This window comes from Pseudomonas wayambapalatensis, from assembly GCF_049942315.1.
GTDB lineage: Bacteria > Pseudomonadota > Gammaproteobacteria > Pseudomonadales > Pseudomonadaceae > Aquipseudomonas > Aquipseudomonas wayambapalatensis.
In genome coordinates, this window is record NZ_JBNFMU010000228.1 from 1 (window position 1) to 113,161 (window position 113,161).

At 64.1% G+C, this 113,161-nt stretch carries 97 protein-coding genes and 7 pseudogenes (1 of these 104 cut by a window edge); 50 read left to right on the plus strand and 54 right to left on the minus strand.

Annotation, left to right across the window (positions count from 1 at the left end; genetic code table 11):
- The first annotated feature begins 261 nt into the window (after positions 1–261).
- Positions 262–1,755, plus strand: coding sequence for an aldehyde dehydrogenase family protein (locus ACPZMI_RS21690; protein ID WP_426353040.1), 1,494 nt, complete (start codon positions 262–264; stop codon positions 1,753–1,755).
- Positions 1,756–1,838: 83 nt separating this feature from the next.
- Positions 1,839–3,152, plus strand: coding sequence for an alginate export family protein (locus tag ACPZMI_RS21695; protein ID WP_426353041.1), 1,314 nt, complete (start codon positions 1,839–1,841; stop codon positions 3,150–3,152).
- A 56-nt stretch (positions 3,153–3,208) separates the two neighbouring features.
- Here ACPZMI_RS21695 and qhpG read toward each other — a convergent pair whose 3' ends face one another.
- From qhpG to ACPZMI_RS21715, 4 genes are read right to left on the minus strand one after another with little or no spacing between them, the layout of a single operon-like run.
- Positions 3,209–4,549, minus strand: coding sequence for a flavin-dependent monooxygenase QhpG (qhpG, locus tag ACPZMI_RS21700; RefSeq protein ID WP_426353042.1), 1,341 nt, complete (start codon positions 4,547–4,549; stop codon positions 3,209–3,211).
- Positions 4,503–5,180: a subtilisin-like serine protease QhpE gene (gene qhpE / locus ACPZMI_RS21705; protein WP_426353043.1), complete on the minus strand. Its 678-nt coding sequence runs from the start codon at positions 5,178–5,180 to the stop codon at positions 4,503–4,505. The genes qhpG and qhpE overlap by 47 nt, the downstream gene beginning before the upstream one ends.
- Positions 5,170–6,903, minus strand: coding sequence for an ABC transporter ATP-binding protein (locus ACPZMI_RS21710; RefSeq protein ID WP_426353044.1), 1,734 nt, complete (start codon positions 6,901–6,903; stop codon positions 5,170–5,172). The genes qhpE and ACPZMI_RS21710 overlap by 11 nt, the downstream gene beginning before the upstream one ends.
- A gap of 3 nt (positions 6,904–6,906) precedes the next feature.
- On the minus strand, positions 6,907–8,817 hold the full coding sequence (locus ACPZMI_RS21715) for a sigma-54-dependent Fis family transcriptional regulator (protein ID WP_426353045.1): 1,911 nt from the start codon (positions 8,815–8,817) through the stop codon (positions 6,907–6,909).
- A gap of 297 nt (positions 8,818–9,114) precedes the next feature.
- Between ACPZMI_RS21715 and ACPZMI_RS21720 the strand changes: the two genes are divergently transcribed.
- The 5 genes from ACPZMI_RS21720 to alkB all read left to right on the plus strand — a co-directional run bounded on the left by ACPZMI_RS21720 (position 9,115) and on the right by alkB (position 15,469).
- Positions 9,115–10,461 (plus strand): hypothetical protein, encoded by a 1,347-nt coding sequence (locus tag ACPZMI_RS21720; RefSeq protein WP_426353046.1) that lies wholly within the window; start codon positions 9,115–9,117, stop codon positions 10,459–10,461.
- Positions 10,462–10,493: 32 nt separating this feature from the next.
- A complete protein-coding gene (locus tag ACPZMI_RS21725) occupies positions 10,494–12,728 on the plus strand; it encodes an Ig-like domain-containing protein (RefSeq protein WP_426353047.1) in 2,235 nt (744 codons plus the stop codon).
- A gap of 16 nt (positions 12,729–12,744) precedes the next feature.
- Positions 12,745–13,215, plus strand: coding sequence for a curlin (locus tag ACPZMI_RS21730; protein WP_186719453.1), 471 nt, complete (start codon positions 12,745–12,747; stop codon positions 13,213–13,215).
- Positions 13,216–13,231: 16 nt separating this feature from the next.
- Complete coding sequence (locus ACPZMI_RS21735; RefSeq protein WP_426353048.1) at positions 13,232–14,677, plus strand: curlin; 1,446 nt, start codon at positions 13,232–13,234, stop codon at positions 14,675–14,677.
- A gap of 147 nt (positions 14,678–14,824) precedes the next feature.
- Positions 14,825–15,469, plus strand: a complete 645-nt coding sequence (gene alkB, locus ACPZMI_RS21740) for a DNA oxidative demethylase AlkB (RefSeq protein WP_186664532.1) — start codon at positions 14,825–14,827, stop codon at positions 15,467–15,469.
- Positions 15,470–15,513: 44 nt separating this feature from the next.
- Here the strand turns inward: alkB and ACPZMI_RS21745 are convergent, their stop codons facing one another.
- From ACPZMI_RS21745 to ACPZMI_RS21755, 3 genes are read right to left on the minus strand one after another with little or no spacing between them, the layout of a single operon-like run.
- A complete protein-coding gene (locus ACPZMI_RS21745; protein WP_186719455.1) occupies positions 15,514–16,449 on the minus strand; it encodes a peptidylprolyl isomerase in 936 nt (311 codons plus the stop codon).
- The gene (locus ACPZMI_RS21750; RefSeq protein WP_186664528.1) at positions 16,446–16,916 is read right to left on the minus strand and encodes a YbjN domain-containing protein; all 471 of its coding nucleotides are present in this window, start codon (positions 16,914–16,916) and stop codon (positions 16,446–16,448) included. Before ACPZMI_RS21750 ends, ACPZMI_RS21745 begins: the two co-directional genes overlap by 4 nt.
- Entirely contained in the window at positions 16,913–17,212 is a 300-nt protein-coding gene (locus tag ACPZMI_RS21755) for a hypothetical protein (protein WP_426353049.1), read from the minus strand. Before ACPZMI_RS21755 ends, ACPZMI_RS21750 begins: the two co-directional genes overlap by 4 nt.
- Here ACPZMI_RS21755 and ACPZMI_RS21760 point away from each other — a divergent pair.
- On the plus strand, positions 17,211–18,218 hold the full coding sequence (locus tag ACPZMI_RS21760) for an aldo/keto reductase (protein WP_186664524.1): 1,008 nt from the start codon (positions 17,211–17,213) through the stop codon (positions 18,216–18,218). The two genes, ACPZMI_RS21755 and ACPZMI_RS21760, sit on opposite strands and share 2 nt — an antisense overlap.
- 58 nt (positions 18,219–18,276) lie before the next feature.
- Here ACPZMI_RS21760 and ACPZMI_RS21765 read toward each other — a convergent pair whose 3' ends face one another.
- A complete protein-coding gene (locus ACPZMI_RS21765; protein ID WP_426353050.1) occupies positions 18,277–19,434 on the minus strand; it encodes a hypothetical protein in 1,158 nt (385 codons plus the stop codon).
- Positions 19,435–19,694: 260 nt separating this feature from the next.
- Between ACPZMI_RS21765 and nemA the strand changes: the two genes are divergently transcribed.
- Positions 19,695–20,801, plus strand: a complete 1,107-nt coding sequence (gene nemA, locus ACPZMI_RS21770; RefSeq protein ID WP_186710500.1) for an alkene reductase — start codon at positions 19,695–19,697, stop codon at positions 20,799–20,801.
- 64 nt (positions 20,802–20,865) lie between these two features.
- Here nemA and ACPZMI_RS21775 read toward each other — a convergent pair whose 3' ends face one another.
- The 3 genes and pseudogenes from ACPZMI_RS21775 to ACPZMI_RS21785 form a co-directional block, all read right to left on the minus strand.
- A complete protein-coding gene (locus ACPZMI_RS21775; protein ID WP_186664519.1) occupies positions 20,866–21,141 on the minus strand; it encodes a DUF6555 family protein in 276 nt (91 codons plus the stop codon).
- A gap of 128 nt (positions 21,142–21,269) precedes the next feature.
- Positions 21,270–21,425, minus strand: a pseudogene (locus tag ACPZMI_RS21780) (con-10 family general stress protein); the annotation flags it as partial.
- 232 nt (positions 21,426–21,657) lie between these two features.
- Positions 21,658–22,209 carry an ATP-dependent Clp protease proteolytic subunit gene (locus tag ACPZMI_RS21785; RefSeq protein ID WP_186664515.1) on the minus strand — a complete coding sequence of 184 codons (552 nt, stop codon included), beginning with the start codon at positions 22,207–22,209 and terminating at the stop codon, positions 21,658–21,660.
- 214 nt (positions 22,210–22,423) lie between these two features.
- Between ACPZMI_RS21785 and ACPZMI_RS21790 the strand changes: the two genes are divergently transcribed.
- On the plus strand, positions 22,424–23,335 hold the full coding sequence (locus ACPZMI_RS21790; RefSeq protein WP_426353051.1) for a LysR family transcriptional regulator: 912 nt from the start codon (positions 22,424–22,426) through the stop codon (positions 23,333–23,335).
- A gap of 22 nt (positions 23,336–23,357) precedes the next feature.
- Here the strand turns inward: ACPZMI_RS21790 and madM are convergent, their stop codons facing one another.
- The 9 genes from madM to mdcA are packed head-to-tail and all read right to left on the minus strand — an operon-like array spanning position 23,358 to position 30,576.
- On the minus strand, positions 23,358–24,122 hold the full coding sequence (madM, locus tag ACPZMI_RS21795) for a malonate transporter subunit MadM (RefSeq protein WP_426353052.1): 765 nt from the start codon (positions 24,120–24,122) through the stop codon (positions 23,358–23,360).
- A gap of 1 nt (position 24,123) precedes the next feature.
- The gene (madL, locus tag ACPZMI_RS21800; protein ID WP_288377350.1) at positions 24,124–24,546 is read right to left on the minus strand and encodes a malonate transporter subunit MadL; all 423 of its coding nucleotides are present in this window, start codon (positions 24,544–24,546) and stop codon (positions 24,124–24,126) included.
- A 60-nt stretch (positions 24,547–24,606) separates the two neighbouring features.
- Positions 24,607–25,527 (minus strand): malonate decarboxylase subunit epsilon, encoded by a 921-nt coding sequence (gene mdcH / locus ACPZMI_RS21805; RefSeq protein ID WP_288377349.1) that lies wholly within the window; start codon positions 25,525–25,527, stop codon positions 24,607–24,609.
- Entirely contained in the window at positions 25,524–26,138 is a 615-nt protein-coding gene (locus ACPZMI_RS21810; RefSeq protein ID WP_426353053.1) for a malonate decarboxylase holo-ACP synthase, read from the minus strand. The genes mdcH and ACPZMI_RS21810 overlap by 4 nt, the downstream gene beginning before the upstream one ends.
- A gap of 1 nt (position 26,139) precedes the next feature.
- Complete coding sequence (gene mdcE / locus ACPZMI_RS21815) at positions 26,140–26,931, minus strand: biotin-independent malonate decarboxylase subunit gamma (RefSeq protein ID WP_426353054.1); 792 nt, start codon at positions 26,929–26,931, stop codon at positions 26,140–26,142.
- A complete protein-coding gene (locus ACPZMI_RS21820) occupies positions 26,931–27,776 on the minus strand; it encodes a biotin-independent malonate decarboxylase subunit beta (RefSeq protein WP_288377344.1) in 846 nt (281 codons plus the stop codon). Before ACPZMI_RS21820 ends, mdcE begins: the two co-directional genes overlap by 1 nt.
- Positions 27,769–28,068 (minus strand): malonate decarboxylase subunit delta, encoded by a 300-nt coding sequence (locus ACPZMI_RS21825; RefSeq protein ID WP_186664499.1) that lies wholly within the window; start codon positions 28,066–28,068, stop codon positions 27,769–27,771. Before ACPZMI_RS21825 ends, ACPZMI_RS21820 begins: the two co-directional genes overlap by 8 nt.
- A 1-nt stretch (position 28,069) precedes the next feature.
- Positions 28,070–28,915, minus strand: coding sequence for a triphosphoribosyl-dephospho-CoA synthase (locus ACPZMI_RS21830; protein WP_426353055.1), 846 nt, complete (start codon positions 28,913–28,915; stop codon positions 28,070–28,072).
- Positions 28,915–30,576: a malonate decarboxylase subunit alpha gene (gene mdcA, locus ACPZMI_RS21835; protein ID WP_186719465.1), complete on the minus strand. Its 1,662-nt coding sequence runs from the start codon at positions 30,574–30,576 to the stop codon at positions 28,915–28,917. Before mdcA ends, ACPZMI_RS21830 begins: the two co-directional genes overlap by 1 nt.
- Positions 30,577–30,892: 316 nt before the next feature.
- On the opposite strand from mdcA, the gene ACPZMI_RS21840 reads away from it, so the two are divergent.
- Positions 30,893–31,648, plus strand: coding sequence for a PIG-L deacetylase family protein (locus tag ACPZMI_RS21840; RefSeq protein WP_411382555.1), 756 nt, complete (start codon positions 30,893–30,895; stop codon positions 31,646–31,648).
- Between the two features lie 25 nt (positions 31,649–31,673).
- On the opposite strand, the gene ACPZMI_RS21845 is transcribed toward ACPZMI_RS21840, so the two are convergent.
- Complete coding sequence (locus ACPZMI_RS21845; protein ID WP_186664492.1) at positions 31,674–32,573, minus strand: helix-turn-helix domain-containing protein; 900 nt, start codon at positions 32,571–32,573, stop codon at positions 31,674–31,676.
- Between the two features lie 188 nt (positions 32,574–32,761).
- Here ACPZMI_RS21845 and ACPZMI_RS21850 point away from each other — a divergent pair, with 188 nt between their 5' ends.
- From ACPZMI_RS21850 to ACPZMI_RS21860, 3 genes are all read left to right on the plus strand, one after another.
- Positions 32,762–34,120 (plus strand): glutamine synthetase family protein, encoded by a 1,359-nt coding sequence (locus tag ACPZMI_RS21850; RefSeq protein ID WP_054891312.1) that lies wholly within the window; start codon positions 32,762–32,764, stop codon positions 34,118–34,120.
- Between the two features lie 101 nt (positions 34,121–34,221).
- Positions 34,222–35,310 carry a polyamine ABC transporter substrate-binding protein gene (locus ACPZMI_RS21855; RefSeq protein ID WP_186719466.1) on the plus strand — a complete coding sequence of 363 codons (1,089 nt, stop codon included), beginning with the start codon at positions 34,222–34,224 and terminating at the stop codon, positions 35,308–35,310.
- A gap of 14 nt (positions 35,311–35,324) precedes the next feature.
- Positions 35,325–36,620 carry an NAD(P)/FAD-dependent oxidoreductase gene (locus ACPZMI_RS21860; protein ID WP_426353056.1) on the plus strand — a complete coding sequence of 432 codons (1,296 nt, stop codon included), beginning with the start codon at positions 35,325–35,327 and terminating at the stop codon, positions 36,618–36,620.
- Here the strand turns inward: ACPZMI_RS21860 and ACPZMI_RS21865 are convergent, their stop codons facing one another.
- Positions 36,621–36,926, minus strand: coding sequence for a helix-turn-helix domain-containing protein (locus tag ACPZMI_RS21865; protein ID WP_186664486.1), 306 nt, complete (start codon positions 36,924–36,926; stop codon positions 36,621–36,623).
- A 200-nt stretch (positions 36,927–37,126) separates the two neighbouring features.
- On the opposite strand from ACPZMI_RS21865, the gene ACPZMI_RS21870 reads away from it, so the two are divergent.
- Positions 37,127–37,804 carry a DUF3313 domain-containing protein gene (locus tag ACPZMI_RS21870; protein WP_426353057.1) on the plus strand — a complete coding sequence of 226 codons (678 nt, stop codon included), beginning with the start codon at positions 37,127–37,129 and terminating at the stop codon, positions 37,802–37,804.
- A gap of 90 nt (positions 37,805–37,894) precedes the next feature.
- Here the strand turns inward: ACPZMI_RS21870 and ACPZMI_RS21875 are convergent, their stop codons facing one another.
- From ACPZMI_RS21875 to ACPZMI_RS21885, 3 genes are all read right to left on the minus strand, one after another.
- A complete protein-coding gene (locus ACPZMI_RS21875; RefSeq protein ID WP_426353058.1) occupies positions 37,895–38,776 on the minus strand; it encodes an alpha/beta fold hydrolase in 882 nt (293 codons plus the stop codon).
- A 128-nt stretch (positions 38,777–38,904) separates the two neighbouring features.
- Positions 38,905–40,212 (minus strand): serine/threonine transporter, encoded by a 1,308-nt coding sequence (locus tag ACPZMI_RS21880; protein ID WP_186719471.1) that lies wholly within the window; start codon positions 40,210–40,212, stop codon positions 38,905–38,907.
- A gap of 221 nt (positions 40,213–40,433) precedes the next feature.
- Positions 40,434–41,810, minus strand: a complete 1,377-nt coding sequence (locus tag ACPZMI_RS21885; protein WP_186664476.1) for an L-serine ammonia-lyase — start codon at positions 41,808–41,810, stop codon at positions 40,434–40,436.
- 146 nt (positions 41,811–41,956) lie between these two features.
- Here ACPZMI_RS21885 and ACPZMI_RS21890 point away from each other — a divergent pair, with 146 nt between their 5' ends.
- Positions 41,957–42,892, plus strand: a complete 936-nt coding sequence (locus ACPZMI_RS21890; RefSeq protein WP_186664474.1) for a LysR substrate-binding domain-containing protein — start codon at positions 41,957–41,959, stop codon at positions 42,890–42,892.
- A gap of 46 nt (positions 42,893–42,938) precedes the next feature.
- Here ACPZMI_RS21890 and mnxG read toward each other — a convergent pair whose 3' ends face one another.
- The 6 genes from mnxG to ACPZMI_RS21920 form a co-directional block, all read right to left on the minus strand.
- Positions 42,939–48,788 carry a manganese-oxidizing multicopper oxidase MnxG gene (mnxG, locus tag ACPZMI_RS21895; protein ID WP_426353059.1) on the minus strand — a complete coding sequence of 1,950 codons (5,850 nt, stop codon included), beginning with the start codon at positions 48,786–48,788 and terminating at the stop codon, positions 42,939–42,941.
- A gap of 146 nt (positions 48,789–48,934) precedes the next feature.
- Positions 48,935–50,269, minus strand: coding sequence for an LLM class flavin-dependent oxidoreductase (locus ACPZMI_RS21900; protein WP_186664470.1), 1,335 nt, complete (start codon positions 50,267–50,269; stop codon positions 48,935–48,937).
- 16 nt (positions 50,270–50,285) lie between these two features.
- Positions 50,286–52,394, minus strand: a complete 2,109-nt coding sequence (locus ACPZMI_RS21905; protein ID WP_426353060.1) for a TonB-dependent receptor family protein — start codon at positions 52,392–52,394, stop codon at positions 50,286–50,288.
- A gap of 397 nt (positions 52,395–52,791) precedes the next feature.
- On the minus strand, positions 52,792–54,207 hold the full coding sequence (locus ACPZMI_RS21910) for an aspartate ammonia-lyase (RefSeq protein ID WP_426353061.1): 1,416 nt from the start codon (positions 54,205–54,207) through the stop codon (positions 52,792–52,794).
- A complete protein-coding gene (locus ACPZMI_RS21915; protein WP_426353062.1) occupies positions 54,194–55,183 on the minus strand; it encodes a LysR family transcriptional regulator in 990 nt (329 codons plus the stop codon). Before ACPZMI_RS21915 ends, ACPZMI_RS21910 begins: the two co-directional genes overlap by 14 nt.
- Positions 55,184–55,205: 22 nt before the next feature.
- Positions 55,206–56,558, minus strand: coding sequence for an MFS transporter (locus tag ACPZMI_RS21920; protein ID WP_426353063.1), 1,353 nt, complete (start codon positions 56,556–56,558; stop codon positions 55,206–55,208).
- Between the two features lie 268 nt (positions 56,559–56,826).
- Here ACPZMI_RS21920 and ACPZMI_RS21925 point away from each other — a divergent pair, with 268 nt between their 5' ends.
- Positions 56,827–57,144 carry a DUF2388 domain-containing protein gene (locus ACPZMI_RS21925; RefSeq protein WP_186664460.1) on the plus strand — a complete coding sequence of 106 codons (318 nt, stop codon included), beginning with the start codon at positions 56,827–56,829 and terminating at the stop codon, positions 57,142–57,144.
- Positions 57,145–57,228: 84 nt separating this feature from the next.
- On the opposite strand, the gene ACPZMI_RS21930 is transcribed toward ACPZMI_RS21925, so the two are convergent.
- Complete coding sequence (locus ACPZMI_RS21930; protein ID WP_186719483.1) at positions 57,229–58,041, minus strand: AraC family transcriptional regulator; 813 nt, start codon at positions 58,039–58,041, stop codon at positions 57,229–57,231.
- A gap of 125 nt (positions 58,042–58,166) precedes the next feature.
- Between ACPZMI_RS21930 and ACPZMI_RS21935 the strand changes: the two genes are divergently transcribed.
- The 5 genes from ACPZMI_RS21935 to ACPZMI_RS21955 all read left to right on the plus strand — a co-directional run bounded on the left by ACPZMI_RS21935 (position 58,167) and on the right by ACPZMI_RS21955 (position 65,900).
- Entirely contained in the window at positions 58,167–58,685 is a 519-nt protein-coding gene (locus tag ACPZMI_RS21935) for a carboxymuconolactone decarboxylase family protein (protein WP_186664457.1), read from the plus strand.
- A 166-nt stretch (positions 58,686–58,851) separates the two neighbouring features.
- On the plus strand, positions 58,852–59,865 hold the full coding sequence (locus ACPZMI_RS21940; RefSeq protein WP_186664455.1) for a zinc-binding alcohol dehydrogenase family protein: 1,014 nt from the start codon (positions 58,852–58,854) through the stop codon (positions 59,863–59,865).
- A 189-nt stretch (positions 59,866–60,054) separates the two neighbouring features.
- Positions 60,055–61,296, plus strand: a complete 1,242-nt coding sequence (mexE, locus tag ACPZMI_RS21945; RefSeq protein ID WP_426353064.1) for a multidrug efflux RND transporter periplasmic adaptor subunit MexE — start codon at positions 60,055–60,057, stop codon at positions 61,294–61,296.
- Positions 61,297–61,308: 12 nt separating this feature from the next.
- Positions 61,309–64,488 (plus strand): efflux RND transporter permease subunit, encoded by a 3,180-nt coding sequence (locus tag ACPZMI_RS21950; protein ID WP_426353065.1) that lies wholly within the window; start codon positions 61,309–61,311, stop codon positions 64,486–64,488.
- Entirely contained in the window at positions 64,485–65,900 is a 1,416-nt protein-coding gene (locus ACPZMI_RS21955) for an efflux transporter outer membrane subunit (RefSeq protein ID WP_426353066.1), read from the plus strand. The genes ACPZMI_RS21950 and ACPZMI_RS21955 overlap by 4 nt, the downstream gene beginning before the upstream one ends.
- Before the next feature lie 117 nt (positions 65,901–66,017).
- Here the strand turns inward: ACPZMI_RS21955 and ACPZMI_RS21960 are convergent, their stop codons facing one another.
- On the minus strand, positions 66,018–66,566 hold the full coding sequence (locus tag ACPZMI_RS21960) for a TetR/AcrR family transcriptional regulator (protein ID WP_186664448.1): 549 nt from the start codon (positions 66,564–66,566) through the stop codon (positions 66,018–66,020).
- A gap of 185 nt (positions 66,567–66,751) precedes the next feature.
- On the opposite strand from ACPZMI_RS21960, the gene leuC reads away from it, so the two are divergent.
- The 3 genes from leuC to ACPZMI_RS21975 all read left to right on the plus strand — a co-directional run bounded on the left by leuC (position 66,752) and on the right by ACPZMI_RS21975 (position 69,406).
- Positions 66,752–68,176, plus strand: a complete 1,425-nt coding sequence (leuC, locus tag ACPZMI_RS21965) for a 3-isopropylmalate dehydratase large subunit (RefSeq protein WP_426353067.1) — start codon at positions 66,752–66,754, stop codon at positions 68,174–68,176.
- A gap of 3 nt (positions 68,177–68,179) precedes the next feature.
- Complete coding sequence (gene leuD, locus ACPZMI_RS21970) at positions 68,180–68,788, plus strand: 3-isopropylmalate dehydratase small subunit (protein WP_426353068.1); 609 nt, start codon at positions 68,180–68,182, stop codon at positions 68,786–68,788.
- A gap of 189 nt (positions 68,789–68,977) precedes the next feature.
- Positions 68,978–69,406 carry a hypothetical protein gene (locus ACPZMI_RS21975; RefSeq protein ID WP_426353069.1) on the plus strand — a complete coding sequence of 143 codons (429 nt, stop codon included), beginning with the start codon at positions 68,978–68,980 and terminating at the stop codon, positions 69,404–69,406.
- A 105-nt stretch (positions 69,407–69,511) separates the two neighbouring features.
- Here the strand turns inward: ACPZMI_RS21975 and ACPZMI_RS21980 are convergent, their stop codons facing one another.
- Positions 69,512–70,426: a LysR substrate-binding domain-containing protein gene (locus ACPZMI_RS21980; RefSeq protein ID WP_426353070.1), complete on the minus strand. Its 915-nt coding sequence runs from the start codon at positions 70,424–70,426 to the stop codon at positions 69,512–69,514.
- An 82-nt stretch (positions 70,427–70,508) separates the two neighbouring features.
- Positions 70,509–71,828 carry a Na+/H+ antiporter family protein gene (locus tag ACPZMI_RS21985; protein WP_186708320.1) on the minus strand — a complete coding sequence of 440 codons (1,320 nt, stop codon included), beginning with the start codon at positions 71,826–71,828 and terminating at the stop codon, positions 70,509–70,511.
- A 573-nt stretch (positions 71,829–72,401) separates the two neighbouring features.
- Between ACPZMI_RS21985 and ACPZMI_RS21990 the strand changes: the two are divergent.
- Both ACPZMI_RS21990 and ACPZMI_RS21995 read left to right on the plus strand, forming a co-directional pair.
- Positions 72,402–73,367: pseudogene (locus ACPZMI_RS21990) on the plus strand (methyl-accepting chemotaxis protein); the annotation flags it as partial.
- A 345-nt stretch (positions 73,368–73,712) separates the two neighbouring features.
- A pseudogene (locus tag ACPZMI_RS21995) lies at positions 73,713–74,225 on the plus strand (methyl-accepting chemotaxis protein); the annotation flags it as partial.
- Between the two features lie 38 nt (positions 74,226–74,263).
- Here ACPZMI_RS21995 and ACPZMI_RS22000 read toward each other — a convergent pair.
- Positions 74,264–76,159, minus strand: coding sequence for a S8 family serine peptidase (locus ACPZMI_RS22000; protein ID WP_186664434.1), 1,896 nt, complete (start codon positions 76,157–76,159; stop codon positions 74,264–74,266).
- 177 nt (positions 76,160–76,336) lie between these two features.
- Between ACPZMI_RS22000 and ACPZMI_RS22005 the strand changes: the two genes are divergently transcribed.
- Together ACPZMI_RS22005 and ACPZMI_RS22010 are read left to right on the plus strand one after the other, a co-directional pair.
- On the plus strand, positions 76,337–77,362 hold the full coding sequence (locus ACPZMI_RS22005; RefSeq protein WP_186665417.1) for an ABC transporter substrate-binding protein: 1,026 nt from the start codon (positions 76,337–76,339) through the stop codon (positions 77,360–77,362).
- Positions 77,363–77,511: 149 nt separating this feature from the next.
- Complete coding sequence (locus tag ACPZMI_RS22010; protein WP_186664432.1) at positions 77,512–78,597, plus strand: TerC family protein; 1,086 nt, start codon at positions 77,512–77,514, stop codon at positions 78,595–78,597.
- A gap of 23 nt (positions 78,598–78,620) precedes the next feature.
- Here ACPZMI_RS22010 and ACPZMI_RS22015 read toward each other — a convergent pair whose 3' ends face one another.
- On the minus strand, positions 78,621–79,850 hold the full coding sequence (locus ACPZMI_RS22015; protein WP_186664430.1) for an acyl-CoA dehydrogenase: 1,230 nt from the start codon (positions 79,848–79,850) through the stop codon (positions 78,621–78,623).
- Between the two features lie 141 nt (positions 79,851–79,991).
- Here ACPZMI_RS22015 and ACPZMI_RS22020 point away from each other — a divergent pair, with 141 nt between their 5' ends.
- The 4 genes from ACPZMI_RS22020 (at position 79,992) to ACPZMI_RS22035 (ending at position 84,116) form a co-directional block, all read left to right on the plus strand.
- Entirely contained in the window at positions 79,992–80,930 is a 939-nt protein-coding gene (locus tag ACPZMI_RS22020) for a LysR family transcriptional regulator (RefSeq protein WP_186708326.1), read from the plus strand.
- Positions 80,931–81,024: 94 nt separating this feature from the next.
- Positions 81,025–82,068 (plus strand): hypothetical protein, encoded by a 1,044-nt coding sequence (locus ACPZMI_RS22025; RefSeq protein ID WP_186664426.1) that lies wholly within the window; start codon positions 81,025–81,027, stop codon positions 82,066–82,068.
- Between the two features lie 155 nt (positions 82,069–82,223).
- Complete coding sequence (locus ACPZMI_RS22030; protein WP_426353071.1) at positions 82,224–83,378, plus strand: cysteine desulfurase family protein; 1,155 nt, start codon at positions 82,224–82,226, stop codon at positions 83,376–83,378.
- Between the two features lie 105 nt (positions 83,379–83,483).
- Positions 83,484–84,116 carry a LysE family translocator gene (locus ACPZMI_RS22035; protein WP_186664422.1) on the plus strand — a complete coding sequence of 211 codons (633 nt, stop codon included), beginning with the start codon at positions 83,484–83,486 and terminating at the stop codon, positions 84,114–84,116.
- A 6-nt stretch (positions 84,117–84,122) separates the two neighbouring features.
- Here the strand turns inward: ACPZMI_RS22035 and ACPZMI_RS22040 are convergent, their stop codons facing one another.
- From ACPZMI_RS22040 to ACPZMI_RS22065, 6 genes and pseudogenes are all read right to left on the minus strand, one after another.
- Complete coding sequence (locus ACPZMI_RS22040) at positions 84,123–84,500, minus strand: response regulator (RefSeq protein ID WP_186708328.1); 378 nt, start codon at positions 84,498–84,500, stop codon at positions 84,123–84,125.
- Positions 84,501–84,544: 44 nt separating this feature from the next.
- Positions 84,545–85,771: a hybrid sensor histidine kinase/response regulator gene (locus tag ACPZMI_RS22045; protein ID WP_186664418.1), complete on the minus strand. Its 1,227-nt coding sequence runs from the start codon at positions 85,769–85,771 to the stop codon at positions 84,545–84,547.
- A complete protein-coding gene (locus ACPZMI_RS22050; RefSeq protein ID WP_186664416.1) occupies positions 85,765–86,340 on the minus strand; it encodes a chemotaxis protein CheB in 576 nt (191 codons plus the stop codon). The genes ACPZMI_RS22045 and ACPZMI_RS22050 overlap by 7 nt, the downstream gene beginning before the upstream one ends.
- The gene (locus tag ACPZMI_RS22055; protein WP_426353072.1) at positions 86,337–87,158 is read right to left on the minus strand and encodes a CheR family methyltransferase; all 822 of its coding nucleotides are present in this window, start codon (positions 87,156–87,158) and stop codon (positions 86,337–86,339) included. Before ACPZMI_RS22055 ends, ACPZMI_RS22050 begins: the two co-directional genes overlap by 4 nt.
- Positions 87,155–88,381: pseudogene (locus ACPZMI_RS22060) on the minus strand (response regulator); the annotation flags it as partial. The gene ACPZMI_RS22055 and the pseudogene ACPZMI_RS22060, both read right to left, overlap by 4 nt.
- 102 nt (positions 88,382–88,483) lie before the next feature.
- Positions 88,484–90,622, minus strand: a pseudogene (locus ACPZMI_RS22065) (CHASE3 domain-containing protein); the annotation flags it as partial.
- Between the two features lie 260 nt (positions 90,623–90,882).
- Here ACPZMI_RS22065 and ACPZMI_RS22070 point away from each other — a divergent pair.
- Entirely contained in the window at positions 90,883–91,233 is a 351-nt protein-coding gene (locus ACPZMI_RS22070; RefSeq protein ID WP_186664412.1) for a response regulator, read from the plus strand.
- Between the two features lie 8 nt (positions 91,234–91,241).
- Here the strand turns inward: ACPZMI_RS22070 and cobF are convergent, their stop codons facing one another.
- The gene (gene cobF, locus ACPZMI_RS22075; RefSeq protein ID WP_186664410.1) at positions 91,242–91,991 is read right to left on the minus strand and encodes a precorrin-6A synthase (deacetylating); all 750 of its coding nucleotides are present in this window, start codon (positions 91,989–91,991) and stop codon (positions 91,242–91,244) included.
- 65 nt (positions 91,992–92,056) lie between these two features.
- The gene (locus ACPZMI_RS22080; protein ID WP_426353073.1) at positions 92,057–93,346 is read right to left on the minus strand and encodes an OprD family porin; all 1,290 of its coding nucleotides are present in this window, start codon (positions 93,344–93,346) and stop codon (positions 92,057–92,059) included.
- A 355-nt stretch (positions 93,347–93,701) separates the two neighbouring features.
- Here ACPZMI_RS22080 and ACPZMI_RS22085 point away from each other — a divergent pair, with 355 nt between their 5' ends.
- The 3 genes from ACPZMI_RS22085 to ACPZMI_RS22095 all read left to right on the plus strand — a co-directional run bounded on the left by ACPZMI_RS22085 (position 93,702) and on the right by ACPZMI_RS22095 (position 95,165).
- Entirely contained in the window at positions 93,702–94,070 is a 369-nt protein-coding gene (locus ACPZMI_RS22085) for a histone-like nucleoid-structuring protein, MvaT/MvaU family (RefSeq protein ID WP_426353074.1), read from the plus strand.
- A gap of 226 nt (positions 94,071–94,296) precedes the next feature.
- Positions 94,297–94,824 (plus strand): lactoylglutathione lyase, encoded by a 528-nt coding sequence (gene gloA, locus ACPZMI_RS22090; RefSeq protein ID WP_186719521.1) that lies wholly within the window; start codon positions 94,297–94,299, stop codon positions 94,822–94,824.
- Positions 94,825–94,922: 98 nt separating this feature from the next.
- Positions 94,923–95,165, plus strand: coding sequence for a hypothetical protein (locus tag ACPZMI_RS22095; protein WP_186719523.1), 243 nt, complete (start codon positions 94,923–94,925; stop codon positions 95,163–95,165).
- 41 nt (positions 95,166–95,206) lie between these two features.
- Here the strand turns inward: ACPZMI_RS22095 and ACPZMI_RS22100 are convergent, their stop codons facing one another.
- Entirely contained in the window at positions 95,207–96,028 is an 822-nt protein-coding gene (locus tag ACPZMI_RS22100) for a shikimate 5-dehydrogenase (protein ID WP_426353075.1), read from the minus strand.
- 161 nt (positions 96,029–96,189) lie between these two features.
- Between ACPZMI_RS22100 and ACPZMI_RS22105 the strand changes: the two genes are divergently transcribed.
- From ACPZMI_RS22105 to pbpG, 3 genes are all read left to right on the plus strand, one after another.
- On the plus strand, positions 96,190–96,528 hold the full coding sequence (locus ACPZMI_RS22105; RefSeq protein WP_054891267.1) for a hypothetical protein: 339 nt from the start codon (positions 96,190–96,192) through the stop codon (positions 96,526–96,528).
- A gap of 105 nt (positions 96,529–96,633) precedes the next feature.
- On the plus strand, positions 96,634–96,816 hold the full coding sequence (locus tag ACPZMI_RS22110; protein ID WP_426353076.1) for a hypothetical protein: 183 nt from the start codon (positions 96,634–96,636) through the stop codon (positions 96,814–96,816).
- 272 nt (positions 96,817–97,088) lie between these two features.
- Positions 97,089–98,015: a D-alanyl-D-alanine endopeptidase gene (gene pbpG / locus ACPZMI_RS22115; RefSeq protein ID WP_426353077.1), complete on the plus strand. Its 927-nt coding sequence runs from the start codon at positions 97,089–97,091 to the stop codon at positions 98,013–98,015.
- 53 nt (positions 98,016–98,068) lie between these two features.
- Here the strand turns inward: pbpG and ACPZMI_RS22120 are convergent, their stop codons facing one another.
- Both ACPZMI_RS22120 and ACPZMI_RS22125 read right to left on the minus strand, forming a co-directional pair.
- The gene (locus ACPZMI_RS22120; protein WP_426353078.1) at positions 98,069–98,500 is read right to left on the minus strand and encodes a hypothetical protein; all 432 of its coding nucleotides are present in this window, start codon (positions 98,498–98,500) and stop codon (positions 98,069–98,071) included.
- Between the two features lie 65 nt (positions 98,501–98,565).
- A complete protein-coding gene (locus tag ACPZMI_RS22125) occupies positions 98,566–99,267 on the minus strand; it encodes an NUDIX hydrolase (protein ID WP_186664397.1) in 702 nt (233 codons plus the stop codon).
- Positions 99,268–99,401: 134 nt separating this feature from the next.
- Here ACPZMI_RS22125 and ACPZMI_RS22130 point away from each other — a divergent pair.
- The 4 genes and pseudogenes from ACPZMI_RS22130 to ACPZMI_RS22145 form a co-directional block, all read left to right on the plus strand.
- Positions 99,402–99,482 (plus strand): annotated as a pseudogene (locus ACPZMI_RS22130) (nicotinamidase); the annotation flags it as partial.
- Between the two features lie 101 nt (positions 99,483–99,583).
- Positions 99,584–100,786 carry a nicotinate phosphoribosyltransferase gene (gene pncB, locus ACPZMI_RS22135; protein ID WP_186664395.1) on the plus strand — a complete coding sequence of 401 codons (1,203 nt, stop codon included), beginning with the start codon at positions 99,584–99,586 and terminating at the stop codon, positions 100,784–100,786.
- A 121-nt stretch (positions 100,787–100,907) separates the two neighbouring features.
- On the plus strand, positions 100,908–102,281 hold the full coding sequence (ppnN, locus tag ACPZMI_RS22140; protein WP_186664394.1) for a nucleotide 5'-monophosphate nucleosidase PpnN: 1,374 nt from the start codon (positions 100,908–100,910) through the stop codon (positions 102,279–102,281).
- A gap of 246 nt (positions 102,282–102,527) precedes the next feature.
- Positions 102,528–103,154, plus strand: a complete 627-nt coding sequence (locus ACPZMI_RS22145; RefSeq protein ID WP_186664393.1) for a TIGR04211 family SH3 domain-containing protein — start codon at positions 102,528–102,530, stop codon at positions 103,152–103,154.
- Between the two features lie 5 nt (positions 103,155–103,159).
- Here the strand turns inward: ACPZMI_RS22145 and ACPZMI_RS22150 are convergent, their stop codons facing one another.
- Positions 103,160–104,080: a LysR family transcriptional regulator gene (locus ACPZMI_RS22150; protein WP_186719534.1), complete on the minus strand. Its 921-nt coding sequence runs from the start codon at positions 104,078–104,080 to the stop codon at positions 103,160–103,162.
- 124 nt (positions 104,081–104,204) lie between these two features.
- On the opposite strand from ACPZMI_RS22150, the gene ACPZMI_RS22155 reads away from it, so the two are divergent.
- Together ACPZMI_RS22155 and ACPZMI_RS22160 are read left to right on the plus strand one after the other, a co-directional pair.
- Positions 104,205–104,939, plus strand: a complete 735-nt coding sequence (locus tag ACPZMI_RS22155; RefSeq protein ID WP_186664389.1) for an SDR family NAD(P)-dependent oxidoreductase — start codon at positions 104,205–104,207, stop codon at positions 104,937–104,939.
- Between the two features lie 18 nt (positions 104,940–104,957).
- Positions 104,958–105,164 carry a tautomerase family protein gene (locus ACPZMI_RS22160; RefSeq protein ID WP_426353079.1) on the plus strand — a complete coding sequence of 69 codons (207 nt, stop codon included), beginning with the start codon at positions 104,958–104,960 and terminating at the stop codon, positions 105,162–105,164.
- Positions 105,165–105,254: 90 nt separating this feature from the next.
- Here ACPZMI_RS22160 and ACPZMI_RS22165 read toward each other — a convergent pair whose 3' ends face one another.
- Positions 105,255–106,136: a LysR family transcriptional regulator gene (locus ACPZMI_RS22165; protein ID WP_426353087.1), complete on the minus strand. Its 882-nt coding sequence runs from the start codon at positions 106,134–106,136 to the stop codon at positions 105,255–105,257.
- 130 nt (positions 106,137–106,266) lie between these two features.
- Between ACPZMI_RS22165 and argC the strand changes: the two genes are divergently transcribed.
- Together argC and ACPZMI_RS22175 are read left to right on the plus strand one after the other, a co-directional pair.
- Positions 106,267–107,202, plus strand: a complete 936-nt coding sequence (gene argC / locus ACPZMI_RS22170) for an N-acetyl-gamma-glutamyl-phosphate reductase (protein WP_426353080.1) — start codon at positions 106,267–106,269, stop codon at positions 107,200–107,202.
- An 84-nt stretch (positions 107,203–107,286) separates the two neighbouring features.
- Positions 107,287–107,973 carry a GNAT family N-acetyltransferase gene (locus ACPZMI_RS22175; RefSeq protein WP_426353081.1) on the plus strand — a complete coding sequence of 229 codons (687 nt, stop codon included), beginning with the start codon at positions 107,287–107,289 and terminating at the stop codon, positions 107,971–107,973.
- Between the two features lie 60 nt (positions 107,974–108,033).
- Here the strand turns inward: ACPZMI_RS22175 and ACPZMI_RS22180 are convergent, their stop codons facing one another.
- The 3 genes and pseudogenes from ACPZMI_RS22180 to ACPZMI_RS22190 all read right to left on the minus strand — a co-directional run.
- On the minus strand, positions 108,034–109,353 hold the full coding sequence (locus tag ACPZMI_RS22180; protein WP_426353082.1) for an LLM class flavin-dependent oxidoreductase: 1,320 nt from the start codon (positions 109,351–109,353) through the stop codon (positions 108,034–108,036).
- 9 nt (positions 109,354–109,362) lie between these two features.
- Complete coding sequence (locus ACPZMI_RS22185; RefSeq protein WP_426353083.1) at positions 109,363–110,316, minus strand: ABC transporter substrate-binding protein; 954 nt, start codon at positions 110,314–110,316, stop codon at positions 109,363–109,365.
- Between the two features lie 75 nt (positions 110,317–110,391).
- Positions 110,392–110,493, minus strand: a pseudogene (locus ACPZMI_RS22190) (hypothetical protein); the annotation flags it as partial.
- Between the two features lie 309 nt (positions 110,494–110,802).
- Between ACPZMI_RS22190 and ACPZMI_RS22195 the strand changes: the two are divergent.
- Positions 110,803–111,411, plus strand: coding sequence for a cysteine dioxygenase family protein (locus ACPZMI_RS22195; protein WP_426353084.1), 609 nt, complete (start codon positions 110,803–110,805; stop codon positions 111,409–111,411).
- Positions 111,408–112,991, plus strand: a complete 1,584-nt coding sequence (locus tag ACPZMI_RS22200) for a rhodanese-related sulfurtransferase (protein ID WP_426353085.1) — start codon at positions 111,408–111,410, stop codon at positions 112,989–112,991. The genes ACPZMI_RS22195 and ACPZMI_RS22200 overlap by 4 nt, the downstream gene beginning before the upstream one ends.
- A 31-nt stretch (positions 112,992–113,022) precedes the next feature.
- On the opposite strand, the gene ACPZMI_RS22205 is transcribed toward ACPZMI_RS22200, so the two are convergent.
- Positions 113,023–113,161: the end of a LysR family transcriptional regulator gene (locus tag ACPZMI_RS22205; protein WP_426353086.1), read on the minus strand. Its footprint extends 770 nt past the window's final position; 139 of the gene's 909 nt are visible here — the last part of the coding sequence; its start codon lies off the right edge, out of view; the stop codon is at positions 113,023–113,025.

Genomic DNA, 113,161 nt, shown 5'->3' on the forward strand with positions numbered 1-113,161 from the left:
CTTTTCGCGGGCAAGCCCGCTCCTACGGGTTGGTGCAGGATTCAATATCTGTAGGAGCGGGCTTGCCCGCGAAAAGGCCAGCGCGGTCTACCTGTTTCACCACCGTCTCACACCGTCTCAATGTGCAACAGCACAGCCCCGCAATCCACCCTGTACACCAACACAAAAATCAAACTGATCAATGACTTAAATCCGCAAGGCCACCTTGGCACGGCCATTGCGCCGCCCTTGCCACACTCCTATGACAAGAGGCACCGCCCCATGCTTTCCGACCTGCCCATCCTGCCCGCCACCCAGGCGTTCCTCGCGCGCAAGCTGAAGATGCGCATCGGCGCCGACTGGCAGGACGCCGCCAGTGGCCGCACCTTGAGTTTCCGCAATCCGGCCACCGGCGAGATTCTCGGCGAGGTTCCCTCGGCCGACACCGAGGACGTCGACCGTGCCGTGCGCGCAGCCCGCCAGGCCTTCGACGACTCACCCTGGAGCCGGATGCGCCCACGCGAGCGGCAGAACCTGCTGTGGCGCCTGGCCGACCTGATGGCGCGCGATGCCCGCGAACTGGCCGAGCTCGAATGCCTGAACAATGGCAAGAGCGCCAACGTCGCCCAGGTCATGGACGTGCAACTGGCCATCGACTTCCTGCGCTACATGGCCGGCTGGGCTACCAAGATCGAGGGCAGCACCGTCGAGGCTTCGATGCCGCTGATGCCCGACGAACAGTTCCACGGTTTCATTCGCCGCGAAGCGGTCGGCGTGGTCGGAGCCATCGTCGCCTGGAACTTCCCCCTGCTGCTGGCCTGCTGGAAACTCGGCCCGGCGCTGGCCACCGGCTGCACCATGGTACTCAAGCCTGCCGACGAAACCCCACTGACGGCGCTCAAGCTCGCCGAGCTGGTCGATGAAGCCGGTTACCCGGCTGGCGTGTTCAACGTGGTCACAGGCACCGGGCTCAACGCTGGCGCCGCCCTCAGCCGCCATCCGGGCGTGGACAAGCTCACCTTCACCGGCTCGACCGAAGTCGGCAAGCTGATCGGCAAGGCCGCGATGGACAACATGACCCGCGTCACCCTCGAGCTGGGCGGCAAGTCGCCGACCATCGTCATGCCCGACGCCAACCTGCAGGAAGCCGCCGCTGGTGCGGCCACGGCGATCTTCTTCAACCAGGGCCAGGTGTGCTGTGCAGGATCGCGCTTGTATGTGCACCGCAAGCATTTCGACAATGTGGTGGCCGACATCGCCGGCATCGCCAACGGCATGAAACTCGGCAGCGGCCTGGACCCGGCGGTGCAGATGGGGCCGCTGATCTCCGCCAAGCAGCAGGACCGGGTCAGCAGCTACATCGCCTTGGGCCGCGAGCTCGGCGCGACCATCGCCTGCGGCGGTGAAAGCTACGGGCCGGGCTACTTCGTCAAACCGACGGTGCTCGTCGATGTCGACCAGCGCCATCGCCTGGTCCAGGAAGAGATCTTCGGCCCGGTGTTGGTGGCGATGCCCTTCGACGATATCGACGAGGTCGTGCGCATGGCCAATGACAACCCTTACGGGCTGGGCGCGAGCATCTGGTCGAACGACCTGAGCGCCGTGCATCGAATGATTCCGCGCATCAAGTCCGGTTCGGTCTGGGTCAACTGCCACAGTGCGCTGGATCCTGCGCTGCCTTTCGGTGGCTACAAGCAATCGGGCGTCGGCCGGGAGATGGGCGCTGCGGCGATCGACTACTACACCGAGCTCAAGTCGGTACTGATCAAGCTCTGAACCTGAGCTGCGCCGGCCTCTTCGCAGCGTTGCCGGCAAAGAGGCCGACTTCCTGAAAACAACAAGAAAACATGGAGCACACCATGAGGCATCCGCTCGTCTGCACGCTGGCCCTTCTGCTGGCCGCCCCCCTTACCCAGGCCCACGAGCTCTACAACCAGGATGGCACTGTCCTCAACGCCAACCTCGAGGCCTTGTTCGGCATCTTTCACAGTGACGAAAGCTTCAACCAGGCCGGCAACCGCAAGCCTGGCAGCAGCAACTGGCGCGAGGGCTACGTCAAATATGGCCTGAGCGCGAGCCAGACGTTGGCCGACAGCGGCTCACTGTACGGCGCCTTCAGCCTGCTCAGCTCCGCCACCTGGGGTGACGGCGATGCCGCGGGCCTGACCCTGGGGGACGAACGCCGCACGGCCGTTGAGGATGCTTATCTTGGCTGGCGCTCGGGGACGCTGTTCCCGCTGCTGGGTGAAGACGGCATCGATATTTCCGGCGGCCGCCAGGTGGTCACCTTGGGGGATGGCTTCCTGATCCAGGGCGACCCCGTCAACCTCGGCAAGGTCGACCTGGGTGCCAATTTCAACCGCGGCGGCGCCTACTACCTGGCGGCGCGCAAGGCCTTCGACCGCACCGCCGTGCTGCGCCTGGGCGGCAGCCAGGGCTGGCGTGGCGACCTGATGTGGCTCAAGTCCGACAACCACTACCAGGCCGACAGCGCCATGGCTGTCGCCAATCTGGAGCACGTCGGCGACGCAGGCACCCTTGGCCTGAGCTGGATTCATGGCCTGGATGTGGACCGTCGCTATGCCCAGATCATGGGCCTGGAGCACCGCGATGGCATGGACACCGTCAGTCTGCGCGGACGCGGCAACCTCGGTGTCCAGGACCTGGAGGTGGCCGGCGAGTACGTCACCCAGGACCAACGAGGCACACGTGAGAACGCCTGGTACCTGGAAGGCAGCTGGACCTTTTCGCAACTGCCATGGACACCCACCGCCAGCTACCGCTACAGCCGCTTCTCCAAGGATTTCGACCCCTTGTTCTACGGGCTCAGCCGGGGTTACGGCACCTGGTTCCAGGGTGAGGTCGCCGCCAATTATGCCGGTCCTTTCAACACCAACACCCAGGTCCAGCATGTGGGCTTGAAGGCCAAGCCTCGCGACAACCTGACCCTTGGCGCGCTGTACTTCGACTTCGACACGCTGGACACCGACCAGGGAAATGTCGGCGGACGAGAGCTGGACCTGTATGTGGAGTGGATGGTCAACGATCACCTGCTGATCAGCCCGGTGCTGGGCTTCTACAAACCCGAGCGCAGTGCCGACAGTGGCGGCATGCAGCTGGGTAGCCGGGATACCGGGACCTACCTGCAACTGGTGATCGGGACTTTCTTCTGAGCCTTCGCCAAGCGTCGTGCAGGCGCTTGGTTACTCGCAAAAGCAATACGCGGCCCTCAGCGATAACCCTGCTCCAGTAACCAGCGTCGCACCATCGCTTGAGCTTGCTCAGGCTGGTCCGCCAGCACCTCGACCAGGCTAGAACCCGCCTGCAGGGCCCGTACCACCGGTGCCAGTTCAATGCCCTGCAGGTGCCATACACCCAGCGGCTGGTCAGCCGTTACCACTACCTCGGCCTCGTCCACCCAGCCTTCGCGCAACACCGGCCTGCGTTCGACTCGAACCGTCTGCCAATGCGCGGCCTGGTGCATGGCCTGGTCATCAGGCCACCGCTGACGTGGCACCCAGAACCCCGCGCCGGCATGCTGCTGTTCCAGCCGGTAGAAATCCCGTCCCGTACGGGCAAAACGTAGGAACAAGTGCTCCACCCGTTGCTGGTGGAAGCGCTGCGCCAAGGCCGCCCGCTCCGGCCGCCTCAGCAAGGTGTTGATCACCACCGGCGCCTGCAAGGCCGACGACAGTGACTGGAAGATCCCGTTGCCCGACAACGGATCGACGGCCATCGCCGCATCCCCCACCCGCAGCCAGTCCGCGCCGGCACACTCGCCGGCAAGAATCGCCGTACTGCTGCGGGCATGCACCTGAGCGGGCTCTAGCGCGCGTGCATCGAACAACTGCGCGACCCCTGGCGACTGCCGGCGCCGGGTCGCGCAATACTCACCCAGTGCCGCCTTGCCCGGCAGCGAGGCCACGCTGGCATCAAGGGTGATTTGCCAGTAGCAGCGCCCGTCTGCCAGACGCGCCATCCATGCCCAGCCATCGTCGAGGCTTTCCACTGCAGAGGCCGGCGTGCCGCCTGCCGTCGATTGCCAGAGGTTGAGCAGGCTGATGGTTTCCGGGCCGCGCAGGCGGCTGGCAGGCAGCGGGGCCTGGCGACCACGGGCTTCGACCAGGAAATCGCCTTGCAGCACCTGGCCGTCGTCGAGCCGCGCCCGGTATCGTCCCTCCTGCGTCAGCTCGCGGACACGCCCCTGAACGAGATTCACCCCGGCGCGCAGCAGATCCTCGCGCAGCGCCCGATCGAAACATGCCCGATCAAGCAGGAACTCCTGATTCATCTGCAGCCGCTCGCCGTTCCATTGCACCTGACGCGCGGCAGCGATCGTCGCCACTGCGAGTGCCAAGCCAAGCCCTGCATGGTGCAGGCCGTCCAACACGCGCTGCGACACTCCTTCGACGGCATCGAAACGACGCCAGTCCGACACCAGCGTGACCGTATAGCCCATGCGCCGCAGGCCTATGGCGGTTGCCGCCCCGGCAGGGCCTGCACCGAGCACGAGGATGTGCGGATCACGGCTCATCGACACCTCGACGCTCAGGCCCGACGAAGGCCGCATGCGCTTGCAGCCAGGCACGTAGCTGTGCAGGTTGCAGCTCGGGATGCTCGCGCAGCAATGCGCACATTCGCCCGGTCAAGGCGGCACATGCCAGGCTGGCCCCCGCCTGGGCATTGCCCCCCACCGGCGCGCCAAAGTCGGCCTGCGCCGTGCCCAGCCATGACCACTGGCCTGCGCTGCACCGGGCGTCGCCGGTGATGCGCAGCACGTTCGGGTAGCTGGCCGGATACACCGGCGCACCCCGGGCCGGGCTGGAAGCACACAACACGACGCCGGCAGCCTGGGCGGCGGCGCAGGCCTGGCGCAGCACTGGGCGGTCCTGCTGCAGCCCCAGGCTCATATTGACCAGGGTCGCACCCTGCTCCACCAGCCACAGCAAGGCGGCAGCCACCTGCAAGGCGCTGGTGCGCGGTTGGTCGCTGAACACCTGGGCCAGCAGCACCGGTGTATCACCGGCCCCCTCGCGCAGGCACTCCAGGACCGCACGGCCATGGCCAAGGGTGTCAGGTAGCGCTTCGCCCTCCTGGAGCAGTCCGTCTTGCAGCCAGAAACGCCGCGCGGCCAGCACCGTCGGCATTTGCGGCGACGTGCAGCCGCTGTCGATCACCCCCAAGCGCAGATCAGCGACCATGGTCGGCGTGCACCCGTTCCAGAACCCGCAACTGGCCGCCCTGCAGTTGCAGATGCAGGTCTGCATCGGCCAGGGTCGACGGCCTGTGGCTGATGAGAATGCGCGTGCGCCCGGCAAACAACTGATCGATGGCGGCAATCACTTCGCGCTCGGTCGCCTCGTCCACTGCCGAAGTGGCTTCGTCCAGTACCAGGATCGCTGGATCCTGCAGCAAGGCACGGGCGATGGCGATACGTTGTTTCTGCCCGCCGGACAACTGCTGGCCGCGCTCGCCGAGCGCGCCATCGAGCCCCATCGGCAGGCTTTGCACCAAGCCCTCCAGACGGGTCAGGCGCACCACCTGTTCCAGCGCGGTGCGGCTGACATCAGGTGTGCTGTAGGCGAGATTCTGGGCCAGGGTGCCGCGAAACAGCACGATGTCCTGGCTGACCACGGCGATGCGGCGGCGCAGGGCGGCCAGGTCGAGCTCGCGCAGGTCGACACCGTCGAGCAGGATGCGCCCATGATCCGGGTCGTAAAAACGCTGCAGCAGGTCGATCAGGGTCGACTTGCCCACTCCGGAGGCGCCGCTGATGGCCACCTTCAGCCCACCGCCGACGGTGATATCGACCTGATCGAGCACCGCCCCTTGGCGGCCCTCGTGGGCAAAGCCTACGCCTTCCAGGCGCAGCTCACCTGGCCCCTCGGGCATCGACCTGGGCACCTGCGGCTCGCTGACCGCCACCGGTTCGCGCTTGAGCTCCATGACCCGGCCCAGGCTCACCGCCATCCGCTGCACCGCGACATACAGGCCAAGCAAGCTCTGCACCGGCCCAACGGCCATGCCCAGGTAGGTGGAGAAGGCGATCAGCGCACCCAACTGCCACGTGCCCTGGATCACCCACCAGCCACCCACCAGAAAGGCACAGGCGCGGCACCACGAAGTCAGGGTGCCGGGCACGGCCTGGGTGAAGAATTCGGTGATCTGCACCTTGAGCAGTTGCTTCATGTAGCCCTGCCCCAACTGATCCAGGCGCCCCGCTTCACGGCCCTGCTGGCCGGCGGCCTGGATGAACTTCATCGCAGGCAGCGTCTCGACCAGGAACGACGACACGTCCGCCGAGCGCTCACGCAGGCTGCGCACTTCGCGCTCGACCTTGCGCCGCATCCAACGCAGCCACAGCACTTCGATCGGTACGAGCAAGGCCAGCAACAATGACAGTTGCCACGACAACATCAGCATCAGGGCCACCGCGCCCAGCAGGCCGATCACGCTGGAGACGGCCGCGAACAGCGAATCCACGGCAAAGCGCTGGATTTCGGCGACATCGCCGTCCAGGCGCGAAAGGATATCGCCCGTGCGGCGGCGCCCGTAGAACGTCGGCGACAATTGCTGCAAGTGTCGGTAGAGGTCATCGCGCAAGGCGAACAGGATGCGCCCTGACAAACGCGTATGCAGGTAGCGATTGCCCCCCGACAGCACGGTCCCCAGCACCCCGGCACCGATCATGAACGCTGCCATGTGCCAGAGCGTCTGGTAATCGCGGGCGAGCAAGCCATCGTCGATCAAGGTCTTGATCAGCCAGGGCTGGGCCAGGGCCAGCAGCGAAGCGAGCAACGACAACCCCAGCAGCACGGCGATGGCCCGGCGCTGGGGCCGCACGAAGCCATACAGCCAGGCCAGGGCCTGGCGCATGAGCACGGGGTCGCCAGACTCGATCAGGCGCGAGAACACTCCGCCCATGGTCTAACCGCGCAACTGCTTGAGTTTGCGATACAGCGTCGCGCGGCTGATGCCCAGCGCTTCGGCGGCGGCCGATACATTGCCCTGGTGACGCGCCAGGGCGCCACGGATCAACTCCAGTTCATTCTCGCGCAGGCTACCGGCCACAGGGGCGCCACTGGACAACTCGTCGAGCAGGCAATCGGTCAGGTGATCGAGCCCGAGTATCTGCTCACCCTCCTCGCGCATGGCCAGCGCGGTGCGCAATACCATTTCCAGTTGGCGGATATTGCCCGGCCAGTCGAAGCCTTCGAGCAGGCAGGCCAGTGCCGGATCGAGGGTGACGCCTCGGGCACCGAGCTTGTCCAGCACCCCTTCGATCAGGGCCCCGAGGTCATCGCGCTCGCGCAAGGCCGGCAGGCGCAGGGATACGCCGTTGACCCGGTAGTACAGGTCTTCGCGAAAGTGCTGCTCGGCCACCAGCCGCTTGAGATCGCGGTGCGTGGCACAGATGATCGCCACGTCGATGTCCTGTTCCTCGCCAGCCCCGAGCGGCGCCACGCGACGCTCCTGCAGCACGCGCAGCAGCCGCGCTTGCAGGGCCAGTGGCATGTCACCGATTTCGTCGAGGAACAAGGTACCGCCATGGGCCTGCATCAGCCGACCGACCATGCCGCCGCGGCGCGAGCCGGTAAACGCGCCGTCACGGTAGCCGAACAGCTCGGACTCGATCAGCCCTTCGGGAATCGCCGCGCAGTTGACGGCCACGAACGCTTTGTCCGCACGCGGGCTGGCCTGGTGCAGGGCGCGCGCCACCACTTCCTTGCCTGTCCCGGTTTCCCCCAGCAGCAGCACCGGCAGGCCGTTGACCAGGCCCTGGCGAGCCATGCGCAAACCCCGCGCCAGACGGCTATCGCCCGCGCCCAGTGCATCGAGCGCCGGCGACTTGAGCGCAGCAACAGGCTTTGTCGCGACGGTCGCCCCCAGGTTGCCATGCCGAGGCAGTTGCAGCACCCGAACGAAGAACTCCCCTTTGGCAGTCTGCACACTGCTCATCCCGCCTTGCCACAGGCGGTTGAGAAAGGCCGGCGAACGCTCGCCGAGCAAGTCGCTGCAACGGCGGCCGATCAAGCCAGGGCGTGGCAGCCCGAGCAATTGGCAGGCATTTTCGTTCGCCGCCATCACCTCACCATCAAGGCTCAGGGCCAATAGCCCATGCCAGGCACTGCCCAGGTACTGTGGGCGACTGTGGAACGCCAGCACCAACTGCTCGGGGTGGTACAGGCCGAACAGCCGACTCTCGATGTTGCCGGCGGCAAGCATCAGGGTCGAGAGGCTGTCCTGGGGCTGGCTCATCACCCCTTCGCGGGTAATGTCGAGTACACCGATTACCTCGCCGCGAGGGTCGCGCAGAGGGACCGAAGTGCAGGAGAACGGGCTGAGGCGATCGAGGTAGTGTTCGCCACAGTTGATCAGGGTGGGCCGCCCTTCGACCACGGCGGTGCCGATGGCATTGGTGCCGCGCAATGCCTCGCTCCAGCAACTGCCGGGGTGCAGGTCGCGCAGGCCATTGCGGTTGAGCACATGGGTCTGCCCTTCGATGGCCAGCACGTTGGCCTGGGCGTCGCCGAGGATGATGATTGCGCCCTTGCCCTGACGCTCGACCAGGTAGTCGAGCTCGGGCGTGACGGCATCAATCAGTGTGCGGTTGAGTTCGAGCAGCGTCTGCAGGTTCTGACCGTGCTCGATGCCAAGGCCGACCTGCTCGCCTTGCAGGCAGTCCAGGCCATGGCCGTGGCTGCGCCGCCATGAGGCATCGATCTCCTCGCGCAGCATGCCCGAAGGCAACTTGCCCTCGTTGGCCAGGTGCAGGCGGACCTGGCGGGATTGCTGCATCGGGTCGTGGGCGTCTGTTATGGGTGATTGTCGCGCCATCGTTTACTCCAGCTGTACCCCGGAACTCTGCGCAGTGTGCGTCAGCGTGCCGTATACGTAAAGCGGGGTTCGGCTGTGGATGGCAGCGACCCAGGCCACAGGGGTTGCCCAGGCCTCCCCAATTCCCCAAAGCTGGGGTTATCCGCCCATCGAATACTCCGGCATTCACTTTTGCGCTCACCCGCCAAAGCCACGCCCCACAAGCCCTGCAGCACACTTCAAGCAAGCTGGCACAACTGTTGCCGATCCCTGTGCAGACGCCCCAAACCATGGGCCCGTTTGCAGGAGGATCTGCTCATGCACCGACCGACGCCCCACCCACTGGCCATGGCGATCTTCGCCGGCCTGATCCAGCTACCGGCCCAGGCTGCGCTGTACGCGGTCGATACCGGCCCCTACAACCTCGCCAACGGCAACTTCGCCGCCTGGTATCAGGACAGCCATGGTCGAGTCCTCGACCTGTGCCTGTCCAAAGCCGTCAGCTCACGGGTTGCCGGCGCGCCGGGAGCGCCTTCGTACATGTGCACGTTGCTGCCGACCCCGGGCGTCTTCGATGACACCCAGCCCATCCAGTTCCCCAGCAACTTCCCTGACGAAGCCTTCTGGTTCACCGCCGATGCGGCCATCGTCGACGCTGCGCGCGGCATCGACCTGAGCTACGGCACGGCCATCGAGGCAGCCTTCAGCGCCGAGGAGCCGGTCGAAGGCGATCAGGTCAGCTTCGCCCGGGTACGCATCCGCGTCGATGTGCCGGTTGCAGGCACTTACGTGGTCACCCACCCCTACGGCGTCGAAGTCTTCGACGTACCGGCCGCTGGCCGCCGCGCGATCAACATGACCCGCGACATCGGCATCGGTTCTCCAGCCGACTTCAGCGGCGCGCTCAAAGGCGATGTCGGGCCGTTCCTGCGCAGCGTCAACGGGCCCTACACCGAGACCAATCCCGGCAGCGGAGCCAGCGAACGCTACATCGGCGACCCGAACCTGGAAGAGCCGGTCACCGGCAGCCCGTTCAACACCAACTTCGTGCGTATCGAAGGCCCGAACGGCATCGACCTGCGCACCGAGTTGTTCGCCGTGTCCGGCAAGCTGTCGACGATCAACCGCCCGACTCCACTGATCCCGCTGCGCAGCACCTATTCACGGCACACCGAGAACGGCGACCTGCGCGCCCAGCAGGATGTCTTCGTCATGGCCCCGCCAGCACCGGCCACCGTCACCCTGAGCAGCCAGACGCCCACACTGGCACTGGGCGAAGCCAACGGCACCGGCGCCTGGTACGCCCAGTCGGCGCTCAACCCGAGCCTGCCGCTGACCCTGCAGGTGACCGCCGACAACAGCCTGGCAATCGCCACCAGCACACCGACCACGGCGCCCATGAGCCTGACCGACCTGGTCACCATCAGCCGCGCCGAGTACAGCCTCGCCAGCGGTCAACTGACGCTGGTCGCCAGCAGCAGCGACGAAACCACCCCCCCGGCCCTTACCGCGCACACCGGCAACGGCGCGCTGATCGGTAGCCTGTCGGGCAACGGTGCGCTGAAGACGCTGACCACCGGGCTCTCGCCAATCCCGCCGGCCAAGGTGCAAGTCACCAGTGCCCAGGGCGGCAGCGACAGCGAAGACGTGGAGCTGGTGCCATGAACAGACAGAAGCCCCGCCTTCAAGGAGGCAGCATGAACACTTGGCCACGCCGGGCGCTGTGCGCCGCCGGGTTCACCCTCACGCTCAGCAGTGCGGCCTGGGCCGCGCTCTCCGAGGTCGACCCCGGGCCCTACACCTTTGCCACCGGGGGTTACCCCATGTGGTACAAGGATTCGGACAACCTTTCGCTGGAGCTGTGCCAGTCGCGCGCCACCAGCAGCCGCGCACCGGGCGCGCCGGGCGCACCTGCCTACATGTGCACCTTGCTGCCCGAACCCGGCGTCTACGACGACGCCCTGCCCCTGGTGTTCCCGGACAACTGGCCACCGGAGATGTTCTGGTTCCTCGCCGAAACCGACATTCCGCAGGTGGGCAACAGCGGCTACGAGCTGGAAGTCTATGTCGCCGGCCTTGAAGCCGCCTTCGCGGCCGAGAACCCGGTGAACGGCGACCAGCAGAGCTTCGCCCGCATCCGCATCCGCGCCTCGGTGCCGCGCACCGGCACCTACACCATCACCCACCCCTATGGGGTCGAGACGGTCAACGTGACCACCGCGGGCCGGCGCGCGATCAACATCACCCGCGACATCGGCATCGGCGCACCGGGCAACTTCAGCGGCGCACTCACTGGCAACCTCGGCCCATTCCTGCGTGGCGTCGGTGGCCCCTACAGCGAGGTCAATCCGGACACCGGTGCCACCGAGACCTTCATCGGCGACCCCAATCGCGTCGAAGCGGTCACCGGCAGCCCGTTCAACACCAACTTCGTGCGTATCCAGGGCCCGGCCGGCACGATCCAGACCAACACCTTCACCGTCTCCGGCAAGGTGCTCGATCAACGCCAGCAGACCCCCGTGGAACTGCAGCGCGCCACCTACCAGCGCAATGGCGCCGGGACCCGCGTCGAAGTGTTCGCCATGGCGCCAAACAGCGCCAGCCTTTGCCTGCGCAATGGCCTGGCACTGGTCGGCACGCCGCCTTCGCCCTGCCAGTTCAGCCTGACGCCGGACAACAACGGGTTGTTCTTCAGCCAGCAACTGAGCCAGGCCGCGCCACCGCCTGTGGTGGTGGTCACCGCCAGCAGTACCGCTGGCACCACCCGGCCGACCGCGCTGTCGAGCAAGCTCACCGATGTGGTCAAGGTGCGCACGGCACGCTACGACTGGGCCAACAAGCGCCTGCTGATCGAAGCCAGCTCCAGTGACGAGGTGCAGGTCCCCGACCTGGTCGCCCAAGGCTTCGGCCGCCTGTCCAAGAGCGGCACCTTGCAGAGCCTTACGGTCAGTGACCTGACCCAGCCCCCTGCCAGCATCACCGTCAAGTCCGCCCATGGCGGCAGTGACGTCGAGCCGGTGACCGTGGTCGGGGCAGCGCCTGTCGCCGCCGAGAACCAGCCTCCCGTGGCCCAGGCCGACAACGGCAGCACCAGCGTCGGCGTACCGCTCACCCTGAACCTGCTGGCCAACGACAGCGACCCGGACGGCAACCTGCCACTGACCATCACCGACCTGAGCCAGCCAGGCACCGGCCTTGGCTCGGTGGTGCTCAACGGCACCACCGCCGTGACCTACACCCCACCACCAGGCGCCAGCAACGCCTTCGTCGCCACCTTCAGCTACCGCGCCCAGGACGCCAAGGGGCTGAAATCGACGGCAGCCACAGTCACGGTCAACGTCGCCCCGAACCAGCCACCGACCGCCGTCGCCGACAGCGCCGCCACCTTGGGTGTACCGCTGACCCTCGACGTGCTGGCCAACGACACCGATCCGGAAGGCAACCTGCCGCTGGCCATCGCCAGTGTCACCCAGCCCATTCCGGCCGGACGCGGCACCGTCAGCAGCAACGGCAGCGTCATTACCTACACGCCGCCAACCACCGTCAGCGCACCGTTCACCACGACCTTCACCTACGTCGCGCGTGACGCCATCGGCGCACTGTCGAGCCCTGCCACGGTCACGCTGCAGGTTTCGCCGCGCCCCGCCCAGGAGACCTTCGCCGTCACCGCGGCGACCGTCACGGCGCGTTCCAACAATCGCTTCAACTGGGACATCAGCGGCACCTCTTCGGTGACCACCGGCAACACCATCACGGTACAGGTGACCACCCCGGACGGCCTGGTGACCCTGGGCAGCACCACGGTGCCGGTGACCGGACGCTGGCGCCTGGCCGTGAGCAACAGCACCACGGTGATCCCGACGGCCAACCCGACGGCGACCATCCGCAGCAGCCAAGGCACCGTGCGCACCGTGCCAGTCACCGTGCAGTAGCGCGAAGGAGAACGCCATGCACCTGCTCCCCCTGCTGCTCGGCCTGACCCTGGTCACCCCGCTCACCTGGGCCGACGACCTGATGGACAACGCCGACCTGGTCGCTGGCAACGACCTCGGCGAGCCCGTGATCGTTCGCGTACTGCCGGCAGGCGCCGGCCAGGTGGCCTCGATCGAGCAGCAGGGTACGGGCAACCGCGCCCTGCTCGGCCAGGACGGCCAGGCCCTGCTGGGTCGTATCGTCCAGGCCGGCGGCGCACAGGAGGCGTTCATCCTGCAGGAAGGCAGTGACCTGATGGCCACGATCAGCCAGCAGGGCCAAGGCAACAGCGCCTCGATCCGCCAGAGCGGTAGCCACAACAGTGCGCAGATCGAGCAGATCGGCAACGACAACAGTGCCCTGATCCAGCAGAACGGCTCGGGGCTCAACAGTGCCGTGACCCAGGCCGGCAACGGCCAGCACGTACAGATCACCCAATACCGATAGACCTGGAGGCACCACCATGTACAAGCTCGCACCCTTGAGCGCTGCCATTACCCTGGCCCTGGTCGGCCAGGTCATGGCCGACGACAGCACCTCGACCCAGACCCAGCAAGGCGCGCAGAACATCGCCGAAGTCCTGCAGACCTTCGCGCCCTTCGCCTCGGTGACGCAGAACCAGGCCGGGCACGACCACAACCACCTGGCGATCCAGGACACCAGCACCAGCCATGTCCAGCAAAGCGCCACCGGCTCGTTCAACGCAGGCTACGCCGAGCAGTTGTTCGAGAACGGCAGCCAGATCACCCAGCAGTCCGGAGGCAGCCTCAACGACAGTTTCGCCAGCCAGTCGGTCGGCGAGAACAACCAGGCGCTACAGACCCAACAGGGGACGGGCAACCGCTCGATCATCTGGCAGGACACCCAGCTCGGCAGTCAGGCCACCACGATGCAGTGGGGCGAACGCAACGAAGCCACCGTCGAGCAACTGTTCGGCGGCACCAACAACCAGAGCCTGATCATGCAGGGCGGCAGCGACAACCAGGCCGCCGCCGAACACATGACCCATGAGAACGGCAACATTGCCATCTACCAGGAGGGCAAGCAGAACTGGGCGTACGGCGACCAGCGCGACGGCCAGGGCGGCACCATCGGCATCAGCCAGACCGGCACCGGCCACTCGGTGGAAGTCTGGCAAGACAACCAGGCCCACAGCCAGGCCAGCGTGCTGCAGAACGGCCAGCTCAACGAAGGCTACATCGACCAGAGCTTCGGCCAGGATAACCTCGCCATGTTGAGCCAGAGCGGTCGGGGCAACGCCAGCTGGTCCGATCAGTTCGAAACCACCCAGTCGGTGACCAGTATCAGCCAGACCGGCAATGCCAACCTGCACTTCACCTACCAGACCGGCGACAACCACAACCTGAGCATCCAGACCAATGGCGTCGGCAACAAGGTCATGGCCAGCAACTGGAAGGGCGAGAAATCCGGCGGGCAGTTCGGTAGCAGCCAGCGCGCCGAGATCAACCAGCAAGGGGTGATGAACACCGTCAACTTCACGCAGGAAGGTGCCAACCAGCTGGCGCGCCTGAACCAGAACGGCAACCGCAACCAGATGCAGACCCACCAGGCCGACAGCAACAACGAGCTGTATTTCGAACAGAACGGCAGCGACAACCTGCTGATCGCCGACCAACGCGGCACCGCCAACTATGCCGAGGGCCTGGCCGCGGGCAATGGCGGCAGCATCACCCTCGAGCAATCGGGCGGCGGCAACCAGAGCTACACCTACCAGCTGTATGGCAGCGGCAACCAGGCGAGCATCAAGCAGACCGACAGCGTCAACGTCGCGTATGTGACCCAGGGTGGCAACGGCAACCAGGCGTTCGTCGACCAGAGCGGGGCCAACATGAACGCCACCATCAACCAGATCGGCAACGCCAACAGTGCGACCGTGACCCAGCAATAACCGCTCCCCCCTTGGACCGTGGCGGCCCGCTCCCGGGCGCCGCGGTTCCTTTTTCGATCCCGGGATGTCGTAGCCCACCGATCATTCGGCATGGGCTGGCCGAGCCAACAGCGATACAATCCAGGCTTACCCACGCCAGTGCTCCCCATGATCCAGTCCGACCTCGACCTTTTCGGTTCTCAACCGCAATCTCTGGCCAGCCAGGTCATGCTGTTGCCAGGCTTTGCCCTGCCCGAGGTCGAAGCCCTGCTCGATGCCCTGCGCCCGGTGTTGCGCGCGGCGCCGTTCCGACACATGCAAACCCCCGGAGGGCTGCACATGGCCGTCGCGCTGAGCAATTGCGGCAGCCTGGGCTGGGTCAGCGACGCGCGTGGCTACCGCTACAGCCCGCTGGATCCGCTGAGCGGCAAGCCCTGGCCGGCGCTGCCCGAGGTGCTGTTGACGCTGGCTGCGCGAGCCGCTTCCCAAGCTGGCTTCGAAGGGTTCGTGCCGGATGCCTGCCTGGTCAACCACTACCTGCCCGGTACACGCCTGAGCTTGCACCAGGATCGCAACGAGCAGGATTTCAGCCAGCCGATCGTGTCGATTTCGCTGGGGCTGCCCGCGGTCTTTCTGCTCGGCGGCATGCAGCGCAGCGACCGACCGCGGCATGTGCCGCTCAGTCATGGCGATGTCATGGTATGGGGTGGCGAGGATCGCTTGCGCTTTCATGGCGTGCTGCCGATCAAACCGGGCAAGCATGAGCGAATGGGGGAACGGCGGATCAACCTGACCCTGCGCAAGGCGGGTTGAGCGAGCGTACCGAATGCAGGTTCGGCACACTCACTCCAGCAGCATCAGCGACTGGCCTCCAGCACCTGATTCAATGCCGCCCCGTCGATACTCAAGGTCGCCGAATCGAACATGCCGTTGACGTAATTGCGCACCAGTTGCTCCTGACGTTGTGCCCTGAGCAGTTGGGTCAGTTGCGGTGTCACCTCCTCCAGGGTTGCCGCCCGCGCCGGTTGCTGTTCGACCAACTTGATGATGTGCAGGCCTGCGGCACTGCGCACTGGTTCACTTACACCATCGACCTTGAGCCGAGTCACCACCTCGCGCACTTCAGGTAGCAACTGGTCGAGCGCCTGCAGCCCGGTGTCGCCGCCCTGGGCAGCAGTGCCGGTGTCCTGGGAGTGCTCGCGGGCGAGCGTGGCGAAATCGCCATCGCGTGCCTGCTTGGCCAGGGCCTGGGCCTGCTTGACCACTGCCTCATCGTCCTTGGGCTTTTCGACCCGCAGGAAAATCTGGCTCAAGCGATAGCGTACCGGCAGGCGCAGTTCGTCCTTGTTGGCTTGGTAAGCCTGCTCGAGCTCGGCCTGGCTCGGGTAGTCGTCAGGCACTCGCGTGACCGACGCGAGGTAGTCGCGCAAGACGATCTGCTCGCTCAGGGCGCGAGTCTGCGCCTCGACGTCCGGACGCTGTGGCCAGCCCTTGGCTTCGGCTTGGCGATACAACGCCTTTTCTGCCAGACGTGCGCGGATCCACGCCTCCAGTGCCGGTCTATCGCCACGCAGGTGCTCGCGAGTCGGCTCCGGCAACTGCGCAAGCAAGGTCTTCAGTTCGTCGCTGCCGACCTTCTGCTCGCCCAGGCTGGCCAACACAGGCCCTTTGACCTCGGTCGCAGCCGGGTGCGCTGCGGCCACCGGCTCCTCCCCCGGACGCAGTACCAGGGCGACAGCCACCGCAATGACGGCCAGCGCACCCGCGCCGGCCCAGAAGGTGCGGGAGGTCACGAAGCAGTCGCCGCGCTGGTCGCCTGTTCGGTCTGGTCGGCGACATTGCGGCTATAGTCGCGCAGGTAGACGATGAACTCCTGCAGCAGGCGATCCCACAGCACCAGGCTGCCCAGCAGATGCTTTTCGCTGACGCCATCGGCAACCACCACGTCTTTTTCCATCACCAGGAACTCGCCCTGCACCGACAGCCGGGCGAAACGACGGCTGGCGTTCCAGCGCTCGGCCAGCCCGGCCGGCAGCTCGCCCTGGATGCGCAGCGCGCAACTGAAGGTAAAGTCGAGGAACTCGCCCTCCTGGCCATTGGCTCGATTACCGAACCGTACTGCGTAACCCACGCCCTGGCTGGCGCTGAGCAGCTGCACAACGGCATTCTGCTCACTACGATTGACCCGGCAGCCGGCGTCCTGCAGCAGCTTGGTCAGGGAATCGGCGCTCACGGTTTCGATCAGGGTGACTTCGGTCATGTGTAGCCTTCCTTGTGGTGATGAAACAGCTCGGATTCATTCACGTGCAGCAGGAAGACGGCTGTAGCGGGGGCTGGCAAGACATCAGCGCTGGCGAAACTCCCTGGCTCTGCGACCGTCCATCTGCAATCGCGCGTGTCGATATCAAGTAGTAGCACAAGGATTGCGCTCGGCCAGAAATTCCCTTCGCCTGGCAACGGTAAATAGCGGCGAACGCCACCCTGCGCCCTTTCAAAGCCCGGTGCTTGTGTGTAAAACGGTCCAACCATCTTCTTCGACGCAAGGACCTCCAGCATGCGCTACCGCCCTCTCGGCCGCTCCGGCCTGCAAGTCTCAGCCCTGACCCTGGGAAGCATGATGTTCGGCGAGCAGACCGATACCGAGGCTTCGCTGCGCATCATCGACCGCGCCTGGGACCAGGGCATCAACTTCATCGACACCGCCGATGTCTACAACGCCGGGCGCTCCGAAGAGATCGTCGGCGAAGCGGTGGCACGCCATCGCCAGGACTGGATCGTCGCCTCCAAGGCCGGCTACGGTCCGGCAGACGGCCTGCCCAACCGCAGCGGGCTGTCACGCAAGCACCTGTTCAATGCGCTGGAGGCAACACTGACGCGCATGGACACCGACTACCTGGACATCTACTACCTGCACCGCGAAGACCACAAGGTGCCGCTGGAGGAGACCGTGCGTGCCATCGGTGATCTGCTGCAGCAAGGCAAGATCCGTTATTGGGGCGTGTCCAACTTCCGCGGCTGGCGCATCGCCGAGATCTGCAACCTGGCCGAGCGCCTCGGGGTGCCCAAGCCTGTGGTGAGCCAGCCGCTGTACAACATCGTCAACCGCCAGGCCGAGCCCGAGCAACTGACCGCCGCGGCCTACCACGGGCTGGGCGTGGTGCCGTTCAGCCCTCTGGCCCGTGGCGTGCTCAGCGGCAAGTACGCGCCAGGCTCGACCCCTGACGCCGGCAGCCGCGCCGGGCGCCAGGACAAGCGGATCATGGAAGTGGAGTGGCGTCAGGAGTCGCTGGCCATCGCCCAGAAGATCCACGCCTACACCGACGCCAAGGGAGTGGGTATCGTCGAGTTCGCCATCGCCTGGGTGCTCAACAACCAGCTGGTCAGTTCGGCCATCGTCGGCCCGCGCACCGAGGCGCAGTGGGAAACCTACGCCGGAGCGCTGGAGGTGAACATCACCGCCGAGGACGAAGCCTTCATCGACTCGCTGGTAACACCGGGGCATGCCTCGACACCGGGGTTCAACGACGTGGCGCATTTCGTCCCGGGGCGCTTGGCGCGCTGAACGTCAGGCAATGGCACTCCGTGAAGAATGTGGCAGGCGGCTGCCGTTGGGGTGCCCTTTATGCGCTGACTTCAAAGTCATCCAAGTTCAATCCGGCGGTATCTTGGATCTGGATCACTTTGATATCTCGAGCCGAGGAAGTGAAGCTGTATTCATCCTGTCCGTTTGCACCCAGGGTCACCGTCCGGGTATCGATCGTCGCCCCCTGCGCGTTCAGGTAGGTGATGTACGCAGTGGTGCTGTTCTGGACGCCGAGCGTAAAATTACAGCGGAAAGTCCTGAAAGTGCCATTAAGTTCGAACCGGACCGTCGCCTGGTTCATACGCAGATAGTTCCCTTTGAGAAGCGGCCAGCCTGACTGAGCTGTCAGAATTATAATATTGTTGCCACTGATCACTCGGCACATGTTCCCTCCCAACATGGGTAGTACCCCACCCGGCCGAACTTCATGGTTATAGGCGTAACTACTGAAGTCGTCCCGGATCACACTGGGGCCCTGAATGATTTCATAAGCGTTTTCACGAAACACTACGCGACTGCGCCCCTGGTCGAAGGAGACTTCGAATCGCAGCGTAATGCGGCTGCCGCCAAGCAATTCCCCAAGCGTCGATAAGGCGATCGTGCTTCTGACAGCTCCCAGCTGGTCAAGTGGTTTGCCGTTCCACACTTGCTGAGTCCATTGGCTGCCATTTGCGTAGGTTCCGCTGTACCTGAGATAGATCAATTGCCCCAGCGTCTGCAGCGGCCAAGCGGCGACAGACACGTTTGCATCGGCTCTGAGATTGATAACATCCAACCTCTCGCCAACGGCTTCTGCGATAGCCGGAACAGGGAGCCTGTCAGCAGTCGGATTCAGCACCTGCAACTGCAGCTCGGCAGACCCTAGGGTCTTGCCCCGCCGCGTCACTTGGTAACTGACGCTAACGGTACTGTTGATACTGGATATGATGTGGTCACTGAGAATGCGGAAAACGACTCTGTTCGAGGTATTGCCGTTTTGCGCCGGATATGACCTGCCGTTGTACAACAGCACAATGCTGTCCTCGGGTTGCATGTCGTACTCGACCAAAGCGTCGGCACCATTCGCCGCATTCAAAGGGTCAAGCACATTGTTGGGGGCCGCGGGAATTTTCACAGCATTTAACTCAAGATCATCACTTACCGTAACCGTAAACTTGAGTGCGGCGGATCGACGCGCTGCTTGATCAGATGTCATCTTGGTGAGCCTCTGAGTTTCCCACTGGGTGTCATTTCGCTGACTGGAGAACATTCTAGGGACTTCACAATGGGTGCGAAACTGACAATTCTGCTAGCTCAAAGGCATCGAGAAGGGGCAGAGAGCCGCTCTGGTGAGCGCCAATGTTTACGCTCTGCCACGCGACATTGGGGAGCGACAAGCGGGGATACCGGTCCCCCCTTTCCCCAATGGGATCGGTATGGTGCTGCTCATCGTCTTTACCGCACCCAGAGGCTTCAATGACACTCGAGCACCTGTTCCGCCCCGTTCATGTCGGCGCCCTTACCCTGCCAAACCGCGTCTTCATGGCGCCCCTGACACGCCTGCGCAGCCTGGAGCCGGGCGATGTGCCCACGCCGCTGATGGCCGAGTATTACAGCCAGCGTGCCAGTGCCGGGCTGATCATCAGCGAAGCGACGCAGATTTCCTTCCAGGCCAAAGGCTATTCGGGATCGCCAGGTATCCACACCGACGCGCAGATCGCCGGATGGCGCCTGGTCAACGAAGGCATCCACGCAGCAGGTGGCCACAGCGCGGTGCAGGTCTGGCACACCGGACGCATTTCCCACACCTCGCTACAGCCCGGCCAGGCCGCGCCAGTCGCGCCCTCGGCATTGCCTGCCGATGCTCGCACCTCGCTGCGCGACGCGCAGGGCAATGTGATTCGCGTCGAGACCTCTGCACCACGGGCCTTGAGCGAAGCCGAAATCGCCGACATCGTCGCTGACTTCGGCCAGGCCGCGCGCAATGCGCAGCACGCAGGCTTCGACCTGATCGAACTGCACGCCGCCCACGGTTACCTGCTGCACCAGTTCCTCTCGCCCAGCGCTAACGTACGTGAGGACCGCTATGGCGGCAGCGTCGAGAATCGCGCGCGGATCGTGCTGGAAGCGGTAGACGCCGCCATCGCCGCCTGGAGCGCCGATCGCGTGGCGATCCGCATCTTCCCGCTGGGGCCGTTCAATGGGGTCGACAACGGTGAAGACCAGGAAGCCGCGGCGTTGTACCTGATCGGCGAACTGGCCAAGCGCAACCTGGCTTATCTGCACCTGTCAGAGCCGGATTGGGCAGGCGGCAAACCGCTGCGTGACGAATTCCGCGAAGCCATCCGTGCGGTGTATCCAGGGGTGATCGTCGCGGCTGGCGGCTACACCCCGGAAAAAGCCGAGGCGCTGATTGCACGGGGGCTGATCGATGCCGTCGCGTTCGGGCGTAGCTATATCGCCAACCCGGACCTTGTGGAGCGCCTTCAGCAACAAGCGCCTTTGAACGAGCACCGCGCGCAGTTCGATTACGCCAACGGTGCCGAAGGCTATACGGACTACCCTGCGCTACGCCGGGCGTAACATCAGAGCCTCTGCAGGCGCGGGCATGCCCGCGTCTGCAGGTGGGGGCTTTTTCGCAGCGGGTTCAACCAGTCACCACGGTGCCTGGCGCGCCTTGAGGAAGTGGAGCCTTGCCACCGGACAAGCGCCAACTCACCCCGGTAACGCCATAACGCTCGGCCATCGGGCGGCTTACCTTTCTGATCTTCTCCCGTCCGAACTTCGGAATGATCCCGACCCCTGCATCACAACTGGCCCAATGCCATGCCTCGGCATTGTCCATTCGCTCCGATCGAATGATGAAACTGCGCGCCTCGGCGTGCAGCGTGTATTCGATGATGTACAACTGTGGAGCTGGCATCACGGGCCTCCTCTTCTCCATGGATGACTTTTGATTGATCAGAGTTTTCCGTGAAGATTCAAAAGATTGTCGAGCTCACTCGAAAACAGCGCCAAGGCTGCTTCGTCAGCGGCTGAGTAGCAGCGCAATCATGGGTTGCGGCCACTGCCGTGGCTGTTCTGGCCACCCCTGCGCCCGGCTTCGGAAGCGCGTGCTCGATCATTGGCGAAGTTGCCCCCGGAATTCTGGCCACCCTTCTGGCCAGCGCGGGAGGCCCGCTCGCGGTCGTTGGCGAAATTGCCAGGATTGGTTTCCTTGGTGCCACCGCGCTGGCTTGGGCGGTCCTGATCGTGTGCCATGTCGTTTCTCCTTTGGCGATCTGTGGCGCAAGGCGCGAATGCGCGCCTTACAAGAGTTCCGAACGGGCGTGTGACGATCTGCTCCATCGCGTTGCAGGGGAACTGACTGGCGGCGCTAAAAGGCAGGGCCATCGAACGCTTGTGCGCGAACCTGTTGGCCGCTGTACAACACGGGGCTTCAGGCGTGCACACTCCACTGCACCATATCCGCAGCGAGCGGCAGGTCATCGATGGCATGGATCATTCCGCTGGCCAGGGCCTCCCGTGGCCCTAGGATGCGTGGATAAGCCATCAGGTAACGCATCACATCCAGGTCCTCGGCCGAGCCTTGCGTACGTTCGGCGACGATCTCGGCATACAGGCGCAAGTCGTAGTCCAGGCTCATGGCGTACTCGGCCATGCGTGCGTGGTCCACCGAGCCGTGCAAGGTCCAATGGAACGGGTGGAAGAGGAACTTGCTGTACTGGCAGGCCGTACGATGGCTGCCTGCAAGAAACAGGATATTGCCCATCGACTCGACCGTGCCGAGGTTATGGGTATGCACGGGCACCGGCTGGCCAAGCAGGAAGTTGTACAGCGTGAAGCCATAGCTGCATTCGCCGCCCATGGTGGCGATGTTGATCTGCAACACCTCGGCGCCCTGCTGCACGGCACGTGAGCAGGTGTTGATCAGGTTGCCACAGGTCGAGGAATTGATCGGGCCAGTGAAATGAATGATGTGTCGGGCCATGCGTACCTCCAGGGGTCGTCCATCCAGGACGATGGTTCAGTCGGGCGGCCGCTGCATTGGGCCCGGCATGCGGTGGAATCGTCCGGCCAGGCAAAGTTCCCCTGAAACACCCCGGCCGGCAGAAACCGTCAGCGTTGCGCCCCTGCGCAGGGCTGACGGGGTCGCGCCGTGCTGTGGCATTATCGACACTCCGACCGCCCGCGAGCGCCTGTGCATGCTGATCGACGAAGAACTGACCTTGAAGAAGCTCGAGACCTTTCTCGCCTTCATGCGCAGTGGCAACCTGGGCCGCGCCGCCAGCGAGCTGTCGACCAGCGCGGTCAGCGTGCACCGGGCGATCCACTCGCTGGAAAACGCCCTGCGCTGCCCGCTGTTCAAGCACGAAGGCCGCCAGCTGATCCCGCTGGAAAGCGCCTATGTGCTGGAGAAAAAGGCCCGGCAACTGCTGCAGGACGCCGAGCAGTTGGTGCGCCAGACCCGCGAGGCCGCAGGTTTCTATGCCGAACGCTTTCGCCTGGGGGCGCTGTATTCGCTCACGGTCAAGACCGTGCCCAAGCTGGTCATGGGCCTGAAGCTGCGCCGCAGCGAGCTGAACATCGACCTCACCCTTGGCTCGAACGTCGACTTGCTGCACCGTCTCAAGAACCATGAACTGGACGCCATCCTGGTCTCGCTCGACGACAGCATCAACGATCCGGCCTGTGAACACCTGGCGCTGTTTTCCGACGATATCTTCCTGGCCGTGCCGACCGACTCGCCGTTCGCCGAGCAGGCCGAAGTCGACCTGGCGGACCTGGCCGACTCAACCTTCATCACCCTTACACAGGGTTTCGCCACCCACCGCGATGGCGCACGAGTCTTCGAACAGGCCGGCTTCGAACCGAAGGTGGCGATGCAAGTGAACGATATCTTCACCCTGCTGAGCATGGTCAGCTCGGGGGTCGGTTATGCCCTGCTGCCGGGCCGTATCGCCGCGGTGTACGAGAACCGTGTGCGCTTGATCGCGCTGCAACCGCGCTACCGGTTGCAGCAGCATATCGGTGCAGTGTTTCTCAAGGCGCGCGAGCGCGAGCCGAACCTGCTGGCGCTATTGGCCGAGTGCCGGATGTACAGTCGCGAAGGTTGAGAGCCCAGGCCGACTGTCCTCCTTATCCCACCAGGCCGCGTACACAGAAGTACAGGATCGACGGCCCCATCAGGCACCCCAGCCCGGTATGGAAAGTGGCGGTCAGCGCACCGTAGGGCACCAATCGCCGGTCCGTTGCCGCCAATCCGGCCGTCACCCCGGAAACGGTCCCGGCCAGGCCGCCGAACACCATCGCCGAGCGCGGGTTGTCCAAGGCCAGCAGGCGTGCCGACACCGGCGTGAACACCATCACCAGGATCGCCTTGATCAGGCCGGTCGCAATCGACAAGGCCATCACGTCGGAGCTTGCCCCCAGCGCCGCCCCGGTCACCGGCCCGACGATGTAGGTCACCGCGCCCGCGCCAATGGTGGTGATGCTGACCGCATCGCGATACCCAAACGCCCAGGCCACCGCCGCACCGACGATGAAGGGCAGCACAGTGCCCAGCAACAGTGCCACCGCACCAATCATCCCGGCCTTGCGCGCTTCGGTGGCCTGCACTTCGAAGGCAGTGGCGACAATGGCGAAATCGCGCAGCATTGCCCCGCCCATCAACCCGATCCCGGAAAACAGCGTGACGTCCGCCAGGCCTTTCTGGCCGCCGGTCAGGTTGCCGCCGATCCAGGCCAGCACCAGGCCGATGACGATGGCGATGGCAGAGCCGTGCACGCGGCCGAAGGTCAGGTATTTGGAGAGTATCACCGATACCCACATCACCGCGCCGACGACGGCGAACGCGGTGATCAGGTCGTTGTGTTCCAGGGCTTTTTCAATGAGCGGCCACATATCAGCGACCTCCCGCAGGTGCAGGCTGCGCCGAGGCTGGCGGCGCCGCGTCGAGCGCCGGCAGCGGCTCGCCGCGATGGCTGCGACTGATCAGCGCAATGGTCGCGCCGCACACCAGCACCGCGCCGACAGCGGCCACCACGGCCACGGGCCCGCCATGCAGGGCAGTGACCACATTCTGCTGGGCCGCCATGGCCACCACCACCGGGATGTACATCGCGCCCCAGAAACCGACCCCGAACTCGCATTCCTTGCTCATGCCACCCTTGCGGTGCATGTACAGCCGCGCACAGATCAGCAGGATCATGGCGATGCCGACCCCGCCCACATTGGATTTGACGCCCAACAGCACGCCCAGGAAGTCGCCGACGATGACGCCGGCCAGCGTGCACACAGCCAGCAGAGCCACACCATAGATGATCATTGTTGTTTTCCTCAGGTTGTATCGAAGTTGTTTGTTGTTGTCCTTCGAGCTACAGCGCGGTCATCGGTTGTCGGCCACCTCCTGACGCAACAGTGCATCGATGCTGTCCGCACGCGTGGATTCAACGCTCAGCACTTTTCCAGGTTCAAAGACTCGCCTCGCCAGGCCAGTGAGTACACTGCCCGGCGGCAGCTCAAGGTGCAGGCGCACACCGCGCTCCCAGGCGCTGCGCAGGGTCGCGCGCCAGTCGACGATCCGGGCCATGTTGCCGGCAAGGTCGTCGCGCAGGCGTGCCGGATCGAAAATCGGTCGTGCCGTGCTGGCGCTGAGGTAGGCGATGCGTGGGCGGCGCAACTCGACCTCGGCGAACGCTGCGGCCAGGGTGGCCGCCGGGGCCGCAAGCAAAGGGCAATGGGACGGCACGCTGACCGCCAGGCGCCGAGCCACGCCCTGCCCCAGGCTGCGCGCACGCGTGGCGACTGCCGCCATCGCGGCGTCGCTGCCGGCGATGACGATCTGGTTGTCGCTGTTGAGGTTGGCGAGGTAGGCCTCACCTCCAACCGCATCCAGCAAACCCTCGACACTGGTCAGGTCGAGGCCGCTCAAGGCGGTCATGCCATAGCCTGTCGGATAGGCCTCCTGCATCAGCTCGCCACGCAGCGATACCAGGCGCACGGCGTCCTCCAGCGCCAACGCCTCGGCGCTGACTGCCGCGGCGTAGGCACCGATCGACAGCCCGGCCACATACCCCGGCGCCGGGCTGCGTTGCATCAGCCAGCGCGCCCAGGCCACGCCGGTCAACAGCAGGCACAACTGCACGGCACGGGTATGGCGCAAGGCCTCGGCGCTGTCGAGCATCAGCACCTGCTCGCCCAGTGCCTCGCTGGCCGCTTCGAGCAGGCCCGAACTGCCCTCTGGCAGGCGATGAAGCATCCCCACCTGCTGGGCGCCCTGGCCCGGGAACGCGAACAGGCTGCTCATGCCGCATCCTCCTGCAGTTGCCACGGATCGCTCACCAGGCGCGCGCCAGCCGCCGACTTGAGCAGCACCCGACGCGCCCCGCTGGCCCATTCACGCAAGGCAACCGCGCCCTGGGGCGTTTCCAGTTGCGCATCGACGCGACAGGCCGCGCCTTCCAACTGTTTCAGCAGTCGAGCGGCCTGCTCACGAGGTATCGACACAGGGGCACGCAGCAGCAGATCAAGATCGCTGCCAGCGTGCAGCACCTCGATCCCCGTCGCGAGCTGGAAACCCGTGCTGCCGGTAGGTCCCCACAGCCACTCGCGATCGTTCAAACAAGCGCTGACCTGCGATAGCGCACGCAAGGCGGGCGACGACAACTCGCCCTCCCCGCGCAGTGCTTCGGGGCTGACCCGGTGCTCGATGTCCGCCACGCGCATCTGCCAGGCAAAACGCTGCTCGCGCCCTCGCCCACGCACCCCGACGGCCACTCCGCCCGGCGCTACAAGAGCCCGGCGCACCACCACCGGCTCGCCGGCCGCCAGCACCGAACGCGCCCAGGCAGGCGCATCGGCAGGCAGCATGGCAGGGGTCATGCCCCAGAGCAGGTCGTGTGGGCGCGGGGCGTACATCTCAGGCCTCCTGCCATTGGCTGCGCAGACGCTGACGCACCTCGCGCGAGGCGCTGCGATGCTCGCCGTCCAGGCGGCTACGCAGGTCGGTGGCGTCGCCGATATCGCGCACGGCATCGATCAGGCTGGCGCGCACCTGTGCCAGGTCCTGGGCGGTCGGCGCCTGCGCGTTATCCACGGCAAGACGCGTGTGCAGCAGCCCTAACGAGGCATAGCTACCCAGGTCGTAGGCCATCGGCGGCACTTCGGCGGCCAAGGCTTCCAGGTCCTCGACGCTGCGCAGGGTGATACGCGCCGCCGCCGCCTTGCCCATGGCATGCACCATGACGCCACTGTCATCCAGCGCGATCAGGCGTTGCGCCTGGTAGCCGTGGGCAAGAAACGCCCCGGACATCGCCTTGCCCACCAGCAGCCCGATCACCGGATGCCCGGCCAGACGCGCCTGGGCGTAGGCCTCCACCGCAGCGGCCAGGGCCTGATGGATACCCAGCGCTTCCTCACGCCGCCCGTAGGCCTGGCTGGGCACATCGATCAGCGCAACCAGCACGCGTTTCTCACCGTCGCGGTCGGCGTCCACCGCCTCGGCGACCGCCTTGGCAAGGCCCCAGCCTTCCAGCAGGCCGACTTCGCCGGTACGGGCCCGGGCAAAGGGATTGTGCACATCGGGCACCACGGCGATAAAGCGCGCCAGGCGATTGTCCAGTTCGCCATCGACCACCTGCACCGAGGCGGGAAAACCTGGCAGCGGCTCGCCGCTGGCAAGGCCCTGCAACCAGTTCTGGGCACGGTTCATCAGGCATCTCCTTGATACAGGGCACGCACGGCGGCGGCATCGAGTTGCGGGCAGTCGTCGCCCAGTTGCGCCAGGCGCTCGAGAAACCATTGATGGCGGCTGGCACGCTGCGCAGAGGGTGCGGCCAGCAACGCCAGCAACTGGCTGCGGATCGCCTCGACGTCATCGGCGACGTAGGCGTCCACCAAGCCGCTGGCGTGACGCTGCTCGCCACCGGTGAGGCTCCAGATGAAAGGCCGGTCACGCGAATCGTATTCACCAATCCCCGCTTCCTGCTCGATCACCTGTGGGCCATTGAGGCCCAGACGTGCTTCGCGGGTTACCAGCAGGTGACTGCACAGCCCGGCAGCAATGGACATGCCGCCGAAGCAGCCGACTGAACCCGCGATCACGCCAACGACCGGTTGGTGGGCGCGCAGTTCGATGATCGCGGCCTGGATCTCGGCAATCGCTGCCAGGCCCAGGTTGGCCTCCTGCAGACGCACGCCACCGGTCTCCAGCAGCAGCACGGCGCAGGTGGGGATGCCGTTACGGTTGTCTTCGGCGGCCAGCTCCAAGGCGCCGGCGATCTTGGCGCCCCCCACCTCGCCCATGCTGCCGCCCTGGAACCCGCCTTCGATGGCCGCGACCACGGCGGGACGCCCGGCGAGCTTGCCCTTGGCGATGACCACGCCGTCATCGGCCTGCGGCACGATGCCCTGGCGTGGCAGCCAGGGCGACATCAGGCGATCGAAGGGGCCGAGCAGCTCGCGGAAACTGCCCGTGTCGAGCAGGGCCCGGGCACGCTGCCGGGCGCCCAGTTCGACGAAACTGCGGCTGTGCAGCAGGCGTTCGCTATCAGTCATGGCCGATCTCCTCGAAGCCTTGTTCCAGGCGCAGGCGCACCACCCCGGGGGTGGCGCCGAAATCATGGATGTCGATCTTCAGCGCGGGCAAGTCGCGGCCGTCGAACAGGCGCTGGAACAGCTGGCTCCAGCGGGCCTGGCTGCCGTTGACCGAGGTCACCACCTGGATGTCGAGGCTGCCGGCCTGGCCGGGCTCGATCAGCACCTCCAGGTCGCCGGAGCTGACGCAGCCGACCAGGGCGCGGCCACGGCCCGGTTGTGCGGCGGGGAATTGAAAGTTCAGGGTTTCCATGTCACAGGCTCCCGGCTTTGTCGAGGAACAGGCAGGCGGCCAGCAGATCAGCGGCACCGCCTGGAGAGGCATTGAGTTGCAGCAGGCGAGCCTCCAGGGCGCGCAGTTGACGGCGACCCGCCAAGCTGGCGCTGCCGCCTGCGTCGAGCACCGCGCGGGCTCCTTGCTGCAGGGCATCCAGACCTTGCTCGCCGGCGCGCCAGAGCACGCAGGTGTCGCTCAGCGAAGCCATGATCGCCAGCAGTGCATCCAGGCGCGCATGGGTCTCGCTGGCGCCCGCGGCGCGGCTACGCCGAAGTTGCGGCAGGCCGTGACCGGTGATCGCCGGAAAGCCTTGCTGGGCCTGCTCGCGGGCGCCACCCGCACCATAGCGGCGGCGCACCTGAATGCCGTGGCTGTCCTGTACAGGAGCGCTCGGATCGGCGATCAGCGCAAGGCGCCCGGCACGTGCGGCAAGGGTATGTGGATCGCTGCTCACCGGGCTCAGCGCCCGCGCCGCAACCAGCAGCCCCAGCGCCCAGATCGCACCCCGGTGGGTATTGACCCCGGCCGTGGTGGCAAGCATCGCTGCCTCGCCTTCACGCCCAAGGCGTCCAAGCTCTGCGCGCAGCGGCGCCGCGATCTCGCCATGGCGTTGCGCGGCTTCGGCCATCTGTCGCAAGCACGGCCACAGCGACAGCGCCGAGGCGTGCATCAAGGCCAGGTTCATGTCGCCATGGGCGCCACTGCCACGGCGGTCCACCAGCCCGGGCTTGGGCGAGAGGTCGGCCTCTTCGATCAAGGCTTCGACGGCCAGGTCGGCCAACTGATCCGGCAAGGCCAGGGGCTGTATGCAAAGTGCTTTCATCACCAGCTCCTGAAACGTGCGGGCGGGTTGTACAGCCCACCGGACCACTCCACGAGGTCGGCGATGCTGCGTGCGGCGAGCAACTCACGGCTGGCGTCGGTACGGCGGATGCCCAGGTCTTCGGGCAAGGCCACCAGCCCTTCGCGGCGCAGGCGCTCGGTATCCTTGGGGTCATGGCGCAGGCCAATGGCGGTAACCCCGGCCACCGCCGCGATCATCTGCTGGCGCTCCTGCAGGCTGCGCGCCTTGTACAGGTAGGCGATGCCCTCTTCGGTGAGCAGGTGGGTCACGTCATCGCCATAGATCATCACCGGCGCCAACGGCATGCCGGCCTTCTTCGCCACCTCGACCGCATCCAGGGTTTCGACGAAGGTGGGTTTGCCGCCCTCCTGGTAGGTCTCGACCATCTGCACCACCAGCTTGCGCCCACGTTCGAGCAGGGTTTCGGGCACGGTCATGTCCAGCCAGGCCGGAGTCGCGTGGCGCCGCCCGCGTGGGTCGTGGCCCATGTTGGGTGCGCCGCCGAAGCCAGCCAGGCGGCCACGGGTGACCGTCGAGGAATGGCCGTCGCCATCGACCTGCAAGGTGGCGCCGATGAACAGGTCCACCGCGTACTGCCCCGCCAGCTGGCACATCAGCCGGTTGGAGCGCATCGAACCGTCGCGCCCGGTGAAGAACACATCCGGACGCTGGGCGATGTAGTCTTCCATGCCCAGCTCAGTGCCGAAGCAGTGCACGCTCTGGACCCAGCCGGTCTCGATGGCCGGGATCAGCGTTGGATGAGGGTTGAGGGTCCAGTTGCGGCAGATCTTGCCCTTCAGCCCCAGCGACTCGCCGTAGGTCGGCAGGATCAGCTCGATGGCAGCGGTATTGAAGCCGATGCCGTGGTTGAGCGACTGCACCTGGTGTTTTTCATAGATGCCGCGGATCGCCATCATCGCCATCAGCACATGCACCGGCTTGATATGACGCGGGTCGCGGGTGAACAGCGGCTCGATGTAGAACGGCTGGTCGGCGACCACCACGAAGTCGATCCAAGAGGCTGGGATGTCCACCCTGGGCAGGTCGTCGACATGCTCCACCAACTGGTTGACCTGGGCGATGACGATGCCGTCGCTGAACGCCGTGGGCTCGACCAGCGCCGGGGTGTCCTCGGTGCTGGGGCCGGTGTAGAGGTTGCCATCGCGGTCGGCAGTGAAGCCTGCGACCAGCGTGACATTGGGGATCAGGTCCACCAGCAGGCGCGAATAGAGTTCGATGTAGGTGTGGATGGCGCCGACTTCGAGCAGACCGTCTTCGAGCAACTGGCCGATGCGCTGGCTCTGGGGGCCGGCGAAGGAGAAATCGAGCTTGCGGGCGATGCCGCGTTCGAACAGGTCCAAGTGCTCGGCGCGGCTGACGCTGGGCATGATCAGGTGCAGGTCGTGGAGGCGGCCAGGGTCGGCCTTGGCCAGCGAGCGCGAAAGAAAGTCCGCCTGCTTCTGGTTGTTGCCTTCGAGCACCACTCGATCACCCGGGGCGATCAGCAGTTCGAGGGCCTCGACGATACGCTCGGTGGGCAGCACCACGCCATCGGCGAGGTGACGCACCCGCTCGAGACGGCGCTGCTTTTCGGCGCGCCTTCTCGACCATTGCGGCGGTGGATTCTTCGTTGTGGTCATTGGTGACTCCACGGGTTCGCTGTCGTGGGGTCACCTTAGGCCTGGGGGATGGGGGCATCAATCAAGCACGGTGGCTGATCGTTACGGTGAGCGTAAAGGTTTGGCCACGAGGTGCCATCACTGCAGCCCGCGCCCACGTCAAACCCGCCTAACATTCAGATCGTGTGGCACCAGCTTTTTTGAACTCTCCCCTCACCCGCTCCCTCAATCATTCTGAGACCCGGGAATCTCGCCGAAACCCGCCATGACCAAGCCGCCGCAGAATACCCGCGCCTGTATTGGTTTGAGTTCGACTGACAGCAGGAGCTTGGCAACGATGAACGAGCACATGATCCAGGCTGACGCGGGAACCCCTTGGAGCGAATGGCAGAAATCCGCGCACCTGGCCCGGGCCGCCTGGATCACCCCCGAACAACTGTGCCCGCCGGGCCGGCGCCTGGTGTTGGTAGCGCCGCATCCGGATGACGAGGTGCTCATGGCGGGCGGATTATTGAGTCACTTCCATGGCCGCGAGCAGGACCTCGTGCTCATCTCTGCCACCGACGGCGAAGGCAGCCACCCAGGCTCGGCTCAATGGAGCGAACGACGCCTGCGTCACCAGCGCCCGCTGGAAAGCCGCCATGCCTTGCAGCAGCTCGATCTGCGGGTCGCGGACCTGGATTGGCGACGGCTGAACCTCAAGGACGGTGCCCTGCCCCGCGATGAGGCCTTCCTGGTCAATCACTTGAGCCAGTTGCTGCAACCCGGCGACCTGCTGATGTGCCCCTGGCGCCACGACGGTCATTGCGACCATGACGCGGTGGGCCGTGCCTGCGCACAGGCCGCCCAGGCGCGTGGTGCAACGCTGGCCGAAGCGCCGATATGGGCGTGGCGCTGGTCGACGCCGGACGATCCTCGGCTACCTTGGCAACGCGCGCGTCGTATCCAGCTCGACGAAGCCAGCCTCGCGCGCAAGCGCCAGGCCATTGCTGCCCATGTCAGTCAGATGGAGGCGGATGCGGACACGCCGCCCGTGGTGCCGCAACAGCTGCTGGAATGCCTGCTGCAGCCTTTTGAGCTGGTCTTTATCTGACAGCCAACCTCTCGCAGATGCCACTTCAGCGCCCGCGCTTGAGCGTCTCGCTCGGCAACTCGCGGAACAACTGGCGATAGCTCTCGGAAAACCGCCCCAGGTGCCAGAATGACCAACGCATCGCCACTTCCGCTACCGTCACGTCGCTGGCGCCGCGCAGCAGGTCGCGGCGCGCACCGTTGAGTCGGCGCAGACGCAGCCAATGCGCCGGGGGCATGCCGGTAAAGGCCTTGAAGGCCTCCTGCAATTGACGCAACGACACCCCGGCCACCTGCGCCAGCTCCATGAGATTGAGCGTTTCTTCCGGGCAGTCCGCTGCCCATTCGCTGACCCGCTGCATGATCGCCCGCTCTTCACCGCGCTTGCCCAGTGCCTGGCCCTGCAGGCGCTGGCAGGCGTTGTCGAGGATGAACAGGCAGTCATCGAGCAGTTGCTCGGCCAAGGCCTGCCCTTCAAGCGGGCAGTCAGCCTGCGCCAGGCGTGTCAGGGTCGCGCTCAGCCAACTGCCGAACAGGGCATTCTGGCCGCTGCCCAGCGGAACCATGAACAGCCCCTGCAGACGCTCCAGATCCAGGCCGTGGCGCTGCAGGAACGGTTGGTCGAACACCACCGCCACTTCCTGGTAGTTCTCCGGGGTGATCCAGATGTTGCGGCTTTGCTCGTTGAGCAGGTACAGGCTGTTCTCGACCTGGTCGAAACAGAAGGTCAACGAACCGCTCGGCGCGCGGAAGAACTGTTCGACGCGAGTGTTCAGGCGCTCTTCGTACACCTCGACGCCATCGAGCCCCAGGCAGCGCAACTGACCGCTGAAATGCCCGGGCGACATCTGCCGGTATTGCTGCTGCCAACCGGGCGTGGCGCGAACCTGCTCGGTGACATCGGTGGTGTTGAAGGCCTGGACCTGCAAGGCGTTTTGCGTATTCACGCGGCGTCCTATATGCACTCTTTTGGTGCATTGATTGACGGAGAAAACGGATAGATAGCCCCGGGGGGCTGCGCCCAAGATAGTCCTCAGCGTGACCTGTGGGAAGTGGCTTCGTGCAACGGCGTGCAATACCAGCACACGGCGCACGGCCTGCGTACCCACCACCAAAACCCAACCAAGAGGTCTGTATGAACGCCCCCTTCGATCAGCTGTCCGCCTGGCTGAAAGAACACCGGATCACCGAAGTCGAATGCGTGGTCAGTGACCTGACCGGCATTGCCCGCGGCAAGATCGCCCCGACCAACAAGTTCCTCAACGAGCGTGGCATGCGCCTGCCCGAGAGTGTGCTGCTGCAGACCGTCACCGGCGACTTCGTCGATGACGACATCTACTACGGCCTGCTCGATCCGGCCGACATCGACATGATCTGCCGCCCCGATCCTGCGGCGGTGTACCAGATCCCTTGGGCGATCGAACCGACCGCCATCGTCATCCACGACACCTTCGACAAGCACGGCAACCCCATCGAACTGTCGCCACGCAACGTCCTGAAGAAAGTCCTCAAACTCTACGCCGACAAGGGCTGGCAGCCGATCGTTGCGCCCGAGATGGAGTTCTACCTCACCCAGCGCTGCGAAGACCCGGACCTGCCACTGCAGGCGCCACTGGGCCGTTCGGGCCGCGCCGAAAGTGGCCGACAGTCGTTCTCCATCGATGCTGCGAACGAATTCGACCCGCTGTTCGAGGACGTCTACGACTGGTGCGAAATCCAGTGCCTGGACCTGGACACGCTGATCCACGAAGACGGCCCGGCACAGATGGAGATCAACTTCCGTCACGGCGACGCCCTGGACCTGGCCGACCAGATCACCGTGTTCAAGCGCACCATGCGCGAGGCGGCGCTCAAGCACAATGTCACCGCCACCTTCATGGCCAAGCCGATCACCGACGAGCCGGGCAGTGCCATGCACCTGCACCAGAGCGTGGTCGACATCGCCACCGGCAAGCCGGTGTTCGCCAATGAAGACGGCAGCATGAGCGAGCTGTTCCTGCACCACATCGGCGGCCTGCAGAAGTACATCCCCAAGGTGCTGCCGATGTTCGCGCCGAACGTCAACTCGTTCCGCCGCTTCCTGCCAGACACCTCGGCACCGGTGAACGTGGAATGGGGCGAGGAAAACCGCACCGCCGGCCTGCGCGTCCCGACCTCCAGCCCCGAGGCGATGCGGGTCGAGAACCGTCTGCCGGGCGCCGATGCCAACCCTTACCTGGCGATCGCCGCGAGCCTGCTGTGCGGCTACCTGGGCATGATCGAGAAGATCGAGCCGAGTGCGCCGGTACAGGGCCGCGCCTACGAGCGTCGCAACCTGCGCCTGCCGATCACCATCGAGGATGCGCTGCAGCACATGGAAGACTGCAAGGTCCTGGAAGACTACCTGGGGCGCCAGTTCGTCCAGGGCTACGTCGCAGTCAAGCGCGCCGAGCATGAGAACTTCAAGCGGGTGATCAGCTCCTGGGAGCGCGAGTTCCTGCTGCTGAGCGTCTGACCCCACGGAGGGTGCCTGCGGGAGCGGCTGCTCCCGCAGGCAACGCGCTGCCCTGCTTCTGCTTCATCGAACCCGAAGAACAAGACCAACGAGGTGCCGACATGCGTCACTTGCAAACCCTGATTCCCGCAGCCTTCGCCCTGCTGTTCGGCGCGGCCGCCCATGCCGAGCCCACGGTCAGCGTGTACAACTGGACCGACTACATTGGCGACACCACCCTGGCCGACTTCCAGGCCAGTACCGGGATCAAGGTGGTGTATGACGTCTTCGACTCCAACGAAACCCTCGAGGGCAAGCTGCTCGCCGGGCGCACCGGCTACGATGTGGTGGTGCCCTCGAACCACTTCCTCGCCCGCCAGGCCAAGGCCGGCGCGTTCCTGCCGCTCGACCGCAGCAAGCTGCCGAACTGGCAGCACCTGGACCCGAAACTGCTCAAGCAACTGGAGCAGAACGACCCGGGCAACCAGTACGCCGTACCGTACCTGTGGGGCACCAATGGCATCGGCTACAACGTCGAGAAGGTCAAGGCCGCGCTGGGCATCGACAAGGTCGACTCCTGGGCCGTGCTGTTCGAGCCAGAAAACCTGAAGAAACTCAAGCAATGCGGCGTGGCCTTCATGGACTCGCCCGACGAGCTGTTCCCGGCCATGCTCAACTACCTGGGCATGAACCCACGCAGCGAAGACCCGAAAGACTACGCCAAGGCCGAAGCACGGCTGATGGAGCTGCGTCCGTACATCACCTACTTCCACTCCTCCAAGTACGTCTCGGACCTGGCCAACGGTGATGTGTGCGTGGCCTTCGGCTACTCCGGCGACGTGTTCCAGGCGGCCAACCGCGCCGTGGAAGCCAAGAACGGCGTGAAGATCGCCTACAGCATTCCCAAGGAGGGCAGCAACCTGTGGTTCGACCTGCTGGCCATCCCCAAAGACGCCAGCAATCCTGACCAGGCCCTGGCCTTCATCAACTACCTGCTCGACCCGAAAGTGATCGCCAAGGTCAGTGCGACGGTCGGCTATGCCAACGCCAACCCTGACGCCAAGGCGTTCATGGACAAGTCGCTGGTGGAAAATCCCGAGATCTATCCGTCCCAGGAAGTGCTGGACAAGCTCTACGTTTCCAGCACCCCCAGCCCGCAGATCATGCGGGTCATGACCCGCTCCTGGAGCAAGATCAAGTCCAACCGCTGATTCGAGTGTTTCCGATGCCTCATCAAACCGAACACACCGCCTCCTACTACGCCGCCACGGCCCGCGCCACGGCCCCCTACCCTGAGCTCGAAGGGGAGTTGAGCGCCGACGTGTGCGTGGTCGGCGGCGGCCTGACCGGCGTCAACACCGCGCTGGAGCTGGCCGAGCGGGGCCTGTCGGTGATCCTGCTGGAAGCTCGGCGTATCGGCTGGGGCGCAAGCGGGCGCAATGGCGGGCAACTGATCCGTGGTATCGGCCATGACGTGTCGGGCTTTGCCCGCTACGTCGGCCAGGACGGCGTGCGTTACCTCAAGCAGGCAGGCCTGGACTCGGTCGAACTGGTGGCCAGGCGCATCGAGCAGTACAACATCGAGTGCGACCTGCGCTGGGGCTTCTGTGAGCTGGCCAATACAGCGGCGCAGTTCGATGCGTTCAACGACGAACTGCAGGACCTGGCCGAACTGGGCTACCGGCACGAAACCCGGCTGATCGCCCCAGAGCGCATCCGCGAGGTCGTTGCCAGTGACCAGTACGCCGGCGGCCTGGTGGACATGGGCTCCGGCCACCTGCATCCACTGGACCTGGTGCAGGGCGAAGCCCGCGCCGCCAGCAGCCTTGGCGTGCGCATCTTCGAGCAGACCGCTGTGCAACGCATCGAACACGGCCCTACCGTCACCTTGCACTGCGCCCGCGGCAAGGTACGGGCCAAGAGCCTGGTGTTGGGGTGCAATGCGCACCTGGACGAGCTGGAGCCGCGCTTGACCGGCAAGGTGCTGCCCGCCGGCAGCTACGTGGTGGCTACCGAACCGCTGTCAGAAGCCCTGGCGCGCAGCCTGATCCCGCAGAACATGGCCCTGTGCGACCAGAAGGTCGGCCTTGACTACTATCGCCTGACCGCCGACCGCCGCCTGCTGTTTGGTGGCGCCTGCCACTACTCCGGGCGCGATCCGAAGGACATCGCCGCCTACATGCGCCCGAAAGTGCTGAAGGTGTTCCCGCAACTGGCCGATGTGCGCATCGACTTCCAATGGGGCGGCATGATCGGCATCACCGCCAACCGCTTCCCCCAGGTGGGCCGCCTGAGCCAGCATCCGAACGTGTATTACGCCCAGGGTTACTCCGGGCATGGCCTGAACGTGACCCACTGGACCGCCAAGCTGTTGGCCGAGGCCATCGCCGTCGGCCACAGCCAGGGCCTGGATATCTTCAGTACCGTACCGCACCTGACCTTCCCCGGCGGCAAGGCCCTGCGCTCGCCGCTGCTGGCACTGGGGATGTTGTGGTATCGCGTGCGGGAGGTGCTGGGCTGATCAGAGAATGGCCTGGAGGCCCTTGTCGGCAATGATATTGAGCAGTTTCAGCGCGGGCCCGGCTGGCCGGGTCTCCCCCTGCTCCCATTTGCGTACGGTAGATGCACTGGTATGCAAATGCAGTGCGAAAACCGGCTGGCTGAAATTGAGCGCCTCGCGCAGGCGCTTGATGTCCAGCGCAGTGAAATCCCTGACGGGCGCAGGACAGATGGCCTCGAATTCGCGCATCGTTACCTTGCCAACCACGCCAGCCTGGTAAAGCACAGACAGGTCGTCACGCAACGACTCAATCAATTTGCTGGTCACAATACAGCGCCTCAAAACATACCCGTAACGGGCATATATTTGCAGTCTTGCTGGTAATGTAACAGTCCGACAGTTGAAGATTCCTTGTGGGAATTCACATCACCGAACCAAGGACGCATACCAACCCACCGGCAAACTGGCCAACCGCCAAGCACCTGCTAGCGTTGATCTGGCCTCCCCCTCAATGGACGCTACCGATCATGAAACCGCTGCCTCGCGCTACCCTGCTGTGCGCTGCCTTGCTCGCCCTGGCCGCCTGCTCCAGCAACCGCGTCGATCCGAGCCAGTATTCCGGGTTTCTCAAGGACTACAGCCGGCTCAAGCCGGCGGAAAGTGTTTCCGGGGCGCCGGTGATGCGCTGGATCGACCCGGGGCTCAAGGCCAGCCAGTATCGACAGGTCTACATCGAGCCCAGCCAGTTCTATCCCAAGCCACAACCCACGGCGGTGATCTCGGCGCAGACCCTGCAGGCGATCACCCGCTACTTCGACGACGCCATGCGCCGGGAACTGGGCAGCGTGCTGACGGTGGTCAGCGCTCCAGGCCCGGGAACGATCGTGGTACGCCCGGCGATCACCGCAGTGTCGACCAGGACCGAGGGCCTGAAGCCCTATGAAGTGGTGCCCATCGCCCTGGTGGCCGCAGCGGTGAACACTGCAGCCGGTGGTCGTGACCAGGAAGTGGACATCGCCGTGGAGGCGGCCTTCCTCGACGGTGCCAACCAGAAAGTGCTGGCCCAGGTGGTGCGCAAGGGCACCGGCGAGGCGCTGGAGAACGACACCGCGCAGCTCAAGCTGGAGAACGTCAAGCCGGTGCTCGATGGCTGGGCCAGCGACATGCGCCGCAGTGTCGTGGAGCTGCGCAAGAAGGGCCAGTAAACGGCGCCGGGTCAGTCTTTCGCGACCGTTGGAAACAGCACAGCGAGGCTCCTGTAGATGTTGATGTCGTCCAGGACAGGTCAGGTCGTATCAGGCGTGCTGCAGGAACGGCAGGGCTTGCTCGAGCAGGGCTTGCGGGGCTTCTTCGGGAATGTAGTGACCACAGGGCAGCTCGTTGCCGCGCACGTCCTCGGCACAGGCACGCCACTCCTTAAGCGGGTCGAAGCACTTGCCGATCACGCCGTCACGGCCCCACATCACCAGCAGCGGGGTCTTCACAGCGTTCCCGGCATCGATATCGGCCTGGTCATGTTCCAGGTCGATGCCTGCAGCGGCCCGATAGTCTTCGCACACGCCATGCGCCGCGCCCGGTAGCGACAGGCAGCGACGGTACTCGGCGAACGCCTCGTCGGTGAACGGCGCAAGGCCGGCACTGCGCCCGCCCATGACACTGCGCAGGTAACCTTCCGGGTTGGCTTCGATCAAGGTTTCAGGCAGCGGCGCCGGGCGGATGAGGAAGAACCAGTGCCAGTAGGCACGGGCGAAAGCTTCGTTGGTCTGGCGGTACATCGCCAGGGTCGGGGCGATGTCCAGCAGCACCAGGCGGTTGAGGCGCTGGGAGTGGTCGAGCGCCAGGCGGTGCGCGACCCGCGCGCCGCGGTCGTGGGCCATCAGGGCGAATTGCTCGAAGCCCAGGGCCTGCATGAGCCCGACCATATCGGCCGCCATGCGGCGCTTGGAATACGCCTCATGCCGGTCGTCGGCCTCAGGCTTGGCCGAATCGCCGTAGCCGCGCAGGTCAGCGGCGACCACGGTGAAATGCTCGGCCAGCTTCTCGGCCACCTTGTGCCAGATCACATGGGTCTGCGGGTGGCCGTGCAACAGCAGCAACGCCGGCCCCTTGCCGCCGATACGGTAGGCGATCTCGATACCTTCGACGTGCTGGAAGGCTTTCTTGAAACCCTGGAACATGCCAATCACTCCGTTTCGTGTGCACTCAGGCCGCAAGGCGACCCTCCAGGTGCCGAGCATAGCTGCGGCACCAAAGGCATCAAGAACGCAAATGCAGAGCGAAGCAACACGAATCGTGGAGCATGGCCTCAGGCAACGAAGCCGTAGAAGATCGCCGACAGGGTGATCAACCCCACCAGCACGACGAAGACGTTCGACAGCGCGCCCGAGTACTTGCGCAGCGAAGGCACCTTGCGCACTGCATACATCGGCATCAGGAACAGCAGGCAGGCCAGCACCGGGCCACCGAGGCTTTCGATCAGGCCGAGGATGCTCGGGTTGAGGGTCGCCACGATCCAGCAACCCAGCACCATGAACAGCGCCGTGACACGCTCCAGGCGCTTGGCCGACCAGCTTTTACCGCGGCTGCGCAGGCTCTTGACGATCATGCCCTGGAAGCCTTCGCTGGCACCGATGTAGTGGCCCAGGAACGATTTGGTGATCGCCACCAGAGCAATCAGGGGCGCGACAAAAGCGATGACCGGGGTCTGGAAGTGGTTGGCCAGGTACGACAGGATCGAGATGTTCTGCACCTTGGCCGCAGCCAGGTCGGCCGGGCTCAGGGCCAGCACGCAACTGAAGCAGAAGAACATCACCGTCAGCACCATCATCAGGTGGGCGGTGGCCAGGGTGCGGCCGCTCTTGCGGTCGGCGTCGGCGCCGTAGCGGTGCTTCTGGTCGACGGCGAAGGCCGAGATGATCGGCGAGTGGTTGAACGAGAACACCATCACCGGAATCGCCAGCCACAGGGTCAGCAGCAGCCTGGAGGCGCTCAGGCCTTCGCTGGCCTGGGCGAAGAAGGCGCCGTTCCAGTTGGGGATCAGGCTCAGGGCCAGCAGCAGGAGCGAGGCGACGAAGGGATAGACCAGCACGCTCATGACCTTGACGATGATCTGCTGGCCGCAGCGCACCACCACCATCAGGCCGGCGATCAACAGCAGCGACAACAGCGCACGCGGCGGCGCGGTCACGTGCAGCTGGTGTTCGAGGAAACTGGTGAGAGTGTTGGTCAAGGCCACGCTGTAGACCAACAGGATGGGGAAGATCGCCAGGAAGTAGAGCAAGGTGATGAGCTTGCCGGCGCCCACACCGAAATGCTCCTCGACCACCTCGGTGATGTCTTCGTTGCCGCCACGGCGCCCGGACAGCACGAAGCGGGTCAGCGCACGGTGCGCATAGAAGGTCATCGGGAAAGCCAGCAGCGCGAGGATCAACAGCGGCCAGAAGCCCCCTACCCCGGCATTGATCGGCAGGAACAGGGTGCCGGCGCCGATGGCGGTGCCGTACAGGCCCAGGGCCCAGGTGGTGTCGTGGCGGTTCCAGCTGCGCGTGGCTGTGGTCGAAGCCGGCGCAGCCGAATCCGCACGAACGGTCGTGGTGTTGTGTACATCAGTCATGGGTTTCGCCTTTGTAGTTGTTTTTGTTGCTCGGTGAAGCGGGTGTTGCAGGTGGATTCAGGCGTGTTGAGTCGGGCTCCTTGAGCGCCTGTGCTCGGTCCTCTGCACCGACGCGATACCTGTAGGAGCGGGCTTGCCCGCGAAAAAGACACCGCTGCCTGGCATGGGCTACGCCCGTGTTCGCAGTTGCGCCTTCAGGGCTGGGTTGCGAACAGGGCGACTCAACACTCGACGAAGGCGACGGCCAGGCCGCCGCGCGAAGTTTCCTTGTAGTTGGCGTGCATGTCCGCGCCGGTGTCGCGCATGGTGCGGATCACCCGATCGAGGGAGATGAAATGCTCGCCATCACCCCGCAAGGCCATCTGTACGGCGTTGATCGCCTTCACGGCGGCGATGGCATTACGCTCGATGCACGGCACCTGGACCAGACCGCCGACCGGATCGCAGGTCAGGCCGAGGTTGTGCTCCAGGGCAATTTCAGCGGCGTTTTCCAGCTGCGGCGGCGTGGCGCCGAGCACTTCGGCAAGGCCTGCAGCGGCCATGGAGCAGGCCGAACCGACCTCCCCCTGGCAACCCACTTCGGCGCCGGAGATCGATGCGTTTTTCTTGCACAGGATGCCGACCGCCGCCGCTGCCAGCAGAAAGGCCACCACGTCGTCATCACAGGCGCCCGGGTTGAACTTCATGTAGTAGTGCAACACCGCCGGGATGATGCCGGCCGCACCATTGGTCGGTGCCGTGACCATGCGCCCGCCCGCGGCGTTCTCTTCGTTGACCGCCAGGGCGAACAGGTTGACCCACTCCATCGCGCTCAGGGTCGAGCCGATCACGTTGGGCTTGCCCAACTCCTGCAGGCTGCGATGCAGACGCGCAGCCCGGCGCTTGACCTTGAGCCCTCCAGGCAAGATGCCTTCATTGCGCAGGCCGTTGTCGACGCACTCGCGCATGGCCGCCCAGATATTCAGCAAGCCGCTGCGGATCTCATCTTCGCTGCGCCAGGCCAGTTCGTTGGCCATCATCAACTGGCCCACGGTCAAGCCATGGGTCTTGCACAACGCCAGCAGCTCGGCGCCTGACGAAAACTCGTAGGGCAACTCGACCTGCGCGACGCGACTGACCGGGGCATCGATTTCAGCTTGCTCGATGATGAAGCCGCCACCCACGGAGTAGTAGGTCTGGGTCAGCAGGCTGCCCTGCCCGTCCAGCGCTTCCAGGCTCATGGCATTGGGGTGATAGTCCAGGTTTTCGTCGAGCAGGCGCATGTCGCGGCTGTACTGGAACGCCACCGGGTGCGAGCCATCGAGCATCAGGCACTGCTCCTGCATCAACTGGTCGATGCGCGGCTCGATGCTGTGCGGGTCGATGCGGTCCGGCCACTGGCCCATCAGGCCGAGCAGGCAGGCGCGATCGGTGGCATGACCGACGCCGGTGGCCGACAGCGAGCCATACAGGCGCACCTCGACCCGCTGCACCTGGGCCAGCAGGCCGCGCTCGCGCAGCAACCGGGCGAAGGTGGCGGCGGCACGCATGGGCCCCACGGTGTGGGAACTGGACGGCCCGATGCCGATCTTGAAGAGGTCGAAAACACTGATAGCCATGCTAATGCCTGACCGCCGCGACGTTACTCGCCGCTGCGCGGCCCTCCGGAAAAATTGATGGGTACTGCGAATTTGCGCGATACTGCCGCGCTCGCCTGGCGATGACCAACGAAAATTCCTAAGCAAGCCTTTAGCAGGACTAAACAATGAAAGGGCAGCTCAACGGCCAGGTGTTCGTCTGGTTGCATGTGTTCTCCTGTGCCGCGCGGCACCTGTCGTTCACCCGCTGTGCCGAAGAGCTGCACATCACCCCCGGGGCGGTCAGCCAGCAGATGCGCCAGCTTGAAGAGCGCCTGGGCTTCGCCCTGTTCCTGCGCCGTGCCCGTGGCGTGGAGCTGACAGCCGAGGGACAGCGCCTGGCGCAGACCGTGGCCGAGGCCTATGGCAGCATCGAAGCTGAACTGCTGCGTCTGGACGCCGGCGAAATTCGCGGTACCTTGCGCCTGCGCTCGATCCCTTCGTTCCTCGCCAAATGGCTGACCCCGCGCCTGCCGCGCTTCCAGCAGCGCTACCCGGACATCGAGCTGCGCCTGGTGGCCGAGGACAGCAAACAGGCCCTGCACGACGGCGATTTCGACCTGGCGATCGACCTCAACGACGGCAGCTATCCTGGAATGCTCTCGACCCCACTGCTGGACGAACAGATCTTCCCGGTCTGCTCCCCGGCCCTGCTGCGCGGTCGCCCGCCCCTGCACGGCCCGGCCGATCTGGTGCACTACCCGCTGCTGCACGACATCACGGCCTGGCGCGGCAGTTCGGAGTACGCGGAGTGGGAGTTCTACCTTGACGGTATCGGTGCGGGTGGCCTGAACGTACGACGCGGCCACACCTTCAACCGCAATCACCTGACCATCGAGGCGGCGATTGCCGGTATCGGCGTTGCGATTGCACGGCGGACCTTGCTCAACGACGAACTCGAGCGCGGCACGCTGATCGTTCCGTTCGGTGTACCGATCCCCAATCACAAGCGTTATGTACTGCTCTACCCGCCTGGTGGCCTGACCCAACCCGGCGCCCGCGCAGTGCATGACTGGCTGGTGGAAGAAGCACAGACCTTTCGCGCCCTGCATCCGCTGATGTGAAACGGCCCCGCTGCCGGTTGCCTGGCAGCGGGGCCGCACACCCTGGTTACTGTGCTGGTGCAGTGGTCGGTGGCGCTTCGTTGGTCACCCGCAGGATCCCCCATAACCCGGCGGTATTGCCGTAGGCGGCGTAGTCGCGGAACAGGTAGTCCCCCGGCACCGCGTTGGCACCACCCGCGCTGGGCAGCATGAAGCTGAAGTGCGCCGCCGGCAGCACGCTCTCCTGCGCGCCGATGTACATCGCCATCGGGTTGTAGCCGAAGCGCACCGAACCGATGCCCGGCAGGCCCATAGGGTAGCCGTCCAGGTCGTTCTTCTCGGCCTGGTAGGCATGCAGCGGCCACAGGTGCCCGTCGAGCTGGTAGGTGATACCGCGGCTACCACCACTGGGCATCAGCACATGGCTGCGCAGCGGTTGACCGGGCTTGGCCCAAAGCACCGGTGTCTGCGGATCGCCGTTGACCAGGGCGTTGCTGTAGGCCATATGGGCGTTGGGGACATCGGCGAAGCCATGACCATCGGCGTGGCCGAAGGGGGCGTCCGGTGCCAGGCCGAAGCGCAACCACAAGGGCTCGGTCTTGTAGTTGATGGCCATGTTGCCATTGTCTTTCGGATCACCCGGCACGCCATTGCCCTCGGTGGCGATCCCCTCCACAGGACGCCCATCGGCCCAGCGCATGTTCAGCGAGCGTTGCCATACCGTCACCAGGTCACGGTAGTCGGCCTGGCCGCTGACCTTGACCGTGGCCTGGGCGCGGCTGGCGCTGTCTTCGGTCCAGGTGGCGGTCTGTGGAAGGACGCTCATGGCGCCAACAAGACCTTTCTGAGGCTGCTTGATGAAGTCCGCCGGGGTCAGGTTGAGCCCGCCGAACTCGATGGCGGTGGTGTTGATGTTGTCCACCGTACGCCCCAGTTGCAGCACCGGCTTGCCCTCGCGCTCCAGATGCCCGGCGTAGTACTGATACACCTTGCTCGGGTACGTCCCACTGTTGCCCGCCCGTGGCGGGACAGTCTGCACGGGGTTGAGGCCGACGTTGGCGCCATCGGACTTGGTGATGTCGTACGCCAGCAACTGCGCATGCAAGCCAACATGGCTGGACGGGCGCATCAGGTTGTTGTTGAAGGCCGTGGAGCCCTCGCTGGCATTGCGATCACGCTTGACCACGTTCTGCATCACCGCCGTACTGGGCAGGTCCGGCATCATCAGCGGCAGGCGGTTCTCCAGGGTGATGCTGATGCAATCCCCCGCACTGGCACGCAGTACCAAGGGTTCTACTGGAATACCTGGCTTGAGTTTGCCGGTCACGGCATCGAGGTCGGCCTTGCGCACATACAGCACCGCCGTCGGGTCATGCAGCGGCGCACTGTGGCCGCCCAGGGTGAAGGTCGTGCCGTCCTCCTCGTCGGTCACGGTTGCCAATGAAATGCTGGTGCGCCGACTGTTGAACACCAAGGTCCCGCCGTTGCTCTTCAACGGCCCGCCGACGTGCTGGTTGACCCACGCCGGATCGCTGATGCTGACACCCTGGCGGTTCTCCAGAATGTCATTGGCCAGCGCGGCAACCACTTCATAGCTGCGCTTGACCGTCGGCCGGGTGCCGATGCCATTGGCATTGGTCGTGGTTTTCGGGCAGATGCCGTCGAAGTTCACGGTGTTGCGCATGGCCACCGGTTGCGGGTTGTTCGGCAGAGCAATCAAGTCTGGCCGCTGCGCCGTGTAGTTGCGCATTACCCCCCAGATGCCGTTCCAGTAACCCTCCAGCGCCGCATCCAGCGAATACAGGTAGTCGCCGTTGGTGGCGGCGGAGCTTGAGATCATCGACACCGGTGCCATGAAACCCATCTGCTCGGAGATACCCACCATCTGCGAGGCTTTCCACCCCGAGTTGGAGCTGCTGCCGAAACCTGAACCGTTCTGCAGCCACTTCACGCCATGCAGGGTCACGTTGTGCTCCTCTTCATGCCCACCAGCGTGCATGCGCAAGCGCACGTTGTCGCCGGAATAGGTGCGCAGCATCGGGGTGAACGGATCGCCTGGCTCGGTGCCCTTGTTGATGTGCGGCGGGAACAGCGTGGTGCCGCCAGTAGGGCCGATCGCCGAGGTGATTGCCGAGGGCGCCAGGTTCATCGCTGGAATCGCCCGGTCGGTGCGGGTCTGCAGGGCATAGGCCAGGTCGCCACCCAGGCCGTCGGCCTGCATGCCGCGCTTGCCGTCCGGGCCGACCTTGTTGGGGTCGAACACACGCAGGGCCAGCGGTTCGTTGCGGTAGTTGACGACGAACATCCCCGGATCATCCACCGAAATCGCCTGTGGGCACGGCCGGGTCGGACAGCCTGGGCTCAGCCCGCCGCGCGACTCGACCACCGCCTCCAACAGGTTCGACGCCTTCTGCCGCACCGGCGGGTTGATGGCGTAGCGGAAGCTGTCGGCGGTGGCCGGATACGCCTGGCCGTTAGGCACGCCATCGGGGCCGGCCCCCACGTACACACCCGCTTCATAGGCATGCTGGAAGTCGCTGTACTCGAGGAAGAACTCGCGGTAGCTGTCGTTGCGCCCGTCGCCATCGTGGTCGCCGGTCTGGATCACGGCCTGCCACGAAGTCGGCCCGCCATCCTGGCGCAGGGCCGGGTTGTACAACTGCTCGCCGGTTTCGGCGTGGTACCAGGTGGAGCCTGCGGGTTCTGCCAGCACGGTGGCATACAGGCCCAACTGCTGATGGGTCGATGGGCCGAGGTGGTCGTGGGTGAAGATGGTGCCCAGGCCACGGTCGACGTTGTACACGTTGATCAGAGGATCGGCGAACCAGCGTTGCATGGCCGTGCGCGCGCCGAGCCAGTCTGCCCGGCCGAAGCGGCCGAAGTACGGATGCTGGCGTGCTTTCGGGCAGGCCGCCGAGCCATCGCGGGCATCGCCCTCGCTGCAGCCGTTGTAGGCGCGGATGGCATCCACGCGCTCGACCACGCTGCCGGGCGAGAGAATGCCATCTTCGTAGTTCCAGCCATTGGCAGAGCCGTCGGCGGCGGTCAGGTCCCATTTGGGCAAGTGGATGTGCTGGCCGATCACGTCCGTCGGGGTGCGCACCTGGTAGTCGTCCATTTCGTAGAACGAGGGGATCAGGTTGGTGTGCACGTACTGGGTGCAATCGAAGGTGTTCATGCGCATCACCAGCGGCTCCGGTGGGCGCTGCTTGGTGATCACCGGCCAGGCGTCTTCCCACAGGGCCAGGATGCGCGCCTGCGGGAAGTGGTAGCCGACCTTGTTGTACACCGCATCGAACTGGATATTGGCGGCCTTGTAGACGCGCGGACGGTCGGCGGTGAAGGTCGAGGCGCCGCGAAAACTCATGCCGGTGAGGCTCTCGCCGCTGGCGAATTCACCCCCCCCGGAGGATTGGGTCAGGCGCTTGCCGCGATCATCCATGCAGGGTTCGTAGAATGGCGCGCCTGCGGTGGGCAAGGCGCCGTTGGTACGGAAGGCCTTGGCCACCGGTGCACTGCCGGGTATCAGGGCGAAGCTTGGGTGCTCGGCCTTGGCGTGGAACTGCATGGCGGCCTGTTCGACCTCGGTGCCCTCCTCGGGCAGGTAGATCGGCTTGGCCTTGTGCACCACCTTGGAGAAATCCAGTTTGGTGGTGGTGGTCACCGCCTCGCCGCCCGCCGATACGCCGTCCAGCGCATGGCGACCGAGGCCGCCGTCCCAGCCATCGACCTGGTTGGGGTCCAGGTTGGCCCACAGTGCCTTGCCGCTGTCCTTGAGCTGGCGAGCCAGGGCCGGGTCGAGCATGTCCAGCGGTGGGGTTGGCGGACGCTGACCGACACTGCTTTCCATGCCACCGACCCAGAACGGATAGCCGGGGTTCTTCAGGGTTCCGTCGGCATTGCGATTGGTTTCGCTGCGATCGACCAGGGCCAGCGACCCCACGGCCCGTGGCGCGCTGGCGCCCTGCCCATGGTCATCGCCACCCTCCTCTTGAGCTTCGTCGTCACCCTGTTCGGCGACGAGGGTCTCGGCCAGTTTCGGCACCACCGTCACCTTGCCCGGCATCGGCGCCATGGCCTTGCCTGGCAGCGGCACGACCGCCGGAATCGGCGTACCGGCGACGATCTCGCCGTCGGGCAGCGCCCGGGCTCCGCTGGCTGGCTTGCCATTGCGCAAGGCGAACGGCGTAGCGTGGAAGCCATTCTCGCTGTCACCACTCACGGCCAGGCGTGTGCCGGGCTCGAACACATCGTGCACCCGCCACATGGCCCACATGCCCTGGGCAAAGTGCGGATAGAAGTGACAGTGATAGATCGCATCGCCCGCCACGCGGTTGCGGTTGCCCGAACCGCCATTGGCGATTTCATAGGTGTAGCCGACCCCCGGGCCGATGCCCTGGGCGTCGATATAGTCCGAATTGTCGTCGTTGGGGTTGAACAGCCACTGGTGGCCGTGCAGGTGGAAGATGTGCTGCTCGTGGCCGTTGTGGGTGTTGCGGAACTTGGTGAAGTCACCGATATAGCTGTGGTGCACGTTGGACGGCTCGGCCGGGTACAGGGCCATGCTCGCCTTCACCCCTGTGGCGCTGGCCGGCGGCACTTCGCCAGGGCGGATGTGCTCGAGGCCGACGTTGGCCGGAACATCCACCAGGGTGCCGATATCGCCGACGGTATGGGCGCTGAGGAAGAACTCCTCGTAGGCACACGACAGGCAGTCGTGCATCGGCCCGACGCCCAGACGGTTGGCCACCACCTCGGCGCCCATGCCGCCGGAGCCGTAGTTGATCATGAACGAGTCACGTGCCGGCTCCAGCACATGCCCCATCACCGGGTCCGCCCAGTAACCCGGGAAGGCCTGGGTACCGGCCACCTCGTCGGCGAACTGCGAAGCGAAATCACGGAAGGCTTCGAGGCGGTTGGGCAATGCCGGGTTGCGCTTGCCGACGCTTTCCAGCGGGTAGGTCGCGCGCGGGAAGCTGCCATCGGGGTTGGGGCCCATGACGATGGCATCGGTTTCGCTGCTGAGGATCTCGTTGCCATCGACCATGGCAATGATCGGTTTGCCGGCCTTGCCTTCGGCGATCCACGGTTGGACCTGCGGATAACGTGCCTCGTAGTCGATCACTGGCTGGCCGGTGGCGGTACGGCCTGAGGTGGCCAGGCGCATTTCCTCTTCGGTCAGGGTGTTGCGATAGGTCCGTCCGGCCTTGGGCACCACCACCACCTGGCCAAACAAACCATTGGCGACATTCCCGGCATTGCCTTCACCGCCAAAGGGCGCGCCACGGCTGGAGGCGGCAAAGGCGCCCTCGCGCTCGGCGTAGAGCGTGTAGCTGCGGGTGCCGCCCGGGGCGATCAGGAAGTTGGCGTTGCGCCCGGTATTGGCGGCGATGTCGGCGATGCTGTTGACCGCCTGCATGCCATTGACCTGGAAGCCGACATGGCGATCGCTGACCTGTTCGTCGGCCACGAAGTGTTCGTCGTCCTCGACTTCAGGTAGCTCGACCTCTTCGCCCTCCTCGCCCTCGGCTTCCTCGGGGTGAATGCCGTGCTTGTTGGGATTGGCCTGGTAAGCGAGCAAGTTGGTGAGGTTGACCGTCAGGCAGTCGCCTGCGGCAACCCGCAGCACGATCGGGCGCGGGCGTTTGTCCGGGCGCAGGGTGACCTTGCCCGGCACCGCAGCGCCGCCCTGGCTCAGCGGAACGTGATGCTCATCGACCACATCGTGGCGCAGGGCGAACATCATGCCATTGGCGTTCTGCGCGCCCAGGCGGTTGAACATCAACGGCTGGTCCAACGCCACCACATTGGCCACCAGGGTGCGCTGGCACTGCACGGCCGCTTCGCCAGTGGCCTGCCAGGCCAGCACGGCCAGGGCGAGTGACGTCAGGATGGAGCCTTTGGGCGGGGTCTTCATGCTGCACCTCCGGGGACACAGGGACTCTGCGAGGTGCCGGAGCAAGGGTCATGCCATGGGAAAAAATCTTGTTCTTTCAGTAGCTTATATGTCCAAAGGGATCGCAGTGGGGGCGATTCCCCACTGCAATTCCCCTTTATCGGGGGTCATGTCCGCAACGAGAACTGGTTCACTGCCTTGGGCAGGCCAAGGTGCTCGCGCAGCGTGCTGCCCTGGTATTCGCGTCGAAACAATCCGCGCCGCTGCAGCAACGGCACCACTTCCTCGACGAACACCCGCGCGCCTGAAGGAAACATGTCGGGCATGATGTTGAAACCATCTCCCGCCCCGGCCAGGAACCACTCGGCCAGAGTGTCGGCGACCTGCTCAGGGGTGCCGACCGCCAGCCGATGGCCCACCAGGATGCGTCGTGACAACTGGCGGATGGTCAGGTTTTCGCGCCGGGCCAGGTTCAGCTGCGCCTCGAGAAAGCCATGGGAGCCCTGCTCGAACGCTGCCACCGGGCCGATCCTGGCCCAGGGCAAGGGTGCATCCGGGTCCAGCTCGCGGGCATCGATACCGATGCGTCCGGCCACTTGCTGCAACAGGCCATGCTCGCCATGCCAGGCGTTGAGCTCGTCGAAACGCGCATGGGCCTCGGCCTCGGTGCTGCCGATCACCGTCGACAGCCCCGGCATGATCTTCAGGTGCCTCGGGTCTCGCCCCCAGGCCTTGGCGCGGGCTTTCATCTCCCGGTAGAAGGCTTGCCCGTCAGGCAAGGTGGTCTGGGTGGTGAAGATCGCATCGGCATAGCGCGACCCCAGCGCCTTGCCGCCTTCGGAGGAACCCGCCTGGACCAGGACCGGACGCCCCTGGGGCGAGCGTGGCAGGTTCAGCGGACCTTTGACCTGAAAGTGCCGCCCCTTGAAGTCGAGGGTGTGGACCTTGTCCGGGTCGGCGAAGCGCCCTCCTGCCCGGTCACCGATCACGGCGTCTTCTTCCCAGCTGTCCCACAGCTTGAGCGTCACCTCGAGAAATTCCTCGGCGCGGCCATAGCGATCGACATGCAGCGGCGCACCCGCCAGGCCGAAATTCTGCGCGGCGGCGTCGCCGGCGTTGGTGACCACGTTCCATGCCGCACGCCCACCGCTGATGTGATCCAGCGAGGCGATGCGCCGGGCCAGGTTGAACGGTTCGTTGTAGGTACTCGAACAGGTGGCGATCACCCCGATGCGCTCGGTGGCGGCGGCCAAGGCGGTCAGCAGCAGGGTCGGTTCCAGCCGTCCACCCGGCTGGCTGGCGACATCGCCGGGCAACGCCGGGCCGTCCGCGAGAAAGACCGCATCCAGACAACCCTTTTCCGAAATCCGGGCAATATCGCGGTAGTAGGCGACATCGACATAGGCGTCGATGGCCGCCTCGCCCTGGCGCCACGCTCCGGCGTGGGCGCCGAACCCCAGGATGTTCATGCCCAGGCTCATCTGCGCTACATCTGTGCTCATGAGGCTCTCCGTGCACTCAGAATCGGAAGGCAACGCCAGTGGTCACGTTGAACGCGTCCCCTGGGTAGAAATTCGCAGAATCGCGCCCGCCTGCGTCATAGGCTGTGTTGGTGGCACTGGCATAGCGCTGATTGGTGAGGTTGCGCAGGTCGGCGAACACCTCCCACTTGCGGCTTGGCGCCTGGTAGCCGAACTTGGCGCCCCACAACAGGTACGACGGGGTCTGCCAGGTGTTGGCGTAGTCGATGTAGTAGCTCGACGCCGCACGCAGGTTGAGCGAGGCGTAGAAACCACTGGCCTGGCGATAGGCGAGCTCGGCCTGGTAGACCTGGCGCGGCAGGCCGGGCAGCTCGTTGTCGCCGAAACGTTCGTCGTGGCGATACTTGAAGTCGTTGAGGGTGTAGGCCTGGCGCAGGTCGAGCGTGTCGCCGTTGGCACCGGTCCACAGCAACGCATTGAGCCCCGCCTCGATGCCTTGATGCAGGGTCGGGCTGGCGTTGGAGGTGGCCGTGAGCTGGTCCTGGGTGGCGGTTGCCTGTTGCACGACCACGGTCAACAGCTCTTTCTGCACCCAGGAGCGGTACAGGGTCAGGCTGCCATCGAAGATCCCGTGGTTGCCGCGCACCCCCACCTCGAAGGTGGTGGCCTTCTGCGGCCGGACATCGTAGAGGAAAGGATTGCTGGTGCTGCCCAGTTGCCAGGTCACCGGCGGGTCGATACTGCGGCTGACGTTGCTGAACAACTGGAATTCGGGATTGATCTGGTAGCGCAGGCCCAGGCGCGGCGCCAGGTCGTTCTCGACGTACTCGACGCGGGTGGGGAAGTTGCTGGGGTTGGCCGCGGTCAGGGTGCTCGCCTCGATCTCGCCCTTGCGGCGGATGTTGACGAACGAGAGCCCCGACGACAACCACAGGTCATCGGCCAGTTGCAGCTCGTTGGCCAGGGTCAGCACGGTATCGCGCGAACCGGTGTAGTTGGTTTCCTGGGTCTTGAGCCCGGTGGCGCGGCTGTGCGCCTTGACATCGGCCAGGTAGGCGCGGGTGTTGCTGAAGATCACGCTGCTGTCACTGGGCAAGCCGAGGAAGGTGTCGCCGGTACGCAGGTAGCGCAGGGTCAGGTTGATATCCTTCGAGCGCCAATCCTGCGGCGCCACGGCATAACGCCAGCCATTGAGCAGCGGGTAGTTGTTGTACGACGCGCCGACTTCGAGCCTGGCGCCATCGTCGAAGGTGTAGGTGGTCTTGTTGCCGATGAAGGTGGTGCCGTCCTTGCGCCGCCCGGTGGGCACCAGATTGCTGCGCGGATCATGCTTGAGCTGTGCGCGGGTCAGGGTGTTGCCGTTGATCAATTGCTCTTCGCGGTACTTGAAGAACACACGGGTCTGCAGCTTGGGGCTGAACACGTGGCCGAAGTTGGCGGCGATGCCACGGCCTTCGTTGCTGGCGTGGTCCTGGTAGCCGTCGCGCTCGTTGTGCAGCACGTTGATGTAGTAATCGCTGTCGCCCACCACTCCACCGGTGCTCAGTTGCTGCTTGCGGTAGCCATAGCTGCCGACTTCGAAGCGCGCGTAGTTGCCGGGGTCGGTGCGGCCGGTCTTGCTCACCATGTTGATCGCCCCGCCCAGCGCCAACGCGCCGTACTCGTAAGCGTTGGCGCCGTAGAGCACCTCGGTGTGATCCACCGCCTGCATGTCGAGAAAGTCTTCCTGGGTGCCACCGGGACCGGTGATCGGCAGGCCGTCGAAGAGGAACTTGGTGCCCAGTACGTAGCCTTGGTAGAAGGTGTTGAGGCCCGAGCCGCGGATCGAGATCTTGTTAGCAGCAGTACCGCTGGTGCCCTGGGCGAACACACCGGGCTGCAGCGCCAGTACGTCCTCGGCGTTGGCCGCACGGCCCTGCTCGACTTTGCGGTTGTCGACCACCGCCGTATTGCCAGCAACCTTCTGCAGACGCTTCTGGTCCTGCTGGGCGCCGGTTGCCGCAGCGCCGGTGACCGTCACCGTGCCCAAGGTGGATTCCTCGGCGGCCAGCGTTGCCGGGCTGAAGGCGGCCAGTAACAACGGCAGGCTGGCGGCGGTCACCAGGCTGAAACGCGGCTGAGCGGAAAATCGGACTTTCGCACGCACTACTGATACTCCCCGTTTATAGATAGGACCGTATTTCGCTGTTGTTCACGAAGTACGGTCGGGTATTCAAATGGGGTTATTGCAGTTGTTGTGCCAAGGCACTGAATACACTATTTCAGCGATTCACGTGTTGGATGACGGGCTATTTGTACAACCCACTGTTCAATAAACAACAGTTCAAGGCCACACCAGAAAATTCAGCTTTGATTCGGGCATTTCGATATAACGACCGCTGTTTGAAACTCAACAACCGACCAACAGAAGTTCTCTGGTAACACACAACTTTCAATCCTTCGCGCGCTGTATCGGGCGTTCCGGCGCCTTCGCGGGCAGTCGAGGCGCCGAACCGCCGCGCCTGCAGCAGGTGGTGACCTGTCTGCAGGTGCGGATTCATCAATCAACGCTGCTCGAACACCGGATACGACGCCTGCTCGATCGCTGCCATGGCCTGCGCCTCGGTCATCACACCGGACTCGGCCAGGATCGCCAGCAGCGAGCGCCCTTCACGCACCGACTGACGCGCCAGTTTGCTGACCTGGGCATAACCCAGGCGCGGCACCAGGGCCGTCGCCACCGCCATCGAATCGGTCAAATGCGCCAGGTTGCGGGCTTGGTCAGCCTGGATGCCGGCCACGCACTTTTCACGAAAACGCTGGATGCCCTGAGTGAGCAAGGTGATGCTGTCGAACACTCGCGAGGCCACCACCGGCTCGAAATGGTTGATCTCGAGCTCGCCGTACTGCACTGCCTGAGCCACTGCCACATCGTTGCCGATGATCGCGAAGCTCAGCTGGATCATCGCCATCGGCAGCACCGGATTGACCTTGCCGGGCATGATCGAGGAGCCGGCCTGGGCTTCGGGCAGCTTGAGTTCGCCCATGCCGCCCACCGGCCCCGACGATAGCTTGGTCAGGTCGGCGGCGATTTTCGCCAGCGAGGTGGCGCAGGTACGCAGCTCACCAGATACGCGGCCGAACACATCCATGTTCTGCATCGCATCGAAGGGGTTGGCTGGCGCCTGGTAGGCGACACCGGTGATCTTCACCAGATGCCGGTAGACCGCCGCGCGGTAAGCCTTCGGCGCGCCGAAACCGGTGCCGATGGCGGTGCCGCCCAAAGGCAGTGTGTGCAGCTTTTCACGCAGGGCAACCAGTTCGTCGGCCAAGCGGTGAGTCAGCGCGGCGTACCCCCCGAACAACTGCCCCAGACGCATGGGCTGGGCGTCCTGCAGGCAGGTGCGGCCCAAGTGCAGGATATCGGCGAACTGCAGCGCCTTGGCATCGAACACCTGGGCCAGCAGGCGCACCTGCTCGATCAGCCCGGCAAGCATGGCGTGGGTGGCGATCTTCAATGCCGCCGGGTACACGTCGTTGGTGGACTGGGAGATGTTGACGTGGTCGTTGGGGTGAACCACCTCATAGCTGCCCGGCGCATGGCCGAGGAACTGCTGGGCACGGTTGGCGATGACTTCGTTGAAGTTCATGTTGGTCGAGGTGCCGCCTGAGCCCTCCAGCAGATCGACGATCAGCGAGTCGTCGCATGCACCGGCCATCACCGCCTGGCAAGCTTGGGCAATGGCGTCGGCCTGGGCCTGGGCAATCACGCCGCATTCATGGTTGGCCAGCGCTGCAGCCCACTTGCACTGGGCAAAGGCATCACGAAAGGCCGGGTAATGGGCGATGCTCAGCGGCGACACGCTCAGGTTGTCGAAGCCGCGCAGCGAGTTCACGCCATAGAGTTTGTCGGCGCCAATGCGCACTTCGCCCACATAGTCCTGCTCGACGCGTGCATCGAGGCGATCAAAAGTACTCACGGGTATTTCCCTCTTCGAATTTGACTAATGCCTCGACGCCCTTGCCCAGCGCCACAAGCCGCGGCAGGAAGGCATCGAGGATGACAGCACGCGCCGACTCGCAGGCATCTGCGAAGAAGGCGCCGTATTCGTTGCGCCGCGCCACCAGATAGAGCGAGCGCTCCAGGCTCAGCTCAGGCGTCAGGTGCGCGGTGACGTTGTCGACCCAGGGCATGGCCTGCAGAAAGCACATCGGGCTGGTCACCGCCCAGCCGATGCCTTCGGCGACCATCGCGGTCAGGGCGTCGGCGTTGTCCAGCTCCAGGCGGTTGGGCACTCGCACATTGAGGCCGCGCAGGTGCCGCTCGATCTGCAGGCCGACCTGCGACAGGCGATTGAAACGCACCACCGGCAACACATTGGCCAGCGCCCGCACATCGTCGAGGCTGTGCAGCTCTCGCCCCAGCGCCTTGGGCGTAATCACGAAATAGCGCTCGGTGAACAAGCGATAGCGGATCACGTCGTTGGCATCCATCAGCGGATCGCTGGTGACGATCAGGTCCAGGTCGCGGCGCAGCAACGACTCGCCCTGCTGCGGGCTGAGGCCGGTGCGCACCGACAACTGCGTGACCTGGCCAAGCATCTGGCGGGTGAACATCGAACCACAGGTAGCGGCGAAGGAATCGACCAGGCCAATGCGCAGGTCGGGTTTGACCCCGCGCCCGGCATCGAGCACCTGCGCCTTGAGATTGGACAACTCCTCGCTGAGCAGCGCGCCCCGGTTGCGCAGGGCCAGGCCGAACGTAGTCAGGGTCAGCGGCCGCGTGGTGCGGTCCACCAGCACCACGCCAAGATCGTCCTCCAGCTGGCGTACCAACTGCGACACCCCGGATTGGGAGATGCCCATGCGACTGGCCGCACCGGACATGCTGCCCTCCTCGGCCACAGCGATGAACACCTGGACCGCGTACATGTCGATGAGTCTGTTGCCAGGCATGCTCAAGCTCCCGTGTTGATGATCAATGGGCGTTCAACGGCCGTTCTTCCGGCTTGCCGGCACCATCGTCCGGCGTCACCGCTGCCAGGCGCTCCTGGCTGGTTTCCGGGGCGAACAGGTGGCAGAACACACCACCAAACAGCAGCACCCCGACGCACACGCCCAGCGCCGTGTGCACCCCCAGATGCTGCACGGCGATCGGCAACAGGAAGGTGGCGAACGCCGAGCCGAAGCGGCTGGCGGCCACGGCCAGGCCGATGCCCGAAGCACGCAGGTGGGTGGGGAACAGCTCCGGCGGGTAGACGAACTCCAGGTTGACCGCTGCCGCAAGCACGCAAGCAAAGAAGCCAAACGCGATGATGGTGCCCAGCGCCCCGAAGCTGGCCCAGGCCAGTACGGCCAGGCCCACGGCGCTCAGATAGAAGGTGCCGATCAGGAAGCTGCGGCGCGAAATGCGGTCGATGATCAGCAGGCCGAACAATGCGCCAAGCATCAACAGCACGTTGTAGACCAGGCCGCCGACGAACTTGTCCTGCACGTTCAGTGCTTCGAGCACACGCGGCGCGAAGGTGCCCAAGGCGAAGAACGGAATCACCTGGCAGGTGTAGAACACGCAGCCGACCAGGGTGTTCTTGCGCCAGCGGCGGCTGAACAGCTCGCTGAAGCTGCCGCGTTGCTGCGCCGCTGTCGGTGGTGCGGCAGGCAAGGTCACGTGCGCACCGAACTTGGCCTGGACGATGGTCAGCGCCTCGGCGCTGCGACCGCGCGCCATCAGCCAGATCGGCGACTCCGGCACACCCAGGCGCAACGGCAGGATCAACAAGGCCGGCACGCCGCTCAAGGCCAGCATCAGGCGCCAGGCGTCCGGGCCGATATCGCGAATGGCGAAGCCCACCAGGTATGCGGCGACATAACCTGCGGCCCAGGCGGCGGCCAGGACACTCAACAAACGCCCGCGATAACGGCGTGGGGCGAACTCGGTGACCAGCGACTTGCTCACCACATAGTCGAACCCCAGCACCAGTCCGAGCAGCAGGCGCAGTGCCAGAAGTTGCTCGGGGGAAGTAACGAAGAACTGCGAAGCTGAAATAACCGCGAACAGCAACATGTCCCAGGCAAAGATACGGCGCCTGCCGAACTTATCGGCCAAGGGCCCTGCAAACAAACTGCCGAGAAACAGACCGGCCAGTGACGCCGCGCCGAGCAAACCCATCCATAGCGCATTTAATTGCAACGGCCCCGCCGCCATGCTGACCGCGATGCCGATAATCCCTAGCACGAATCCGTCACTGAATTGACCGCCCGTACCACTGAACACCGTCTTGAGATGAAAACGGCTGAGTGGGAGGTCTTCGAACGAAACTTGGCTACTCATTCGTGTCTCCACTTGCTTCTTGTAGTTGTGAGCCGGCTCGGGTGGCCGGTTACGAATGAGTCTACGGTCACAACTTCAGCAAAACAGCAGGTGCACTGACAGTATCAAGAATGCTGATAGTGTAAGCCGCAATTGTTGATGAAGCCGGGCATCCGATATGCGGTCGCTCGTCTGGCAATTACTGGCAGGGGGAACTCTGGCCAATGGCCTCATCTCTTAATTGCATGCACGAGATCCCTTGGGCTGTAATGCTTCTGGAGGACTGATCATGCGTTATTCACTGCTTGTTCCGGCACTGCTGCTGTGCATCCCCGCAGGGTCCGCCCTGGCCCGCGTCGACGCGGGCGACGTGGCCACCTCGGCAGGTGTTTCTGCTTCGCTCTACTCCACATTCAAGGATGACAAACGGATCATCCCGGCACGCGACGAACTGTCTGCGTTCGTGGCCAGTGGCGGCGCGATTCGCGGAGCCTATGTGGAGTCGGCGCTGGAGCAGGTGCGCAAGAGCCATCCTGGGTTGCAGGTCAGTGATGAAGAGCTGGCCAAGGCGCTGCTGTCGCAGGATGAGGTTGTCGCGGACCATTGATGACGGTGGTGCTCTTTTCGCGGGCATTCGCTTGCCTTTGCAGGAGCAACCTTGCCCGCGAAAAGAACAGCCGTGATCTCAACCTTATCCCCGCCACTGTGAAGGGCTCACCCCAGTCTTGCGCCTGAACACTCTGGCCAGCGCCGAAGGGCTCTGATACCCCACCTCATCCGCCACTAGAGCCAGCGGCCTGCCCTCGCGGATACGCTTCTGCGCAAGGCCGATACGCCAATCCGCCAGGTAGTCCCCCGGCGTGCTGCCCACCACTGTCCGAAAGTGCGCGGCAAAGCTCGCCCGCGACATCCCCGCCAAGGATGCCAGCGCCTCCACAGTCCAGCTGTGCGCAGGGGCGTCATGCATCGCCACCAGCGCCCGCGACAAGCGCTTGTCCGCCAGCCCCGCCAACATGCCCGAAGCCATCTGGCCCTCCCCGAGCAACTGCCGCAACAGCTGGATCACCATCAGCTCGAACAACCGGTTGAGCACCAGTTCGCGACCGCAGTCGTCGCCGAAGGCTTCAGTGAACAGCCAGTCGCTGCTGGCCTGCAGCCCGGTCAGGGCGCTCAGCGGGCTTACCAGCGCGTCCGGCAGTGCACGGGTCAGCGGATTGTCCGGGCCGCCGGTGAAATCCAAGGTGGCGCAGACCAGCTCGGCATTGTCCGCCTCGCTGGCCAGCAGTTGGTGGGACTGAGGGCGTACCAGCAAAATCAGGCTGGGCTCTTCCAGCACCTGCTCCTGGCCGGCCGGCCCCCTGAAACGCAAGCGACCTGCGCGCAGCAGATGCACATGACCACTGCGCTGCTCGCCTTCGAAGCGCGAGATGCCGCAGAAGCCGCCCTGGTGGAAGGTCGAGGCGTGGAAGTCGAAATGGTTGAGCAACGTGGCGAGGCGGTCCATGGCAGGTCCAGCTTTAGACGATCAGTCGCATAAGCTGGACGATCTGAACCCGAATAGCAATTCCTGCTGGGTAATCTGTACCCAAGCTTGAACAACAAGCTCCCCACTCAGACAGGAGATTCACCATGACTCGCATCGCCGCCCTGACCCTCGAACAAGCCCCTGAAGCCGCCCGCCCTGCCCTGCAAGGCGTGGAAAAAGGCCTGGGCTTCCTGCCCAACGCCTTCGCCACCATGGCCCACTCCCCAGCCGCACTCAACGGCTACATGGCCTTGGCCCAGGCCATGGGCAAGAACAGCCTGACCCCGGCCGAACGCGAGGTCGTGGCACTGGCTGCTTCCCAGGTCAACGGTTGTGAGTACTGCGTGGCCGCACACAGCTTCTTCGGCGGCAAGTCCGGGCTGAGCGAGGCCGATATGCAGGCCGCACGCGCCGGCACCCTGAATCCGGTGGCCGTGCTTGCCCGCGCGGTAACGCTGAACCGCGGCCAGGTGCCCGACGGTGTGCTGGCCGAAGTGCGCGCCGGTGGCCTGGACAATGCGCGGATCGTCGACGTGATCGCCCAGGTGACGCTGCTGACCCTGACCAACTACCTGAACAACGTGGCCCGGACCGAAGTGGACTTCCCACCACGCGGGGCCTGATCGGCCAGCAGAACAGCCCTCTCGCGGGACAGCCCGCGACAGGGCTCGCCCTGCCACAGCACACTTTCAAAAAAACCCTGAAAGTCTAACTTCCATAACGATGTTTTTCAGCCAAACCACGTTAGCTAAGGTATGCCCATCGCTCATCGATACCCAAGGACCCCCCATGAAAGCCATCGTCTTCACCGAACACGGTCTGCCCATCGACAGCGACCAGGCCCTGTTCGACAGCGAACTGCCCCGCCCCACCCCAGGCCCACGCGACCTGCTGGTGGAGGTCCAGGCCATTTCAGTCAACCCGGTCGACACCAAGATCCGCGCCGGCGCCGGCAAGACGGCCCCGCGGGTACTGGGTTGGGATGCGGTCGGGACCGTCCGTGAAATCGGCAGCGAAGTCACCCTGTTCCAGCCCGGTGACCAGGTCTATTACGCCGGCGCCATCGATCGCCCCGGCAGCAACAGCCAATTGCACCTGGTCGACGAACGCATCGTCGGCCACAAGCCCCGCAGCCTGGACAACGCCAGCGCCGCAGCATTGCCGCTGACGTCGATCACCGCCTGGGAATTGCTGTTCGACCGACTGGGCGTCCCTGAAAACGGTGGCCACGGCCAGAGCCTGCTGATCATCGGCGCGGCCGGTGGCGTGGGTTCGATCCTGCTTCAACTGGCACGCCAACTCACCGGCCTCACCGTGATCGGCACCGCCTCGCGCCCCGAAACCCGTCAGTGGGTGAGCGAGCTGGGCGCGCACCATGTGATCGACCACAGCCAGCCGCTGGTCGAGCAACTGAACGCCATTGGCTACCCCGAGGTCGACCTGGTGATCAGCCTGACCCACACCGATAGTCACTTTGCGCAACTGATCGCGGCGCTGCGCCCGCAGGGCAAGCTGGCGCTGATCGACGATCCGGCCAGCCTCGACGTGGTGCCGCTCAAGCGCAAATCGCTGTCGCTGCACTGGGAGCTGATGTTCACCCGTTCGCTCTATCAGACCAGCGACATGATCAAGCAGCACGAGTTGCTGGAGCGGGTGGCGAAACTGATCGACGATGGTGTGCTCAAGACCACGCTGGGTGAGCATTTCGGCACCATCAATGCCGCCAACCTGCGTCGCGCCCATGCGCTGATCGAAAGTGGACGGGCCAAGGGCAAGATCGTGCTGGAAGGGTTCGAGGACTGATTTCGCCATGTGGTGAGGGGGGTCGCGGGCACGTCGAACACTGCGGCCCTCACTGCCACATGTGTCGCCATCGATAAACAGGGTCGACATATCATTCCGCGTGATAATGACCTTCGCGCCATTCGATTCGTTCCTGTAACGCAACACACTCATGATCCGCCCACTATCAATACAGTGGCGGAGTTCTCCATGGAATATTCATTCAAGGCCCTGCGCTATCCCCTCGCTGCCCTGGCAGTGGCGGTGATCAGCGCTTGCGGTAAAACCCCCGACGCCATGCAGGCTCCCGCCGCCCCCAAGGTGAGCGTAGCCAAGGTGATCGAGCAGCCGATCAACGAATGGGATGAGTTCACCGGACGCCTGGAAGCCCCGGAAACCGTGGAAGTCCGCCCGCGCGTCTCCGGCCAGATCGACTTGGTGGCCTTCACCGAAGGCGCCCAGGTCAAGAAAGGCGACCTGCTGTTCCAGATCGACCCACGCCCGTTCCAGGCTGAAGTTCGTCGCCTCGAAGCCCAATTGCAACAGGCCAAGGCCACCGCCATCCGCAGCGCCAACGAAGCCCGCCGTGGCGAGCGCCTGCGCGACAGCAACGCCATCTCCGCCGAGCTTGCCGAATCGCGCAGCAGCGCCGCCGCCGAGGCCCGCGCCGGGGTGGATGCGATCCAGGCCCAGCTCGACCTGGCCCGTCTGAACCTGAGCTTCACCCGGGTCACCTCGCCGATCAGTGGCCGCGTCAGCCGTGCCGACTTCACCGCTGGCAACATCGTCACCGCCGACGTCACCCCGCTGACCAGCGTGGTCTCCACCGACAAGGTCTACGCCTACTTCGACGCCGACGAGCGCGTGTACCTCAAGTACACCCAGCTTGCCCGCCAGGGCCAGCGCGGCCAGACCACCCCGGTGTACCTGGGCCTGACCAACGAGACCGGCAACCCGCACCTGGGCCAGATGAACTTCGTCGACAACCAGGTCAACCCGCGCACCGGCACCATCCGTGGTCGCGCCGTGTTCGACAACAGCGACGGCCAGTTCACCCCGGGCCTCTACGCCCGCCTGAAGCTGGTCGGCAGCGCCAAGTACGACGCCGTGCTGATCAATGACGAAGCGGTCGGCACCGACCTTGGCAAGAAGTTCGTGCTGGTCATGGACAAGGACAACAAGGCCGCCTACCGCGCGGTGGAACTGGGTCCGAAGCTCGAAGGCCTGCGTATCGTGCGCAGCGGCCTGAGCAAGGACGACCGCATCGTGGTCAAGGGCCTACAGCGTGTGCGCCCAGGCTCGCCGGTCACCCCGGAGGAAACCCCGATGGCCAGTGAAGAAACCCTCGCCACCCTCGCCCGTCAGCGCCAGGCGCTGGAAGCCAGCAATCCGGCACCGGCGGTGGCAGGTTCGAACGTGAAAGTCGCCAGTGCCCAGGCACCGCGCGGTTAAGGGACAACATCGATGAACTTCTCGAAATTCTTCATCACCCGCCCGATCTTCGCCGCCGTGCTGTCGCTCGTGCTGCTGATCGCCGGTGGCATCTCGCTGTTCCAGTTGCCGATCAGCGAATACCCGGAAGTAGTGCCACCGACCGTGGTCGTGCGCGCCAACTTCCCAGGCGCCAACCCCAAGGTGATCGGCGAAACCGTCGCCGCACCGCTTGAACAAGCCATTACCGGTGTCGAGAACATGCTGTACATGTCCTCGCAGTCCACCGCCGATGGCAAGCTGACCCTGACCATCACCTTCGCCCTGGGCACCGACCTGGACAACGCGCAGGTGCAGGTACAGAACCGCGTGACCCGGACGCAGCCCAAGCTGCCCGAGGAAGTGACGCGCATCGGTATTACCGTCGACAAGGCATCGCCCGACCTGACCATGGTCGTGCACCTGACCTCGCCGGACCAGCGCTACGACATGCTCTACCTGTCCAACTACGCCATCCTCAACATCAAGGATGAGCTGGCGCGCCTGGGCGGTGTCGGTGACGTGCAGCTGTTCGGCATGGGCGACTACTCCCTGCGTGTATGGCTGGACCCGAACAAGACCGCCTCGCGCAACCTGACGGCCAGTGACGTGGTCGCGGCGATCCGCGAACAGAACCGCCAGGTCGCCGCCGGCCAATTGGGCGCTCCGCCCGCCCCCGGCTCGACCAGCTTCCAGTTGTCGATCAACACCCAGGGCCGTCTGGTCAGCGAGGAAGAGTTCGAGAACATCATCATCCGCGCCGGTGCCGATGGCGAAATCACCCGCCTGAAAGACATCGCCCGGGTAGAGCTGGGCTCCAGCCAGTACGCCCTGCGCTCGCTGCTGAACAACCAGCCGGCGGTGGCGATCCCGATCTTCCAGCGCCCAGGCTCCAACGCCATCGAGATCTCCGACGAAGTGCGGGCGAAGATGGCCGAGCTGAAGAAGGACTTCCCGGAAGGGATGGACTACAGCATCGTCTATGACCCGACCGTGTTCGTGCGCGGCTCGATCGAAGCGGTGGTGCACACCCTGTTCGAAGCCCTGGTGCTGGTCGTGCTGGTGGTGATCCTGTTCCTGCAGACCTGGCGCGCCTCGATCATCCCGCTGATGGCCGTACCGGTCTCGCTGATCGGCACCTTCGCGGTGATGCACCTGTTCGGCTTCTCGCTCAACGCGCTGTCGCTGTTCGGGCTGGTACTGGCGATCGGTATCGTGGTGGACGATGCCATCGTCGTGGTGGAGAACGTCGAGCGCAACATCGGCCTGGGCCTGCAGCCGATGGAGGCCACGCAAAAAGCCATGAGCGAGGTGACCGGCCCGATCATCGCCACCGCCTTGGTACTGTGCGCGGTGTTCGTACCGGCGGCGTTCATTTCCGGCCTTACCGGGCAGTTCTACAAGCAGTTCGCCCTGACCATCGCCATCTCGACCGTGATCTCGGCGTTCAACTCGCTGACCCTGTCGCCGGCCCTGGCTGCGGTACTGCTCAAGGACCACCATGCGCCCAAGGACCGCTTCTCGCGGTTCCTGGAAAAACTGCTGGGTAGCTGGCTGTTCACGCCGTTCAACCGCTTCTTCGACCGTGCCAGCCACAGCTACGTCGGCGGCGTGCGCCGGGTCATCCGCTCCAGCGGCATCGCCCTGTTCGTCTACGCCGGCCTGATGGGCCTGACCTACCTGGGCTTCTCGTCCACACCGACCGGCTTCGTTCCGGCGCAGGACAAGCAGTACTTGGTGGCCTTCGCCCAGTTGCCTGACGCCGCCAGCCTCGACCGTACTGAGGCGGTGATCAAGCGCATGAGCGAAATCGCCCTCAAGCAACCGGGCGTTGCCGACTCGGTGGCCTTCCCGGGCCTGTCGATCAACGGCTTCACCAACAGCCCCAACAGCGGCATCGTGTTCACCCCGCTCAAGCCGTTCGACGAGCGCAAGGACCCGAGCCAGTCGGCACAGGCCATCGCGGCAGCGCTGAACGCGCAGTTCGCCGATATCCAGGACGCCTACATCGCGATCTTCCCGCCGCCACCGGTACAGGGGCTGGGCACCATCGGCGGTTTCCGCCTGCAGATCGAGGACCGCGGCAACCTGGGCTACGAGGCGCTGTACAAGGAAACCCAGAACGTCATCGCCAAGAGCCGCAGCGTGCCTGAGCTCGCCGGGTTGTTCACCAGCTACCAGGTCAACGTGCCGCAGGTCGATGCCGCCATCGACCGGGAAAAGGCCAAGACCCATGGCGTGGCGATCACCGATATCTTCGACACCCTGCAGGTCTACCTGGGCTCGCTGTACACCAACGACTTCAACCGCTTTGGCCGGACCTACCAGGTCAACGTCCAGGCTGAACAGCAGTTCCGTCTCGACGCCGAGCAGATCGGCCAGTTGAAGGTGCGCAACAACCTGGGCGAGATGATCCCGCTGGCGACCTTCCTCAAGGTCAGCGACACCTCCGGTCCCGACCGCGTGATGCACTACAACGGCTTCATCACTGCCGAAATCAACGGTGCCGCTGCCCCAGGCTACAGCTCTGGCCAGGCCGAGGCGGCGATCGAGAAGCTGCTCAAGGAAGAGCTGCCCAACGGCATGACCTACGAGTGGACCGACCTGACCTATCAGCAGATCCTCTCGGGCAACACCGCGCTGTTCGTGTTCCCGCTCTGCGTACTGCTGGCCTTCCTGGTGCTGGCTGCCCAGTACGAAAGCTGGAGTCTGCCACTGGCGGTGATCCTGATCGTACCGATGACCCTGCTGTCGGCCATCACCGGCGTGATCATCTCCGGGGGTGACAACAACATCTTCACCCAGATCGGCCTGATCGTACTGGTGGGCTTGGCGTGCAAGAACGCGATCCTCATCGTCGAGTTCGCCAAGGACAAGCAGGCCGAGGGCCTGGATCCATTGGCCGCCGTGCTGGAAGCCTGCCGCCTGCGTCTGCGTCCGATCCTGATGACCTCGATCGCCTTCATCATGGGTGTGGTGCCGCTGGTGTTCTCCTCCGGTGCCGGTGCCGAGATGCGTCATGCCATGGGCGTGGCGGTGTTCTCGGGGATGATCGGGGTGACCGTGTTCGGCCTGTTCCTGACGCCGGTGTTCTTCAACCTGATCCGCCGTCACGTCGAACGTCGCCAGGCCCGCAAGGCCGAGCGTGTGCAAGCGCTGGAGAATCATGCATGAACCTGCTCAAACCCCTGACTCCGAGCCTTCTGGCGCTGGCCCTGGCGGCCTGCGCGGTGGGCCCGGACTACAAGACCCCCGACACCCAGCCTGCGCGTTTCGACAGCGAAACGCCGGCCAAGGCTCTGGACCGCAGCCGCTTCGAAAGCAGCTGGTGGAAGCAGTTCGACGACCCGACCCTGAACCAGCTGGTGCAGGCATCGCTGCAGGGCAACCGTGACCTGCGCGTGGCCTTCGCCCGCCTCAAGGCCGCACGCTCGATCCGCGAGGACGTCTCCAACGACGACCTGCCGGTGGTCACCAGCCGCGCCAGCAGCGACATCGGCAAGGGCCAGATACCAGGCCAGACCGAGCGCCGCGTCAACAGCGAGCGCTACGACCTGGGCCTGGACATGGCCTGGGAGGTCGACCTGTTCGGCCGTATCCAGCGTCAGATCGAGGCCAGCAAGGCTCAGGAAGACGCCGCCGAAGCCGACCTGCAACAGTTGCAGGTCAGCATGATCGCCGAGCTGGTGGACGCCTACGGCCAGCTGCGCGGCGCCCAGTTGCGCGAAAAGATCGCCCTGGCCAACCTCAAGACCCAGGAAGACTCGCGCAGCATCACCGTGACCCTGCGCGACACCGGGGTCGGCAACGAGCTGGATGTGGTGCGTGCCGATGCCCGCCTGGCGGCGGTCGAGGCCACCGTGCCGCAACTGCAGGCCGAGCAGGTGCGGGCGCGCAACCGTATCGCCACCCTGCTGGGTGAGCGCCCGGACGCGCTGAGCGTGGACCTGTCGCCCAAGCAACTGCCGGCCATCGCCAAGGCCCTGCCCGTCGGCGATCCAGGCGAGCTGCTGCGCCGCCGCCCGGACATCCGTAGCGCCGAGCGCCAGCTCGCCGCCGCGACCGCCAATGTGGGCGTGGCCACGGCCGACCTGTTCCCACGGGTCAGCCTGAGCGGCTTCCTTGGCTTTACCGCCGGACGCGGCTCGCAGATCGGTTCCTCCGCGGCCAATGCCTGGGCACTGGGCCCGAGCATCAGCTGGGCAGCCTTCGACCTGGGCAGCGTGCGTGCCCGTCTGCGCGGCGCCAAGGCCGACGCCGAAGGCGCGCTGGCAACCTACGAGCAACAGGTATTGCTGGCACTGGAAGAATCGTCCAACGCCTTCAGCGACTACGGCAAGCGCCAGCAACGGCTGCTGTCGCTGATCCGCCAGAGCGATGCCAGCCGCAAGGCCGCTGACCTAGCGTCGGTGCGCTACCGCGAAGGCACGGTGGATTATCTGGTGTTGCTCGATGCCGAGCGTGAAAAGCTTGCGGCCGAGGATGCCCAGGCCCAGGGCGAAGTCGAGCTGTATCGCGGCATCGTCTCGATCTACAAAGCGTTGGGCGGTGGCTGGCAGCCAGACACCGTGGCCAGCGTGAAGTAAACCCGCCCGACCTGTTTCAACCTCTCCTTTGGTTGGTCCTCCCCCAACCCTTTGCCCCGCCGACCTTGGTCCGCGGGGCTTTTTTTGCAGCCTTGGCCGCGCGCACCCGTGTCAGGCTCATGACAAGGCGCGGATCAACGCCAGGATGTCGTCCCGGCTCACCACGGTGCGGCTCAGCGCATTGTGAATGGTGAAGCCTTCGATCAGCGCATCCAGTGCCCGCGCGGTCTTCTCGTCGAAATGCACCTGCAACGCCGCCCGCGAGCGAGCCATCCAGTCATCCATGATGTAGGTGTAGTCGGGGTGGCGCGAGACGAAGGCATAGAGTTCGAAGATCAGCAGCATCTGCCCGGAAGCTTTCCACAGCTCGCCACAGATCAGGTCGGCCAGCAGTTCGCGGGCATGCTCGGCATCACGCGCGTCGCCCAGGCGAGTGAAGTACTGATCGGCGATGCGGTTGGTCATCTTGACGAAGGCCGCCGCGACGATCTCCTGAATCGTGCTGAAGTGGTAGGTCATGGTCCCTGGCGAAACCCCGGCCTCGCTGGCGATGCGCCGGTAGGTGGCGCACACCGAACCGTCGCGCTGGATCACTCGCAACGCGGCGTCGATGATCTGTGCCTTGACGTCGCTGTCGCTGCTGTCCTGTTTTCGCGGCCTTGCCATGGTGGTCTCTTGAGGTGGATTCGCTGCAGAGCATACCAGCCAGGACGCTCGCCCGACATGCCGCACGATTCGTGCATCACAGCATTACGATGACCACGTTGTTCCACGATCTGAACGGAATAAGCTAGACCCGGGCGCTTACCGTGACGCCTACGCCTATGACCATTCGATCGCGAGTGACAGCCATGCATCGCCCCAGAACCCTCTACGACAAGCACCTCGATGCCCACACCGTCTGCACCCTGGACGACCAGGGCCATGTGCTGCTGTACATCGACCGCCAGGTCGCCAACGAATACACCAGCCCCCAGGCATTCAGCGGCCTGCGCGAAGCCGGGCGGCAAGTCTGGCGCCCGGCCTGTACGCTGGCTGTGGTCGACCACGTCAACCCCACCGCCCCTGTGCGCATCGCGACCATGCCTGACGCCGGTGGCGCACTGCAGGTTTCCTACTTCGAGCAGAACTGCCGCGACTTCGGCATCGAACTGTTCGATGTGCTGGACAAGCGCCAAGGGATCGAGCACGTGGTAGCGCCCGAGCAAGGTTTCATCCTGCCCGGCATGGTGGTCGCCGCTGGCGACAGCCACACCACCACCTACGGCGCGCTGGGCGCCTTCGGTTTCGGCATCGGCACCTCGGAGATCGAGCACCTGCTGGCCACCCAGACCCTGGTCTACAAACGCCTGAAGACCCTGCGTGTCACGGTGACCGGCGAGCTGGGCGCAGGCCTGGTCTCCAAAGACATCATCATGCAACTGATCCGCCGCATCGGTGCCTCCGGTGCCACCGGCTATGCCATCGAGTTCACCGGCCCGACCATCAGTGCCCTGAGCGTCGAGGCGCGCATGACCATCTGCAACATGGCCGTGGAAGCCGGTGCCCGGGGTGCCTTCATGGCGCCTGACCAGAAAGTCTACGACTACCTTGCCGACAAGCCCCGCGCGCCCAAGGGCGAGCTTTGGGAGCAGGCGGTGCAGACCTGGCGCGACACACTGTTCAGTGACCCGGGCGCGCAGTTCGATCTGGAAGTTGCCCTTGATGTCGGCGAGCTGGCGCCGATGGTCACCTGGGGCACCAGCCCCGACCAGGCCGCCCCGATCGACCAGCAGATACCCGACCCGCTGCAAGAACCCGACCTGATCCGCCGCCAGGACCTGCAACGCGTCTTGCGCTACATGGACCTGACACCCGGCATGCAGCTCGACCAGATCCCCATCAGCCATGCCTTCATCGGTTCGTGCACCAACGCCCGCATCGAAGACCTGCGCGATGCCGCCCGTGTGGTGCGCGGACGCCAGGTGGCGGCAGGCGTACGCGCAATGATCGTGCCCGGCTCCACCCAGGTGCGCGAACAGGCCGAACGTGAAGGCCTGGCGCAGTTGTTTCTCGATGCTGGTTTCGAATGGCGCCAGTCGGGCTGCTCCATGTGCCTGGCGATGAATGACGACGTGCTCAGCCCCGGCGACCGCTGCGCCTCGAGCACCAACCGCAACTTCGAGGGCCGCCAGGGCGCCGGCGCCCGCACGCACCTGATGAGCCCGGCGATGGTCGCCGCCGCAGCCGTCAGCGGCCACCTCGTCGATGTCCGCACTTTCTCCCTGGAGGCCTGAGCCATGCAACCCTTCCTCACCGAGACCGGCATCGCCGCCCCGTTCCTGGCCGCCAACGTCGACACCGACGTGATCATGCCCAAGCAGTTTCTCAAGGGCATCGATCGCAATGGCCTGGACCGCGGGGTGTTCTTCGACCTGCGTTTTGCCGCAAGCGGCGCGCCGAACCCGGAGTTCGTGCTCAACCAGGCACCGTGGCAGCAGGCGCGCTTTCTGGTGGTCGGCCCCAACTTCGGCTGCGGCTCGAGCCGCGAACATGCGGTATGGGGCCTCAAGCAACTGGGCATCCGCGCACTGATCGGCAGCAGCTTTGCCGGGATCTTCTTCGACAACTGCCAGCGCAACGGCGTGCTGCTGATCCAGCTCGCCGAAGCTGAAGTCAAGGAGATTGGCCAGTGGGTCAGCACACCCGACAGCGCCGAACTGAGCATCGATCTGGAGCAGCAGCAGATCGTGCTGCACGACGGTCGCTGCATTGCCTTCGAGATCGACCAATTGCGCAAGCAGGCGCTGCTGCTGGGGCTCGATGCCATTGGCAGCACGCTGCAGCGCACCGAGCAGATCCGCGCCTTCGAAGCACGGTATCTGCAGGCCCATCCGTGGGTGGCTTGAACTTTCATGAACGGCCTTGTATCGCGATCACGCGCGCCGCAGCGGTATTCAGGCAAGCGGGCGACGCATGAGATACCTGATATCTTTGTCAGGTTCGCAATGAAATCCGATGGGTTATGTTTCGAGTGTGCCAACGCCAACAACTTTCGGTTGCTGGAACCGCTCAATTAACCCCTGGGAATCAACTTCATGAAAACGACATCGAACGCCGCGCTGCCCATCGAACTCCAGCCGCCTACCTTCGAGCCTTTATACAATGGGATTGTCACCTGTGAATCAGCCAGGATCGGCGTGAGGTTGATCAGGCCTGTCGTCGCAGGGATGCGAGCAGGTGCTGTAGTGCACGTGTCGATCATCGGGAAGGATGAGCAAGGAGTGGAAGTAGGGTCGTACGAGTTTTCGGTGTTGGTCACCAACCCAACACAACCAGACATCATTTTTGTTCCGTTGAACCTGCTAAGCGAAATCTTCGTTGGTGAGATGATCGCCACGTATTCAGTATTTCAAGATGGCACTGCAACCCTTTCCCCCTCACAGAAAGTGCAGGTGTACCTGAGACTCGCCGGCGGACCCAGTTGCCTTGTACATGAAGGGGTGAAGAACACGTTCAAGGTGTAAGCAAATGCGCGTGCGAGCCGAGCCGACTCTTCGGCAATGCTCGCCGCTCTCTTAATCATCAGCGACCTATGCACGGAACGTTGCCAGGCTGATAAGAACCTTTTCTCAGCCCAGCAACACCCTGAAGTGCCGCTCGAGAAACTCCACGCACACGCGCAGTTTCGCCGAATCCGCCAAGCGCGTCGGGTACACCGCCCAGACGTTGGCGCTCTGGGTGTAGTCGTGCAGCACCTGCACCAGCCGACCGCTCTCCAGCAACGGCCGCACGTCCCAGTACGAACGCAGCAGGATGCCCCGCCCGCCCAGGGCCCACTGCAGCACGATCTCGCCATTGTTCGACGACAGCGGCCCGCTGACCCGCACCCTCTCTTCACGCCCTGCATGCTGCAACTGCCACACACCGAACGGATTGTTGCGTTCCTTGAGCACCAGGCAGTCGTGATTGTTGAGATCCTTGAGGGTCAGCGGCGTACCCCGCTGGGCAAGGTATTCGGGGGTGGCGCACAGCACCCGCTGGTTACTCGCCAGCTTGCGCCCGATGTGCTGCGCCGGCAGGTCGTCGCCGATACGGATTTCAAGGTCGAAGCCTTCGGCGACGATATCCACCACCCGGTCGAACACATCCAGGCGAATCTCCAGGGCCGGATACGCCGCCGACAACTGCGCCACGGCAGGTGCGACATGGTTGCGGCCGAAGCCGAAGCTGCTGCACAGGTGCAGCACGCCGCGCGGCTCCTGGCGCACCTGCTTCATTTCGCCAACGAAGTCGTCCATGTCACCGAGAATGCGGATGGCCCAGCGCTGGGCACGCTCCCCGGCGTCGGTGAGGGCAATGCTGCGGGCGTTGCGGTGCAGCAGGCGCGTGCCCAGTGCGGACTCCAGCAAGCGGATGCGCTTGCTGACATAGGCTGGCGACAAGCCCAGCTCGTCCGCGGCCGCTGCGAAGCCTGACTTGCGGATCACGGTAAGGAACACCCGCAGGTCTTCGGGCAGCGGCGACTCGGCACGAGGTGTGTTCATTGCAGGGATTCTCGGGGTAGTGGATTCACGCTTTGAGCATGATGCCACCGCACCCGACCCGCCACAATCGAGCTGCTATCGCCTACAGCACCATCGCCGCCACCCAACCGAACGCCAGCAGCGGCAGGTTGTAGTGGATGAAGGTCGGCACCACCGTGTCCCAGATATGGTGATGCTGACCATCGACGTTCAGGCCCGAGGTCGGCCCCAGGGTCGAGTCCGAGGCAGGCGAGCCAGCGTCGCCCAACGCACCGGCTGTGCCGACGATGCACACCGTGGCCAGCGGGTCGAAGCCCAACTGCACACACAGCGGCACGAAGATCGCGGCAAGAATCGGCACGGTGGAGAAGGACGAGCCGATGCCCATGGTCACCAGCAGCCCCACCAGCAGCATCAGCAAGGCACCGATACCCTTGCTGTGGTCGATCCACTGCGCCGAGGTCTCGACCAGGCTCTTCACCTCGCCGGTGGCCTTCATCACTTCGGCAAAGCCCGAGGCCGCGATCATGATGAAGCCGATCATGGCCATCATCTTCATGCCCTCGGTGAACAGATCGTCGGTCTCGCGCCAGCGCACGATGCCCGACAGCGAGAAGATCAGGAAACCGACCATCGCACCGATGATCATTGAATCCAGCCACAACTGGATGATGAATGCCGCAGCGATGGCTGCACCGGCCACCAGCAAAGTCAGCGGGTTGTACTGCACGCTGACCTGCTCGACCTCTTCGATGCGAGCCAGGTCATAGTCACGCTTGCGCCGATAGCTGATGAACACCGCCACCAGCAGGCCAACGAGCATGCCCGCCGCTGGGATGGCCATGGCGTGGGTGACGTTGACGCCGCTGATGTCCACGCCCGCACGGCTGACGTTGGCCAGAAGGATCTGGTTGAGGAAGATATTGCCAAAACCCACGGGCAGGAAGATGTACGGGGTGATCAGGCCGAAGGTGATCACGCAGGCGATCAGGCGCCGGTCGATGCGCAGGCGCGTCAGCACGTACAAGAGTGGTGGCACCAACAGCGGGATGAAGGCGATGTGAATCGGCAGAACGTTCTGCGACGACACCGCAACCACCAGCATCAGGCCAATCAACAACCACTTGAGCGTGCCGCTCTGTACCTGCCCCTGGCGGTCGATCATCGCCAGCGCGCGGTCAGCCAGGGCGTGGGCCAGGCCGGACTTGGCGATGGCCACGGCGAAGGCACCGAGCAACGCGTACGACAACGCCACCGTCGCGCCGCCGCCCAGGCCGCCATTGAAGGCTGCGAGCGTACCTTCGATCCCCAGACCACCGACCAGGCCACCGGTCACGGCGCCAACGATCAGGGCGATGACCACATGCACGCGGGACAGGCTCAGTACCAGCATGATACCGACCGCGGCGATCACTGCATTCATGGTGTGCAATACCTCATTACGACAGACAAAAAGCGGGCGCTCCGGCGACAAGCTGCGCTGGGCAGCGGCCGGACCAGGGGTGTTGTTATGGAGGGCGCACACTCTGAAGCACTGGGGGGAGGATGTCAAAACCGCCGAGGGATAGCGTTTGTATAGGAGCCTTAATCTTTATTGAACGTTCATATAAAGAAAAACCCGATCCCGCCGAAACAGTCGTCAGCCCCAGCTCTACTATTACAAGGGATGTACACCATGCCGTTGCGTCAACTTTCCATCCAATGGAAGATCACCCTGCTCGCCGGATTGTGCCTGGCCAGCATCGTCACATTGCTCGTCGGCCTTTCGTTGTATCGCATGGACCACAGCTCGGACCTGGTCAAGGCCAGCAGCTCGCAGATGCTCACCGAATCCGCCCAGGCCCGCATCGAATCTCAAGGCGAGGTCCAGGCGCTGAGCATTCGTCGTCAGTTCATGGACGCCTACCAGTACGGTGCCGGCTTCGCCCGTCAGGTCCTGTTCCTGCGCGAACAGGCCGAAAAGCGCTTCATCGACGCCCACGACCTGCGCCAGGACATGACCGCCCAGGTGCGCGCCGCACTGCAGGCCAACCCCGACCTGCTCGGCCTTTCGCTGGTGTTCGATGCCAACGCCCTGGATGGCAAGGACAAGCTGTTCAGCGACCTCGCCGAGCTTGGCAGCAACGAAACCGGGCGCTTCGCCCTGTACTGGTCGCAGCCGCGCGCAGGCCAGTTGACCGCCATGGCGTTGCCCGAGCGTGACATGGCCAACACCCAGATCGGCCCCAGCGGCGAGGCGGCCAATACCTGGTGGGCCTGCCCGCGCAGCACCGGCAAGGTCTGCGTGATCGAGCCCTACTTCTATGAAATCGCTGGCCAGCAAGTGCTGATGACCAGCATCGTCTTCCCGCTGATGGTGGATGGCAAGGTTATCGGCACCCTGTCCATCGACACCAACCTGAACAGCTTGCAGGCCCTGAGCGAAGACGCCAGCCGCAGCCTGTACGAAGGTCGCACCAAGGTCGGCATCCTCAGCCCCGCGGGCCTGCTGGCCGGCTACAGCCCGGACGCCGGCAAGCTGGCCGAGCGCTTCGACCAGGTCGATACCCGCCAGGGCGCCGAGCTGGTGCGCAAGCTGACCGCCGGCAAGCTGCAGGTCCTTCACGACCAGCAACGCCTGAAGGTACTGGCCGCGTTCGCACCGATTCCCGGCGGCAAGCCCTGGGGCGTACTGCTCGACGTACCGGAAAGCGCCCTGACCGGCCCTGCCGACGCGCTCAAGCGCGAACTCGACGTGCTCAACACCAGCGGCACCCTGCTCGAGCTGGGCCTGGGCCTGGCTGCGGCGATCGCCGGCCTGCTGGCGGTGTGGCTGATGGCGCGCGGGGTAACCCGGCCGATCCTCGGTGTGGCCGCGATGCTCAAGGATATCGCCAGCGGCGAAGGTGACCTGACCCGTCGCCTGAACTACGACAAGCGCGACGAACTGGGCGAGCTGGCCGGCTGGTTCAACCGCTTCCTCGACAAACTGCAACCGACCATCGCCGAGGTGAAACGCTCGGTGCAGGCAGCACGCGGCACGGCCGACCAGTCTGCTGCCATCGCCAGCGAAACCAGTGCGGGCATGGAGCAGCAGTACCGCCAGGTCGACCAGGTCGCGACCGCCTCCCACGAAATGAGCGCCACCGCCCAGGACGTCGCCCGCAGCGCGGCCCAGGCAGCGCAAGCCGCGCGCGATGCCGACCAGGCCACCCGCGAAGGCCTGGCCGTGATCGATCGGACCACTGACAGCATCGATGCGCTGGCCGCCGACATGAGCAGCGCCATGGCCCAGGTCGAGGGGCTGGCGCAAAACAGCGAGAAGATTGGTTCGGTGCTGGAGGTAATTCGCTCTATCGCCGAGCAGACCAACCTGTTGGCCCTCAACGCGGCCATCGAGGCCGCGCGGGCCGGGGAAGCCGGGCGCGGCTTCGCGGTGGTCGCCGACGAAGTGCGCAACCTCGCGCGGCGCACCCAGGAGTCGGTGGAAGAGACCCGCCAGGTGATCGAGTCGCTACAGGCCGGCACCCGCGAAGTGGTCGGCGCCATGGACAGCAGTCATCGCCAGGCCCAGGGCGGCGTGCAGCAGGTTGGCCAAGCGGTTACCGCGCTGCAGCGCATCGGCCAGGCGGTCACCGTGATCAGCGACATGAACCTGCAGATCGCCTCGGCCGCCGAAGAGCAGAGCGCGGTGGCCGAAGAGATCAATAGCAATGTGGCCACCATTCGCGACGTGACCGAATCGCTGTCAGGTCAGGCCAACGAATCGGCGCGGGTCAGCCAGTCGCTCAATAGCCTTGCCAACCAGCAGCAGGGGCTTATGGACCAGTTCCGGGTCTGAACAGAAAGCCTGCGGCGCAATTGCCGCCGCAGGCGCGCTCAGCCTTCGTTTTTTTGGGGCGAGTAGAACCGGCCGCCATCAAGAATCCTGTCAAGCCGCCTCAACGCGGCGTACACGTTTGGCCGAACGCCCATCGGCGGCTGGGATTCATGGGGGAACATCGCGTCGGTGTAGCCTGTCTGCATCAGCAACATATGCATCTCGTAGGCGTTCAGGTAGAGATGGTGCTGTTCCATGGCGTAGGACTGGATCAGCGTCAGCGCGCCACCTATCATCGCTGTCGCAGACGAGGTGCCGCCATAGATGTTGGTGTAGTCCCTGTCATTGCCGTCCTTGTCCTGCAAGAACCCAGTGGGTGACAAACCAAGTGTCACCACCGAGTCTCCCCAGGCGTTGAGCATGCGATAGGGGTAGTTGTAGTTGGATTTTCTGTGGGGATGGCCAGACCATGACTCACACGCCCCTACCACGATGGCACCAATGTCTTTCGTGGCATCGAAGTAACGCCATCGCGACAGGTTCACCCCAGTCCCTGCCACTGCCCCGATATCGCTGTTGTCCTGGTTGAACCCATTACCCGCTGCACATACGACCACAGCCCCACGGTCAACCAATCGTTCGATTACGCTCGACCACATCGCGGAGTGCAACGTCGGCAGGTACGCCTCCGGCCTTTTAGCATCGTGGACCTGACGGACTATGGTGACCACATCGCCGGGCATGACCCGGATCAGCAGTTGATCGAGCGTGCGCCTTCCTGCCTCGGAGTTGTAGAAGAACACTTCCGACTGATGACTGATGCCTGTAACCCCGGTACCGTTGGCAGAGGCGATTATCACCCCTGCCGATGAGCTGCCGTGATCAGGGCTACCGTTTGGCTCCAGGACAATGACCTTGATAGCGCTGTTGCCGCGCAGCTCTTCATGATTTGGGTAAAGGCCACCATCGACCAGATGCACGCGTGCCCCTCGCCCCTTGACCTCCTTTTCCCAGGCCTTGCGGATGTTAAGACCCTTGATCAACGCATCCGGCTCGTCAAGGTAGCGCTGAAGCGCCTCGAAATCGGGGGTGGGCTGCGACTCGTCATATGCCTTGTTACCGTAGTGAACGGCGACCCCGGTCAGCACCGTCGCCAAGGCACCAGCGAGAAGCAATGGCCCTGCGGCCGACTGTTCGCCCACGGGGGGCAGGTGCACATGCTCCACGTAGTCCAGTTGCGCCACATGTTTGCCGAGCACGATGAACGTGTCGTTGTTCATGCTGGCGGGCTGTTCGATCTGCCAGTAATCGCGCAATGCCTGCAAGCTTTCGATATCGCGTTGCTCGGGCTCAAGGTACTGGCGCCATTGCAAAAGATGCTCCAGCCCCGGCCAGCGCCGCATCAGCAGGGAGTTCGAATCCGCTTGCATGTCTGCGGCGAAGCGCTCGGCACCACCCTCGGCAAACTTCACCAGCAAAGGGCCGACCGCAGGTTTGAAGTTGATAGGGTCGTGTTGCTGCAGCATGTCGTCGACCAGCTCGAACGACTGCGGCATCTTGCGCGCCGCCGGATCAGACGTGGCGTCGCGCCTGCTCCGGCCCGAGCCAAGAAAGGTACGCGTCGATTCCCCGGGCTGAATGTCGAACTCCAGTGGCGCAAATGTGCGCGTAGCGCCACCCGCCTTTTGAATCCAGGTCACGGTAGGCGTGATGGCGAAACGACCGTAAGGCGCATCGACCTTGAACGTAATGGGGCAGCCATAGTCGGTCAACTCACCACTGGAGGCATGTGAAGGTGCCGTCTCGGTCTGCAGCAAGCTGACGCTATTCCCGTCTTTCCTGTGCAACTGGTAGGTGATGCGCTTGATGTTCTCAAGATCACTTCCGGTACAGCGAACGAGCAGTAGCCCATCGAAGCGGTAGCTGCGGTAATGGACAAATTTCAGGTCAGTCATCACAAGCCCTCGGGGCAAGAAAGTAGAAGTGGGGGCCGGCAAGCAACCATCCGCCGGTGGGACGATGATTGGGCAGGTCAGGGTTTGCTTGCAGAGGGAAGCAGCATCGCGAGCCCGGCCCTACCATGCCCTGGTCTACACTGCCCAGTTGGCAAGCCCACAAACGAAGAGGTCATGATGAAAAAGATTCCCACGCTGCTGGCCGGGCTGCTGCTCGCGCTGGGCCTGGCCAGTACCGACAGCGCGGCACGCGCCGAGTCAGCCAAGCCTATCCAGTTCGGCGCCATCGGCTGGGAAAGCGGCGCCCTGACCACCGAAATCCTGCGCCTGATCGTCGAGAAGGGTTACGGATACCCCACTGACACCCTCCCCGGCAGTACCGTCAGCATGGAAGTGGCACTGGCGAAAAACGACCTGCAAGTGATCGCCGAAGAATGGGCCGGCCGCAGCCCCGCTTGGGTCGACGCCGAGAAAAAAGGCCTGGTGTTCGCCTTGGGCGATACCGTGAAGAACGCCGTGGAAGGCTGGTATGTGCCGGCATACGTGATCAAGGGCGACCCGGCGCGCAACCTGAAGCCGCTGGCGCCAGAACTCAAGAGCGTCGCCGACCTCAAGCGCTACCCGCAGGTATTCAAAGACCCCGAGGCGCCGACCAAAGGCCGCTTCCTCAACAGCCCCAGCGGCTGGACGTCGGAAATCGTCAACACCCAGAAGCTCAAGGCTTACGCACTAGAGGGGCTATACACCAATTTTCGCACCGGCTCCGGCGCCGCCCTCGATGCCGAGGTCAGCTCGGCGATTCGGCGCGGCCAGCCCGTGCTGTTCTATTACTGGAGCCCCACGCCCCTGATGGGCCGCTTCGACCTCGTACGCCTGGAAGAGCCGCCTTACGATGCCCAGGCCTGGGCCACTTTGACCGACCCGGCCAATCCCGCCCCACGCGGCAGCAGTTCGCTGCCCGCCAAACTGTCGATTGGCGTATCGCGGGCTTTCAAGACGCAATACCCGGACCTGGTGGCCCTGTTCGAAAAAGTCGACTTGCCAATCGACACCCTCAATCAGGCCTTGGCCATCATGAGCGAGAAACGCCAGGACCCGCGGGAGGCGGCCAAGGTATTTCTGCGCGAGCATCCGCAGGTCTGGGAAGCCTGGATGCCGTCCGAAGTGGCGCGCAAAGTCGTCGACGCGCTCGGGAAACCCTAATCAGGCAAAGAAATGTAACACCCCTCCCCTTGGCCCCGGCACTCCATGGACTAGGCTTACACCCATGTGATGCCGGGCCCCTCTGACGGTTTGCGCCGCCATGTCGGAATCACTGTTGCCATGCAACGTCGACAATCAAGGAGGGGCTCATGACAGCTCTGCAGACATTCCTCACAACACCCCTGCTCGGCACCAGCACTTGGTTATGGCTGGTCTTCGTCACCATCGTCATCGCCCTGCTGGTCCTCGACCTGGGCGTGCTGCACCGCCAGGAACGTGAAATCGAAATGCGTGAAAGCCTGCTGCTGTACTCAGGCTATTTCAGCGTGGGCGTGCTGTTCGGGGTATGGGTGTGGTACGAGCTCGGCGCCCAGTCGGCACTGGAGTTCTACACGGGCTTCCTGGTCGAGCAGTCGCTGTCGATGGACAACGTGTTCGTCATGGCGATGATCTTCAGCTTCTTCGCCATCCCTCGCCGTTACCAGCACCGCGTGCTGTTCTGGGGCATCCTCGGCGTGGTAGTCCTGCGTGCGATCATGATTGGCGTGGGCGCTGCGCTGGTACAGAACTTCGCCTGGGTGCTCTACCTGTTCGGTGCGTTCCTGCTGTTCACCGGGGTGAAGATGGCGCTTTCCAGAGAAGACAGCCGTCCGGATCTGGCCAACAACCCGGTGCTGCGCTTCGTGCGCAGGCACATGCGGGTCACTGACCAGATCCATGGCAAGCACTTCTTCGTCCGTCTCACGCCACCCGGCCAGAGCAAGGCGTTGCGTTACGCCACTCCACTGTTTCTCGCCCTGGTGCTGATCGAACTGGCCGACCTGGTGTTTGCCGTCGACAGCGTGCCGGCGATCTTCGCCATCACCCAGGATCCGTTCATCGTCTACACCTCGAACATCTTCGCCATCCTTGGCCTGCGCTCGCTGTACTTCGCCCTGTCAGCGTTGATGCACCGCTTCGTCTACCTCAAGTACGCCCTGGCGATGGTGCTGATCTTCATCGGTTGCAAGATCTTCTACCACGGGTTGGTGGGCAAGGTGCCGGCGCTGCTGTCGCTGGGCGTGACATTCGGGTTGCTGCTGGGCGGCGTGGTGCTGTCGCTGTTCAAGACCCGAGCCAGCGAAAGGCAAGAACCTGCCTTGGCCCAAGAGAGCCCGAGCAAGGCCGAAGCGCCCCCTGGCGACGCCGCGCCAGGATCATCCACGGCCCCTGCCACGAACCACACCGGCCCTTGACGGCACGTACATGCGCAGCGGGCTTACTGCCCGCTGCGCAGCATCTCCTTGGGCACATACTTGCCGATCTCGTACTTGCCGATCGCCGCCCGGTGCACTTCATCGGGCCCGTCGGCCAGGCGCAAGGTACGCTGCATGGCATACATGTAGGCCAGCGGGAAGTCGCCGCTAACACCCGCACCACCATGAATCTGGATCGCCCGGTCGATCACCTTGAGCGCGACATTCGGCGCCACCACCTTGATCTGGGCAATCTCGCTACGCGCCACCTTGTTGCCGGCGGTGTCCATCATGTACGCCGCCTTGAGGGTCAGCAGGCGCGCCATATCGATTTCCATCCGCGAGTCGGCGATCTTGTCGACATTGCCGCCCAGCCGGGCCAGCGGGCGACCGAACGCGGTGCGGCTTACCGCACGCTTGCACATCAGCTCCAGGGCACGTTCAGCCATGCCGATCGACCGCATGCAATGGTGGATACGGCCTGGCCCCAGGCGCCCCTGGGCAATCTCGAAACCACGCCCTTCGCCGAGGATGACGTTGTCGTAAGGCACGCGCACGTTGTCGAACAGCACCTCGGCATGACCATGGGGCGCGTCGTCGTAACCGAACACCGGCAGCGGGCGAACGATCTTCACCCCGGGAGCATCGGTGGGCACCAGCACCATCGAGTGCTGCTGGTGGCGCGGGCCATCGGGGTTCGACAGCCCCATGAAGATCATCACCTTGCAGCGCGGGTCGCAGGCGCCGGAGGTCCACCATTTGCGCCCGTTGATCACCCACTCGTCACCATCACGCACGGCGGTGGCAGCCATGTTGGTGGCATCGGACGAGGCCACGTCCGGTTCGGTCATGGCAAACGCCGAGCGGATTTCGCCGCGCAGCAGTGGTTCCAGCCACTGCTGTTTCTGCGCCTCGCTGCCATAACGCACCAGGACCTCCATGTTGCCGGTATCCGGCGCCGAGCAGTTGAACGGCTCCGGCCCCAGCAGCGAACGGCCCATGATCTCGGCCAACGGTGCGTATTCCAGGTTGGTCAGCCCCGCGCCGTACTCGGACTCGGGCAAGAACAGGTTCCACAGCCCTTCGGCCCGGGCCTTGGCCTTGAGCTCTTCCATGATCGCAGTGGGCTGCCAGCGATCACCTTCGGCAACCTGACGCTCGAACACGGCTTCGGCGGGATAGACATGGGTGTCCATGAACGCGGTGACGCGCTCGCGCAGAGCCTGGACCTTGGGCGTATAGGCGAAATCCATCTGGGCTACCTTTGCGGAATGAAGAACATGCACAGAGCCTAGAGCAGCCCAGGTCAATCCACCTAGTCTATTTTCCGTGTGTATTAACATTCATAACCGATATATGATCGGCGAATAACATCAACAACGCGTGGCGCCCCTATGAACCTCAGCAAGGTCGATCTCAACCTGTTCATCGTCTTCGACGCCATCTACACCGAAGCCAACCTGACCCGTGCCGGGCAGATCGTCGGCATCACTCAACCTGCCGTTTCCAACGCCCTGTCGCGCCTGCGCGAAACCTTCAACGACCCACTGTTCGTGCGCACCGCCCAAGGCATGGTGCCGACACCGATGGCGCAGAACATCATCGGGCCGGTGCGTAACGCCTTGGCCCTGCTGCGCACTTCGGTGCAGGAAAGCCGAATCTTCAATCCGCAGCAGGCCAGCAAGACCTTCCGCATCAGCATGACCGACCTCACCGAGGCGGTGGTCCTGCCTCTGCTGTTCCAGCGCTTGCGTCGCCTGGCGCCGGGTGTGGTGATCGAGAGCTTCCTGTGCAAGCGCCGCGAGACCACCAAGGAGCTGGCCGCAGGCCGCCTGGACTTCGCCGTCGATGCTCCGCTGAACACCGATCCCCAAGTGCGCCACGTCAAGCTGATGCAGGATCGCTATGTCTGCGCCCTGCGCCAGGGCCACCCGCTGGGCGAGGCCAAGCTGACGCTCGATAGCTACCTGGGCATGACCCATATCCATATTTCCAGCCGTCGCAACGGCCTGGGCTACGTCGATCTGGCGCTGGGCAAGATGGGCGTGCAGCGCAAGATCGCGCTGCGCTCGCAACACTACCTGATGGCCTCGCAGGTGCTGCAGCAGACCGACATGGTGATGACCGTCCCCGAGCGCTTCGCACGCCGCCATCAGTTGCGCTACCTGACGCTGCCGGTAGAAGTCCCGCCACTGGAAACACACCTGTACTGGCATGAAAGCACTGATCAGGACCCGGCCAACCGCTGGATGCGCGAGCAGATCATCGAGCTGTGCCAGCAGGTGGTCGCGCAGGATGAGCGGGAGATTGCCGCGCAGGCCGCTGTCGACTGAAGCCCAGGCGGCGCAGTCGATGATGGCACACTGGACGAACGGTGCCATCACCTCTAGCATCTGCACCGCCCTCACCCAACGCTCAAGGACGATCATGCTCGCCACCGCAGCACGCTCCATCACTCTGGTTGCCGCCTGCACACTGCTCGGCGCCTGCAGCTTCAACGGCACCTACCAGGACAGCAGCCGCACTGACGCGTCGAAACTGCGCTACGTCGCCAACACCTCCAACTCGACGCTGGATGTCTACCGAGGTCCCCGGTGCGAGGGCAGCACCACCGGCCTGCTCAACAATTTCCTGGCCAGAGACACTCGACGCCGCGCCGACATGCGCGTCCCGCCCACCGCCGACACCCGTGGCTACCTGGAGATCCGCCTGGAGCCCGACCAGCCACTCTATCTGTTTGCCAACACCTTGAGCACCGGTGGCGCGCCTTGCTCGATCGGGGTCACCTTCACCCCCGCCGCCGGTTCCGAATACGAAGTGAGCGTCGATCGCAGCGACGGTTACTGCATGCTTCAACTCACCCGCCTGCAACGCATCGACGGCAAGGATGTTCGCATCCCCTACCCACTGAGCGATGAGCCCCTGGCAAGCTGTAGCGGCACCTCCCCGCTGTTCCCGCTACCGCCCACTCCACTGCCCGCCTCCGTGCAACGCAGCGCAATGATCGAAGGCCTTATCAATGACAGCCTGACCTCGTCCGGCGCAGTGATCGACATACTGCAAGCCAGCAACCTGCAGCAACCTCCGGCCGATCGGCAGATCGCCGAACGTCGCCAGGCCTTGGGCAATGCCACGCTGCCCGATGCCTACTGGGACCAGTACCGCGCCAATCTGCAGCATTTCGAGCAAGCCCTTGGCCAGGTCAAGGCCCTCACCCAGGCCAGATTCCGCGACAATAACCGCCAATACCTCAACAGCGTGCAGGATCAGCAGTTGCAGATCTGGGCGGGCCTGGAACCGGGTAATCGCTACAACGGCCGCGAGGTACGCATGCGCGACATGGGCCGTTACTACGTGCGGGTCTACCGCCAGGTCACCGCTGAAGCGAAGCTCGAACACCTGCGGGCCATGGCGCAGCTTGACCGGCAATATGGCGTTTGCGAACGCTTCGAAGGATGCTGGAGGCTTTGATGCAAGGCCGGCCAGAATAGTTTTCTCCTGAACGGCCTTGCGACGAAAAATATTTCCATCAACCGCTGAAAAAGGCGAAAACAAGGAAAACTCATTCCCCGCGGTTCCCCTAGCATGCTGACATTCCTCAGCCTCTGCCCGCACGGACCCGCCTGATGCACAACTTGCCGCTGTACCTCGACTACGCCGCCACCACCCCGGTCGATGACCGGGTCATCGAAAGCATGCTTGCCTGCATGGGCCGCCAGGCTCAGTTCGGCAATCCTGCGTCCAGCGGTCACGCCTATGGCCAGGCCGCCCGCGAGCTGGTGGAACAGGCCCGCCGCCAGGTCGCCGAGCAGGTCGGCGCGGCGACCGAATCGCTGGTATGGACCTCCGGTGCCACCGAGTCGAACAACCTCGCCCTCAAGGGCATCGCCCAGGGCGCCGGCCAGCCAGGCCACTTGATCACCAGCCAGTTGGAACACAAGGCCGTGCTCGACACTGTCGCCGAACTGGAGCGTCAGGGCTGGGCGGTCACAAGGCTGGTGCCGGATGCACAGGGGCTGATACAGCCAGAGGTCGTCCAGGCCGCCCTGCGTGGCGACACTCGTCTGGTGTCGTTGATGGCGGTCAACAACGAACTGGGCACCATCACCGACTTCACCCGTATCGGCGAATGCGTCCGCGAACACGGCGCACTGCTGCATGTGGATGCCGCCCAGGCCGTGGGCAAGGTCAACATCGATCTGGCGCGACAAGCCGTCGACCTGATGTCATTTTCCGCACACAAGGTCTACGGCCCCAAGGGCATTGGCGCGCTGTACGTCGGCAGCCGTGCTCGCCCCTGCCTGCATGCGCAGATGCATGGGGGCGGCCACGAAGGCGGGCTGCGCTCCGGCACGCTGCCGGGGCATCAGATCGTCGGCATGGGGAGTGCCTTCGCCCTGGCCGGTTCCCTGGCCGCAAGCGAGCACCAACGGATCCAGGCACTGTCGCAACGCCTGCGTGGCGGCCTGCTGGCCTTGCCGGGTGTGAGCCTCAACGGGTGCGCCGAGCAACGTATCCCGCACACCTTGAACCTGTGCATCGAGGCCAAGGGCTTCAGCAGTGCGGCACTGGCGAGCGAACTGGCCATCTCCACGACCTCGGCGTGCAACTCGGCCAGCAACGCCGCGTCCCACGTGCTGCTGGCCCTGGGGCTGAGCGAGCAGCAGGCACGCAGCAGCGTACGCATCAGCCTGGGGCGCTACAGCACCGAAGCTGATGTGGACAAGGCGCTCGAAGTATTTGGACGGGTCATTGCAGCGGGCGCCGTGGCGCTCTGGTAGCGACGCCTTCTGTCAGGTACGGACAGTGCAGAAATACCCATTGCCATGGCATCCGGCGCCGATTGCTGGCATCTTGAGGCTTTCCCCTGCGAAGGACCGCGCTCCATGGCACTGCACCTCTGGCTGACGTTTTCACTGGCCTACCTGATCACCTCGCTCACCCCTGGCCCCAACGTCCTGCTGACCGTACGCAACGCCCTGCGTTACGGCCCGTCCGGCATGGGCATGACGCTGCTGGGCAACCTCAGTGCGCAGTTGCTGCTGATCAGCGGTGTGGCGATGGGTGTCGGTGCGCTGTTGATCTCGCTGCCAGCGGCATTTCTGGCGCTGAAGCTGGTGGGCGCCGGGTATCTGATCTACCTTGGCCTGCGGCAACTGCTGTCACGGGACAAGCCCAAGCTGCCTGCAGGCGAAATCACACCGGTCGCCCCTCGAGCGAAATGGCGGATCGGCGTCGAGGCCTTCCTGGTGTCGGCGAGCAATCCCAAGACCCTGGTGTTCTTCTGCGCCTTCCTGCCGCAATTCCTCGAACCTGGCCGGCCGATCTTCGGCCAGTTCGCGGCAATGTTCATCAGTATCGCGGCCATCGTCGGGCTGGTGCATTCGTTCTACTGCTTCACCGCCTACCGCTTCGGTCAACGCCTGAAGGCGTCGCGCCTGGCAGCCTGGTTCAAACGCGCCACGGGCGCGCTGTTCATCGGGCTGGGTGTGCGGTTGCTCAACACCAAGGCGGTATAAGCCCCATTATCTGAGCAATGCCTGGATCTGTTGATGCAGGGTGTCGAGGTCGAACGGTTTGGCCAGGATCGGCGCCTTGCGCGCGATCGGGCTGCCCGACTCGAGGATCTCTGCGGGATAGCCGCTGATGAAGATCACCTTGAGATCCGGTCGCAGCTTGACCGCGGGTTCGGCGATCTCCACCCCGGAAATCCCGCCTGGCAGGCGAAAGTCCGTGACCATCAGGTCCAGGTGCGGCTTGCTCGCCAGAATCGCGAACGCCTGCTCACCGTCTTCGGCGACCAACACGTGGTAGCCCTCGCCTGCCAGGTAGTCGCGCAGGATCATCCGAATGACCGGTTCGTCCTCGACCACCAGCACCACATCTTGTGCATCTTCGCTCATCACAACGCCTTGAATTTCAAATAGTTGGCCATCTGACCACCAGGTCACACAGAGGTTGCCTGTGCCTGGTCACTTTGTTGATCGGCCGTCGCCAGCGGCAGCAGGATGCTGAAGGTCGCACCTTGCCCCTCTTCGCTCTCGACCTGGATTCGTCCACCGTGGGCCTGCACGATCTGCTCGGAGATATACAATCCCAGCCCCAGCCCACCACTGGCCTGATGCGCCGCAACCCGCTCGAACTGCTGGAAGATCCGCTGCTGGTTGGCGGTACTGATGCCAATGCCGTGATCCTGAACCTGCACACAGGCCATGCCGCTTTGCTCGAACACCCGCACCTGGACCGGGCGTCGCTCACCATAGCGCAAGGCATTGGACAGCAGGTTGGCCAGCACCTGCTCGATACGGAACTCGTCCCACTCCCCCTGCAGCACCTCGCAGCGTTGCAGTTCGATGTGGGTATCCAGCGCCGTTGCCTGGGCCGCGAAGTTCTCCACCAGGCCGCGCGCCAACTGCGACAGATCGAACGGCCGCGGGCGGATCGACAGCTTGCCGGTGCGGATGCGCGACACATCGAGCATGTCCTCGATCAGCCGGATCAAGCTGTTGATCTGCCGTTCGTCGCGCTCGACCATCGCCTTCAGGTGGGTTTCGCTGAACGCCGCGAGGTTGCCACGCGACAAGTGCATCTTGCGCAGTTGGGTCTCCAGGATCAGGCCATTGAGCGGTGTGCGCACCTCGTGGGAGACGATCGACATGAAGTCATCGCGCATGCGCACCGCACGCTCCAGTTCGCTGCGCGCCACCTGCAGCTGGGCCAGCAGTTGCTCCTGCTCCTGTCGGCTGCGCTCGAGCGCTTCCAACTGACGACCGAGCACCTGGCGCTGACGATAAAGGTCGACGAACACCGACACCTTGCTCTTGACCGCCTGGGTGTCCAACGGCTTGTGCAGGAAGTCCACCGCGCCGCTCTCGTAGCCCTTGAAGGCGTAGTTCATCTCGCGGCCAGCAGCGCTGACGAAGACGATCGGAATGTTCTTGGTCTTCTCCATGCCGCGCATCAGCTCGGCCAGCTCGAAGCCATTCATGCCCGGCATCTGCACATCGAGGATGGCCAGGGCGAACTCGTGCTCGAGCAGCAGCGACAAGGCCTGCTCGGCCGACTGGGCGCGGTGCACCTCACGGTCCTCACCCTGGATCAGGGCATCGAGGGCCAGCAGGTTTTCCGGCAGATCGTCGACGATCAGCAGTTTGGCGATGATGTGGCTTAGCATGCGCTGGGTTCCAGGGTGGCGAGCAACTGTCCGATACCGCTCAGAGAAAGAATATGGTCGGGGCAATGCAGGGCCAGTGCGGCCTCGGGCATCAGCGCAACCTGTGCGTCGCGGGGGTCCTGGACCACGGTCCGGCCTCCGCACTTCTTGATGTAGGCTAGGCCCTCGGCGCCATCTTCGTTGGCACCGGTGAGCAGCACGCCGAGCAGCCCTTCGCAATAGGCATCGGCAGCCGAGGCGAAGAGGAAGTCGATCGCCGGGCGTGAAAAGTGTACCGGTGCCTCCTGGCTCAGCGACAAACTCAGGTCGCGCTCCACCGACAAGTGATAACCGGGCGCTGCAACATAGATCTGCCCGGCCTCTATCCGTTCCTTGTCACGAGCCTCGCGCACCGGGCGATTCACCCGGCGCTGCAGCACTTCGGCCAGTTGGCTGTGGCGATCATCCGGCAGGTGCAGCACACACAGCACCGGCTGGGCAAAACCTTGAGGCAAGGCGCCAAGCACTTCGAACAAGGCCGCGACGCCGCCGGCCGAGGCGCCGATGACCACTGCGCGCACGCCGTTCATGTCTTGCGGTAGATCCGCTCGGGCCTTACCAAAGGCTCGAAGCGGTCACTATAGGCCGAGAAATCCACCGACTCCTTGCTGCCCAGGAACAGGAAGCCGCGATGGCACAGCGACTCGTGGAACAGCCCTAGGGCGCGGTCCTGCAAGTCCTTGTTGAAATAGATCAGCACATTGCGGCATGACACCAACTGGGTTTCGGAAAACACGCTGTCGGTGGCCAGGCTATGGTCGGCGAAGGTCACGTTGTCGCGCAGGCTGCTGTCCATGATCGCGTTGCCGTAGGCGGCGGTGTAGTACTCGGAAAAGTCGCGCCGCCCTCCGGCCTTGCGGTAGTTCTCCTCGTACTCACGCAGGCTCTGCATCGAATAGATGCCCTGCTTGGCCTTCTCCAGAGAACTTGGATTGATGTCGGTTGCGTAGATGATGGTGCGCTCCAGCAACCCTTCCTCACGTAGCAGGATGGCCATGGAGTACACCTCCTCCCCCGTGCTGCAACCGGCGATCCAGATCTTCAGTGATGGCCAGGTGCGCAGCAGCGGCACCACCTCCTCGCGCAGCGCGAGGAAGTGGCCTGGGTCGCGGAACATCTCGCTGACCGGGATCGTCAGGTATTGCAGCAACTGCATGAACATGCCTGGGTCGTGCATTACTCGCTCCTGCAGCGCAGTCACGGTACGGCAGTCGAACTGACGCAGGGCATGGAGGATCCGGCGCTTGATCGAAGCGCCTGAGTAATCACGGAAGTCGTAGCTGTACTTGAGGTAGATCGCCTCGATCAGCAGCCGGATCTCGATATCGGTGTTGCGTTCGCTAGTCAAATTCGCTCCAGTTGCGGCAGCCAGACGCGGATCAGGGAGAACAGGCGGTCCAGGTCGATCGGCTTGGCCAGGTAATCGTTGGCGCCCGCCTGCAGGCAACGCTGCTGGTCATCCTTCATGGCCTTGGCCGTCACGGCGATGATCGGCAGCTTGCGCCAGCGTGCCTGCTGGCGGATCAGGCGGGTCGCTTCATAGCCGTCCATTTCCGGCATCATCACGTCCATCAGCACCAGGTCGATATCCTCGTGCTGTTCGAGGCGCTCCAGCGCTTCGCGGCCGTTGCGCCCGATCTCGACGATGGCGCCCTTGTGCTCCAGGGCACTGGTCAGGGCGAAGATGTTACGCACATCGTCGTCCACCAGCAGGATCTTGCGCCCCTCGAACACCTTGTCGCGGCTGCGTGCCGTCTTCAGCATGCGTTGGCGCTCGTGGGACAGTTGCGATTCGACCTTGTGCAGGAACAGCGTCACCTCGTCCAGCAGGCGCTCCGGGGAACGCGCGCCCTTGATGATGATCGAGCGCGAGTACTTGAGCAGGTCGGCCTCTTCCTCGCGGGTCAGGTTACGCCCGGTATAGACGATCACTGGCGGGAAGCTGCGGATGTCTTCGGCGGTCATGCGCTTGAGCAACTCGTTGCCGAGCATGTCGGGCAGCTTGAGGTCGATGATCATGCAGTCGTAGATGTTCTCGCGCAGCAGTTCCAGGGCCTCCTGAGCCAGGGCCACCGCGGTGATCTCGATGTCGTCGTCGCCAATCAGCCGGGCGATGCTCTCGCGCTGCAGGTCGTCGTCCTCCACCAGCAGGATGTGCTTGAGCTTCTGGGTCAGCTTGGCTTCCAGGCGACCGAACACCTCCTTGAGCTCCTCGCGGCTGGCCGGCTTGACCGCGTAGCCTACCGCGCCCATGTGCATGGCGGCCTCGACGCGGTCTTCCACCGAGATGATGTGCACGGGGATGTGCCGGGTGTTGGCCTGTTCCTTGAGGCGCTGCAGCACGGTAAGCCCGGAATGGTCAGGCAGACGCATGTCCAGCAGCACGGCATCAGGCACGTACTGTGCCGCCAGGGCGAAACCTTCATCGGCGCCATGGGCGACCAGGCAGTTATAGTCCAGTTCGTGGGCCAGGTCGTAGAGGATCCGGGCGAAGTTCGGCTCGTCCTCGATCACCAGGATGCAGCGATTGGCGAACGGCGCCTGCTCGCGGTCGTCGGCAAATGCCGGAATCGGTAGCGGTTGCTGCGGTGCAGCCAGCGCGCGTGGTGCCGGCGGCAACTGATCGAGGGTCGGGCGCAGGCTATGGACCTCTTCCTGGCTATCGACCGATTCGTAGCGTTCGGGAATGATCAGGCTGAACACGCTGCCCTGACCGGGACTGCTGTCGACACTGATCTGGCCACCGAGCAAGTGCGCCAGGTCGCGTGAGATCGACAGGCCCAAACCGGTGCCGCCATAGCGGCGGTTGCTGGTGCCGTCGACCTGATGGAAGGCACCGAAGATTGCCTGTTGCTGGTCGGCGGCGATACCGATACCGCTGTCACGCACGGCAAAGACGATGCCGATGCCGACCTGATGACTGATGTTCAGGCTCACCTGGCCACGCTCGGTGAACTTGATGGCGTTGGACAGCAGGTTCTTGAGTATCTGCTCCAGACGCTGTCGGTCGGTAAACAGGGTCGCCGGCACCTGCGACTCCAGCTTCACCTCGAAACTCAGGCCCTTGTCATCGGCCAGCGGCTGGAACATGCCGCGCAGTCCTTCGACCAGGCGCACCACCTGGGTGGTCTCCGGACGTACTTCGAGCTTGCCAGCCTCGACCTTGGCGATATCGAGGATATCGTTGATCAGGTTGAGCAGGTCGTTACCGGCCGAATAGATCGATTCAGCGAACTTGACCTGTTCCTGGCTGAGGTTGCCCTCACCGTTCTCGGCCAGCAACTTGGCCAGGATCAGCGAACTGTTGAGCGGCGTGCGCAGCTCATGGGACATATTGGCGAGGAATTCGGACTTGTACTTGCTGGAACGCTGCAAGTCCTCGGCACGTGCCTGCAGTTCCATTTGCGCAGCATTGAGCTCGCTGTTCTTGCGGTCCAGGGCCACGGTGCGCTCGGCCAGTTGCTCGTTGGTCTGCTCGAGCTCGGCCTGCTGGGTCTCCAGGTGGGCCTGGGACTCCTTGAGCACCCGCGACTGCTCTTCGAGCTCCTCGTTGGCAGTCTTGAGCTCCTCTTGCTGGACCTGCAGTTCTTCATTCAACTGCTGGGTCTCGGCAAGCACTTCCTGCAGGCGCTGGCGATAGCGCGCGCTCTCCAGGGAGATGCCGAGGTTGTCGCCGATCCGTTCCAGCAACTCGACATCCCGCTCCTGCAACGGTCGCAGGAAGCCCAGCTCGAGTACGCCATTGACCTGGTTGTTGTCGCTGGCCGGCGCCAGCATAGCGCTGCGCGGCAGCCCGCTGCCCAGGCCGGAGCTCAACCGGTAGTAATCCTGCGGCAGGTCATCCAGGCGCAGCACGCGACGCTCGCGCACCACCTGGGCCAGCAGGCCATCGTGCTCGGCCATCACCTGTTCGCGCCCTTGCTGTTCGGCATCGAGCCCGTAGCTGGCCACGCGCACCAGGCGGCCATGGGAATCGCGGATGTAGAGTGCACCGACCACACTGCCCAGGTAGCCGGCAAAAAAGCGCAGGATATTGTCGCCCAGCATGGTCAGCGTCAGTTGCCCTAGGACCTCCTGCGACAACTGGGTCTGTCCGTTGCGTAACCAGGCCTGGTGTTCAAGACGCTCGGCCGAACGCTGCTGGGCCTGCAAATTGCTGACGTAGCTTTCCGACAGCGCCAACAGGTCACGCCGCCCCAGGTAGGCCAGCAGCGCACTGAGGCCGACGATGAACAGCACGAATGCGCTGATCGCGGTGACGGTGACCGTGCTGACCTTCTCGTTGCGCGCCATGCGCAGCTGCTGCTCGGTGGCAACGAAGTCGTCGAATTCCTTGCGGATTTCGTCGGTGATGCGCTTGCCGCGACCACTGCCGATCACGCCGCGAAAATCGCCCTGGTCGCGGCGCGCCTTGATCAGTTCGTTACCGAACTCGTTCCAGGCACGCTGAAGCGCCACCAGGCGGTCGATACGTTCGACCTGCGGTGGGTTGTCCAGGACCATGCCACGCAGGCTGTCCAAACTGCTGAAGATTCTCGGCTTGGCCACCTCGTAGGGGTCGAGGAAGCGCTCGTCGCCGGTGATCAGGAAGCCGCGCATGCCGGTTTCCATATCGATCGACAGCTTGACCGTTTCGTTGGCATTGCCGATCACCCGATCGGTGTGCTCGACCCATTGCATGGCCGAGAGCAAATAGTTGATCACCGCGACAAAGGCGACGGCGCCCAGCAGGCCGACACCCAACGGGAGGCCGACGTTACGGCTCAGCAGCTTGCGAAAGCTGCGTTGATCCATGGAGGCTGCTTGAATCATCTGATAACGCCCGAGCGAAATAAGTCCATTGAACAGTGTGTGGCCACTACATTCAGTCATTGTTGTATGCCGCTGCCACCCCCGCACCTGGTACGAGTCTAACCAGCTTTGCCTGATCTGGCAGGGCATTTAGCCAGTATTTGAAGGTATCCGCGGCCAATCGTTCCATCCAATTGCAGGGGCCGCTATCCTGAGGGAACTTCTGCCCGTGCGGCAGGCACAGAGTAAAGACATTTCCCTTACGCGACAGGATTCAAACCATGCACCTTCTGGTAGTCGAAGACGACGACATCGTTCGTATGCTGATGGTCGAAGTGCTCGACGAGTTGGGCTACACCACCATCGAGGCGCAGGACGCCACCGAAGCCTTGAAGATTCTTGAAGATACCGCGCAGCCCCTGGCGCTGCTGATGACCGATGTCGGCCTCCCCGACATGCGCGGCGACGAGTTGGCGGCCAAAGCCCGGGAAATCCGGCCCCTGCTGCCGGTGCTGTTCGCCAGCGGCTACGCCGAGAACGTCAGTGTGTCCGAGGGCATGCATCTGATCGGCAAGCCATTCAGCATCGACCAACTGCGTGACAAGGTCGTGGGGATCCTCGGGGTGCCCTGACCTCGGCCTCACCCCTCCCGGCGCAACAGGTAGGTATCCATGATCCAGCCCTTGCGCCGCCGCGCGTCCTCGCGCACTTGCACGATATGTGTCTTGACCTCCGCCAGCTTGCCCGCCACCAGAATCTCGTCTGCCGTTCCCAGATAAGCCCCCCAGTAGATCGTCAGGCCCGGGTCATCCAGCGCGGTGAACGCGCACTGTCCGTCGAGCATCACCACCACGTTGTCGATCACCGCCTGCTCGGCCAGGCGCCGCCCCGGCAGTACGGTCAGCGGCTCACCAATGCGGTTCAGCGCGATCCGGTGCCGCGCGGCCAAGGCCTGGACACTGCTGATCCCGGGGATGACTTCAAGCTGCAGCGCCACCCCGCGTTCGCGCACCCGGTCAAGAATGCGCAAGGTGCTGTCATACAGGCCCGGCTCGCCCCACAGCAGAAAGGCACCGACATCGTCTTCACCCAGTTCATCCTCGAACATCCGGGCATACAGGGCTGCGCGCGCACGGTGCCAGTCCTGCACCGCGCCGACATAGTCCTGGGCCTGCCCATCCCGGCGCGGATCCTCCACCTGCACCAGGCGATACTTACCCTCGGGAACATAGCGCTCAAGAATGAGTTTGCGCAGCCGCAACAGCTCATCCTTGTCGCCGCCCTTGTCGAGCACGAAGAACACCGTTGCACGGCGCAACGCATCGACGGCCTCGAAAGTGACCTGACGGGGGTCGCCCGGGCCTATACCGATCAACAGAAGTTGCTTCATGGCACTGCCTCGCTGCCCTTGCCGCCGATCATTGTTCATCGCCCGGCGGCATTTGGCAAAGTGCCTCAGAACACCGAGAAGTTGTAACTGACGATGACCCGGGTCTCGTCCATGTCGCGCGCCCATCGTTCATAGTTGCTGCGATACGTGGAGTTACGCAGACGCACGCTGAGGTCTTTGAAGGTGCCGCCCTGGACTTGGTACTTGAGTTCGCTGTCACGCTCCCATTCCTTGCCTTGGGCGCTGCTGCCGGGCACCTGGATATGGTCACCGTTGATATAGCGAGTGAAGAAGCTCAAACCGGGAATACCCAGTGCCTTGAAATCATAGTCATAGCGTAATTGCCAGGAGCGCTCACCGGCCGCAGCGAAATCGTTGACCTGGGCATAGTTGACCAGATACGGGTTGCTGCCATCCAGGTAAGGCATGGCACTGTCGCCATACATGCGTTGCCAGCCGGCACTGACCTTGTGCCCGCCCAGGCTGTAGCCGAGCATGCCGCTGAACGCGCGGTGTTCGATTTCGCCGGCACGGGCGTTGCCGGTATCGTCGCTCTTGATCAAGCGCACATCCGCCGAAACCGCGCCCACCGCCAAGGGCTGCGTGGCGACCAACCCGAGGAAATGCTGGCGATAGATGTTCTCCAGCTTCGACACCTGGTACTGGGCGCTGAGGCGATCATTGACGCGGTAGTCGACGCCCGCCAGATCGAAGTGGTCGGCCTCAATATCGCAGGCGTAACGCTTGTTCTTGCAGTGCACGCGAATATCCTGGCGGTCGCTGGAGTCTCGTGCGGTGTACTTGTCCAGGCGGGCCACGGTGAACTTCAGGTCGCGCACTTCTTCGGAGGTCAGCATCGCACCATGGAACAGGGTGGGCAGCAGGCGACCATCGTTGTACTTGAGCAGCGGCATGTCCGGCATCATCGCACCATAGCGCAGCACCGTCCTGGACACCTTCACCTTTGCCGCCACACCTAGCTTGGCGTACTGATCGGCAGAATGGCGTGGGTCGTGCCCGCTGGAGGGCAGCAGCCCACTGTTGCTGTCGGCGGGGCTGGAATCGAGTTTGAAACCGAGCATGCCCAGCGCATCGACACCGAACCCGACCGTGCCGTCGGTATAGCCCGAACGGGCATCGAGGATAAAGCCCTGCGCCCATTCCTCGCGCTTGGAAGCCCCCTGGCTGGAACTGCTGTGGCCGTCACGAAAGTCCCGATTGAAATAGACATTGCGCGCCTCGAGCTTGGCGTGACTGTCTTCGAAAAAACCACCGGCCTGTGCACCGGCTGCCGCGCACAACAAGGACAGGCCGGCAACACTGCGGCCAGGGGCGAGAGGAAAGGGAGAGAACATGCAAGGGGACATCCAGAAAAGACGAGAAACATGCTGATGCACTATCGGGCACCTGTGCCACGACGTACTCGACATTAAATGAAGACTACGGGCCATTTTCCCTCGGGTGCTCTACCTCGGGCCATTGGACCATGGTATGAGCGTTGTCGCAGACACCCGGAAAACACACTGAGTTTGCGTGTGCGCGGTGCGCTGAAAGTTCCTTACTTGCCGCTAAAAGTTTGAGGTTTACCGAACACCGGGCCACGTCTACACTCTTGTTCAGCGAACAGTTTCACCCATCCGCGTGGCCGGCGTTTATTACTGTTGCATGTTCGTCACGCCATGCCACGGCTGACTGACAGGAGTGATGAAAGTGTCCAGACTTGCAGAGTTTCGTGCGGCCGAAAAAGCACTTCAGGAGCAAATCGCGCAACTGGAGACAATGAAAAAGGACGCCAGCCTTAAACGCGAGATCGAGTTCGAGCAGAAATTGCTCGGGCTGATGAAAAGCTACGACAAGGGCTTGCGCGACATTGTCGCGATCCTCGACCCCAAGGGCCAGAAAGCCAGCGCGAGAACCTCGGCCAGCCCTGCCAAGCAACAACGCCGCCCGCGCGTGGTGAAGGTCTACGAGAACCCGCACACCGGCGAGCTGATCGAGACCAAGGGTGGCAACCACCGTGGCTTGAAAGCGTGGAAGGAACAGTACGGCGCGGCCACGGTGGAATCCTGGGTACGCTGATGAAACATCCACGCTTGCTTCACAGTTTTTTCACATCGCCTGGGTGAGTATCGAACCAGCTAAAGGACTAGCGACCCCATCACGCGCCCGCACATGCGGGCCTCTAATTCCAGCGCCCTGCCTCGTGCAGGGCGCTTTCATTTGCGCAATCGCTTCACTGCCGTATCATGGCCGTCCTGTTTTCACCGTCGGCGCTGTCTGCGCCGGCCTTGTCTCTGGAGCCCCCATGAGCCTGAACGATCTGCAAACCCTGCCTGGCGTCACTGCCCAACCAGACACCGCCACCGCCCAATTCGTCTTCAACCACACCATGCTGCGGGTCAAGGATATCGAGAAGTCGCTGGACTTCTACACCCGCGTCCTGGGCTTTCGCCTGGTAGACAAGCGCGATTTCCCCGAGGCGGCCTTCAGCCTGTACTTCCTGGCCCTGGTCGACCCGGCACAGATTCCTGCCGATGACGCCGCACGTCACCAGTGGATGAAATCGATTCCGGGTGTGCTGGAGCTGACCCACAACCACGGCACCGAGCACGATGCCGAGTTCGCCTACCACAACGGCAACACCGATCCGCGCGGCTTTGGCCACATCTGCATCTCGGTGCCGGACGTACGCGTGGCCTGTGCACGCTTCGAAGCGCTGGGCGTGCCTTTCCAGAAGCGCCTGCAGGATGGCCGCATGAACCACCTGGCGTTCGTCAAGGACCCGGATGGCTACTGGGTCGAAGTCATCCAGCCGACCGAACTGAAGGGCTGACCGACGCAGGTTACGCTCGTCGGGGCCGGGAACTTCCGGCCCCTCGCTGTGGTACATAGAGGTGAGCGCTTCCAAACCAGCACAGCGAGGTAAGGACGATGCAAACCCTTCACTGTGAGTACCGCAAGCACACCATCACCGCCAGTGTGATGCCCCACCCCGACTCTCCCCTGCCCTATGCCGCCGGCTGCCTGATCACCGATCCCGAAGGCCATACCAGCAGGCGCCTGTCGATGCCGATGAAGTTCTTCTCGGACCTGGAAAACGCCCAGCACGTTTCTCTCGCGCACGGCCGCGCCCTGGTGGACGAGCGACTGGACAACGGGCAAAAGGTTTTCTGAGGTACTCAAGCCATCACGGGGATCCCCGTGATGGCACCCGTTCAGGCGTCGCGCGCGTAAGCGACCGCTTTCTCCACCTGCGCCAACGTCGGCCTGATGCCGGTGTACAGCACGAACTGCTCCAGCGCCTGCAGCGCGATCACATCGAGCCCGGTGATCACCGGCTTGCCCAGCTCCTTGGCGAGAAGAATCAGCGGGGTCATGGCCGGCATGGCCACCACGTCGAACACCCGTTGCGCAGCCTCGACCGCCTCACGAGAGAAGGCAAGCGCCTGCGCCTGCGGGCCGCCAGCCATGCCGATGGGGGTAACGTTGACCAGCATCGGTGGGCACAGGTCGCCCAGCTCGCGCTGCCAGCGATACCCACAGGTGTCCGCCAACTGCCGCCCGGCCTGCTCGTTGCGGGCAATGATCAGACCCTCGCTGAAACCTGCGTCGCGCAGCGCACTGGCCACCGCCTTGGCCATGCCGCCGCTGCCGCGCAGGGCAAAGGCCGTGGCCGGATCGACCTCGTGCGATTCCAGCAGTTGCCGCACAGCCAGGTAATCGGTGTTGTAGGCCTTCAAGTGACCGTTGGTGTTGACCAGCGTGTTCACCGACTCGATGGCCGCCGCGGAGGGATCGATCTCGTCCACCAGGGCCATGCACGCCTCTTTGTAGGGCATGGACACTCCGCAGCCGCGGATACCCAGGGCGCGGATGCCACTCACTGCCGCAGGCAGGTCCTGGGTGGTCATGGCCTTGTAGTAGTAGTCCAGCCCCAACTGCTGGTAGAGGTGGTTGTGGAAACGCACACCGAAAGTGCCTGGGCGTCCGGCCAGGGAAATGCACAGTGTCGTGTCCCTGCTGGGTGCAATCGCCATATCTGCTCCTGTCGCTGATGACTGAATCGTTTCTGCGAGCGTACCAGACCTGACCGTCAGTCGCCCCTTACACAACCTTTACCTTGCGCCTGTGCTCTCTTTACCGATTTCGCGGTCTTATTGATAAGCCCCAAATGTGGGGTCATCGCGAGGATTCATTCATGAACCGTCTCATCCCCGGAATCGCCCTGCTGGTCGGCGCACTGGCCGTCAGCGGGCAGGCAGCCGCCCATGGCGGCGGTTGGGGCCCAGGCCCTGTACTCGGTGCAGCCGTGGTCGGTGCCGTGGTCGGGGCAGCAGTATCCGGCGGCCATGACCGTACCGTCTATGTCGAACGCCAGCCGGCCTATTATCCGCCGCCTCCGGTCTATGTGCAGGCGCCACCGCCGCCGGTGTATTACCAGCCCTATGTCGTCGAGCGCTATGTACCCGCGCCGCCGCCGGTGTATCGCCGCTACTACGGCCCGCCGCCGGTGTACTACGGCCCGCCGCGCTGGTGACCTGCCCTTGTCGTTGAAAAAAGTAATGACCACTATCGAGCAAGTTGATTTCAAACAGCGTCGGCTGCTGCGTAAGGTAGGGCCATGTTTCACAGGAGGTCCAACATGGCCACTATCCACATCGTGTCTGTCGTCGGCAGTGCTGTCCCTGCTCCCTTGCGCGCTCAAGGCCTGCTGGCCTGCTGGTACCTGATGCGCAACGGCGAGCCCGTCAGCGGCCCTCTGGATTCCCGCGCCAAGGCCCAGGCCATGGCCGAACAGCTGCAGGCCGGCACCCTTACCGCCTGACCAGCGTTTTTGTTGACCGTTTCATGTGTTGTGCGTTGCTCCTTACGCTTCTTTCTGCCCGCCTTTGGCGGGCTTTTTTCGCCTATGCGAAAGCGCGGGGAGCATTTGTCGCAACAGGCGGGAAAAACCGATACAGCATGAAGGTTTTTTCATTTCGACGCTGGGCCTGGACGAGCAATCGACAGCCGCTGAGCCATACTCCACAATGCAGCGGTTTTCGGGGGGAAACCCTTGCACAGCCAACGACATACCAACTATTAGTGAGCCTCAACGTGAAAACTTCCCTGTCCATCCTCAGCCTGCTGCTGGCGCTCACAGGAACCGCGATCCTTCCGTCGACCGCTGCTGCACAATCCCCGGCCCAGGCACAACGCGACCCGTCCAAACTGCACCTGGCTTCCGGCAGCGCCTTGCTGATCGACCTGAATACCAACAAAGAGCTGTACTCCAGCCACGCCGACCGCGTGGTGCCCATCGCTTCGGTCACCAAGCTGATGACCGCCATGGTGGTGCTAGACGCCAAGCTGCCGATGGACGAGATGCTCACCATGACCATCGCCAACAACCCTGACCTCAAGGGTGTCTTTTCGCGCGTACGCCCCGGCAGCGAACTGAACCGTCGCGAAACCCTGCTGATTACCCTGATGTCATCGGAAAACCGCGCGGCCAATACCCTGGCCAACCATTATCCCGGCGGCTATGGCGCGTTCATCAAGGCGATGAACGCCAAGGCCCGTAGCCTGGGCATGAGCCATACTCGCTACGTCGAGCCAACCGGCCTGTCGACGCAAAACGTGTCCACCGCCCATGACCTGGCCAAGCTGCTGATCGCCTCGCGCAACTACCCGCTGCTCAGCGAGCTCTCGACCACCCGCGAGAAGACCGTAGCCTTCCGCAAACCCAACTACACCCTGGGCTTTCGCAACACCGATCATCTGGTGAACAAGAGCAACTGGGACATCAAGCTGACCAAGACCGGCTTCACCAACGAGGCGGGGCACTGCCTGGTGCTGCTGACCAAGATGGACAACCGCCCGGTGGCGATGGTGATTCTGGACGCCTACGGCAAGTTCACCCATTTCGCCGATGCCGGGCGCCTGCGTCAATGGCTGGAAACCGGCTCGGCCAAGGCTGCGCCGGCCGTGGCCATGCAATACAAGTCAGACCGCCAGAACCGTTCGCGGGTAGCGTCCGAGTAACCTGTAACGCTCAGGGCGGCCCATTGCGCGGCCGCCCTGCCTGTGATGCCGTGTCAGGCCTGTGTGCTGACAAGGCTGCCGGAGCTGCTTCCACCCAGCTTGCTCAATGCCTGCAGCAACTGCGCGGTCGCCCGCTGGAGCTGGCCGCTGATGGTTGCAATCTGCGCCTGAACACCCGCCACTGCTGCCAGCTTGGCCTTCTCATCCATGGGTTGTGCCTGGATCTCGGACATCCGCTTCTGCGCTTCGGCCAACTGCTCCTGCAATTGCTTGATCAGCTCGCGCATCTGCTTGATGAACGACGGCTCGCTGCTGTCTTCGCTACTCTTGGCCTTGTCGGCCTTGTCAGCCTGGGTAGGCATGGCAACCTGGGTACCACCAGCCGAGTTGCTGCTCTTTTCAGTGTCGCTGGCCTGGGCGGCCGTCTGCAGCGCAGACGACTGCACGTTCACGCCAGTGACGTTGACACTTGTGATCCCTACCATTTTCCTTCTCCGCAAGGATTTTGACCTGACCGCTATATCGGCCGCCAAACGCCATGCTTGAGCCTTCATGCTTCCGGCAACAGGCTACGGTCGAACAGAAACGGACCCACGCCTTGCGGTAGGTACTCGTAAAGCTGTTGGGGCCGGCCCAGTCGTGGCTGATTGCGTTCGCCGGTATCACGCACCCAGCCTGCCTCCCTCAGACGCTCCAGACGTTTGCGCAACGACGTGTTGTTCACCGGCCGCCCCAGGCACGCTTGCGCCGCACCCAGCGCATCGAGCACCGTGAAACGCGTCGGCAGCAGATACAGAGGCAGGCTGCTGTACAGGCTCTTGGCCGCCAGCCGCTCGCGGGTGCGCTGCACCAGCAGCCCATGATCGAACGGCAACAGCACTTTGCGGGTCGATAGGCTGTCGAGGTCGAAGAAAGCCAACTGCTCCCCGACGATGGCCTGCACCGGATCGAGCAATGCCAGGTAGTAGGTACTCAACGACCAACCACGCGGATCACGAAACGCGTTGCCTTCGGTGCCGACCTGCTCCATGTACCGAGGCCGAACCTGTGCCTTCTCTTGCAGCGCCCGCTCGGCCGCCGCATCCAGGCTATTGTCCGGCGTGCTGCCGTTGACGATGACACCCGGCAAGGCCCACTGCCCCCGATGCGGCTCTCGATCGCGGCGGTGCAACAACACCTGCAACCCCTGCAAATCCGGGGCAAGGCGCAGCGCAACGATATCCACGCTGGCCATGACTTCAACTGCGCTCATCTCGACTCCTCGTTCCACACCCCATATTCCACCAGGTATTTTTTGTGATGCAAGCCCTACTCCATAAACAAGGACGCTTGACACACTTATAACACCAGATGAAATATATAGGCATTCCAGTTGAGGTAGTCCTGATGAAGATCGCCAGTTTCGACGTCGATGCCCAGAACGGCTTTACCGCCAACGCCCCGCAGGAGCTGCCGGTTCCCGCCGGCGCCAAAGCTGCCTGCAGCGAGCTGGCTGCCGCCGGGGTAGTACTGTGCGCCGATGAAGGCGAGCTGGACCGCCAGCTCGCACTGTTCAAGGAGCCCCGCCCATGAGCAACGACGTTTTTGCCCCACGGATTATCCAGAACCTGCTGGACACCGACTTTTACAAGATCACCATGATGCAGGCGGTGCTGCACAACTACCCCAACGCCGAGGTGGAGTGGGAGTTGCGCTGCCGCAACGACGAAGACCTCTCGCCCTACCTTGCCGAGATCCGCTACCAGATCGAACAGTTGGCCGAGGTCTCGGTGACCCACGACCAGCTGGCCTACCTGGAAAAAATCCCCTTCATCAAGCCGGACTTCATTCGTTTCCTCAGCCTGTTTCGCTTCAACCTGCGCTATGTCCAGGTCGGACTGGACGATGCGGGGCAACTGGCGATCCGTATTCGCGGCCCCTGGCTGCACGTGATCCTCTATGAAATCCCGTTACTGGCAATCATTTGCGAGGTTCGTAATCGCTACCGCTATCGCGAAGTGACGATGGCGCAGGTGGGCGAGCGCCTGTACCAGAAACTCGACTGGCTCAAGACGCACGCCAGCAGCGATGAGCTGGCAGGGTTCCAGCTCGCTGACTTCGGTACCCGCCGACGCTTCTCCTATCCTGTACAGGATCAGGTAGTGCATATCCTCAAGCGCGACTTCCCCGGACGTTTCGTTGGCACCAGCAATGTCCACCTGGCCCGGGAATACGAACTCAAACCCATCGGCACCATGGCCCACGAATGGTTCATGGCCCACCAGCAACTCGGTCCGCGCCTGGTCGATAGCCAGGTCGCGGCGTTGGAATGCTGGGTGCGTGAATACCGGGGCTTGCTCGGCATCGCCCTGACCGACTGCATCGGCATGGATGCCTTCGTGAAGGACTTCGACCTGTATTTCGGCAAGCTCTTCGATGGCCTGCGCCACGACTCCGGCGATCCCCTGGCCTGGGCGGAAAAAGCCATCGCGCACTATGAGCGCCTGGGCATCGACCCGCTGAGCAAGACCCTGATCTTCTCCGACGGCCTGGATTTCGCCAAGGCATTGCAGCTCTACCGCGCGCTGCACGGGCGGATCAACGTCAGCTTCGGCATCGGCACCAACCTGACGTGTGACATTCCCGGCGTGACGCCAATGAACGTGGTGATCAAGATGACCGCCTGCAACGGCGCCCCTGTCGCAAAAATCTCCGACAGCCCCGGCAAGACGCAGTGCCGGGACGCGAATTTCGTCGCCTACCTGCGCCATGTGTTCAAGGTGCCCGTCTGAGCCGTCGTGCGCTGGCAATGAGCCAAGCGCCGAATCTTTGCCTTCCCCCCTCGTTGCCGCGTGCAATTGTCGGTATGGTGTTGTCAAAGAAGGATGTTTTACCCGCACAGGAAAGACTTAGATGCCCCAACGCAATGTCATCAACGCCTCCGTCAGCCCCAAAGGCAGCCTGGAGACGCTGTCGCAACGTGAAGTCCAACAACTGAGCGAAGTCGGTACCGGCAGTCTCTACACCCTGTTCCGCCAGTGCGCCCTGGCTATCCTCAACACCGGCGCCCATGTCGACAATGCCAAGACCATCCTTGAGGCCTACAAGGACTTCGAGGTCCGCATCCACCAGCAAGATCGCGGCGTGCGCCTGGAATTGCTCAACGCCCCGGCCGATGCCTTCGTCGATGGCGAGATGATCGCCAGCACCCGCGAAATGCTGTTCAGCGCCCTGCGCGACATCGTCTACACCGAAAGCGAACTGGCCAGCCAGCGCATCGACCTGGAAAGCTCCCAGGGCATCACCGACTACGTATTCCACCTGCTGCGCAACGCCCGCACCCTGCGTCCGGGCGTGGAGCCGAAGATGGTGGTGTGCTGGGGCGGTCACTCGATCAGCAGCGAGGAATACCAGTACACCAAGAAAGTCGGCCATGAACTGGGCCTGCGCAAGCTGGACGTCTGCACCGGTTGCGGCCCGGGCGTCATGAAGGGCCCGATGAAAGGCGCGACCATCGCCCACGCCAAGCAGCGCATGCACGGCAGCCGCTACCTGGGCCTGACCGAGCCGGGCATCATCGCTGCCGAAGCGCCGAATCCCATCGTCAACGAGCTGGTGATCCTGCCGGATATCGAGAAACGTCTGGAGGCCTTTGTCCGCGTCGGCCACGGCATCATCATCTTCCCCGGAGGCGCTGGGACGGCCGAGGAATTCCTGTACCTGCTCGGCATCCTCATGCACCCGGACAACCAGGAACTGCCCTTCCCGGTCATTCTCACCGGCCCGCGCAGCGCCGAGCCGTTCCTGCAGCAACTGCATGCCTTCGTCGGCGCCACCCTCGGCGAAGCGGCGCAGCGCCATTACCAGATCATCATCGACAATCCGGCCGAAGTCGCCCGGCACATGGTCGAAGGGCTCAAGACGGTCAAGCAGTTCCGCCGCGAGCGCAACGACGCCTTCCACTTCAACTGGCTGCTGAAGATCGACGGTGGCTTCCAGCACCCGTTCGACCCGACCCACCAGAACATGGCCGATCTCGCCCTGCGCCGCGACCTGCCGCCCCATGAGCTGGCCGCCAACCTGCGTCGGGCGTTTTCCGGCATCGTCGCCGGCAACGTCAAGGACAAGGGCATTCGCCTGATCGAGGAACACGGCCCATACCAGATCCGCGGCGACCAGGCGATCCTCGACCCGTTGGGCAGATTGCTGCAGGCCTTCGTCGACCAGCACCGGATGAAACTGCCCGGCGGTGCGGCTTATGTGCCGTGCTACCAGGTCGTGACCTGAGCCGAGCAGCAGCTCCAGTGCCAACCTGTTGGTGGATCGATCGCAGCGGTAAACCGCCGCTGCGATTGATCCACCCACGCGCCATTCGCTGATCAAGCCCCTTACCCGCAACATCTTGCGGACAATTCCCACCTAAAGCAGTGAACCTGCCTACAAAAAAACGGTCTTTCGCTGACGGTCAATCCACCGACCGCTTCACGGCCCAGTCACCGGGCCTCCAACCGTACTGTTTCAGCGAAGACCACCATGCCCGAATTCCGCCGCGCCACCCTCGCCCTCGCCGCCCTGCTCGCCACTGCCCCGTCCGTCTACGCCGAAGAGCCCTCCAGCGACGCACGCTGGGTCAGCGACAGCCTGAGCACCTACGTGCGCAGCGGCCCGACCGATGGTCACCGGATCGTCGGCACGCTCAAGTCCGGACAGAAAGTGTCGCTGATCGGCACCCAGGGCAACTACAGCCAGGTTCGCGGCCAGAGCGGCGATCTGGTGTGGATCCTCACCAGCGACCTGCAGACTGTGCCCGGCCAGAGCGAACGCCTGCCGCAACTCGATGCTCAGGTCGCGGAACTGTCCGGCCAGCTCAAGACCATCGACGACAGCTGGAAGACTCGCGTCCAGGGCATGCAGGAAACCCTGGACTCGCGCAAAGCACTGATCGATGAACTGGAATCGCGCACCAAGGCCCTCAACGAACAGCTCGAGCAGTCGCAATCGAGCCTGCGCGACACCCAGGCGCGCCTGGGCGACGAAAACAAGCAGGTGATGATGCGTTACATGGTCTACGGCGGCAGCATCGCCGGTGCTGGCTTGCTGGCCGGCCTGATCCTGCCGGCGCTGACCCGCGGGCGTAAACGCAACGACCGCTGGTTCTGACGCAATCAGGTGGCGGGTAATTGCCCACCCGCCACCAGGAAGTCGATGAACAGCCGCACCCGCAGCGGCATGTGCCGCGCCTGCGGGTAGATCAACGTGAATGGCCGCGCCGTACCACCGAAGGCCGGTAGCACTTCGACCAGCTCACCGCTGTCCAGGGCCTCCTGCACGGTGAAGCGGTACGCCTGCATCAGGCCGGCACCATGTCGCGCGAGGGTGGCGGTGGCGAGAAAGTCGCCCAGGCAGGTGATCGAGCCGCCGACCTCGATCTCCACCAGGCCACCGTCACGGCGAAAGGTCCAGGGCGCACTGCGTCCGCTGCTGGGGATCTCGAACAGGATGCACTCATGCCGCGCCAGGTCTTCCGGCACCTGCGGATGACCTGCTCGCGCCAGGTAGCCCGGGGTCCCCACCACCACCAGCTCGGCGTTTTCCAGGCGCCGTGCCACCAGCCGCGAATCGGCAGGCTCACGTCCGCGGATGGCCAGGTCAAACTGCTCCTCGGCGAAATCGACATTGCGATTGCTGACATGCACGTCCACCTGCACTTGCGGATAGCGCTCGCGAAAACGCGGCAGCCATGGCAACAGACGGTGATGGGCGTAAGGCGTCGGCGCACTGACCCGCAGGCGCCCACGCGGCTCGATCTGGCCACCCGAAACTTCGCGCTCGGCCTCCACCAGTTGCCCCAGTGCCAGACGGCACTGTTGGTAGTACGCCTGGCCGGCATCGGACAGGCGCATCTGCCGCGTAGTACGCACGAATAACCGTACACCCAGGCGTTCTTCCAGGCGTGCCACCGAGCGACTGACCGCTGCCGGCGTGACCCCGGCCTCGGTGGCAGCGGCAGTGAAGCTGCCGGTATCGGCAGCCAGGCAGAACAGCTCGAGGCTGCCCAGTTGAAGATCATCGAAATGGCGGGTCATGACAGCTCGATTGATTACATGAAGTATCGATTGAAATGCCATCCGCCTTATTTTTCAACTCCAGATGAGGTCTTAGAGTGGCTCCACCAACGAGCCAACCGGCTCGCTTAACTGGAGCCCCACCATGAGCACTGCAAGAACCATCGTTATCACCGGCGCATCCAGCGGCTTGGGCTTCGCCCTCGCCAAGGCCTTTATCGAACGTGGCGACAATGTGGTCGGCAACGCCCGCACCCAGGCCCGCCTCGATCAGGCCGCCACCGAGCTGGGCAACCCGGCCGCCTTCGTCGGCGTGGCTGGCGACATCGCTGACGCCAGCACCGCACAGCGGCTGTTCGATACAGCGCTGGAAGTGTTCGGCCGCGTCGATATCCTGGTCAACAATGCCGGGATCTTCATTCCCAAACCGTTCACCGACTACACCGAACAGGACATCGACGCGCTGTTTTCCACCAACCTCAAGGGCTTCGTCTACCCCTCCCAGGCCGCGGCAAAGATCATGAGCGCCCAAGGCCATGGCCATATCGTCGCGATCACCGCCTCGGTCGCCATGCAGCCTAACGTGCGAGTGCCCGCAGCACTGCCGATCCTCGTCAAGGGTGGCTTGAACCAGGCGGTCAAGGGCCTGGCGCTGGAACTGGCCGGTAGCGGCGTGCAGGTCAATGCCGTGGCTCCGGGGATCATCGAGACGCCCCTGCACAACAACGACGTCGCAGGCCTGGGTGTCTTGTCGCCGAGTGGGCGCACCGGCAAGCCGCAGGACATCGTCGATGCCGTGCTATACCTGACCGACGCACGTTTCGTCAGCGGCGTCGTACTTCCGGTAGACGGCGGCGGCACCGCCGGTACCTGGCACTAAAACCTCGAGGAGCCTGCCATGCCATACGTTCATATCCGTGTGACCGACGAAGGGGTCACTGCCGAGCACAAGCGCCTGTTGATCGAAGGCACCACCGAACTGCTGGAACGGGTGCTGAACAAGCCACCGGCCAGTACCTTCGTGGTGATCGAGGAAGTGCCCACCGACAACTGGGGAGTGGGTGGCGAGACAGTGACGGCAGTACGCAAGCGCAAGCGGGGCTAACCCGCATCACCGCAGTGGTCTTTTGGCGGGCAAGCCCGCCCAAAGATCACTGCGGTGATGCATGCTTGTGACCACACCCGACACAGACCGTCATTGCCGCAACCGTTCCAGCGCCTCCAGCACATGCCCCGTGGCCCGTTCCACCTGCCCTTCGCGGCAGGCGATCCCCAGCGCCCGCCATAACCCCGGTCGCAACGGGCGTCGAGCGATGCGCCGGTCCAGTTCAGGCGCCTCCCCCTCATGCGGCAGCAATGTCGCGCCATAACCCGCAGCCACCAGGCTCTTGATTGCATCGTTGTAGTTCAACTCGATGCGCGCCTCAGGGTACAGCCCGGCAGCCGCGAACCAATCGCTGGTCACCCGCGAAAGCTGCGTGGTGCTGTCGTTGAGAATCAGTGCACGCTGCCCGAGCCAAGCGGGTGTCACCCGCGCCGGCGGCTGCCAGTCGGCAGGCAGGTAGGCCATGATCGGGTCGCGTCGCCACGGGGTAAGCTTCACCCCCTTCACTGCCACCTGCGGCAGCGCCACCAGGCCGATGTCCAGGCTACCGTCACGCACGCGCGCCAGCGATGCCTGCGACGTGAGCACCTGAACCTGCACATCGATACCAGGATGCTCACTGCGAAGGGCCGCCAACGCACTGGGCAATAGGTGGGCAATGGCGCCAGTGGAGGCGCCCAGGCGCACCCGCCCGGTCAATCCGGCCACCTGACGCTGCACTTCATCCAGCGCCTGGTCGGCATCGGCCAGCAGCCGACGGGCACGCGTCAGCAGGGTTTCGCCGACCACCGTGGGCCGTACCTGCCCGCGGGTTCGGGTAAGCAGCGCTGCCCCCACCCTCGTTTCAAGCTCGGCGACGTGCAGGCTGATGGTCGGTGGTGCCAGGTTCAACTGGCGAGCGGCCTCGGCGAAGGAGCCAAGGTCGGCGATCACCACCAGTGTGCGCAGGCGATCGAGGCTGATTTCTCGCAGGATGCTGCTCCTTGTCCGGTTGAATGTCCTGATTCAGCTAAACTGAACATCGTCATCATGATATTCAAATTTTCTTTAGATCAAACAACCGCGAGGATACACCTACTTCCTTCCTGAGCGGATCCCCACCATGCACCAGCCCCTGATATTCATCGACGGCGACCAAGGCACCACCGGCCTGCAGATCCATGCCCGCCTGCACGGTCGCGGCGACCTTCGCCTGCTGACCCTGCCCGAGGCCGAGCGCAAGGACCCGCAGCGCCGCCGCGAGGCCATCAACAGCGCGGATATTGCCCTGCTCTGCCTGCCCGACGCCGCCGCACGCGAGGCCGTGGCGACAATTCACAACCCGGCGGTGCGAGTGATCGACGCCAGCTCTGCGCACCGTACCAGCCCTGGATGGGTCTATGGCTTGCCCGAGCTGGACGAGCAGCAGGCCGAGCGCATCGCCCAGGCCACACGGGTCAGCAACCCCGGTTGCTACCCGACCGGTGCCATCGCCCTGCTGCGCCCGCTGGTGCGCGCCGGCCTGCTGCCTGCGGACTATCCGTTGAGCGTACATGCCATTTCCGGCTACTCCGGTGGCGGTCGCGCTGCGGTCGAGCGCCATGAGCAGTCAGGCGGCGATCCTGCTCCGGCCCTGCAGCTCTATGGTCTGGAGTTGGCGCACAAGCATGTCCCGGAGATCCAGGCCCACGCTGGCCTGAGCGCACGCCCAATGTTCCTGCCAGGCTACGGCGACTATCGCCAGGGGATCGTGTTGAGCATCCCGCTGCAGCTGCGTTTGTTGTCGCCAGGCGTCACCGCCGAGCACTTGCAGGCCTGTCTCGAACAGGACTATCAGGGCGCACGCCATGTCCAGGTAATGCCCCTGCACCAGCAAGGGCCTGCGACCCCCTTGGACCCGCAGGCCCTGAACGACAGCAACGACCTGCGCCTGGCACTGTATGCCAATCCCGAGCACGGGCAGGTCCTGCTGACGGCCGTGTTCGACAACCTGGGCAAGGGCGCTTCGGGCGCTGCAGTGCAGAACCTCGACTTGATGCTGGCCGCGTTGCGCCAGTGAGGCCAAGCCGGTAAAAGCGGTTAGACTGTGCACCCCGCGTCATTCAGGCGCGGGGTCAGTTCAACCGCCGGAGCCTGTCCCCCGATGTTCATCCTGAGCCGCCTCGACGGCGTGCCGCCCGAATCCTTCCAGAACCAGATCCGCCAGCTGGTGATCGAACATGTCGGCGCGCTGAGCAGCGTCGCCATCACCGCGGACAACCCGCTGTATCCGCTGTACCAGTACGGTGTCGGCCTCGAAGTCCACCAATACCTGCAGGCCCTGGACGGCACCCGTGGCCTGGCCGTGGAGCTGGTCCTGGCGCTGGACGCCGAGGCCCCGGACCAACTGCTGGGCTTCGCCCTCGCCCTGCCGGCCCAGGATGATCAGCACGCGTGTGTTCTGGCGTTTCTCGCCGTATCCCCTGACCACCGTCGTGAAGGCATCGCCCGTGGGTTGCTGACAGACCTGCGGGCGCGCTACAGCTGCGTGGAGATGAGCGCTTTTGCTCATGCCGTACCCTGGTTCGAGGCCATGGGCCTGCAGGTCGTGAGCGCCACCGGGCCACAAGTGCTGATGAGCAGCACCGGCAAGGCCAGCGGCGCGCTAGTCGGACGCCTGGACATTGCGCCCATCTACCAGACCCTGGAAGTGCGTCAGATCCACGCCTATCTGCTCAATCAGCATGGCGAGGCGGCAATGATCGACGCCGAGCGCCAGCGCGATGAGCACCTTGACGAACTGACGCTGCAGGCCCAGGCCTGCGTGGCGACGCGCAAGCGCGTGCATTGAGCCGAAACGGGTTGCCGCTTCCGGAAATGGCCAGTGAGGCCATCGCCGAAGCGGCCAGGTTCAACCAGCGAAGCGCGGTATGGCTAGCCCCAGGCTCTCCCTCAGGGTCGTCCCTTCGTATGCCGTTCGGTAGACACCTCGCTCCTGTAGTAACGGCACCACCTCCTGGGTAAAGCGTCGGAACTGCCCCGGATGTCCGATGTAGATATTGAACCCGTCCAGCGCCCGGGCTTCGAACCAGTCGGCCATCTTCGCCGCCACCGTCTGCGCCGAGCCCACGAAGGCGCCTGGGCGTAGCTGGCGGCCGAACTCCACTGCCTGGCGCAGGCTGAAACCCTTGTCCCGCGCCTGGTCGGCGATGCGCTTGGCATTGGTGAAGAAACTGCTGCGGGCAAACTCGAGGCTCTGCTGCGGAAACGGCGCATCGAGGTCGTACTGGCTGAAATCGTGCCAACCGAAGTTACGCCCGAACTCCTTCAGCGCCAGCTCGAAGCTGTGATCGGCCTGATGATAGTGACGCTCGATCTCGCGGGCATGCTCGTCGGTATCACCTACATAGATTTCGGCCCCCGGTAGCACCAGCACCTGCTCAGGATCACGCCCCAGGCGTGCGGCGCGATCCTTCACGTCCCGGTAGAACGCCTGGCCCTGCTCGACGCTTGCAGCGTGGGTGAAGATCACGTCCGCCGTCGCCGCCCCCAGGTCACGCCCCTGCTCGGAATCCCCGGCCTGGAAGATCACCGGCTGGCCCTGGGGCGAGCGCTGGATGTTCAGCGGGCCGACCACCGAGAAGTGCTCACCCTTGTGATTGAGGCTGTGCAGCTTGGCGGGGTCGAGGAAGCGCCCGCTCTGGCGATCCCGTGGGAAGGCATCGTCTTCATAGGAATGCCAGAGCTTCTGCACCACCTCGACATGCTCGTGGGCACGACTGTAGCGGGTGTCGTAGTCGTAATGCTCATCCAGCCCATAGTTGCCGGCGGTGCCGGCATCGCCACTGGTGACCACGTTCCAACCGGCACGCCCCTTGCTGATCAGGTCCAGCGAGGCCAGGCGCCGAGCGACGTTGAACGGCGCGTTGTAGGAGGTGGTCAGTGTGCCGACCAGGCCGATATGACGGGTGCTGACAGCCACAGCCGAGAGCAGGGTCAGAGGTTCGAGGCGATTGAGGTAATGGGACGGCGAACCTGGCGTGATGAACTGACTGTCGACGATGAAGATCAGGTCGAACAGCGCAGCTTCTGCCTGGCGGGCAATATCGATGTACCAGTCGATATTGACGCTGGCGTCGGCAGGCAGCGCCGGGTCCAGCCACAGGTTGTGTCGGCCGGGGCCACCACAGCCCATGGTCAGGGCGCCCAGTTTGATCTGTCGCTTGCTCATGCCGGGGCCTCAGTGCTGGGTGACGGTGCTGTCCTGCAGCGCCGCCGAGAACGAAGTGTCGAACAGACTCGCGGCCGGATAGCCCTTGATCAGGCCAATGCCGGCAAAGAAGTCCACGGTCTTCTGCGCATCGGTGATCACCTGCGCGTTGAGCGGTGCCAGGTCGGTGCGCGCGCGGGCGAACCAGGCGCGGGCGATGTCGCCGTCGGCACGGGTACGCTTGGCCCAGGCGTCGGCGTACGCTTCGGTGTGCGCCGCGTCGCTCAGGGTCCATTGACGCGCCTTCTTCAGGCGCTGGAGGAAGTCGGCGATCTGCGCCCGCTTGTCCTGCACCGCCTTGGCATTGGCGACCACGAAACTCTGCGCCGGGATGATCCCTTCGGCCGTGGCCAGCACCCGTGCGCCCTGGCGCTCCTGCTGGGTGACATAAGGCTCCCAGGTCGCGATCACATCGACTGAGCCGCCATCCAGCGCATGGGAGGCGTCCAGGGCGCTGAGGTAGCGCAGCTCCAATGCGTCGCGGGGTACACCGGCCTTGTCAAGGGCGCTGAACAGCAGTTGCTGGCTCCAGGAACCTTTCCAGATCGCCGCGCGCTTGCCCTTGAGGTCGGCCAGGCTATGAATGTCAGAATCCTTGCGCGCGAGGATCGCCACGCCTTCGAGGTTCTGCCTCGACACCGCCACCACCTTGATCGGCGCCCCGAGTGCACCGAGGAACAACGGCGGTGCATCCCCCAACAGGCCGAGGTCGAGGCTGCCGACATTGAGCGCCTCGGCCACAGGGGAGCCGGCGGTGAACTGCTTCCACTCCAGGGTATAGGGCAAATCGTCAAGCACGCCGGCCGCTTCCATCACGGCACGGGCGTTGTAGCTCTGGTCGCCGACCACCAGGGTCTGCGCGGCAGCCACAAGGCTGATCGAGGTGGCCAGCACACCGGCGGCCAGTTGTTTGAGATAACGCACGTTCGTCTCCAGATGCCGCATCGGGCAAGTCAGGGCGATCCGCGCGTGCGGTCTCGTCGCGTGTAACAGTGAATGTCAGGCGTTGCGCGCTGCCACCTTGGCGCGGGTCAACGGAATCAGTTCGCGGCCATAGTTCTCGGCGTCGGCCAGCGGGTCGAAGCCGCGAATGAGAAAGCTGGTCTCCGATGACAGGCGATGGCCGATCATGCCGATGAATTGAACGCTCATTGCAGGTGTCCCAAGGTCAGTTAGGTTTTTATAGCGTTTGAATCTAATTGCCGACTTACTTATACGCTAACCACTTGATCACACCCTGTGAAATTCGTTTTAGGCATAACCTAATGCATTCAAAATGCAGATTTCGCAGATCATGCCACGCCACTTTTAAATACTTGTTTTGCATATTAGCTTATGAGTAATTTGAATTTTGAGAATATTCAGGCAGTTGCTAGGGTTTACCTATGATCGTCAGCCCGAGCCTGAACCATGAGCCAGACACCGCGCCTGGAGCGCCTGCGCCACTTCATTGGCGAACTCTCCGACCTGTTGGACCGCAACCCCGACGAAGCCACCCTGCTCGACCAGGGCCAAAACCTGCTGCACAGCCTGGTCGCACATGACGACTGGTTGCCCGAAGCCCTTGCCCAGCCGGACCCGACCCGCTACCAGCAATACCTGCTGCATTGCGATTCGCGCCAGCGCTTCTCGGTGGTCAGCTTCGTCTGGGGCCCAGGCCAGAGCACGCCGATCCATGACCACCGTGTCTGGGGGTTGATCGGTATGTTGCGCGGTGCCGAATACGCCCAAGGCTTCACCCGCGACGCCCATGGCGCCCTGGTGGCGCAGGGCGAGCGGCTGCGGATCGACCCTGGCCACGTGGAAGCGGTGTCACCGCGCATCGGCGATATCCATCAGGTCAGCAACGCCTTCGACGACCGGGTCTCGATCAGCATCCATGTCTACGGCGCCAACATCGGTGCGGTCAGCCGCGCCGTATACCTGCCCGACGGTAGCGAGAAGCCGTTCATCTCCGGTTATTCCAACACCAGCCTGCCCAACATCTGGGACCTGTCCAAAGAGAACCCTGCCCCATGACCCGCCTCAGCACCCGCAGTTTTCATGACCTTCGCACCGCCCTGCTGGCCCAGGAAGAAGTCGCCCTGATCGACCTGCGCGAAGAAGACCCCTTCGCCCAGGCGCATCCGCTGTTCGCGGCCAACATCCCGCTTTCGAAGCTGGAACTGGAAATTTTCGCCCGCGTGCCACGCCGAGACACCGCCATCACCGTCTACGACGATGGCGAGGGGCTGTCGGCCATCGCTGTCGAGCGGCTGCAGGCGCTGGGCTACAGCGATGTGGCGGTGCTCGAAGGTGGGCTTGGCGGTTGGCGCGATGCCGGCGGCGAGCTGTTTCGCGACGTCAACGTACCCAGCAAAGCGTTCGGCGAACTGGTGGAGAGTGTGCGCCACACGCCCTCGCTGGCCGCCGAAGAGGTCCAGGCCCTGCTCGACAGCCAGGCCGACGTGGTGGTGCTCGACGCCCGGCGCTTCGATGAATACCAGACCATGAGCATTCCTGGAGGCATCAGCGTGCCCGGCGCCGAACTGGTGCTGCGCGTCGCCGAACTGGCACCGGATCCAGCGACGCGGGTGATCGTCAACTGCGCGGGGCGCACCCGCAGCATCATCGGCACACAATCGCTGGTCAACGCCGGCATCCCCAACCCGGTGGCAGCGCTGCGCAACGGCACCATCGGCTGGACACTGGCCGGTCAACAACTGGCCCACGGCCAGGCGCAGCGCTTCGCCGAGGTCGGCGACAGCACCCGCAGCAGCGCTGCCGAGCGCGCCCGCGCCGTCGCCGACCGGGCCGGAGTGCGACGCCTGGACCGCCAGGGCCTGGCCACCTGGCAGGCAGAGACTGCGCGCACCACCTATCTGTTCGACGTGCGCACACCCGAGGAATACGTTGCCGGGCACCTGCCCGACAGCCGCTGCACGCCCGGTGGCCAGTTGGTGCAGGAAACCGATCACAACGCCAGCGTACGCGGCGCCCGCATCGTGCTGGTCGATGACGACGGCGTGCGTGCCAACATGAGCGCTTCGTGGCTCGCGCAGATGGGCTGGGAAGTGGCGGTGCTCGACGGCCTGAGCAAGGCCGACTTCAGCGAAACCGGCGAATGGCAGGCACCCCGCCCGGCACTTGCGCGCAATACCGAGATCGACGTCGAGCAATTGCAGGCCTGGCTGGCCGAGGAAGGCACCGTCTTGCTGGACTTCACCGCCAGCGCCAACTACGTCAAGCGCCACATCCCAGGTGCTTATTGGGCGATCCGCGCGCAGTTGCCCGAGGCCCTGGAGCGCCTGCCCAAGGCCGAGCGCTACGTGCTGACCTGCGGCAGCAGCCTGCTGGCAAGCTTTGCCGCCACCGACCTGCAAGCCCTGACGCGCACACCGGTCTACCTGCTGACAGGCGGCACGGCGAGCTGGATCGCCGCCGGCAAGCCACTGGAAACAGGTGAGACGCGCCTGGCGGTGGAGCGTACCGACCGCTACCGCCGGCCATACGAAGGGACCGACAACCCGCGTGAAGCCATGCAAGGCTACCTCGACTGGGAGTTCGGTCTGATCGCGCAACTGAAGCGTGATGGCACCCACGGCTTCAATGTGCTGTGAACCGAAGCGCTGTGGCTGCAGGCCTATCCGCTCATGCGAGGTACGCCTGCAGCTTCAGCGTCAGAAACCCATGCAAGCGCCGCACCGCCGGGCTCAGCGACTGTCGGTGCGCGCATACCAGTTGCAGCGGCGCCGCCTGCCCTGCATGGTCCGACAGCAACTCCACCAGC

What these genes read in the sequence shown, in the direction of transcription:
- ACPZMI_RS21690 (WP_426353040.1), top strand. Translation starts at nt 262, where the DNA reads ATGCTTTCCGACCTGCCCATCCTGCCCGCCACCCAGGCGTTCCTCGCG.
- ACPZMI_RS21695 (WP_426353041.1), top strand. Translation starts at nt 1,839, where the DNA reads ATGAGGCATCCGCTCGTCTGCACGCTGGCCCTTCTGCTGGCCGCCCCC.
- qhpG (WP_426353042.1), bottom strand. Translation starts at nt 4,549, where the DNA reads ATGCGGCCTTCGTCGGGCCTGAGCGTCGAGGTGTCGATGAGCCGTGAT.
- qhpE (WP_426353043.1), bottom strand. Translation starts at nt 5,180, where the DNA reads ATGGTCGCTGATCTGCGCTTGGGGGTGATCGACAGCGGCTGCACGTCG.
- ACPZMI_RS21710 (WP_426353044.1), bottom strand. Translation starts at nt 6,903, where the DNA reads ATGGGCGGAGTGTTCTCGCGCCTGATCGAGTCTGGCGACCCCGTGCTC.
- ACPZMI_RS21715 (WP_426353045.1), bottom strand. Translation starts at nt 8,817, where the DNA reads ATGGCGCGACAATCACCCATAACAGACGCCCACGACCCGATGCAGCAA.
- ACPZMI_RS21720 (WP_426353046.1), top strand. Translation starts at nt 9,115, where the DNA reads ATGCACCGACCGACGCCCCACCCACTGGCCATGGCGATCTTCGCCGGC.
- ACPZMI_RS21725 (WP_426353047.1), top strand. Translation starts at nt 10,494, where the DNA reads ATGAACACTTGGCCACGCCGGGCGCTGTGCGCCGCCGGGTTCACCCTC.
- ACPZMI_RS21730 (WP_186719453.1), top strand. Translation starts at nt 12,745, where the DNA reads ATGCACCTGCTCCCCCTGCTGCTCGGCCTGACCCTGGTCACCCCGCTC.
- ACPZMI_RS21735 (WP_426353048.1), top strand. Translation starts at nt 13,232, where the DNA reads ATGTACAAGCTCGCACCCTTGAGCGCTGCCATTACCCTGGCCCTGGTC.
- alkB (WP_186664532.1), top strand. Translation starts at nt 14,825, where the DNA reads ATGATCCAGTCCGACCTCGACCTTTTCGGTTCTCAACCGCAATCTCTG.
- ACPZMI_RS21750 (WP_186664528.1), bottom strand. Translation starts at nt 16,916, where the DNA reads ATGACCGAAGTCACCCTGATCGAAACCGTGAGCGCCGATTCCCTGACC.
- ACPZMI_RS21760 (WP_186664524.1), top strand. Translation starts at nt 17,211, where the DNA reads ATGCGCTACCGCCCTCTCGGCCGCTCCGGCCTGCAAGTCTCAGCCCTG.
- ACPZMI_RS21755 (WP_426353049.1), bottom strand. Translation starts at nt 17,212, where the DNA reads ATGCTGGAGGTCCTTGCGTCGAAGAAGATGGTTGGACCGTTTTACACA.
- ACPZMI_RS21765 (WP_426353050.1), bottom strand. Translation starts at nt 19,434, where the DNA reads ATGACATCTGATCAAGCAGCGCGTCGATCCGCCGCACTCAAGTTTACG.
- nemA (WP_186710500.1), top strand. Translation starts at nt 19,695, where the DNA reads ATGACACTCGAGCACCTGTTCCGCCCCGTTCATGTCGGCGCCCTTACC.
- ACPZMI_RS21775 (WP_186664519.1), bottom strand. Translation starts at nt 21,141, where the DNA reads ATGCCAGCTCCACAGTTGTACATCATCGAATACACGCTGCACGCCGAG.
- ACPZMI_RS21785 (WP_186664515.1), bottom strand. Translation starts at nt 22,209, where the DNA reads ATGGCCCGACACATCATTCATTTCACTGGCCCGATCAATTCCTCGACC.
- ACPZMI_RS21790 (WP_426353051.1), top strand. Translation starts at nt 22,424, where the DNA reads ATGCTGATCGACGAAGAACTGACCTTGAAGAAGCTCGAGACCTTTCTC.
- madM (WP_426353052.1), bottom strand. Translation starts at nt 24,122, where the DNA reads ATGTGGCCGCTCATTGAAAAAGCCCTGGAACACAACGACCTGATCACC.
- madL (WP_288377350.1), bottom strand. Translation starts at nt 24,546, where the DNA reads ATGATCATCTATGGTGTGGCTCTGCTGGCTGTGTGCACGCTGGCCGGC.
- mdcH (WP_288377349.1), bottom strand. Translation starts at nt 25,527, where the DNA reads ATGAGCAGCCTGTTCGCGTTCCCGGGCCAGGGCGCCCAGCAGGTGGGG.
- ACPZMI_RS21810 (WP_426353053.1), bottom strand. Translation starts at nt 26,138, where the DNA reads ATGTACGCCCCGCGCCCACACGACCTGCTCTGGGGCATGACCCCTGCC.
- mdcE (WP_426353054.1), bottom strand. Translation starts at nt 26,931, where the DNA reads ATGAACCGTGCCCAGAACTGGTTGCAGGGCCTTGCCAGCGGCGAGCCG.
- ACPZMI_RS21820 (WP_288377344.1), bottom strand. Translation starts at nt 27,776, where the DNA reads ATGACTGATAGCGAACGCCTGCTGCACAGCCGCAGTTTCGTCGAACTG.
- ACPZMI_RS21825 (WP_186664499.1), bottom strand. Translation starts at nt 28,068, where the DNA reads ATGGAAACCCTGAACTTTCAATTCCCCGCCGCACAACCGGGCCGTGGC.
- ACPZMI_RS21830 (WP_426353055.1), bottom strand. Translation starts at nt 28,915, where the DNA reads ATGAAAGCACTTTGCATACAGCCCCTGGCCTTGCCGGATCAGTTGGCC.
- mdcA (WP_186719465.1), bottom strand. Translation starts at nt 30,576, where the DNA reads ATGACCACAACGAAGAATCCACCGCCGCAATGGTCGAGAAGGCGCGCC.
- ACPZMI_RS21840 (WP_411382555.1), top strand. Translation starts at nt 30,893, where the DNA reads ATGAACGAGCACATGATCCAGGCTGACGCGGGAACCCCTTGGAGCGAA.
- ACPZMI_RS21850 (WP_054891312.1), top strand. Translation starts at nt 32,762, where the DNA reads ATGAACGCCCCCTTCGATCAGCTGTCCGCCTGGCTGAAAGAACACCGG.
- ACPZMI_RS21855 (WP_186719466.1), top strand. Translation starts at nt 34,222, where the DNA reads ATGCGTCACTTGCAAACCCTGATTCCCGCAGCCTTCGCCCTGCTGTTC.
- ACPZMI_RS21860 (WP_426353056.1), top strand. Translation starts at nt 35,325, where the DNA reads ATGCCTCATCAAACCGAACACACCGCCTCCTACTACGCCGCCACGGCC.
- ACPZMI_RS21870 (WP_426353057.1), top strand. Translation starts at nt 37,127, where the DNA reads ATGAAACCGCTGCCTCGCGCTACCCTGCTGTGCGCTGCCTTGCTCGCC.
- ACPZMI_RS21875 (WP_426353058.1), bottom strand. Translation starts at nt 38,776, where the DNA reads ATGTTCCAGGGTTTCAAGAAAGCCTTCCAGCACGTCGAAGGTATCGAG.
- ACPZMI_RS21880 (WP_186719471.1), bottom strand. Translation starts at nt 40,212, where the DNA reads ATGACTGATGTACACAACACCACGACCGTTCGTGCGGATTCGGCTGCG.
- ACPZMI_RS21885 (WP_186664476.1), bottom strand. Translation starts at nt 41,810, where the DNA reads ATGGCTATCAGTGTTTTCGACCTCTTCAAGATCGGCATCGGGCCGTCC.
- ACPZMI_RS21890 (WP_186664474.1), top strand. Translation starts at nt 41,957, where the DNA reads ATGAAAGGGCAGCTCAACGGCCAGGTGTTCGTCTGGTTGCATGTGTTC.
- mnxG (WP_426353059.1), bottom strand. Translation starts at nt 48,788, where the DNA reads ATGAAGACCCCGCCCAAAGGCTCCATCCTGACGTCACTCGCCCTGGCC.
- ACPZMI_RS21900 (WP_186664470.1), bottom strand. Translation starts at nt 50,269, where the DNA reads ATGAGCACAGATGTAGCGCAGATGAGCCTGGGCATGAACATCCTGGGG.
- ACPZMI_RS21915 (WP_426353062.1), bottom strand. Translation starts at nt 55,183, where the DNA reads ATGCCTGGCAACAGACTCATCGACATGTACGCGGTCCAGGTGTTCATC.
- ACPZMI_RS21920 (WP_426353063.1), bottom strand. Translation starts at nt 56,558, where the DNA reads ATGAGTAGCCAAGTTTCGTTCGAAGACCTCCCACTCAGCCGTTTTCAT.
- ACPZMI_RS21925 (WP_186664460.1), top strand. Translation starts at nt 56,827, where the DNA reads ATGCGTTATTCACTGCTTGTTCCGGCACTGCTGCTGTGCATCCCCGCA.
- ACPZMI_RS21930 (WP_186719483.1), bottom strand. Translation starts at nt 58,041, where the DNA reads ATGGACCGCCTCGCCACGTTGCTCAACCATTTCGACTTCCACGCCTCG.
- ACPZMI_RS21935 (WP_186664457.1), top strand. Translation starts at nt 58,167, where the DNA reads ATGACTCGCATCGCCGCCCTGACCCTCGAACAAGCCCCTGAAGCCGCC.
- ACPZMI_RS21940 (WP_186664455.1), top strand. Translation starts at nt 58,852, where the DNA reads ATGAAAGCCATCGTCTTCACCGAACACGGTCTGCCCATCGACAGCGAC.
- mexE (WP_426353064.1), top strand. Translation starts at nt 60,055, where the DNA reads ATGGAATATTCATTCAAGGCCCTGCGCTATCCCCTCGCTGCCCTGGCA.
- ACPZMI_RS21950 (WP_426353065.1), top strand. Translation starts at nt 61,309, where the DNA reads ATGAACTTCTCGAAATTCTTCATCACCCGCCCGATCTTCGCCGCCGTG.
- ACPZMI_RS21955 (WP_426353066.1), top strand. Translation starts at nt 64,485, where the DNA reads ATGAACCTGCTCAAACCCCTGACTCCGAGCCTTCTGGCGCTGGCCCTG.
- ACPZMI_RS21960 (WP_186664448.1), bottom strand. Translation starts at nt 66,566, where the DNA reads ATGGCAAGGCCGCGAAAACAGGACAGCAGCGACAGCGACGTCAAGGCA.
- leuC (WP_426353067.1), top strand. Translation starts at nt 66,752, where the DNA reads ATGCATCGCCCCAGAACCCTCTACGACAAGCACCTCGATGCCCACACC.
- leuD (WP_426353068.1), top strand. Translation starts at nt 68,180, where the DNA reads ATGCAACCCTTCCTCACCGAGACCGGCATCGCCGCCCCGTTCCTGGCC.
- ACPZMI_RS21975 (WP_426353069.1), top strand. Translation starts at nt 68,978, where the DNA reads ATGAAAACGACATCGAACGCCGCGCTGCCCATCGAACTCCAGCCGCCT.
- ACPZMI_RS21980 (WP_426353070.1), bottom strand. Translation starts at nt 70,426, where the DNA reads ATGAACACACCTCGTGCCGAGTCGCCGCTGCCCGAAGACCTGCGGGTG.
- ACPZMI_RS21985 (WP_186708320.1), bottom strand. Translation starts at nt 71,828, where the DNA reads ATGAATGCAGTGATCGCCGCGGTCGGTATCATGCTGGTACTGAGCCTG.
- ACPZMI_RS22000 (WP_186664434.1), bottom strand. Translation starts at nt 76,159, where the DNA reads ATGACTGACCTGAAATTTGTCCATTACCGCAGCTACCGCTTCGATGGG.
- ACPZMI_RS22005 (WP_186665417.1), top strand. Translation starts at nt 76,337, where the DNA reads ATGAAAAAGATTCCCACGCTGCTGGCCGGGCTGCTGCTCGCGCTGGGC.
- ACPZMI_RS22010 (WP_186664432.1), top strand. Translation starts at nt 77,512, where the DNA reads ATGACAGCTCTGCAGACATTCCTCACAACACCCCTGCTCGGCACCAGC.
- ACPZMI_RS22015 (WP_186664430.1), bottom strand. Translation starts at nt 79,850, where the DNA reads ATGGATTTCGCCTATACGCCCAAGGTCCAGGCTCTGCGCGAGCGCGTC.
- ACPZMI_RS22020 (WP_186708326.1), top strand. Translation starts at nt 79,992, where the DNA reads ATGAACCTCAGCAAGGTCGATCTCAACCTGTTCATCGTCTTCGACGCC.
- ACPZMI_RS22025 (WP_186664426.1), top strand. Translation starts at nt 81,025, where the DNA reads ATGCTCGCCACCGCAGCACGCTCCATCACTCTGGTTGCCGCCTGCACA.
- ACPZMI_RS22030 (WP_426353071.1), top strand. Translation starts at nt 82,224, where the DNA reads ATGCACAACTTGCCGCTGTACCTCGACTACGCCGCCACCACCCCGGTC.
- ACPZMI_RS22035 (WP_186664422.1), top strand. Translation starts at nt 83,484, where the DNA reads ATGGCACTGCACCTCTGGCTGACGTTTTCACTGGCCTACCTGATCACC.
- ACPZMI_RS22040 (WP_186708328.1), bottom strand. Translation starts at nt 84,500, where the DNA reads ATGAGCGAAGATGCACAAGATGTGGTGCTGGTGGTCGAGGACGAACCG.
- ACPZMI_RS22045 (WP_186664418.1), bottom strand. Translation starts at nt 85,771, where the DNA reads ATGCTAAGCCACATCATCGCCAAACTGCTGATCGTCGACGATCTGCCG.
- ACPZMI_RS22050 (WP_186664416.1), bottom strand. Translation starts at nt 86,340, where the DNA reads ATGAACGGCGTGCGCGCAGTGGTCATCGGCGCCTCGGCCGGCGGCGTC.
- ACPZMI_RS22070 (WP_186664412.1), top strand. Translation starts at nt 90,883, where the DNA reads ATGCACCTTCTGGTAGTCGAAGACGACGACATCGTTCGTATGCTGATG.
- cobF (WP_186664410.1), bottom strand. Translation starts at nt 91,991, where the DNA reads ATGAAGCAACTTCTGTTGATCGGTATAGGCCCGGGCGACCCCCGTCAG.
- ACPZMI_RS22080 (WP_426353073.1), bottom strand. Translation starts at nt 93,346, where the DNA reads ATGTTCTCTCCCTTTCCTCTCGCCCCTGGCCGCAGTGTTGCCGGCCTG.
- gloA (WP_186719521.1), top strand. Translation starts at nt 94,297, where the DNA reads ATGAGCCTGAACGATCTGCAAACCCTGCCTGGCGTCACTGCCCAACCA.
- ACPZMI_RS22095 (WP_186719523.1), top strand. Translation starts at nt 94,923, where the DNA reads ATGCAAACCCTTCACTGTGAGTACCGCAAGCACACCATCACCGCCAGT.
- ACPZMI_RS22100 (WP_426353075.1), bottom strand. Translation starts at nt 96,028, where the DNA reads ATGGCGATTGCACCCAGCAGGGACACGACACTGTGCATTTCCCTGGCC.
- ACPZMI_RS22105 (WP_054891267.1), top strand. Translation starts at nt 96,190, where the DNA reads ATGAACCGTCTCATCCCCGGAATCGCCCTGCTGGTCGGCGCACTGGCC.
- ACPZMI_RS22110 (WP_426353076.1), top strand. Translation starts at nt 96,634, where the DNA reads ATGGCCACTATCCACATCGTGTCTGTCGTCGGCAGTGCTGTCCCTGCT.
- ACPZMI_RS22120 (WP_426353078.1), bottom strand. Translation starts at nt 98,500, where the DNA reads ATGGTAGGGATCACAAGTGTCAACGTCACTGGCGTGAACGTGCAGTCG.
- ACPZMI_RS22125 (WP_186664397.1), bottom strand. Translation starts at nt 99,267, where the DNA reads ATGAGCGCAGTTGAAGTCATGGCCAGCGTGGATATCGTTGCGCTGCGC.
- pncB (WP_186664395.1), top strand. Translation starts at nt 99,584, where the DNA reads ATGAGCAACGACGTTTTTGCCCCACGGATTATCCAGAACCTGCTGGAC.
- ppnN (WP_186664394.1), top strand. Translation starts at nt 100,908, where the DNA reads ATGCCCCAACGCAATGTCATCAACGCCTCCGTCAGCCCCAAAGGCAGC.
- ACPZMI_RS22145 (WP_186664393.1), top strand. Translation starts at nt 102,528, where the DNA reads ATGCCCGAATTCCGCCGCGCCACCCTCGCCCTCGCCGCCCTGCTCGCC.
- ACPZMI_RS22150 (WP_186719534.1), bottom strand. Translation starts at nt 104,080, where the DNA reads ATGACCCGCCATTTCGATGATCTTCAACTGGGCAGCCTCGAGCTGTTC.
- ACPZMI_RS22155 (WP_186664389.1), top strand. Translation starts at nt 104,205, where the DNA reads ATGAGCACTGCAAGAACCATCGTTATCACCGGCGCATCCAGCGGCTTG.
- ACPZMI_RS22160 (WP_426353079.1), top strand. Translation starts at nt 104,958, where the DNA reads ATGCCATACGTTCATATCCGTGTGACCGACGAAGGGGTCACTGCCGAG.
- argC (WP_426353080.1), top strand. Translation starts at nt 106,267, where the DNA reads ATGCACCAGCCCCTGATATTCATCGACGGCGACCAAGGCACCACCGGC.
- ACPZMI_RS22175 (WP_426353081.1), top strand. Translation starts at nt 107,287, where the DNA reads ATGTTCATCCTGAGCCGCCTCGACGGCGTGCCGCCCGAATCCTTCCAG.
- ACPZMI_RS22180 (WP_426353082.1), bottom strand. Translation starts at nt 109,353, where the DNA reads ATGAGCAAGCGACAGATCAAACTGGGCGCCCTGACCATGGGCTGTGGT.
- ACPZMI_RS22195 (WP_426353084.1), top strand. Translation starts at nt 110,803, where the DNA reads ATGAGCCAGACACCGCGCCTGGAGCGCCTGCGCCACTTCATTGGCGAA.
- ACPZMI_RS22200 (WP_426353085.1), top strand. Translation starts at nt 111,408, where the DNA reads ATGACCCGCCTCAGCACCCGCAGTTTTCATGACCTTCGCACCGCCCTG.